This window comes from Nocardia nova (assembly GCF_002933465.1).
In the GTDB taxonomy this organism is placed as follows: Bacteria; Actinomycetota; Actinomycetes; order Mycobacteriales; family Mycobacteriaceae; genus Nocardia; species Nocardia nova_B.
The window spans coordinates 1-112584 of sequence record NZ_PSZE01000019.1; the positions used below are offsets into that span (position 1 = coordinate 1).

Consider the following 112584-nt stretch of genomic DNA (forward strand, 5'->3'; position numbering starts at 1 on the left):
CGACCCGGGCCTATCCAGGTGGAATGCCGGCCCCCGGCACACCTGCCGGTGGGGCCGCATCGCAGCAACCGGCCCCGCCCACCCAGGCCTATCCGGGGCAACCCGCCCCGCCGACCCAGGCCTATCCCGGAGGTCAACCGGGCCCGCCGTATCCGCAACCCGGATCCGACGATCCCACGGTGCACGCGGGACAGGGATATCCCGCCGGGGTGCCGTATCCGGGCGATCCGAATCAGCCCCCGATGTACGGCCAGGCGCATCCGCCGGGCGGCTACCCCGACGGTGGATATCCAGGCGCGCAACCGTACCCGCAGCCGTATCCGGATCCGCAGTACGCGGGCGGGCAGCCTTACCCGTATCCGGGTGCGGCGCAGCCGAATTCGGGTGGCGGCAAGGTACTGGCGATCGTTGCCGCGGTGGTGGTGGCGGTACTCGTCCTGGGCGTGGCCGTCGCGGTGATCGTGGTGCACAACCACAACAAGAACAGCGATAACGATGCGGCCGCCCACCAGTCGACCACCAGCCCGTCGCCGACGTATTCGACCTCGACCGCACCCACGACCCGGGAGACCACCCGCAACGTTCCGCCGCCGCCACCGCCGCCACCGGCCGATGTCTGGATCGCCGCCGGCTACGACGCCGACACCGGCAAAGTGACCTGGGCGCGCAGCACGATCAGCTCCGACGACGCCATCAACCAGGTCCAAACCCGTTGCCCCGGTTGCGCACAGCCGGCGGCATGGGCACGCAACGCCTGCGTGGCGGTGGTCGTCGGCCAGAACAACGGCTGGGCCTCCACCTGGGGCACCACCGCGGAAGAGGCCGAATCCAAGGCCGTCACCAGCGCGCAGAACAACTACGGGGTATCGGGACCGTTCAACAAATGGTCCAAATGCGCGACGGAGTAGGCGCGGCGCGGATCTCTTCCCAGCGACGGGAGTAGAGCCGTCCGACGCCACGCCTATGCTTCCGGCAGTGATGTCGGTGGACACCACCAGGTCGGCGTCGGCGGCGCACACGAAATACCGTGTCGCCGAGGGTCAACGACCTCCTTCCCGCCCCGGGAAGTCCGGTCACCGACGCGTGTCGACTTTGCCTGGTTGAGAGCGAGGCCCCCATGAGCTCCGATGGCACCAGCCGACTGGGCGATCTGCACGAGCTCCCGGACTGTGCGCCGGCGGGCCTGAAAGCGCTCTTCAGCGCCGCGGAAGGGGTCATCCAAGAACAGGTTCGGCTGCTCGGCTCGGGTACGCCGTCGAAGGCTCCCGACCTGCGCGGGATGTTGCGTGGTCAGGGAATCGCCGATCCCGAGGACGAGTCGGCGATGATCGACAAGTACAGCGATCACAAGAGCCAGATGCACAAGGCCACGTCCGGCATCCAGCGCAAGGACGCGGGCATCGTGGTACGAACCGCGGGCATCGGCAACGCCGTGACCGAGGCGTACGGGACCGTCGATACCGCGGTGGGAGAACTCAATACGAAGATCGACGCCTCCTTCAAATCCGTGCGGACGGTGAAGGACAAGGACGGCACCTCCCACAAGGAATTACCCAGGGACATCATCGACGGCCTGTTCAAAGGCGTGTGGGAGACCGTCGGTACGACATACGACAAGGTCCACGGTGTCTCCGACCAGGCCGCGGCCGCGGCGCTGAAGATCAAAGGCGACGCCCCGCCGTCCTCCCCCACGAGCAATCCGATACCGCCCCTATCGCCCACTTCGAGTCCCTCCGCCGGAATCACTCCGGCGGGATACAACGGCACCACCCCGTGGAGCGGCCAGTCGGGTTCCATGGGCACCGCGATCATCCCCACCAAGGAAAAGCCCACCGCGATGGCGATGATGAAATATCTCATCGACACATACCACTTCACGCCGGCTCAGGCGGCCGGCATCGTCGCCAATGCGAAATTCGAGTCGGGATTCGACGTTTCCGCCACCGGTGACAACGGATCGGCCAAGGGCCTGTTCCAGTGGCGTTTCGGCCGGCTTTCCGGCCTCCAATCCTTCGCGAAGAGACCTGGCGAGGATATCGGCGACTGGCATACCCATATCGATTACATGGTTCAGGAACTGCGTGGTGGCGACTATCAGCAGGCAAACGCTGCCGTCACCGCCAACCCCAACGACGCGCGGGCAGTGGCCGAGGACTTCGACAGGTACTACGAGAAAAGCGCCGGACTCTCGACCAATGACCGGCGCGATTACGCGGCGGGGCTGCTCGAGGAGTACAACAAGTCGGCGCTCGCCGTTTGAGGCCGGCGGTCGGTCGCGCAGCCGCGACCTGCTCAGGGCACGACGACCGCGCAGCCGCCGGCCGCCGATACGCCTCGGGACCGTCGTCGAGGGTGAACCGGGACGCGGTCTTCCGACCGACCGTGTTCTTTCCCGGCAACCGATTCCGCTACGGCATACACCCAGCGAACCCATGGTCAGCGTCGGCTACTCCTTCGAGTAGTCGGTACTCAACCACCGTTCGGGGCGCATGCGGATCACCAGCGAACCCGGGCCGAGATTCTGTTCGGCGAAGGCGGCACCCTCTTCGGGTCCCAGGTACCGCACCGCGATCGCGCGTGCGACCTCGGGCGACGCCGGATCGATCGAGGTGACCGAGCCCTCTGCGGTGACATACCGGTACGGCGGCTGTTCCACCTGCGCGGTGAGCGAGAACCGCCCAGCCGCCCGGATGAGCCGCTCCTTCACCGTCCCGGCGTCGGTCCACACCACCACCTCACCGCCGGGCTCGTACCCGTACCAGATCGGCACCGCCAGCGGAGCCCGCTCCGGGCGCTCCACCGCGATCACCCCCACGTGCAGTTCGGCCAGGAACTTCTCACGTTCGGCACGAGTCATGGTCGGCATCGACGGTCCTTTCGCGAGTCGGGTGTCCTTCTTCGGCAACCGGCGAAGAGCGGTCTCCTATTCCGAACCGCGAATTCGGAGCGGCAGGTGGTGCGAGATTTGCTGGTCGGGCGGCTCAGCTCGACGGTGGCGGGATCCTGGAAGATCGCCGGATCGCGGTTGGCCGCACCCCACAGCAGCAGTAGGTGCCATATCCAGGCGACCGCACCTGTGAAACGATTGTGCACGGATGTATCGTCTCGAGACGACCCGAATCGAAGGGACCGTGTCCGACGATTGCGAACCACCGATGTGGATCGACTGGCGGGAGGAGTGCGCCGCAGCGTCGCCCGCGCACGCATCGAGGCGGCAGCCGCCGACCTGGTTCTCGCCGGTGCGGAAAGGATGAGATGAGTGTTCCGCTGTTCGTCGGCCTCACCACCGTCGACCTCGCCTACGCTGTGGACGCCTATCCGGCCGAGGACACCAAAACCCTGGCGCGCGAACAGTTTCTGGGCGCCGGCGGACCGGCCGCCAATGCCGCGGTGGCCTGCGCGATACTGACCGGCGGCGCCCGGCTGCTCACCGCCGTCGGACGGCATCCGCTCGCCGCGCTGATCCGCGACGATCTGCGGTCCCACGGTGTCGAACTCGTGGACACCACGGCGCGGCGCACGGACCCGCCGCCGATCTCCTCCATCGTCGTCGCAGCCGGCGCCGGAACGAGAACCATTGTCTCGCTGGATGGTTCGGGCATCGGGGCGCCGTTCGGCGACGAACTCGCGGATCGGGTCCGGGAGGCATCGGTGGTGCGCGTCGACGGACATCACATCGAGCTGGCACTCGGCATCGCGCGGGCGGCGCACGGTATGGGCATTCCGGTGGTCCTCGACGGTGGTCGCTGGAAACCGGAACACGCGCGGTTGCTGCCGCTGGTCGACATCGCCATCTGCTCGGCCTCGTTCGCGCCGCCGGACACCGAGGACATATTCGACCACCTGCACCGGATCGGGGTCCATGCGGTCGCCGTCACTCGCGGGCACCAACCGATCACGTACTCCGCCAACGGCATTCGGGGCGAGATCGCGGTGGGTGGGGTCGACGGCGCGGATACACTCGGCGCCGGGGACATCCTGCACGGCGCATTCTGCGCGTACCACGCACGCGGCCACGGCTTCGTCGACGCGCTCACCCGCGCCGCCGCGGTCGCCACCCTGTCCTGCCGGTTCTTCGGTACTCGCGCGTGGGGAGACAGGCTCGGCGAGTTGACCGAATGAGGTGACCGGGCCTCGGTCCGGGCACACGCCGAGACACGCTCATCGAGTCGTACGGACGAGACAGCCGGGCTCGGCCCCACGCACGCGCGGGGACAGGCTTACCGAGCCGGGAGAAGACGGTAGCCGCCGGGGACCGCGCGAAGCACCAGATCGGCTCGATCCCGGCTCTGCGCGATGAGGCGCGCGTTCGGCAGATCGCTGCCGGACACCATGGCCTGCGCCCGATCCGGGGATTTCCCGCCACGCAGATGCCGACGCAACAGGCGCTGTTCGATGACGGGCTCTTCGGCATCGAGATACCAGACCTCGTCCAGATACCCGCGCACCTGCCGCCATCCCGGCCGATCCAGCACAAGGTAGTTCCCTTCCACGATCGCGACCCGTTCGCCGGTGAAGGTCACCGCATCGGGGATCGGGTCGTGGCGGGCTCGATCGTAGACCGGCCACGGCACCGGCACGCCGATCGCACTGTCGCGCAACCCCCGGAGCCGCGCGACGAACGACTCCACATCGAAGGTATCGGGCTGCCCTTTGCGGCCGAGCGCGCCGGTCTGCCGCAGCACCGCGGAACTCAGGTGAAATCCGTCCATTCCGGCCACCTCGGCGGGCACCCCCAACCTCCGCACCGCGTCCGCCAAACCTGCTGCCAGGGTGGACTTTCCGGCTCCCGGCGGACCGGTCACCCCGACCAGGTACCGACGCGCACCCGCGCCGTCCGCCGACCGCACGATCCGCGCCGCCAGCTCACCCGGACCCATCACCTCGGCCGTCATCGGACACCTCCTTCACCGCGCGTCGATCCGTCGCCGCCGGCGAGCACCGGCCGCACCCTCGCATGACGTCGCAGCCGCTCTCGCCGTCACTCGACGAGTATCACTATCAACCGCCTCGGTCCGTGCACGCCCTGCACGCGAGTCATCTCGATATCCACCGTCGCCGACGGACCACTGATCCAGGTGGTCGGCCGGCGCGGGTCCACACGCGGAACGACCTCCGGCAATGCGGATTTCACCTGCTCGGCGTGGACCACGCACACGTGACAGTCCGGCACGAGTGTGGCCGCGCGGCGGCCCTGGCCGGCGTCGCCGTCGAGCACGATCGTGCCCGATTGCGCGATCGCCGCGGCGCAGGTGGTCACGACCGCGTCGACCTCGTCCAGTTCGAGAGTCGTCAAGGGCGGGTCGTCGGTCACGACGCGATGCTCGCAGCCGTCCGCCCACAGGGCCATCCAGATGTCCGGCAGTCCGGGTGGTGTCAGCACCACACGGGCCGAGGCGCGCCGCAGTTCCCGATCCACGGCCGCCGCGACTCCGGCCAGAGTAGTCCGATGCACCTGTGCGCCATAACGTTCCAGTCGCTGTTCGAACAGGTCCAGGATCGCGGCGCCATCGTCGGGGTCGACGCCCGGCGCGGTCCGCAGATAGTCGCGCGGCACGGTGACCGCGTCCGCCGGTTCGCCGAGGGCCTCGCGGACGCGTCGCAGGATCGTCTCGCGCGCATTCACGACGGACCCCTGTCCTCGTTCGCGGTGTCGTGCGGTGGGGGTCCGTCATCGTGGCGGCCGCCCTCGGTGCGCGCCCACCAGCGGCGAAACGATTCAGCAGGGATGTCGGGTACCCGCCGGCTGTCGGTCCACCCGCCCAGCGGACCGGGCAGGTGCCGCTTCGGGACCACGACGCCGATGCGCGCCGCCGACCGCACGGCCGCGCCCCACAGCGCCGGATGGCTCATGAATCCCGCCATCGCGTCGAAGGCCACCCGCTCGACTCGATGTTTCACCGCCGCCTCGCCCTCGGCGACCTCGTGGCGTAGCGCCAGCAGATTCCCGGTGATATCGATGCGGACGGGGCAGACGTCGTCACAAGCCCCGCACAGCGCCGACGCGTACGGCAGCGAGGCGGTCTGCGAATCGTCGGCGCCCTTCAGCAGCGGGTTGAGGATGGCGCCGATCGGGCCCGGATAGACCGAACCGTAGGCCTGTCCGCCGGTACGTTCGTAGACCGGGCAGATATTCATGCAGGCGCCACACCGGATGCAGCGCAACGCTTCCCGTCCGAGTTCGTCGCGCAGGGCGCGCGTACGCCCGTTGTCCACCAGCACCAGGTGGAAGGCCGAGGGTCCGTCCTGTGCGGTGACGCCGGTCCAGGTCGACACGTACGGCGACATCCGCTCCCCGGTCGCGCTGCGGGCCAGTAACTCCAGATAGATCTCCAGGTCGCGCCAGCTCGGAATCACCTTCTCGATTCCGGCCACCGTGATCAGCGTCTCCGGCAGGGTCAGGCACATCCGCCCGTTGCCCTCCGACTCCACCATCACCACCGTTCCGCTCTCGGCGACAAGGAAATTCGCGCCGGTGATGCCGACCTTCGCGCGCAGGAACTTCTCCCGCAGATGCAGCCGCGACGCATCGGCGAGCGCCTGCGGGTCGTCGGTCAGATCGTCCGGTGCCGGACGCCCGTGCTTGCCCATCTCGCGGCGGAAGATGTCGCGAATCTGGCTGCGGTTCAGGTGCATCGACGGCACCACGATATGGGAGGGCAGATCGTCACCCAGTTGCAGGATGATCTCGGCGAGATCGGTTTCGCGGGTGTCGATTCCGGCCGCGGCGAGCGCCTCGTCCAGCCCGATCTCCTCCGACAGCATGGATTTGGCCTTGACGATCTCGGTTTCACCGGTGGCCCGGACCAATTCGGTGACGACGGCATTGGCCTCGGCGGCGTCGGTCGCCCAATGCACCACTCCCCCGGCGCCCTCCACCGCATCGGCCAATCGCTCGAGATAGGTGTCGAGACGGCGCAACACATCGTCCTTGACCGCGGCGGCGGCGGTCCGCAGTTCCTGCCAGTCCGGGCGTTCGGCCACCAGGGCGTCGCGCTTGGCGCGGATGGTGTGGGTGGCACGGTGCACATTGGCACGCAACTGTTCGTCCGCGGTCGCGATCCGCGCGGCCTGCGGGAACGGGGGCCAGCCCACGAAACTCTTACTCACGAGCGCACTCCCGCGGCCACCGGCAGCCCGGGCATCGGCCCGTCGGCCTTCGTGCGCGCCAGGATTTCCACCAGATGCAGATCGCGCACCGGCGTCGCGTCGGCGGCCAGGCGCCCGCCGATATTCATCAGGCACGAATTGTCCACGGCCGTCACCACGCTCGCGCCCGTCTCGCGCACGTGTGCGGCCTTGTCGGCGTTCATCGCGCCGGAGGCGGCGGCATTCTTCACCGCGAACGTGCCACCGAATCCGCAGCATTCGTCGGCCGCGGGCAATTCGACCAGCTCCAATCCGGCCACCGCCCGCAACAATCGGTACGGCCGGTCGCCGATGCGCTGCACGCGCAGCGAATGACAGGTCGGATGGTAGGTCACCCGATGTGGGAAATAGGCACCCACGTCGACGACACCCAGGTCGTCGGTGAGGAATTCGGTCAGCTCCCGGATTCTGGGGAGCAGCGCCTCGGCAGCGCGGGCCAGCGCGGCATCGCCGACCTGCGCGGCCACCACCCGGTAGAACTCGCCCGGCGCCGCGCCGCACGAGGCGGACGGCACGACGATCCGGTCGTAGTCACCGAAGACCGAGACGAAATGCCGGGCCATTGTCGCGGTATCGGCCCGATATCCGGTGTTGGCATGCATCTGGCCGCAACAACTCTGGGCCATCGGGAATTCGACCTCGACGCCGAGCCGGCGCAGCAAGGTCACCGCCGCCCGGCCGGTCCCCGGATACATGACGTCGTTGACGCAGGTGATGAACAAAGCCGTACGCGCCGACATGCGGCCCCTCTCGTCACCGATGCCGCGGACCGGGCACTGATTCTCGAGCGGCACCTCGATACGGATACTGGCGAACGATCCCGGCCAGGATACGCCGCACGCACCGCGGCGAGACGGATCTGCGGGCGTTGTGCACCCACGGATCCGCCTCGCCGGCGGCATCGGTCAACTCGGCGCATCCGCCCCGGTGAGCGGTGGCGGCTCGGAATCGAGTTCGGCCACTTCGTCATCGGTCAGCAGCCGGGACCGGATCAGGAACCGCACCCCCTCGGGGGCTTCGAGCGAGAATCCGCTCCCCCGCCCGGAAACCACGTCGACGGTGAGATAGGTGTGCTTCCAGTACTCGTACTGATCGGCGCTCATCCAGAACGGAGTATCGGCGCCGACCCGGCCGAGCAGCACGTCCGAGGCGCCCACGCGGAATTCCCCGCGCGGGAAGCACATCGGCGCGCTACCGTCGCAACAGCCGCCCGACTGATGGAACATCACCGGGCCGTGCTGTCGAATCAGGTTGTCCAGCAACGACTGCGCGGCCTCGGTCAGGCCGACGCGGGTACCCATCAGAAGAAGCCGAGTTTGTTGGGTGAGTAGCTGACCAGCAGGTTCTTGGTCTGCTGGTAGTGGTCGAGCATCATGCGGTGGTTCTCGCGTCCGATGCCGGACTTCTTGTAGCCGCCGAAGGCGGCGTGTGCGGGGTAGGCGTGGTAGCAGTTGGTCCATACCCGGCCGGCTTTGATGCCACGGCCCAGCCGATAGGCGGTGTTGCCGTCACGGCTCCACACACCGGCGCCGAGGCCGTAGAGGGTGTCGTTGGCGATCGCGAGGGCTTGCTCGGTCGAGTCGAAGGTGGTGACCGCGACGACCGGGCCGAAGATCTCCTCCTGGAAGACCCGCATGTCGTTGGTGCCCTTCAAGATGGTGGGCTCGACGTAGAAGCCGCCCGGCAGGCCGTCGACCTTGCGCTGGCTGCCGCCGGTGAGGACCTCGGCGCCTTCTTTGCGGCCGATGTCGATGTAGGACAGAATCTTTTCGTACTGGTCGTTGCTGGCCTGGGCGCCGATCATGGTCTCGCTGTCGAGCGGGTTGCCGCTGACGATGGCCTTGGTCCGTTCCAGGCAGCGTGCCATGAACTCGTCGTAGATGGAGGAGTGGATCAGCGCGCGCGACGGGCAGGTGCACACCTCACCCTGGTTGAGGGCGAACATCACGAAGCCCTCGACCGCCTTGTCGAGGAACGCGTCGTCGGCGGCCATCACATCGGGCAGGAAGATGTTGGGGCTCTTGCCGCCCAGTTCGAGGGTGACGGGGATGATGTTCTCGCTGGCGTACTGCATGATCAGCCGGCCGGTGGTGGTCTCACCGGTGAACGCGACCTTGGCCACGCGGGGGCTGGATGCCAGCGGCTTACCGGTTTCGACGCCGAAACCGTTGACCACGTTGAGAACTCCCGGCGGGAGCAGATCGCCGATCAGCTCGACCACCTTCATGATCGAGGCCGGGGTCTGCTCGGCGGGCTTGAGCACGACCGCGTTACCGGCGGCCAGCGCGGGCGCCAGCTTCCAGGTCGCCATGAGGATCGGGAAGTTCCACGGGATGATCTGGCCGACCACGCCCAGCGGCTCGTGGAAGTGATAGGCGATGGTGTCGGCATCGATCTCGCTGACCCCGCCTTCCTGGGCGCGGATGGCGCCGGCGAAGTAGCGGAAATGATCGACGGCCAAAGGCAGGTCGGCTGCGAGGGTTTCGCGCACCGGCTTGCCGTTGTCCCAGGTTTCGGCGACGGCCAGCTGGTCGAGATTCGCCTCGATCCGGTCGGCGATCTTGTTCAGGATGTTGGCGCGCTCGGCGGCCGAGGTCGCACCCCACGCGTCGGCGGCGCCATGCGCGGCATCCAACGCCAACTCCACATCAGCAGCCGACGATCGTGCCACCTCACAGAAGACTTCCCCGTCGACCGGCGACGGATTCTCGAAGTATCTGCCCTCGACCGGTGCCGTCCATTCGCCACCGATGAAGTTGTCGTAGCGGTCGGCGTAGGAGACGATGCTGCCTTCGGCGCCGGGCTTGGCGTAGATCATGACGGGTGCTCCTCGATGAGTCACGAAGGGTCGCATCACGACAGGGGACGTCGTGATGTGGACCACTATGAGCCGCGAGGGTTGGCACAAGGTTGAATGCGGCGGGCGCGTCGCGATCAGCTTCGCAGTGTCGCGATCAGCTTCGCAGTGTCGCGATCAGCTTCGCAGTGCCGCGATCAGCTTCGCAGTGCGCTGTGCAAGCGCGCGGCGGCCACCGCGCGGCGCGCGTCGCGAGCGGGCAGCAGCCGCAGCGCGTGTTCGTGGATCTCGATGTCCCCGGGTGCTTTGGCGCCGTAGTCCAGCGCGTATTCGGCCTCGCCGGCCGACAGCACCGCGGTGCGGATACCGACCTCCAGATATTCGCGCCATTCGACGACGCCCGGTGTCTGCGAGCCCGGCAGCAGCGGGCCGCGATACAGCCGCACGGCGGTGGCGGTGTCCCCGGCGGCCAGGGCGGCGAGCATATCGGTCGCATCGCAGGACACCGGTGTGGTCAGCCGATAGACCCGATTGCTGATATCGCCGCCGGTGGCGCGGCGCAGATGCGAGACGTCGGCCTTGAGCGTGCTGGATCCGGTGGGCCGGTCGCCGTAGACGGCCAGCTGCAACCGCTCCGGTGTGTAGCCGTCGGGTTCGAGGGCGAGCAGGGCGAGGATCTCGAGCAGCCGCCGGCGCAGTCGCAGCGGCCGCCCGGCCCGGGTCAGCGCGGCGCCACCGAGACATTCCAGTCGCACACCTGGGGCCGTATTCGCCACGCCCCCTTGCAGTTTCGCCTCCACCGCCGCAGTGAGCGACAGCACCGTGGACATGGCCAATGGATGCGAGCGATCCCAGGTGGTGGACAGATCCAGCACACCGAGCTGGCGGCCGTCAGCGGACCGGATCGGCGCGCAGTAGCAGACCCAGCCGTGCAGTGCCTCGACCAGATGCTCGGCGGAGAACACGCTGCTCGGGCGACCGGTGTGCAACGCCAGCGACAGCGCGTTGGTGCCCATGTGGTTCTCGTCCCAGCGACCCCTCGGCATCGGGGGCATCGGGGATATCGGGGGCGATGGGGCCGGATTCGAGAGCACACACGGCCGCGGTCGCCGGGAGGTCGCGCGGGCTCGGAACCCAACGCGCCCACTGCCGTTCCAGTGCCGCGCGTCGCCGCAGCAGAGCACTGTCGTGTCCTGATCGCATCCGCCTCACCCGTCGCCGCTCGGTCCGCACCGTGCGTTCCGGCGGCGCCTGGGGCCGGGCCGCACATCGTCGGCTCGGCCCCATTGTCCAGCAGGTCGGCTCGTCGCGGGAGCGAAACCGGCCGGCGCGGACGATCGACCTCGGCTCAGATGGGCGTCAGTTCGAACAGCCGGAACCGGCGCGCGCCCGCCAGACGCTGCTCCATGGCGTAACCGGGCCAATAGGCCACCGCGCGGGCCCAGGCCTCCTCGCGCTCGGTGCCGCTCAGCCGACGGACCCGCACCTTGATCCGCTTACCGCCGCTGTTGATTTCGGCATCGGAGGCCGCGGCGAGGTTCGCCGACCAGGACGGATGCTCCGGCCGCCCCCAGTTGGACCCGATCAGCAGATACCGCTCGGGCCCGTCCGGTACGTACAGCAGCGACACTGTCCGCGGCAACCCGGATTTACGTCCGCGCACCGTCAGCTCCATCGACGGCAGGCCCGCCAAATCGAGCACTCCGTGCCGGCCGCCGGTGATCTGGCGGATGATGCGTTCCAGGACGACGACGACCGGACCGGTGCGCATCACCCAGGGGATCCGCGCGATCGCCCGTCCGAGAGCGGAGAGCGGATTACCGATACGTGAGCGACGGGTGCGATCCGACATGACGGCCTACTGCGAGGTCTGCGAGGTCGCGGCGCGCTTGGGCAGCTTCCAGCCCGGCCGGGGGAAGTGGCAGGTGTAGCCCTCCGGATAGCGCTGCAGGTAGTCCTGGTGCTCGGGTTCGGCCTCCCAGAAATCGGACGCCGGGGTCACCTCGGTGACCACCTTGCCCGGCCACAGACCGGAGGCGTCCACATCGGCGATGGTGTCGAGCGCGATCGCCTTCTGCTCGTCGTCGAGATAGAAGATCGCGGACCGATAGCTGCTGCCGATGTCGTTGCCCTGGCGGTCCTTCGTCGACGGATCGTGGATCTGGAAGAAGAACTCGAGCAGGGCCCGGTAATCAGTACGCGCGGGGTCGTAGACGATCTCCACGGCCTCGGCGTGCCCCGGATGGTTGCGGTAGGTGGGGTGATCGTTGCGCCCGCCGGTATATCCGACGCGCGTGGAAATCACACCCGGCTGCTTGCGGATCAGCTCCTGCATACCCCAGAAGCATCCGCCTGCCAGAATCGCCTTGCGCGTGTCGGTCACGCTTCCTCCTTCGGATCGGGTCCCCGCCCCAAGTCTCGCACCGGTACAACCCGGGCGCGGGCCCGAAAAGTCCCGCCGCGGCGCCCGCCTCGCTCGCCGTCCGTATCCCGCATACCCGCTATCCCGGCGGATTAACGGCCTACCCCCGGCCCTGACCGGCGACCGACTTCGAACCCGTTGGCGCCGAAGCGATTTCGGCGTGCATCGCGACTCGGGTCCCGTCGGCACCGGTGGTGATCTCGACGTCGCGCACCAGGGCGCGCATGATCGCCAGTCCGCGCCCGCGCACGGGATCCGGAACCTCGGCACGGGGTTCCCAGCTGCCGTGGTCCACGATGGTCAGGTACAGGTCCGAGCCGCTGATCTCACCGCGCAGCCCGACCATGCCGGCGCCGTCGCGGTAGCCGTGCTCCACGGCGTTCGTGCATGCCTCGTCCACCGCCAGCAACAAGTCGTAGATCTGTTCCGAGCCGATTCCCCCGCGCTCGAGCCAGGCCCGCAGATCGTGGCGCACCTCGGCGATCCGGTCGGCCTGCGACGGGAAATTCGCCTCGAAGGGGGCCACCCGCAGCGGGTGCGGCTCGCGTATCGCGGGCCCTGGGGCGGGGTCGCCCGGGGGATCTGGAAATCCGCTCATGTCCTCATTCCGATCGCAACCGATGATCTCCACTCGATGATCTCCTCGGCATCCGCGATACCCCCTTTCCCGGGCGCCACGCGGCGCCGTTCGCCTACTCAGTCGCGCAGCGCCTTCTCGCGCAGCTGTTTGAGCGTTCTGGTCAAGATCCGCGAGACCTGCATCTGGGAACAGCCGAGTTCCCGCGCGATCTGTTCCTGCGTCATCCCACCGAAGAAACGCATGGTCAGCACGTACCGCTCCTTCTCCGGCAAGGCGTCGATGAGCGGCTTCACGGTCAGAGTGTCGTCGATCGCGCCGAAGGTCGGATCGACGTCGCCCAGCGTGTCGAGGATCGCATTACCGGAGCGGCTGTCGTCGTCCGAGGTCGGCGTGTCCAGCGACTGGGTCTGGTAGGCGTTGCGGGCGATCAGCGCCTGCGTCACCTCGCCCAGATCGGCGCCCATCTCCTCGGCGATCTCGCGCGCCCGCGGCATCCGGCCCAGCCGTTGCGAGAGCGTCTCCACGGTCGGCCCCAGCGCGGTCTGAATCTCCTTGATTCGCCGGGGCACACGCAGCGCCCAGGTGTGATCGCGGAAGTGGCGGCGCACCTCGCCCATCACCGTCGGCACCGCGAAGGCGAGGAACGGCGACCCCTGCGTGGGATCGAACCGGTCGACGGCCGCGACCAGGCCGACCCGGGCGATCTGCAGGAGATCCTCGAAGTTCTCGCCGCGCCCGCTGAACTTGCGCGCGATGTGCTCGGCCAGCGGCAGGCAGCGGTTGATGATCCGTTCGCGCAGCCGGTCGCGCTCCGGATCGCCCTCGGGCAGGGCGGAGAGCTCGACGAACAGCGGTGCGACGTCGTCGTAGCCGTCGGGGTGGCGCGCGGCGCCGGTATCGTTCTCAGTCGACATCTGTTCCGCCACGTGCCCAGCGGAATTCGACGACGGTCGGGTGCCCGCCCACGGCTGCGTCGTAGTCCGAGCTCTCGGTCTTCACCCACTGGGTCAGGGTCGAGACGATGTGCCAGCCGAAGCTGTGGGTGTCCGGGCCGCCCGCGGTCGTGGTGACGGCGGCGACGCGCACGTCCATGGTGGTATCGCTCGCGGTGAATGTGCAATCGACCACGGAATCGGCGGCCGCGTCCACGATCAGCGCGCTGACCACCTCGTCGACGGCGAGACGGATATCGGTGGCCTCGTCGATACCGAAATCGGCGACCAGAGCGACGGTTTCGGTCAACGCCCGGACCATCATCAATTGCGCCGCATCGGCCGGTACCTGGAATCCGACCGCAGTGGTCCCCGCGTCCGGGGACACTTTCTCGACCATGCCCATTCGTTGCTCCCAAATATCGTGCCGCGAAACGATTTCACAGCGTACGCGAGCGCCCGCCGAACGCCCTCCGATCGCGGTGACGGCCCCCGTTCGGATCGCGCCGAAACGGGTATGTTGGTCAGCGGCGAATCGTCGCCACGCCGCGGACAGCGGCGCAGATCGGAATACGCCGGAGGTATCGAAGTGGCGAAATGCGGTACGAATCGCCTCGCGCTGGGGTCGGCCCGATGAGCGGCGAACGGGTGTCACCCCTGCTGCGCACCGAGCAGCGCACGGAAGGTTCGGCCGTGGTCGTGACCGTGGCCGGTGAGGTGGACATGAATTCCGCGCCGGAGCTGCAATCGGCTCTCGACCGGGCGCTGCAGGCCCAGCCCACCGCCGTGGTGCTGGATATGACCGAGGTCGGTTTCCTCGGATCGGCCGGGCTGAGCGTGCTGCTCGCCACCTCCCAGTCCACCGCGACGGGCGGCCTGCGAGTGGTCGCGTCGCCCGCGGTGCGCCGCCCGATCGAGGTGACCGCACTGGACGCGTTGCTGCGCCTGTTCCCGACCGTCGCGGATGCGCTGGCCGCGCCGGAGCAGACCACCTCGGCCTGATCCGGCGCCGGCCCGCCGCGTTCCTCACCGCCGGCGTCATCGCTGTCGGGGCAACCGGACGACCTGAACGAAGAATTCGTCGATGTGCTTGATCGCGGCGATGAATTGATCCAGGTCGACCGGTTTGGTCACATAGGCGTTCGCGTGCAGCCGATAACTGCGCAGAATGTCCTCTTCGGCTGCCGACGTGGTGAGTACTACCACCGGAATATGGCTGAGATCCGGATCGGATTTGATCTTTTCCAGAACTTGGCGGCCGTCGTATTTCGGCAAATTCAGATCGAGCAGGATCAAGTCGGGCCGCGGCGCCTGCGCGAATTCCCCCTGCCGGTAGAGGAAGTCGAGCGCTTCCTGACCGTCGCGGGCGACGTGCAGCGTATTGCCGATCTTGTTGTCCTCGAACGCCTCTCGGGTCATCAGCTCGTCGCCGGGGTCGTCCTCCACGAGCAGGATGTCGATGGGCTGGCTCACCGGTGCGGTCATGCGTCGGCTCCTTCGGATACGGGTTCGATCGGTGCGGGCATGGCGTCTTGGGTCGCCAGGGTGAAGCGGAACCGGGTGCCGCCGGTGTATTCGGTGTCGATCCACAGATCCCCGCCGTGGTACTCGACGATCTTCTTGCACAGCGCCAAGCCGATGCCGGTGCCGCTGTAGTCCTCCCGGTTGTGCAGGCGCTGGAAGATCACGAAGACCTTGTCCGCGAATTCCGGCGGGATGCCGATCCCGTTGTCGGACACGGAGAATCGCCATTCGTCCGGGTGATCGCCCGGCTCGCACTCGATGCGCACCACCGGCGCGGTACCGGGGGTGCGGAATTTCACGGCGTTGCCGATGAGGTTCTGCCACAACATCGTCAGCAGTATCGGCTGGCCCGCGACGTCGGGCAGCTGCTCCGGGCGCTCGACCACCGCGCCGGATTCCTCGATCGCGCCGGACAGATTGTCCAGCGCCGAATTCAGCGTCGAGTCCAAACCGACGAGCTCGTTGCCCTCGATCACCCGGCCCACTCGCGAGAAGGTCAACAGATCGTTGATCAGCCGCTGCATCCGCTTGGCGCCGTCGACGGCGTAATCGATGTACTGTTTGGCCCGCTCGTCGAGCTGATCGCCGTAACGCTTCTCCAGCAACTGACAGAACGCGGCGACCTTGCGCAGCGGTTCCTGCAGGTCGTGGGAGGCGACGTAGGCGAACTGCTCGAGTTCGGCATTCGAGCGGCGCAGTTGGACCGTCTGGCGATCCAGATCGTCGGCCTGCCGGGCGAGCAGCACCTCCTGCGCCCGCGAGGACCCCAGTTCGGAGACGATGCGCACGCGCATCTCCTCGACCGCCTCGGCGACCGTGGCCAGGTCGGCCGGACCGTGCGCCTCGATGTGATGATCGAACTCACCGGCCGATACCCGCCGGGACGCCTCGGTGAGCTCGTCGAGCGGGCGGGCGACCAGCCGCCGGATCAGCACGGTCAGTGCCAGGCCGGTGAGCAGAATGAGGACGACCACCGCGATCAGCACACTGTCGCGCACGGTGCGCGCGTGGTCGAGGTCGCGGCGGTCCTCGGCGATCGCGGCCGCCGAGTCCGCGTTCTGTGCGGCGAATTTCTTGCGCAGCTCGTCGAACAGGGCCTTGCCGCGAGTGACCAGATCGGCGGAGTCGGCCGGCGACACATTCCCCGCCGCCGCGATCATCGGCTGCACGTATTCGGAACGCCAGCGCTGCGCGGCGGCCTCGACGGCGTCCAGATCGTCGAGCAGCACAGGGCGGCCGGCGGCCACCTCACGCAGCCGTGCCACGGCGGCGGTCTCGTCGGCGACACCCTTGTTGTAGGGCTGCAGGAACTGCTGGTCGGCCGAGATCGCGTAGCCGCGCAGGCCGGTTTCCTGGTTGATCAAGGCGGCTTGTATCCGATACGCCTCGGTCGCGGCCGGCTGGGAGCGATCGAGCAATCGGTCTTCGATGGCGTCGGTATGGGCGATCACTTGCGCGGCGGCGATCGCGCCGGCGATCACCACCACGAGCATCAGGGCGAGAACCAGCTGAAACCACATCTGTGCGGTGAGCCGGCCGACGACCCCATCGCGGTGTCGGACGTCGTTCACCGGACCCGCTCACCCCCGTGCCAGCGCAGATAGACGATCGCCAGGTCGTCGTCGAGTCCCCCGGCCGGGGCGGCCGCGGATTCGACCTGGCCCAGCAACTCGTCGAGATAACGGGCGGGCTGTTCGACCGGCACCCCCTTCGCCATCGCCAGCAGGCCATCTTCACCGAGCCGATCGCCGGTGCCGGTCCGCACCTCGAACAGGCCGTCGGTGAACAGCACCAGCCCGGTACCGGCCGGCACGGTCACCTCGGAGACCGGCCAGTCCGCCCGGCCCGGCATGAAGCCGAGCGCCGGTCCGCCGGGCACCTCCAGCCATTCGGTGCCGGTCGGCGAATGGACGAGCATGCCGGGGTGACCGGCCCGGATCACCTCGACGGCGCCGCGACCGGGCAGGGCGTGCAGCGTGGTGAGGGTGGCGAAGGTCTGCGGGCCGGTGCGTTCGGCGACCAGCACCTCCTCCAGCAGTCGCAGCTGCCGGGGCCCGGTGATGCCGCTGAATACCAGTGTGCGCCAAGCCAATCGCAGACCCACGCCGATCGCGGCCTCGTCCGGGCCGTGGCCGGCCACATCGCCGATCAGCGCGTGCACCGTGCCGTCGGCCTCCTGAACGACGTCGTAGAAATCGCCGCCGAGCAGCGAATGCGCGCGTCCGGGACGATAACGCGAGACCACATCGACGATCGGCGCACCGCGCAGCAGTGGCTTGGGGAGCAGCCCGCGTTCCAGGCGGGCGTTCTCCTGGGCGCGCATAGTGCTCGCGCGCAGCGCCGCGGTGGTGCGCTCGGCCTGTTTGCGCTGAATCGCGTAGCGCACGGCCCGGCCGAACCACTCCGGCTCGACCCGGCCCTTCACGAGGTAGTCCTGCGCACCGGCCGCCATCGCGGCCAGACCGGTCTGTTCCTCGTCCAGGCCGGTCATCACCACGACCGCGACCTGATCGGTGTACTCCCGCAACTGCGCGAGCGCGTCCAAGCCGTGGGAATCGGGCAGGTTCAGATCGAGCAGCACACAGTCGGGCAGGCCCGCGGCCAGCCACGCACCCGCTTCGGCGAGCGAGCGCACATGTTCCAGGCGCACGCCGGGCGCACCGTCGGCAACGAGTTCCTCGACCAGCAGGGCATCACCGGGGTCGTCCTCGACCAGCAGGATCGTCTGCCCGAGCGGGGAGGCGGTGCCCAGCGGCGTGACGCCGTCGAGGGGCGGGCGCACGGTGGAGCCGCGACCGTCGTCTCGAACGGATGCGGAATGGGGACCCTTGGACGAACCCTCGGACGAGTGGCCCGCAGAACAGCCGGATACATCGCGAAACCGTGGGGACTGTTCCGTCACCGCGGCCGGGCGGGGCCGCGGGGTCGCATCGCCGCTGCGACGAGGTCGCACGATGTCGGCCCGCAGCGCACCGGCCGCATCGGACCGCGACGAGGGAACAGCAACCGTGCCTGGGACGGCACGCTTCGACAATGCTGCCTCCGATCAAAGAAGTGGCGGCCCGAGCGCACGCCGACTTGCTCAGCGGCCCGTTTTTCGACCGTGAGGCTTACCGATCCTATCGAACCCCGGCCGAACACGCTGCGCGCACCATGGCGCAGGCCGCGATCAGGACGTCGCGTCGGCACCTGCCCGAGACCGGAGAAGGGGCTGGTGCACAACGGTTTTCGCTACGAGAGGCGCCCCTGCGCCGATGGCGGCAGAGGTGCGCCGAAGGCGCAATTTCGCCGTCCACACCGCGACCACCGCCGCATGCACCGCAATGACGATCAGTGATATCGAGCCGATCACCATGAGCAACGCAACCACGACTGATCCCAGTCCTCTCGAGTCGAATGTCCTGTATACCGACACAAGATGCCCCGAAACCCTCATACCAAACAGATCGGGCGCGCGGAGCGCGTCACATACCGCCCGACCTGGTGTCGGCTCGGAGCGCGACACAGCGGATACTGTGAAACGTGAGTACGGAACAGTCGCCACGCATCGCGCCGCTCGAGCCCTTGACGAACGCGCTCGGCGCGCGGCCCTGCGAAAATGTCGGCTGGTTTCGTTTCTGGTTCGCCGATCAGCGCTGGGAATGGTCGGACGAGGCGGCGCAGATGTACGGGTACCCGAGCGCCGATACCGAGCCCACCACCGACCTGCTCATCTCGCACAAACATCCGGACGACCACGCGGAACTGGCGGCCAGCATCGCGGCTTCGGTGAAAACCGGCGAGCCCATCTGTGGTCAGCACCGCATCGTCGATGCCGGCGGCGAAACCCGCGAGATCATCGTTGTCGGCGAACAACTCACCGACGATGACGGCGCGGTGATCGGGGCCGGCGGATATTTCGTCGACGTCACCGAGACGATCGCCGAGGAGCGCAACGATGCGCTGTCGGAGGTACTGCCCGAGGTGATCGAGTCCCGCGCGGTGATCGAACAGGCCAAGGGCGCGCTGACGCTGGCCTACGGCATCAGTCCCGAACAGGCGTTCCGGGTGCTGAGCTGGCGTTCCCAGGAGACCAACACCAAGCTGCGGGAACTGGCCGCGCAGTTCGTGCACGAGTTCCGCCGGCTCAACGGGGAGAACACCGCCCTGCGCAGTCGCGTCGACCACATCGTCCTGACCGCCCACCGCCTGATCCCGCACGACTGAGCGCCGGTCGGTGCGGTCAGGAGGCCGCTTCGGCGACGACGATCTCGCGGGTCGGGCCGGTGCCGACGGCCGTGGCGTGGGCGTCGAAGCGCACCTCGGTGCGGCCGCGGATGGCGCGATCGCAGCGCTCGGCCAGGTCGTGGCGGTCGGTGCCCGGTTCCTCGATCGGCAGCAGGACGAGTTCGGCGACGACGCCCTTGGCGCGCAGGACGCGACGGGCCGAGTCGAGGAAGGTGTCCACCCCGACGAAGCCGGGGACCGTCGACGTCTCGCCGGCGCGGTTCAGATAGCGCAGCCGGATCGGCTGTACCGGCGTAGCGGTGTCGACCGCTGCCTGGAACAGTGCGGGTCGCAGCCGGCCGTGGGCCCGGCCACACCAGGTGGTGCCCTCGGGGAACATGCCGATCCGCTCCCCCGCCGCCAGCCGCGCCGACATCGCCACGATCACCTCGGGCAACTGCCGCAACCGCTCTCGATCGATCGGGATCACGCGCATGAGCCGGGCCAGCTGCCCCAGCACCGGCCACGACACCAGGTCGCCGCGGGCCACGAAGCCCATCGGCGAGACCGCCGCCAACGCCAGCACATCGGCCCATCCGACGTGCCCGGCCACCACCAGCAGACCGCGCCCGGAATCACTGGGAGCGCCACCGCCTCGCACCGAACCGTCGTCGACCGCCCCTCGCTCGTCGACGACTCGCAAAGCGATTCCGCAGCAGCGCAATACGGCCCGTGCGTACCGCCGATGCAAGCCTGTCCGCCGGGCAGCCGGCGTCACCACATTGACCACCGGAAACGCAACCAGCAACCCCACCACACCCGCGATCCGCGCCACACTCCGCACCGCGCCCGCGGTATCGGGCACGGCCACACAGCCGGCGCCGCACGGACTCGCGGGCATCCATGCGTGCACCGCCGGCGGTGCCGCCATGGGCCGAGGATCGAACGGCGTCTCCGCCGCCGCGCTGACGGGCTCGGCCGCCGCCCGGCCGGCAGTCTCCGCGCCGCTTCGTACATCGGTTGTCTCGGTCATCGTGCTCCTCCGCCCGTATCGCGGGCCCGCGCGGCATCGGCGTCCGACGCGCGGGCGTCTGTGCCTTCCGACGCGCGGGCGTCTGTGCCTTCCGACGCGCGGGCGTCTGTGCCCTCCGACGCGCGGGCGTCTGTGCCCTCCGACGCGCGGGCGTCCATGGCTCCCGCAGCGCTCTGCAGGCGTTCCAGGTAGCGGGTGTTGATCGTTTCCAGGCCGAGGAGGGCGACGAAATCCGCGACGCCGAAATCCGGGTCGTGGGCCGGTTCACCGCAGATCTCGGCGCCCAGGCGCAGGTAACCGCGCAGCAGCGGGGGAAGTTTCGGCCGGGCCGGGGCAGCCAGTTCGTCGAGCGCGCGGCCGTCGACCACGACCGGGCGGTACGGGCGCACGCGACGGGCCGGATCACCGGCGTGCTTGCTCAGCAACAGATCCCGGACCGCGGCCACGTTCGCACCGGGCGGATCGGCGGGAGTGTCGCGCATCGGAACCGAGACACACCCCATCACCCAGTCGTAGCCGGTGAGCTGGATGTAGTGCAGGATTCCGGCCCACATCAGCGTCAGCACCGAGCCGTTGCGATGGTCCGGAACCACACAGGCGCGGCCCATTTCGACGATCCGGCGCCCTTCGGGATCCATGGCGCTCAGATCGAATTCGGTGGCCGTGTAGTACCCGCCGGCCGCGCGCACCTTGTCCGGCGGCAGCATCCGGTAGCAACCGACGAATTCGCCGGAGGCCTCGTCGCGCACCAGCAGATGGTCGCAGTGCTCGTCGAACCGGTCGGCGTCCAGGCCCTCGGCGCTGAAGGGAATGTCGAATCCGGGTTCGCCGGCGAACACCCGGTAGCGCAGCCGCTGCGCGGCCCGGCGATGGTCGAGATCGGAGGACACAACCAGGGAGTACTGTGGCGCCGCCACCCCTGGGCCTGTCGTGCGGGTCGGATTCAGCACGGACGATGGCGTCATGGTGTCGATGAAGCCAGGCCGATTCGGCGAGGCGGCGACGTTCGAGTGTCGAGCGAATGCCAGTCCGGTGAACGAGATCCCCGTCACACCGAACGTTCACTGCGTCGTTCCCCCGAGTTGGCCCACTCGCCCGAAACCGCCACGTCGGACGCACCGACGCGGCCGCAGTAAGCAGCGGTCAGGCGTTCTCGCGGGCGAAGCTGCGAGCGCCGACCACCGCCCGGCCGATCACAGCGGGTGGTTCGGATCCCGTTCCGGCAGTGGGCGTTCGGTGATCACCGGGCGGCCCAGCGGATTGCGGACCCGGCGCTTGGCGGCCTGATAGACCTGAATCGTCTCCGCCGCCACCACATCCCAGGCGAAATCGGCGGTCAGCCGAGCATGGGCCGCGTACGCACGCTGCTGTGCCGCGATCGGATCGTCGAGGACGGCTGTCACCGCCTCGACCAGACCGGTCACATCCGCAGGTTCGAACGAAGCCCCGGTGACCCCGTCGACGACCAGCTCACCGAGCCCGCCCGCGGTGGAGGTCACCAGCGGCGTTCCGGCCGCGGCGGCCTCGAGCGCGACGATGCCGAACGGCTCGTAGCGACTGGGCAGCACGATCGCGTCGGCGCCGTGCAGCCAGCCCAGCAGTTCGGCATGGTCCAGGCGGCCTGCGAAATTCACCGCGCGGGCCACCCGATGGACCCGCGCGCGCTCGCGCAGCCATTCGAACTGCGTGCCCACCCCCGCGATGGTCAGCGTGGCGCCGGGATGTGCGCGCCGGATCCGGGGCAGTGCGGCGATGGCGTCCTGGACGCCCTTCTCGTATTCGAGCCGGCCCACGTACAGCAGCCGCGGCGGACCCGAACGCGGCGCGCGGTCGCGAAATGTCCACGCCCCCACGTCGATTCCGTTGCGGATCACCGTCACCGGCACGAGTTCGGGGCCGTAGAGCTTTTCCACCTCGTCCTGCATCGAGGTCGAACAGGTGATAAGGGCATCGGATTCGCGAGCCAGCCACCACTCGACCGAATGGACCTGTTTGTTGACCCGGCCCGAGACCCAGCCGCTGTGCCGGCCGGCCTCGGTGGCATGGATGGTCGAGACCAACGGCACGTCGTAGTACTCGGCCAGGGCGATCGCCGAATGGGCGACCAGCCAGTCGTGGGCGTGCACCACATCGGGCGTCCAGCCCTCGGCGATACCCGGTTTGCTCAACGCGATACCGGCGCGGACCATCGCATGGCCCATGGCCAGGGTCCAGGCGAGCATGTCCGCACCGAAGTCGAAGGCGGGCGGATCCTCGGCGACCGCGACCACCAGCACCCGATCCTCGATGAAGGTGTGGGTGGGATGGGTGGTGGCGTCGGTGCCCATCGGCCGGCGGGCCAGCACCACGACCTCGTGACCGGCGGCCGCCAGTTCGACGGCCAGATGATGGACGTGCCGGCCGAGCCCACCGACAACCACCGGTGGGTACTCCCACGACACCATCAAGATCTTCATGCCGGTCCTTCTGTTGCTCCCGCCGAGCGGTGACCGACTGCGGGGATGTCCGTACCTCGGGCGTCGAGTCGGCGCGCGTCGAGAGCGGGGAAGAATCCGTCGGCCGCGTACCATCCTGCCGCCAACTGCCGTGCTTTGGCGAGTTGGCCCGCGGTAACGGCCGCGGCGATCTCGCGGACGGCGTGCGCGTGCTGATGTGCGCGGTCGCGGGCATATCCCGCGGCGGAGTCCTTGCTGACCATGAACGCCCAGTCGCTGGAGACGGCCAGAATCGCCTCGCGCAGCAATTGGTCGGCGACCGGATCGCGCAGACCGTCGGACTGCGCGGCCATCTTGTCCAGAGTGTCCAGGGCCGCACGCACGATCTCGGCGTTGAGCTCGACCAGGTCGCGGACCTGATCACCGGCCCACACCCGCCAGTCCTTACCCGACCCCCAGGAGGAATCGGCCAGCTCGACGGGTTCGCCGACGAATCCGTCCGCCCGCGCATCGGCCAGGGTGGCGACGGTGACCCCGGCCTCCGGCAGGGCGCGCAACACCTGTTCCAGCCACTGTGGCCCCTCATGCCACCAGTGGCCGAACAGTTCGGTGTCGAAGGCCGCCACCACCAGCGCCGGTCGGCCGATCCGCTCGGATTCGGTGATCAATCGTTCGCGTACGGTCGTCACGAAATCGGCGACATCGCGTTCGATCGCCGCCGCGGCGGCCGCGGGATCATAGGGCGCCTTGTCCGGACCGGCGACCTGCTTGCCGGTGACGCGGGCCGGTTTGAGACCGGTCTCGTCGTCGTAGTGATGGAAGTCGCGGTAGTGGGCCTGGCCCGGATATCCGGATTTCGGCGACCACACCCGGTAGCTGACCTGCAGATCCCGTCCGAACGCGACCACATCGCTGTCCCGGACGGGCCGGCCGAGGGTGGTGTCGCCACGCAGCGCCGGACCGTCGACCATGAAATGCCTCACACCCGCCGCGGCATAGCCCCGTTCCATTCCCGGGGTGAAGCCGCATTCCGGCGCCCAGATCCCCGCCGGGGTGTGCCCCCAACGATGCCGCGCGTCGGCCAGACCTTCACGCAACTGGAAGTCGCGCAGGCGCGCATCGAGCAGCGGCTGGAACGGGTGCGCCAGCGGTCCGCCCAGCAGTTCGATCGCCTCGGCGTCGATCAGTTCCCGCCACACCGGCGATCCGCCGTGCCGCCACCGCTGCTCGAAATCGGCGAGGGCGTCGGCGGCCAGTGCGTGTTCGTAGCCGCCCAGCTCGCGCTTGCCGGCCATCGATGCCTCGTCGGCACGCATCTGCCAATTCCCCAGCCAGTGGTGCATCGCCGCCAGCGCGTGCGGATCGTCGAGCTGCGCGGCCAGCACCGGCGTGACGCCGAAGCTGAGCAGATGCGAACGTCCTTCCGCGGCAAGGGTTCTCAGCACCCGGGCGACCGGCAGATAGGACGCCGCCCACGATTGATACAGCCATTCCTCACCCACCGGCCACCGGCCGTGATGCACCAGCCAGGGCAGATGAGAATGCAGGACCAGGCTGAACCGACCCGGCACCGCTCGCGAATCGCTCACGGCTTCACCGCGATGGCGACCAGATCGAGGCTGGCATCGATCTCCGGATCCCGCGCCGGGACGGCCGAACCGAGGGCCGGGCGCAGTTCGAAATCGTCGGTGTGTACACCGGCCACCGCCGCGGTCAGTTCGGCGGGCCAGGGTTCACCGGCCAGCGCTCGCTCGATCTGCGCGTCGATGAACGAGCCGCCCCACTGTTCGTCGAGAGCGACCAGCGCCGGGCCGTGATGGACCCCGGCCATGACGTCGACGCGAAATCCGGCCTGCTCCAGCAGTTCCGCGAGTTCGGCGGCGTTCAGCTCGCGAGTGTGGAAGGGGTTCAACGGCGTATCGCGACCGGGCGAGAAGGTGATCCGGTTCGGCGTGCTGATCAGCAGCTGCCCGCCGGGACGCAGCACTCGCAGGCATTCGCGCAGGAATTGACCCTGGTCCCAGAGATGTTCGATGACCTGGAAGTTCACCACCACGTCGACCGAGGCGTCGTCGAGCGGCAGTTCGGCGAGGTTGCCCTGGATCATCTCGACCCGAGGGTAGGCCGCGCGCACATGCTCCACCGCGCTGGTGTCGTAGTCCAGGCCGATCACCCGGGCGGCGACGTCGGCGATCATGTTCGCGCCGTAGCCCTCGCCGGAGCCTGCCTCCAGAACCGTTGCCCCGCCGCATCGTTCGAGCAGGCGTGCGTAGACGATCTCGTGTCGGCGGAACCAGTAGTTCTCCTCCGCGATTCCCGGCACGGTCCGTTCGCCGGTCAATGGCAGCGACTCCACCCCGGCAGACTCCCCACTCACCGGGGAGACGACAGCCTCACTCATTGGACCGACGTTAGCGGTTGCCTGTATCACATCGGCGCCCGGACCGGCCATGGAGAACATCACACCATAAGTTACCCGTGAGTAACTTAATGTAGGGTAATCTCCCGGACGGAGCTTTAGATGTGACGGAGCTTTTCACGTGGACGTACGGCCACCCGATCGTGCGACCCCACTTCACGTGCCACCAGAACAGGAGGTCGACGAAGACCAATGCCGAACATCGTCGTACTGATCAAGCAGGTTCCCGACACCTGGTCCGAGCGCAAGCTCAGCGATGGTGACTACACCCTCGACCGGGAGGCGGCCGACGCGATCCTGGACGAGATCAACGAGCGTGCCGTCGAAGAGGCTCTGCTGATCAAGGAAGCCCAAGGCGGCGAGGTCACCGTTCTCGCCATGGGTCCCGAGCGCGCCACCGAGGCCATCCGCAAGGCGCTGTCCATGGGCGCCGACAAGGCCATCCACGTCAAGGACGACGCCATCCACGGCTCCGACGCCGTGCAGACCGCGTGGGTGCTCGCCGGCGCACTGGGCCAGATCGAAGGCATCGAGCTCGTCATCGCCGGTAACGAGGCCACCGACGGCCGCGCCGGCGCCGTGCCGGCCATCATCGCCGAGTACCTGGGCATCCCGCAGCTCACCCACCTGCGCAAGCTGACCGTCGACGGCGACAAGATCTCCGGCGAGCGCGAGACCGACGAGGGCGTGTTCAAGCTCGAGGCGAACCTGCCCGCCATCGTCTCGGTCACCGAGAAGATCAACGAGCCCCGCTTCCCCTCCTTCAAGGGCATCATGGCCGCGAAGAAGAAGGAAGTGCAGACGTTCACCCTGGCCGACCTGGGCATCGACCCGTCGACCGTCGGCGTCGGCAATGCGGGCACCGCAGTCTCCGGTGTCACCCCGAAGCCGCCGCGCACCGCGGGCGAGAAGGTCGCCGACGAGGGCGAGGGCGGCAACCAGGTCGCGCAGTACCTCATCGGCCAGAAGATCATCTGAGCCCACCGAGCGCAATCACCACAGACTTCAGGAGAAGCAACATGGCAGAAGTACTCGTGCTCGTCGAGCACGCCGAAGGTGCGCCCAAGAAGGTAACCACCGAACTCCTCACCGCCGCTCGCACGCTGGGCACCCCGGCCGCGGTCGTGCTGGGTGCGCCCGGTACCGCCGACAAGCTGGCCGACGCGCTGACCTCGGCCGGTGCCGAGAAGATCTACGTCGCCGAGTCCGACGACGTCGAGGGCTTCCTGGTCACCCCGAAGGTCGACGTGCTGGCCGGTCTGGTCGAGTCGGCCTCGCCGGCCGCCGTGCTGGTCGCCGCGTCCGCCGAGGGCAAGGAGGTGTCGGGTCGCCTGGCCGCCCGCATCGGCTCCGGCCTGCTGGTCGACGTCATCGACGTCAAGGAGGACGGTACGGCCGTCCACTCCATCTTCGGTGGCGCGTTCACCGTCGACGCCAAGGCCACCGGCGACGTGCCGGTGATCTCGGTGCGCCCGGGCGCGATCGAGGCGGCGCCGCAGGCCGGCGCCGGCGAAAAGGTAACCGTCGAGGTTCCGGCTCAGGAAGAGGGCGTCACCAAGGTGATCTCCCGCGAGCCCGTCGTCGGTGGCGACCGTCCGGAACTCACCGAGGCCACCATCGTGGTCTCCGGTGGTCGCGGCGTCGGCAGCGAGGACAACTTCCACAAGGTCGTCGAGCCGCTGGCCGACGCGCTGGGTGCCGCGGTCGGCGCCTCGCGTGCCGCCGTCGACTCGGGCTACTACCCGGGCCAGTTCCAGGTCGGCCAGACCGGTAAGACCGTGTCGCCGCAGCTGTATGTGGCCCTGGGCATTTCGGGCGCGATCCAGCACCGCGCCGGCATGCAGACCTCGAAGACCATCGTCGCCGTCAACAAGGACGAAGAGGCGCCGATCTTCGAGATCAGCGACTACGGCATCGTGGGCGACCTGTTCAACGTCGCGCCGCAGCTGACCGAGGCGGTCAAGACCCACAAAGGCTGATCGAGACCCCTGCAGGGAGTACGGCTCGCCGAATCGGTACCTCGCGGTATCGGTTCGGCGAGCCGTCTGCGTTCCGTCCGCGCCGTTCGGACCGTGCTCTTCAGTCCGGTGCCCCCTGCGGCTGGTTCCTGCCGACGGTGATGCCGATGACGGTCGGTATGCACAGCGCGAGCCCCCACGGCACCTCGCCCCAGAACGGCCAGAAGTATCCGGCGCCGATGGCCAGCCAGATCACGACGCACAGGATGTTGACGAAGACCCAGGGCGTCCACATGATCAGCACCCAGGGCGGCACCCGCCCGGCCCGGGCGGCGCCCGCCCGGCCCGCCGCTCGACGATCTTCTCCCGGTCCGCGTCCGAGGCCCGCACGTGCTCGTTTCCCACGGGCCAAGCCTAGAGGCGACCCTCGCCACGCGCCGGGGAACATCACCCGGAACTCGTACGGGCAGGCGGTAATCCGCTTGCGCTCCCCCGCCGCCCTCGCCCAGGCTGAGGCGGTGCCGACTCCGAACGGACCGCCGATCGCGCTCCCACCCGAGGTCGTCGAGACCGTGAGCACGGTCTTCGGCGCGCGCGGCCGGACCTGGCTCGCCGAACTTCCCGAGCGCGTCGAGACTCTGTGCGCGCTCTGGCAACTGACGCCGCTCGGCTCCGCGTTCGCCGGTGGCACCCATTCCTATGCCGCTCCCGTTCGCCGCGCCGACGATTCGGTGGCGGTGCTGAAGATTCCGGTGGTCGACGAGGAGAACATGGGTGAGGCGGCCGGGCTGTACTGCTACGACGGCGACGGATCGGTCCGCCTGCACGACTACGATCCCGGCAGCGGCGCCCTGCTGCTGGAGTGGGCGCGGCCGGGTACGCCACTGCTGGCGCAGCCCGGATTCCCCAGCCTGGAAGGTCTGCCGGAACATGCGGACAAGGTCGATCTGGCCTGCCGCTTGTATCGGCGTCTGCGCCGGCCGCCCGTCGCTCTACCCGACGGTTATCCGGACATTCCCACCGTTTCCGCCCTGGTCGCCGACTGGACGGTCCGCTTCGGACAGCCGAAACCCGAACTGACCCACACCGTTCCGTCCACCCTGCTGGACGCCGCGGTGGCTCGATGCGCCGAACTGTCCCGGCCGCGGGAACCGCTGGTCGTCGTCAATCGCGATACCCACCTGGGCAATATCGTTGCCGCCGAACGGGAGCCGTGGCTGCTGATCGACCCGAAACCGTATCTCGGCGAGGCCGCATTCGATATCGGCTTCCTGATCACGATTCGGATTCAGCGCTTGCCGACCGCCGAGCACGCGAAACGAATGGTCACTGCCACTGCCGCGGCCACCGGCGTCGACCCCGGGCGAGCGTGGCGGTGGGCGTTTCTGCGGGCAATGGAGGAAATATCCTGGGCCGTCGATGATCACGCACCCGAAGACCTGCGGTTACACCTCGCCGTCGCCACCGCGCTGCACGCCGTCGCGGCGTCGTTCGAGGTGAATCGAGGCCCGGCGAACCCGCCGAGTCCGAAACACCGGCGATGAACATATTCCCTACCGAGCCGTAGATAACGAATCGGTCGCTGCCACCCGGAATTGCTGCTATCTTTGCTGTCGTCGGGTGCTGGGGCCGATCGGGATCCTCTACCGGTAGGTCGATGGTGAATTCGCCTGTCCGGTAAGCGCTTCGAGGTCCCATTCAGGTTAGGTGCAGTATCATCCTGCCTGCCGCGTTCCCGCCGTCCGACCTGAGTGTTATCCCGGCCGCGCCGATCGCGGTCGTCGAGTTGGAAAGGACGAAGCGGCCGGAAATCCGGCACCGAGGGAACTGATGAATCAAGCTACCGCCGTGACTCTTTCGTGGATCCTCGCCGCCATTCTGATACTGACGATCGCGGGAGCTCTGTACGCCGCGTATTACGCGTCGCAGCAGCGCGCCCGCGCCCGCAGTGCCGAGGCGGAATTGCGCGCCCACGAGGACGAGCTCGAACATTTCACGAGCACCACAATGGGTTTGGTGGCCGACTCGGTGCGCCGCGCCGAATCGACGGTCGAATTGCCCGCCATCGACCGCGGCGGTTCTCGCTTCGCCCAGCTGCTGCAGCGGCTGACCGAGCGTTACGCCGACGACCTGCACCGAGTGGCCGCCGAAACCCATGAGCGCACCAGCCACGAGCTGGAATACGAGAAGCAGCAGGCGATCTCCGCCACCGAGGCCGACATCCGCGAACAGATCGAGAACGCCTCCCGCGAGGCGACCAGCGCCGCGGTGCGCGCGTTCGGCACCTCCGTGGTCAGCCTGGGCGCCGACGTCGGCCAGGTGGTGAGCACCGCGCTGCGCCAGCACCGCGGTGACGACGTCTACGAGACGCTGATCCGCATCGACCACAGCGTCCAGCAGATGATCCGCCAGGCGCAGTCGTACGTGATCGTCTGTGGCGGTCTGCCCGGTCGCCGCTGGCCGCAGCAGTCGCTGACCGACATCGTCGGCGGCGCGATCGGCCGCGTCCGCGACTTCACCCGGATTCGGCCGCAGCAGCTCGATCGGGTGATCATCAGCCGTGCGGTCGAACCGCTCGTGCACACGATGGCCACCCTGCTGGACAACGCCCTGCGCTACTCGCCGCCGACCTCGTTCGTGGACGTCACCTTCCAGGAAGGCCACCACGGCTTGACGGTGATCATCGACGACGCCGGCGTGCGGATGAACCCCGAACAGATGGAAGAGGCCCGCCAGATCCTCGCCGGCGAGCGCACCGTCGACATCCACCAACTGGGCCCGACCCCGCGGGTGGGTTTCCCAGGCATCGCCGCGCTGGCCCGCCGCTACGGCTTCACCGTGTACATCGACGGACCCAATATCTACGGTGGTATGCGCGCGATGGTCTACGTGCCCGAGGGACTGCTGGCCGCGCGGCCCGACAACCTCGAAAGCGTCACGGCCCCACCGATTTCCACACCGATCGAGGTCGCCGCGATACCCGCCGCGGGCGGGAGCGCTCATGCCGCCCCCGCCCCGGTGACCCTCTCCGCGGCACCGGCCGCCCCGGTCGCCGAGGCGGAGCCGCTGCCGGCCGCGGACCCGACACCGACCGGTCAGTCGTCCACGGTGCACGAGATCACGCCGGGCGGGCTGCCGCGCCGGCGGCGGCGCAGCGTGGCGTTGCCCGCCTCCGCCCGCGGGCCCCGCACCGATACCGGACAGCCGCATACCGATACGGGCCTGCCCCGGGTCGATATCGCCGAAGCCTGGCAGACCGGTTCCACCAGCGGACGTGCAGCCGCACATGACAACTCCGAAGGGATGACATCCTGATGGCCACACCCGGCACCACTGTGACCGACGGCGATAACAAGCTGTCGTGGATGCTCGAGGATCTGACCGTTCCCGGCGTCCGATTCGCCGTACTACTGTCCGAAGACGGCCTGCGCATCGCTCACGTCGGTGCCATCTCCCTCGACGACGCCGAGCGCTTCGCCGCCGCGGCCTCCGGCCTCAGATCCCTGGGTAAGGCCCTCAGCGAATTCTGCGGCGGAGCGAACACGGTGCGCCAGAACATGACCGAGTACGACGAGGGCATGATCTTCATCACTGCGGCCGGTGAGGGCGCCCTGATCGGCGTCTCGACCATGTCCGACGTGGATGTCAGCATGGTCGCTCACCGGATGAACGAACTCGCCGTCAGAGTCGGCCGCGAACTCGGCAGCCTGCCCCGCCACAGGCCCGGTAGCGATCGGGCATGAGCAAGCACCGGCGCGATCCCGACCTGGTCCGTGCCTACGTACGCACGGGCGGACGTACCCGTGCGACTCGCTCGGTCGACCTGGTGACACTTGTTGTGGCAGCACAGGATCCGACGCCCGGTGCCAGTCCGGACGCGCGCCGGGTTTTGAACGTCTGCAGTCGGCACGCTGCACTGTCGCTCGCCGAAGTGGCCGCATATCTCGACCTGCCGCCCTCGGTAGTGAAGATCGTGGTATCGGACCTGCTCGACAGCGGCCATCTGGTCAACCCGACCCCGGCGGACCATGTGCCGGAGGTCGCCCTGCTCGAGGAGGTACTGAATGGGCTCCGCGCTCTCGCCGTCTGAGCGCCCGACCGCCCTGTCCGAACGACCCGCCACTGTGACCGACCGTACGGTCGACTATGTACCGGAAACGGTCACGCGATCGGTGAAGCTGTTGGTAGCAGGTAATTTCGGCGTCGGTAAGACCACGTTCGTCAGCAGCGTCTCGGAGATTCGTCCGCTGCGCACCGAAGAGACCATCACCGAGGCCAGCGTCGGTATCGACGATATGGCCGGTCTCCCGGGCAAGCAGACCACCACGGTGGCCATGGATTTCGGGCGCATCACGCTCAATCCGCAACTGGCACTGTATCTGTTCGGTACGCCGGGACAGCGCCGCTTCCTGCCGTTGTGGGAGGAGCTGGCCAACGGCGCACTCGGTGCGCTGGTGCTGGTCGACACCCGGCGCATCGACAAGGCGGACGAGGTGCTCTCCATCCTCGAGGAACGCGGCGTGCCGTATTCCGTGGCGATCAACGAATTCGACGGTGCGCATCGCTTCCCACTCAGCGAGATCCGCGATGCGCTGGACCTGGAACCGGGCACCCCGCTGACCGCGTTGGACGCCCGCGACCGCGGCACCTGCCTGCGATCGCTGATCACGCTGGTGGAATTCCTGTTCCACCGGCTCGAACCTCGCCCCTGACCGTCTCACCCCGAGCAACGCCGTACCGGCCTCCGGTGCGGCGTTGCTCTGTTTTCACGAGCTGCGCAGGGCGGCCAGCAGGGTGACCAGGATGGGTGAGCGCCGGATATCGCTGCGAAGTACAGCCGAGACCGGAATGCGCAGCGGCCGGCCGGCGAGTTCCAGGGTGGCGATCCCTTCGGTGGCGCTGTCGGCGTAGAGGATCGTCCAGGCGTCGGGCCGATTGATCAACTCCATCGTCGCGGTGTGGTCCGGCGGGATCGGCGGGCCGTAACTCGGGCGGGTCGGCAGTTCGGCGAACGCGTGCCGGACCACGTTGTGCAGAAGCACCTGTTCCGTCTCCGGGGGCAGCAGCAGCGGATATTTCCCCAACTCGGCCAATGTCACATCACCGCGGCCGGCCAGCGGATGGGCGGTCGAGGCGGCGATGACGAGGTCCTCCACCCACAGTTGTTCGACCGTCAGACCAGGCTGTTCGACACTGCCGCGGATGAGAGCAAGATCACAATCACCATCGGCGACCGCAGCGATGCGCTGTCGGAAAGGCTTGATGACGAACTCGATTTCGGCACCCGGATGCGCTTCGCGTGCTCCGGCTATCGCGGACAGCGATCTTGTTGCGAAAGACATATTCGCCGCCAGGCGAATTCGTGGCCCAGAGTCGCGGACAGCTGCGCGAATAGCGGATTCGAGGCTCAGCATTTGTTTCGCAAGGGGAAGTAGCCGAACGGTTGCCTCAGTCGGCACAACGGAGCGCGTGGAGCGTTCGAAGAGCTGCACACCAAGATCGTGTTCGAGCCGCGCGATTTGATGACTGATAGCCGATTGCGATATGAAGCAGCGCACAGCGGCGCGACTGAAGCTCAACTCCTCGCATACCGCGACGAAGTAGGTGAGCTGACGAAGTTCCATGCAAGATCTCCATTCATGAATGATCTAGATAAGAGTCATCAATATTATGCGCCCTGACCCCCGAAACATCCAGGCCACGAATCGCGTTTACTCATGACAGAAGGAGGCTGTCATGCAAGACGTGGATGCGGGAATCGAAACCACCGATGTGGTCATCGTGGGTTCGGGGTTCGGCGGGCTCGCCGCCGCGAAGCAGCTCAGCAAATCGGGGATCGGCTACGTTCTCATCTCGGCGACGCCGGAACATCTGTTCCAGCCGCTGCTCTATCAGGTAGCGACGGGTGTGCTCCCGTCCACCGACATCGCCCCGCCGATCGCGCAGATCCTGCGCCGGCACAAGAACGCGGATGTGCGGCTTGGCAAGGTCGTCGATATCGACGCCGCCGCCGCTGTCCTCACCTACGAAACCGAGCAGGGGCCGCGCAAGATTCGCTATGGCTCGCTGATCGCGGCCACCGGGGCCACCCAATCGTATTTCGGCCGCGACGATTTCGCGGAGAAGACCTTCTCGCTCAAGACCATCGACGATGCCGAATTGCTGCGGGCGCAGATCGAGCGCGTATTCGCCGAGGCGGCGAAGGCCGATCCGGAAACTCGGGAACGGCTGCTGAGCTTCGTAGTCGTCGGCGCGGGTCCGACCGGCGTCGAGGTCGCCGGTCAGCTCAAGGAGCTCGCAAAACGCCACTACCACCAGGAGATTTCGGTGACCCTGGTGGAGGGCGCGGGCGCGGTGCTGCCGCCGTTCGGTGGCAGCCTGTCGGAGTATGCCCGCAAGTCGTTGAGCCGCAACGGCGTCGAGGTACTGCTGGATACCTTCGTCACCGATATCGAAGCCGGCAAGGTGACCGTCAAGACCAAAGACGGTGTCGAGCGCGGTATCGGCGCCGAGACCGTGGTGTGGTCGGCGGGTGTGGCGGCCGGCGGATTCGCCACGCTACTGGCCGAGGCCACCGGGTGCGAAACCGACCGTGCCGGACGGCTTCTCATCAACCCGGACTGCACGGTGGGCGGACACGCCGACGTCTACGCGATCGGCGATATGACCTCGCTGAACGGCTATCCGGGCCAGTCGCCGACAGCCATGCAGGAGGGCCGCCACGTCGCCGACATCATCCGCGGCAAGAAGCAGCCCGGCACCCCCTTCGTGTACTGGGACAAGGGTTCGATGGCGGTGATCAGCCGGTTCAGCGCGGTCACCAAACTCAACGACCGCGTGAAGTTCACCGGCACCATCGCCTGGGCCACCTGGCTCGCCGTCCACCTGTTCTATCTGGTCGGCTTCCGTAACCGCTTCGTCGCGGTCCTGTCCTGGCTGGTGGCGTTCATCGGTACCGGCCGCCCGGGCTTCGACGAGAGTGACAAGCAGCCGCGGGCGACGAGGGTTCCCGAGAGCCGACAAGCGGCTTAGCCTGCCTCGACCGAATGTCCCCCTCGTCCGGGCCCGGCACTTATGCGGGCCGGAAGGCGCGGGTGCTGGCGCCGTCAAGCGGCTCGCTCGACCTCGGCGTCGGTCGTCGCCATGGTGAACAGCTCCTCGGCGAGTTCGTCGGGGTGAACACGCTGCACCTCGTTCGGTTCGACGGTGGCGAAATGGCCGGAATCGAACAGCTGCTGTGCCGCACTGTTTTCGATCAGGCGGGTGATGAGTAGCGCGCCGACACGAACACCGCTCGGGCGCACCTGCTGATCGACCGCGTAGAGGTAGTTCAGCATCGCCGATTGCGGAACGCTCGAACTGGCCAGCGCCGCTTGCGGATCGCGAATCGCACCACCCTGGGCGACGAGGACGGCGCCGGAACCGCGCGCGGTCATCGCGGGCAACAACGCATGCATGACGCGAACCGGAGTGGTCAGGTTGATCGGCAACCAACTGCGGAGGGTGTCCGCGTCCAAGGACAACGCGTCGACCGGCAACCGGCTCACATCCCCCGGACTGTAGACGACGACATCCGGAATGCCGTGCGCAGCGCGCAATTCGGCGAGCGCGTCGTCGATCCGAGCGTCGTCGGTCAGGTCGGCGAGCAGAGCATCCACCTCGACCCCCTCGGCCGCGAGCCGGGCACGCAGCGCTTCGAGCGTGTCGGCATTGCGTGCGATCAACGTCACCGAATAGCCGGCGCGACCGAAACGCATGGCTGCGGACAACCCCAACGCGGGCCCCGCCCCGAACACTGCCAGATGTGGCATCGCCAGTCCTCCATAACTTGATAGCCTACTCAATTTGAGTACCCTCTCAAGTTAGGCGAAGTCGAGTGGGTTTTCAAGTTGTTAGAGTGCGTACATGGTCGAGAACATCGCGAAAGGCGGTGAACCGGCTGCGGAAGCCCGGCCTCGCCGTCGCGACGCGCGGGACAATCGCGAGAAGATCGCCGCGGCGGCCCGCCGACGGTTCACGGCCGAGGGGTTGGACGCCTCGCTGAATCAGATCGCGCGCGACGCCGGGGTCAGTATCGGCACGCTTTACAACCACTTTCCCACCCGCGAGGCGTTGATCGACGACGCCCTCCTGGATCTGGTCGTGGCGTCGGGTCGCAGCGCGGAGGATGCCTTGCGGACGGCCGACCCCTGGGCAGGCTTGGTCGACCACCTGACGAAGCTGGCGCAGTGGCAGGCGAGCGATCGCGGCTTCACCGATATCTGCGTGTACTCGCTGCCCGCCGACAGTCCGATCGAGGTGGCGAAACAGCAGGGCCACACCCTCTTCCGGCAACTGGTCGCCCGGGCTCAGGAGGCCGGGCAGCTGCGCAGCGACATCACCGAAGCCGATCTCGGCCTTCTGCTGTGGTCGGTGGTGCGCGCGACCGACGGCGTGCGCGACGTCGCCCCCGAGGCGTGGCGCCGGCATCTGGCGGTCCTCCTCGACGGCTTACGCGCCGAGGCCGCCCATCCCCTTCCGGGAACCGCGCTCGACCACGAACAGGTCCGCGCGGCAATGACTCTGGACTGAAGCATCGGAAGCCCCCCGAACACAGCAGTCCCCGGTAGTCTCCATCGATACCTGAGCCTCAGTCGTCGCTGACGGCTCCGGTTGTTCGACTGGCTTGCCGGGGGCCTGGCCAGATCCTGGAAACCACCTCGTTGGCCGATCAACGTCTCGATCGACTACGTGATGATCTCCGGTGTTCCGGTGTACTGCTAAGTCTCCTCCTGATTTTTCTCCAGTCAAGACCACAGGGAGGAAAAACTACAGCTTGGCGAGCACTTTTTGCACTGTGAGCCAGGTGCGGGTGGTGATGTCCTTGCCGTAGACGGTCTCCACCCATGCCATGTGGTTGGGCGTCCCCGCGACGGAGTTGTCGATGACCGCCAGCAGCGCCCGCGCCGGTTCGTCGAAGCGCACGATCCGCACGGCCGACTCCAGGTTGCCGGGCGGTTCCGGCGGCGGGGCCCAGGCTCGATCCTTCACGAAGGTCGCCGTGAGATAGGTGCCGCGTGCATGTGTGAGGCCGGGAAAGGGATCGGAGTCCACCAGTTTCCGCAGCTCATCCCGGCTGCGGACGATGGTGCCGCCACCGATGCCGAGTTCCGCCTGCAACGCGGCCTGAATCCGCGATTCCATTGCGGCGATATCGGTTTCGGTGCTGCCGAAGACGATGTTCCCACTCGCCAGCACCGACCCCACACCCTCGTAGCCGAGGCCTTCGAAGACCGCCCGCAACTTCTCGTTGCGCATATTGGGGTTGCTGGGCATGATCCCCCGCAACCAGGCCGCATACCGGTTCATGAGCGGAAGGCTACCGGGCGTCACCGACAGGAATATCGGTGTGCCGGATCAGTCCGATCCCGCGCCGACTCCCGCCTTCTTGCGTTCGATATCGGCCAGAGCGGCGGCATGCCGGGCCCGCTCCTCGGCGGCGTCGTCCCAGGCCTTCTTGCGGTTCTTGACCACCCGGGCGGGAGCGCCGACGGCGATGCTGAAGTCGGGGATCTCCCCCTTCACCACGGCATGGGCGCCGAGCACGCAGCCGCGGCCCACCCGGGTCTCGCGCAGCACGGTCACCTTGGCCGCGATCCAGGTGTCGGGGCCGATGCGGACCGGGCTCTTCACGATGCCCTGATCCTTGATCGGCATGGTCACATCGTCCATCCGATGGTCGAAGTCGCAGATGTAGCACCAGTCGGCGACCAGGGTCGACTCGCCGATCTCGATGTCGAGATAGGTGTTGACGACGTTGTCCTTACCGAAGACCACCTTGTCGCCGATCCGCAGCGAGCCCTCGTGGCAGCGCAGCGCGTTGCCGTCGCCGATATGCACCCATTTGCCGATCTCCATGCGGCCGAGCTCGGGAGTGGCGTGGATCTCGACATCGCGGCCCAAGAAGACCATGCCACGCAGCACGATATGCGGGTTCGCCAGCCGGAATTTGAACAGCCGGTAGTACCGCACCAGATACCACGGCGTGTACGCCCGATTTGCGAGCACCCAGCGCAGCGACGCCCACGTCAGAAAGCGCGCCTGCTCCGGATCCCGGCGGCGCGAACCCCGCCAACGCGAACGCAACGGTGCGCCCCACATGCTCGTCACGGGCCAGCTCCCTTTCCTCGGGCGACGGTTACCTCGGTGGTCACCTGATCGAGGTACCAGCCTACTTTCGCACTGCGGGTGCGCGCTTGCGCCCCGCGAAATCGGATCGTGCATACTCCGCGGTACCACGGGGAGCGCTCGCATTCTCACCCAGCACGCTGTCACGACGGTGAATGTTCTAGTCTCGTGCAGGCCCGTTACGAACAGATGGGAGTCCAGCAGGTGCGAAGCGGCAGCCGGCGACCCGCGCGCAGCGAGCACGACCGCGGCGGACACCACCCGACGACGTTGCGCCACTCGGTAATTCGGGCAGGCGCCCCGAGGCGCGCGATCGCGGCGGTGGGCGCCCTCGGCCTGCTGGCGCTGACCGGATGTGGCAGCAGCACCATCGACGACATCAAGGTGGGGTCCGGCAAGGGCTGGCAGTCGGCCTTCCACGATGCCCGCAACAGCGGCGCGAGTCCCGTCCCCGGCGCCCGTCATCTGAGTCTGAGTTGGTCGCGCCCGATCGGCGGCCCACTGGCGAACGCGACCACGATCGGCCCGGACGGCCAGTTGTTCGTCACCTCCCGCACCACCACCGACTGTGTCGGCAAGCCGGGTACGACCGGCATGATCTTCTCGTTCCAGATGCCCACCGGGCGCAAGCGCTTCTGCAATGCGCTGGGACCGGATGCCGTCGCCGCGGCCTCGGCGGTCGACGGGGCGAGCAATGTATACGTCGGTGACGACGGCGCCATGTTCTCGTTCAACGCGCTGGGGCAGCCGCGCTGGCGCACTCCCGTTGCCGGCGTTCCGGTCTCGGTGCAGTTCACCCACGACGGCACCGTGCTGTCGGTATCGCAGTCCGGTCAGGTCGACGTCCTGGACCGGCAGACCGGCGACCGCGAAGTGTCGACCTATCAGGTGCTGGGCGACCCCGACTTCCTCGCGCACCCGAATGTCACGCGCCCACCGGACGGGCAGGGCATCGACGACTGCGCCGTCGGCGGTCCGCACTGCGCGGTGGCGAATGTGTCTGCGCTCGAACCGAATTCGGGCCGCTTCTATCTGACCGCCTGGCGGACCGGCGCGCCCGCGGCGTCCTTGGTGGCGCTGCACTACGGCGACAAGAAGGTCACCCAGGACTGGAGCGTCGATATCCTCACCGACGGCAGCGCGACCAGCCCGGCGCTGTCATCGGACGGGAAGACACTGTACGTGGGCGACAACAGCGGTCGCCTGCTCGCCGTCGATACCGCCGACGGTCACACGAAATGGACGCAGCCGCTGGGCTTCACCCCGCGCGGCGGTATCTCCGAACTCGACGGGCTGCTGATTCCGGGCGGCGACGACGGCCATCTGCTGGCGTTGCACGACAGCGGCGACCGTGCCGAGATCGCCTGGGAACGCAAGGATCTCACCCTGCGCGGCCGTCCGGTGCAGACGGCCGGCGATATCGGCTACGTGGTGGTGCCGATGGGTGATGCGCTGCATCTGCTGACCTTCGAGACGAAGTCGGGTAAGACGATCGCCTCCGCCCCGCTGCCGGGTGCGCAGGGCACGACGGTGTCCACCGCGATCGGACCCGACGGCCAGGTCGTGGTCGGCACCCGGATCGGCGAACTGTTCGCCTTCACGCCGGATCGGTAGAGTTCGCCGCCGACCCCACGCGCGGGGTTTCGCAGACGAATGCCGTTGCGGTACGGCCGATCCGGGTGATCACCACGGTGTGCGGGGTGCTGCCACGCGGTTTCATCCGGCGCCGCAGGGCATCGGGATCGACGTCGACGCCGCGGATCAGTATTTCCAGCGGACCGCAGTCGCGGCGGTGCAGTTCGGCGCGCAGCGGCTTCTCCCGGAACTCCAGCCGGTCCAGGATGCGGAAACCGCGCACACCTGGCGGCACCGTATCTCCGGTGAGATAGGCGATGCGCGGATCCAGTTGCCACAGGCCGTATCTCGCGGCGTAGTGGCGGACCAGACCGGCCCGGACCACCGCGCCGTCCGGGTCGACGAGCCAGGTCCCGGGCTCGCGGTCGGGAAGGTCGTCGGGCTCGGCGTCGGTCAGCGACCACGAGGAACCGTCGCTGCGCAGCACCGTCGCCCGCCTGCTCACCCCGGATTCGGTGAGCCCGCGCGACCACAGGCAGGCTTCGCGCACGGCACCGTCGAGGGAGACCACCTCGACCTCACCGTCCCAGGAAAGGCCCGCGTACCCGTCGGCAGCCGTCCGGTCGGCTCGCGCGGGCAGAGGTCGCACGCCCGGGCGCCGCAGCGCGAAACGGTCGAAATCCAGTCCGGGAGCGCATTTCACGACCAGATCGCGGTCGCGGTAGACGGCCATCAGCTCCGGTAACGGTGGTCGCAGCTGAGCCGGATCGTGGGTGCGCCGACCTCCCGCGCGCCGCGCCGGATCGGCGATCACCACGGCGCCGGCACTGCACGGCCGCAGCGCATCGGCCCGCACCAGCGCGACATTCGGCGCATCGGCCAGATTGTGCGCCGCCATCGCCAGGCGCACCCGGTCCAGATCGCTGCCGAGCACCGCCGGGCATTCGCGCCGCAGCGCGGCCAATTCCGCGCCGATCGAGCAGGTGACGTCGTGGACGGGACGCCCCGCCAACCGCCGGGCTCGGTGTCGCGCCACGAGACTCGGCGTCGCCTGCTGCAGAGCGTCGTCGGTGAACAGCCACTCGGCCGCGTCGTCGAGTTTGGCCGCCGCACGCCGGCGCAGCTGGACCGTCTCCACCAGCGCGGCCGTGCGGTCACCGTAGTCGCGCCGCAGCGTCTCCAGATCCCGCAGCATCGTCGCGGGAGCCAACGCGCGTCCTGCTGCGACCGCCGACAGCGCGTCCCGGCCGGCCGCACTGTCCAGATAGCCGACGTCTCCCGCTGTGAACGAATACCCCATCAGCGCGGCCCCCGCCGCCGCACGGACGAGACCGACTGGGCGGCAACCGATATCGCGCGGGCGAAGCCTTCGTTCCGGTAGCACACCGACACTGCCGCCGCCGGTCCGCGCGAAGGCGAGCGGACACTCTGCCGGCCGAACGAGATCCAGCCGATCCGGCTGCGCCCCTGTAGAGCCACCGCCGACGGCCGGATCGCGCACCCCACGCCCGCCGAGACGGTTCGCGCCGGACCGGCAGCGCAGCCGGTCGGCACGCGAAACAGCCTGCCGCCCACTACTTTCCGGCGGCGCCCGGCTTCACGCCGGTGATCATGGCGTTGTAGAAGAACTGGCGCGGCACCACGTGGCGCAGCACCTTCTCGTCGAGCTTGCTCAGGCCCAGCCATGCCTTGTACTGGGCCATCCGGTAGCGCCAGGTGAGTTTCTCCTCCGGCACCGCCGCCTCGAAGGTGCGCACCGGCCAGCCCCACAGCGCGGCGGCGAATTCCTCGGTCTCGGCGTGCACCTGCACCGCACCGGCGCTGCGTGCGATCTGCTCGAGCTCGGAGGGGTCGAAGGTGTGCAGGTCGACAACGGCCTCCAGGGCCGCGGCCCGCGACGACTCGTCCAGTTCGGCCTGCGGTCGCCGCCAGTCGGACAGGAACGGCAGTTTGGTCACCTCGGTGGTGACCTTCCAGGTGATCTGGCCCAGTTTGCGGGCGTAGAAGTTACCGATGGTGGTCGGCTCACCGGCGAAGACGAAGCGCCCGCCCGGCTTCAGCACCCGCAGGCATTCTCGCAGCGCCTGCTCGACATCCGGAATGTGATGCAGCACAGCATGTCCCACGACCAGGTCGAAGGTGTTGTCCTCGTAGGGAATGGTCTCGGCGTCGGCGACGCGGCCGTCGACATCCAGCCCCAGGTTCTGCGCGTTGCGGGTGGCGACCTTGACCATGCCCGGCGAAAGGTCGGTCACCGAACCGGTTTTCGCCACCCCGGCCTGCATGAGATTCAACAGGAAGAAGCCGGTGCCGCAACCGAGTTCGAGGGCCCGCTCGTACGGCAGCGGCGCATTCGGGGCGACGGCGTCGAAGCGGCCGCGAGCGTATTCGATGCAGCGCTCGTCGTAGGAGATGGACCATTTGTCGTCGTAGGTCTCGGCCTCCCAGTCGTGGTAGAGGACCTGCGCGAGCTTGTTGTCGGTGAGCGCGGCCTGGACCTCGGCCTCGGTGGCGTGCGGGTTCGGCGCGGGGTCGTCAAGACGTGCGGTCATGGTGGCACAGCGTATCCGAGTGATCACGCGGAGTGGGTCAGTGGCCCAGGAATTCCGCGGCGCCCGGACCGGACGCCGAATAAGAACGTGTTCCTACGCTGCGGTCTTCGGTTTCGAACAGCTCCGCCCACTCGGCGCGGGCGCGGTCGAGGCCGTGCGGACCGGCCTCGAAGACCCGTTTCGCGGCGGCCAGCGCGCGCGCCGGACCGGTGGTGAACTGCCGCGCCCACCGCAGCGCCGCACCGAAGACGTCGTCGGGCGCGACCACCTCGTCGACCAGCCCGATCGCCGCCGCCTCCTCGGCATCGACGTAACGGCCGGTGTACACCAGATCCTTGGCCGGGCCGGTGCCCACGAGCAGTCCCAGCCGGCGGATGCCCGCCACCGGGATGAGGCCCGCCCGAATCTGCGGCAGGCCGAGTTTCACGTTGTCACCTATGAGCCGGCGGTCGGCGCCCAGAGCGAGCTCGAGGCCCGCGCCGACCGCGTAACCGGTGATCGCGGCGATCGTCGGCTGCGGAATCCGGGCCAGGCAGCCCAATGCCTGCTGCAGGTCCGTGGCGACGGCGCCGGCCTGTGCGGGCGTCCAGCGCGCGAGTTCGGCCATGTCGTCGCCCGCGCTGAAGATTCGCTCGTCGCCGTAAACGATCACGGCCCGCACTTCGTCATCCGCCGCGAGGTCCGCGGCGGCCGCGGCCAGCTCCAGCGCCAGCTGCAGATCGACGAGATTCAGCGGCGGCCGCGCGAAACGCAGTACGGCGATTCCCGCCTCGATACGGTCCACGGTCACGAATTCGGCCACGGCGGCGAGCCTACTGTGCGCTGTGCTGTCGGCTCAGTCCCGGTTGGAACCCTGCAACCGGGACGCGTCCGGCATATCGGCGAAATAGCGGGCGTTGTTCGGGAATTGCAGCATCGGCTGGCCGTCGACCGGTTCGAAGAAAGGCGCGATCGGGCTGATCGAGCGTTCGGCCGCGAGAATCTCTGCGGTGGAGGCGAATTCGGCGATCGAACTCAGCTGCGTCCAGGTCGGCGGCAGCAGTACGTCCTCGCCGGCCCGCCAGCGGTCCAACGCCTGCGCCGGAGTCCGCCACGCCACCTCGTGCGCCTCGGTGGTCGCGCCGTCGGCGCGCTGCCCCTCCGGCAGAACCGCGACGAAGAAGTAGGTGTCGTAGCGCCGCGGTTCCACCACCGGCGTGATCCAGTTGTCCCACGGGCGCAGCAGATCCGCGCGCAGGACCAGATTCTCGTTCGCCAGGAAATCGCCGAACGACAGTTCGCGGCGCTCGAGCTGCTCCCGGGCAGTGCGGTAGGCGACGGTATCGGACACGACGGTGTCGGCGGTCGAGCCCGCCAGCAGGACACCGCATTCCTCGAAAGTCTCCCGGACCGCAGCGCACACCAGCGCCTGCGCACGCGCGCGATCGACCCCGAATTGCCGACCCCACCACGTCGGGTCCGGCCCCGCCCAGCCGATTTCCGCATCGGCGTCGGAGGGGTCGACACCGCCACCGGGAAAGACGGTCATACCGGCCGCGAAGGCCATCGCCTTGACCCGTCGTTGCAGAAATACTTCCGGACCGGATGCGCCGTCACGCACAAGCACTACTGTCGAAGCGTCCTTCGGCGCCGGTGGCTCGGCCTGGGTTTCCGCAACAGATTCACTCACAATCGCACCATAACGCGCGCTTGGTTCCGATCGGCAGCAGGTGCCCGAATGCGGCACCGGTGCGCACTGCGGGAACCCGCTGTGGCGCGGGAAGACAGCTCAGGCGCGGTGGCGGCCGAAACGCTGCGAGCGCCGCGCGAAATATCGTCCGTCGATGCGATCGAGGGCGATGGATTGGCGGAAGGCCTCGCTGAGGTTCTCCGCGGTCAGCACGTCCGAGAGCAGGCCCTGTGCGATCACATCGCCCTCGTTGAGCAGCAGCGCGTGGGTGAAGCCGGGCGGAATCTCCTCGACGTGATGGGTGACCAGCACGGTCGCCGGCGCATCCGGGTCGGCGGCCAGGTCACCCAGTTGCTCGACCAGTTCCTCGCGGCCACCCAGATCCAGCCCGGCGGCCGGTTCGTCGAGCAGCAGCAGTTCGGGATCGGTCATCAGGGCGCGGGCGATGAGAACGCGTTTGCGTTCGCCCTCGGACAGGGTTCCGTAGGCGCGGTCGGAAAGGTGTTCGGCGCCCAGGCTTTCCAGAATGTCGACGGCGCGATCGGTGTCGACATCGTCGTAGCGCTCCCGCCAGCGGCCCATCACGGCGTACCCCGCCGACACCACCAGATCCGACACCTTCTCGTCCGACGGGATCCGGCCGGCCACCGCCGCCGACGACAGGCCGATGCGCGGCCGCAGTTCGCTGATGTCGGTCTTACCGAGCACTTCGCCCAGCAGTGTGGCCGACCCCGAGGTCGGATACAGCTCGGCGGCGGCCATCCGCAGCAGCGACGTCTTACCGGCGCCGTTGGGGCCGAGCACGACCCAGCGTTCGTCGAGCTCCACCTGCCAGGTGACGGGACCCACCAGGGTGTGGCCCGACCGCCGGACGGTCACCTCGTTGAAATCGATGAGCAGATCGGGATCCGGTTGCGGCACGAGCTCCATCTTTGCCGACGCGCTCGATCCGTTGCCAACGTGGTCGGTGTACACGCTATCCGTCATAGTCGGCCACCCGCTCCGCCACGATCCGAATCGACCATTGCCACAGTGACATTCCGCACGTTTGAGCACCCTACGGCGGGCTCATCGCAGGCGCCACCGCGATCACCGTCATCGATCCGGGTGCGACTTCGGTGAATCCGGCGTCCCGGACGGCGGCGATCGTCTCCGGCCCGTCGCCACCGTGCACGCGGGCGCACAGCCGGACCCAATGATCCGGATCCGCATCACGGACGGCGCTGCGGAATCCACGCTGCGCCCAGGCGAAGGCTTGTTCCACCGGGAGCGCACCGGCCAGCACCATGCTCGCGTGACCGACCTGCGCCGCCGCCTTGCCGACGGTCATACCCAGGGCCGAATTCACCCACAGCACAGGCAGATCCGGGTCCGCGGGGCCGGGCTCGTCCGATTCGAGATCGGTGCCGCCGATCTGCAGTTTGCGGATGCGCGGGTCGATGTCGCCGACCGGGCCGGGTACGAGGGCGCGAGCCTCGGCGCCCTCCACCTCGAGCGTGACGCCGTCCACCTCGTTGGCCGCGAGCCACTGTGCGCCACGGGCCCGGCGCGCGACCTTCCGGATACGCGAGCGCTTCCACGCCAGGTAGCGGCCCTGCCACACACCGTCCGGGCCCACCCGCGGGTCCAGGCAGAGCGCCACGGCCGCGGCGGCCGCCGCCTCCAGTACGGCGCTGCGCCGCGGCGGTTCGGCTTTCGGTATGTGCAACACCATCTGCATGGCCTGCACCTGCGCGGGATCGTCGGGATCGCCACCGCCCCCGTAACCGAGCGCCAATTCCGCATGCCGGGCGCGGAAACCCGAATCCAGGAGCAGCGGCGGTGCGGCGTCGTCGGGCGCGTCGATCTCGGGTTCGGTCATCAGCTCAGCGGCACTCGGCGCAGCAGCCCGTCGCGGGCGTCCGCGGCCTCGACCTCGTCGCGGGTGACCCCGAGGATGAACAACACGGCGTCAAGGAACGGATGCGACAACGCGGTGTCGGCGACCTCCCGCAGCGCGGGCTTGGCCTGGAAGGCGATACCGAGGCCGGCGGCGTTGAGCATGTCGATGTCGTTGGCCCCGTCGCCGACGGCGACGGTCTGTTCCATCGGCACGCCGGCCTCGGCCGCGAAACGCCGCAGCGCCACCGCCTTTCCGGGCCGGTCGACGATCTCGCCGATGACCTGACCGGTCAGCTTGCCGTCGACCACCTCGAGGGTGTTGGCGTGCACGAAATCCAGTTCCAGCTCGTGCGCCAGCGGTTCGATCACCTGCCGGAATCCGCCGGAGACCACGCCGCAGCGGAATCCGAGCCGGCGCAGGGTGCGAATGGTGGTCCGCGCACCGGGGGTCAGCTCGATCCGCTCGGCGACCTGATCGATGACCGTTTCGTCCAGTCCGGTGAGGGTGGCGACGCGCTGGCGCAGCGATTCGGCGAAGTCGATCTCCCCGCGCATCGCGGCCTCGGTGACCTTGCGGACCTCCTCCTCGACGCCGGCGTGCGCGGCCAGCATCTCGATGACCTCGCCCTGGATCAGGGTGGAGTCGACGTCGAAGACGATGAGCCGCTTGGCCCGCCGGGCCAGCCCCGCGCGCTCGACGGCGACGTCGACCTTCTCCTTCGCGGCGACCTCGGCCAGCGCAGTGCGCAGGCGGGTCTCGGCGAGCGCGTCCTCGGTGGCCGGCGCGGTGACCATCAGCTCGAGGCCGGTCACCGGGTAGTCGGCGATGCCGCGGATGGAGTCGATGTTGACCTCTTGGGCGGCCAAAGTGCGCGCGATGGTGCTGAACGCGCGAGCGGTCACCGGGCTGCCGAGCACCACCACCGCGTGCGTGGACAGCGGCGCCCCGGAGACCGAATTGGCGCCGATCTCGACGTCGACCTGCATGCCGACGGTCGCCATCGCGTCTTCGAGCTGATCCTGCAGATCCTCCGGATCGCCCGGACTCGTCACCAGCACCCCGAGGGTCAGCCGGCCCCGGATCACGACCTGCTCCACATCCAGCAGGCTCACGCCGTGCCGGGACAGCGCCGCCAGCAGCACCGAGGTCACGCCCGGTTTATCGGGTCCGGTGACCGTGATCAGCACCGTCGTCTCGGTGGCAGTGCCACGATCGGACTCGGACGTGCCCACGCGCAACTCCATCTCTTCGTCACAGCTCCACTTCCGCGGCGATCGCGGTCCGCGACGGCCAGCAGACATTCTCTCAGGTCGGGTGCGGCCACCGGCGCGGACCGGTCGCCGGAGTCACTGCCGCACCGCCGACCCGGCGCGGCACCCCAGAAACGCCGAACGCGGCGGCCGTCGCACTGGACGGCCGCCGCGCCGGGATTGCTCTCTTCGAAGCGGGGTACTAGCTCGACACCTTCTCGAGCTCGGCCACGTGATGGGACTTCGAGCCCCAGCCCACGTGCGCCTCGGCCCGCATACGCTCCACCATGTGCGGGTAGTGCAGCTCGAACGCCGGACGCTCGGACCGGATCCGCGGCAGTTCGTAGAAGTTGTGCCGCGGCGGCGGGCAGGTGGTGGCCCACTCCAGCGAGTTGCCGTAGCCCCACGGATCGTCCACGGTCACGACCTCGCCGTAGCGGTAGCTCTTGAAGACGTTCCAGATGAACGGCAGCGTCGAGGCACCGAGGATGAAGGCGCCGATCGTGGAGATCGTGTTCAGGGTGGTGAAACCGTCGGTCGGCAGGTAGTCCGCGTAACGACGCGGCATGCCCTCGTTACCCAGCCAGTGCTGCACCAGGAAGGTGGTGTGGAAGCCGACCATGGTCGCCCAGAAGTGCCACTTGCCCAGGCGCTCGTCGAGCATGCGGCCCGTCATCTTCGGGAACCAGAAGTAGATACCGGCGAAGGTGGCGAACACGATGGTGCCGAAGAGCACGTAGTGGAAGTGCGCGACCACGAAGTAGGTGTCGGACACGTGGAAGTCCAGCGGCGGGCTGGCCAGGATGACGCCCGACAGACCACCGAAGAGGAACGTGACCAGGAAGCCGACCGAGAACAACATCGGTGATTCGAAGGTCAACTGCCCCTTCCACATCGTGCCGATCCAGTTGAAGAACTTCACACCGGTAGGAACCGCGATCAGGAAGGTCATGAACGAGAAGTACGGCAGCAACACCGCGCCGGTGGCGTACATGTGGTGCGCCCACACCGCGATCGACAGCGCCGCGATGCCCAGCGTCGCGTAGACCAGGGTGGTGTAACCGAAGATCGGCTTACGGCTGAAGACCGGGAAGATCTCGGACACGATGCCGAAGAACGGCAGCGCGATGATGTACACCTCGGGATGGCCGAAGTACCAGAACAGATGCTGGTAGAGGAGCGAACCGCCAGTGGCCGGATCGTAGATGTGGCCGCCCAGGTGACGGTCGTAGGCCAGCGCCATCAGCGCGGCGGTCAGCAGCGGGAAGGCCAGCAGGATCAGAACGCTGGTGACGAGGATGTTCCAGGTGAAGATCGGCATCCGGAACAGGGTCATACCCGGGCAGCGCAGGCAGACGACGGTAGTGATCATATTGACACCACCGAGGATGGTGCCCAGGCCGGAGACGGCCAGACCCAGAATCCACAGGTCGGCGCCGACACCCGGGGAGTGCACGATGTCCGACAGCGGGGTGTAGGCGGTCCAGCCGAAGTCGGCGGCGCCACCGGGGGTGATGAAGCCCGCGGTCGCCATGGTCGCGCCGAACAGGTACAGCCAGTAGCTGAACGCGTTCAGACGCGGGAAGGCGACGTCGGGCGCACCGATCTGCAGCGGCAGCACGATGTTGGCGAAGCCGAACACGATCGCGGTCGCATAGAACAGCAGCATGATCGTGCCGTGCATGGTGAACAGCTGGTTGAACTGCTCCGGCGACAGGAACTGCAGACCCGGACGAGCGAGCTCACCACGCATCAGCAGGGCCATCAGGCCGCCGATCATGAAGAACGACATCGCGGTCACCAGGTACATCACACCGAGGACCTTCGGGTCCGTGGTGGTGACGGCCTTGTAGATGAACGAACCCTTCGGGCCCAGTCGTGCCGGATACGGCCGTGTCGCTTCCAGCTTGGGGACTGGCTGGGGCTCTACAGCAGTCACTGATCCTCCTGAAGGTGTGCCTTCTGCTCGTTTCGCACGCTCGTGCGTTCCGGTGCATGACGAAACGACGGTGGCTTGCGCTAGAGGCATCGTAAACCGTGGCGCCCCAGGCGTCCGACGGGGTCCTACTCTGTGTCGTATTCGCCGCGCGGCCGGTGCCGCAACAACCCTGCGCACAGGCGCATGTACCCTACGCTGCATGCCGGTGAGCGAACGCGCCTCCACCCGAAAGCCCAAGACCCGCAAGCGCACCAGTGCGCGCCGGCTCTCGCTCGGCGGCGCGGCCGTCGGCGCGGTGGTCGCCCTGGTCACCGGGTGCGGCGCCGGCGGTGACGACGCATCGAGTTCGATCGTCCGGACCACCACGAATATCGCCGGCGCGAGCGTGGTCGGCATCGAGCGCGACACCACCCGCGCCTGTGCCCTGCCCAGCGCCCCCGACCAGGCGTCGGGCACCCACACGGTGGCGGGCACCCAGGTGCCGGCGGATCCGAAACGCATTGTCGTCCTGGACACCGCGGCGCTGGACGCGGTCTGCGCGGTGGGCCTGTGGGAGCGGGTCGTCGGCGCGACCACCCAGCCCGGCCGGGCGCCGCAACCGAACTATCTGGGCACCGGCGTGCTGAAGATTCCGAGCGTGGGGACCTCCGGAGCGGTGGACACGGCGAAAATCTCCGCGCTGCAACCGGATCTGATCCTGGGCGCCGCGGGTGACGGGGATCTCGCCGCCCTGCGCGGGCTCGCTCCGACCGTACTGGTCGACCATCGCGGCTGGCAGGACGATTTCACCGCCTATACAGAGGCCCTGGGCCGCGGTTCGGCCGGCGCGAAGGCGCTCACGGATTACCGCACGGACGCACGTGAAACCGGAGCCTCGATCGCGGCCAATTTCTCGCAAGCATCGGTTATTCGATTCTCCCCCAAGGACATTCAGGTCCAGGGCACCGACACGTTCGCGGGACAGGTGCTCGCCGACGCCGGTGTGCAGCGTCCTGGCGCCCAGCGCGATCGCTCATTCACGGTGGACAGCCTCGCCGCCGAAAGCGATCGCAACAAGATCGAGGGCGACATCATCTATCTGATGTTCGACGGTCCCGACGGTCAGAGCCACGGCGAATCAGTGATGAAAGGCGACGACTGGAAAAAGCTCGGCGCCGTCGCCGACAAACGCGATTTCGCCGTCGAGGACGACCTCTGGCACGGTTCCGGGCTCACCGCCGCGCGGGCGATCCTCGACGACCTGCGCAAGACGCTGAACGGGTACGTCACCGACTGAGCGAGCGGCGTATCGGTTCAGCGCAGCTCGGGGCCCGGTTCACCGGCCGTCCGCGTGGCCCGTCGACTCGTCGGCATCCGGCGGTTTCGCCGGCCCGCTCGTCGGAGTACGGCGCGGATCGTCGCGTGCCGCCCGCGGCCGCAATGCGTAGGCGGGCACCAACTGGTCGGTCAGGTGCAGCGGCGTCCGCCCGTCGGCATAACAGACCGAGAAATTCACCCGGCCCAGCCACTCGCCACTGAACGAGGGCACCCAGTGCGTCAATGTCCCCGGCCGCTCCCCCGTCATATCCAGACCCGCCCCATTGACGTGCCGGGGCGCGCCCGGATCCCGGATGAGAATCGCATCCAACCGCACCCACACCGGTTTCGGCGGCTGCACGAGCACCCGGTAGTAATAGCCGGTCTCGTTCGGATACCGCAGCTGCGGTTCGGTCCCCTCGGTCCGCGGAACACCGTCCGCAAGCCGCCTCGGCGCCCGGCCGGAGAACCCATCGCCCGCCCCCGCCGACGACACATCCCCAGCACTCGAACACATATTCGAATAATACCGGGCGGTCGGCCCGATCGACACTCACCCCACCGCATCCGGGCCACGCGTCGTTCCGGGCACGTCATGATGGGGCGGATGGGCGAACTTCTCGTATTGGTGAACGGTCTTCCCGGCGCCGGGCAAATCAACCGCCGGACCGGCGCTGGCACGGCTCTTGCGCGCCCGATTCCTCTCGAAAGACGCGGTCAAGGAGGCGTTGGCGACCTGCGTCGAGGATCCCGCCGATCTGCCGGATCTGGGCGGTGTCGCGATGGACGCGGTGTGGTCGCTGGCGCGAACCAGCCCCACCTCGGTCGTCATCGATTCGTGGTGGTTCGGACCACGAGACACGGAATTCGCCCGCGCCGGAATCGAGAAGGTGGGCGCGGACCGGGCCGTCGATTACACCGCCCTGGCCGCGCAGATCCACGGTCGAGCCGGGTTCAGAACTCCCAGTCCTCGTCTTCGGTGTTGACCGCCTTGCCGATGACGTAGCTGGAACCGGAGCCGGAGAAGAAGTCGTGGTTCTCGTCTGCGTTCGGGGACAGCGCCGACAGGATGGCCGGGTTGACGTCGGTCTCGTCGCGCGGGAACAGACCCTCGTAGCCGAGGTTCATCAGGGCCTTGTTGGCGTTGTAGCGCAGGAACTTCTTGACGTCCTCGGTGAGACCGACCTCGTCGTAGAGATCCTGGGTGTATTCGACCTCGTTCTCGTACAGCTCGAACAGCAGCTCGAAGGTGTAGTTTTTCAGCTCGTCGCGCTCGGGCTGGGTGAGGTCCTCGAGGCCCTTCTGATACTTGTAGCCGATGTAGTAGCCGTGTACGGCCTCGTCGCGGATGATCAGGCGGATCAGGTCGGCGGTGTTGGTGAGCTTGGCGCGCGAGGACCAGTACATCGGCAGGTAGAAGCCGGAGTAGAACAGGAAGCTCTCCAACAGCGTGGAGGCCACCTTGCGCTTGAGCGGCTCGTCGCCCCGGTAGTACTCGAGCACGATCTCGGCCTTGCGCTGCAGATTCGGGTTCTCCTCCGACCAGCGGAAGGCGTCATCGATCTCGCGGGTCGAGCACAGCGTGGAGAAGATGGAACTGTAACTCTTGGCGTGCACCGACTCCATGAACGCGATATTGGTCAGCACCGCCTCTTCGTGCGGGGTGCGCGCGTCCGGAATCAGGCTCACCGCGCCGACCGTGCCCTGAATGGTGTCCAGCAGGGTCAGACCCGTGAACACGCGCATGGTCAACTGCTTCTCGTGCGCGTTCAGCGTGTTCCACGACGGAATGTCGTTGGACACCGGAACCTTCTCCGGCAACCAGAAGTTGCCGACGAGCCGGTCCCAGACCTCGGCATCCTTCTCGTCGGGCACCCGATTCCAGTTGATCGCAGACACTCGATCGATCAGCTTCACGCCCGCTCACTCACCCTTCTCACCTCGCCGGACTGTGGGGGAATCCCTCACCCTGGACACTACTACTGGGGGCGGCCCACAACACACAACACAACAACTTGTGTCTTCCGGCTCCTGGGTAAATGCGTTCGGGGGTGGGAAGTTCCACATCGCAGTGTGCGACCAATGACCACCGCGCGATGCACAGGCTACTGCCGCCACGACGATCGCGGCAAAGATGCCGAAAGTTTGCGACAACGCCGGCGAGCGATTGTCAACGGCTGTGGTCCGACAGTGTTTCCAGCCAGGGATGACCAGGGTGTACTCGCGACAGCCACCTGGACAGCCGGGATCGCCGTGCGCTGTTCAAGAAGGGAAGCGCCTGCAGGAAGTCCGCCTCGTCCTTGGCTCGGCGGGCTTTCGCCTTGAACAGGAGTACGACCTCCGGAACAACGTAGGGGATGCCATCGGCGGTGTGCAGAATCAGCTCGTCACCGCGCAGGGTGATCGAGGGGTCGCGGCGACAGACCCATCGGTCGCCGCGGTGCGGCTCGCGGAATACGTCGAGGCGATACAGACCGGTCGTCGGTTCACGTAGCCATGTCTGATGCTGGTTGTCGGCTTCCTCGGGATACGGCCAGACGTGCCCGTCGCCGACGACGTCCCATTCGAAGCCGGGGAGGACGGCCGCGATATCGGCGAATCGCCCTCTCGGTACTCCGATTTCGAGATCGGAGTGCTCACGGTGGAGGCCGCCGACGAACAGATCCAGCGCCCAACCTCCTGCGACATACCAGTGTGGCGGGGTACTCGACAGTCGTTCGGCGACGTCGGCAGGCGTCCAGGCCTGCCAGAGCGAGTCGCATTCCTCGACGGACAACCGACGTCCGGCCATCTCGGGCGGCCTCCATCAGCTTCGGACGATTCGATTGTGTTTCGCGTCTTCCGACGTGACGGTTCCCGCACGTCCCTCGCTGAGCAGTAGTCCGGCGACAGCCTGGGGCGCCTCGCGCATGGCGTCGTGGCCGGTGGGGAGATCGTGGACCTGCCACCCGGGATCCGCTTGCAGGCGGGTGCGCAGTTCTGCGAACGGGGTGCGGTCTTCCCATCCCGAGCAGTAGACGAACTCCCGGCGAGGGACCCGCTCGAATGCGCCGGTGAGCCGGATCGTTTGCATGAAGGACGCGAGGGGGTGGAGCCGGCGGCGGGGGTCCCCGTCGCCCGGCGGGCACACGGCGTAGCCGGTGCTCGCGGCGCCGGCGGCGAACACGCGCCGGAAGTGCTCGTTCGTGGCGGACCAGCACGATTCGCCGGCGCGTGGGACGTACGCGTCGAGATGCACCAGGCGGGAAACCCGGCCGCCGGCGCGGTCGGCCGCAGCGGCGATCACCATCCCGCCGTAACTGTGACCGACCAGCGTCACGTCGGTGAGGTGGGCGCGGTCGAGGAGCCGCACCACGTCGCCGGCGTGAGTGTCGAGGTTGGCCGTCGCGACCGTCGCAGTGTCGTCGTCCGGCCGCAGACCGGTCAGAGTCAGGGCGTGGACGGTATGACCTGCGCGCTCCAGTAACGGAACCACCGCCTCGAACGACCAGGAACCCTTCCACCCGCCCGGCACCAAAACGTATGTCGCCATGTGCTTTACCTTCTCTCCAGCTGCGGCATCGAGGCACGCTGCCTCGAAGACCACTCCGCGTGGAGACAGTCTCACCGGCTCGCGGTGTGGCTTGCCACCGATAGAAAGCCATCTGATACCTGTTCGCCGCCAATCTCGGCGAGCCGAGGGCGACGGACTGTAAGGTGTTGCCGCCGGCAAGGTTTCGCATTTCCCTCCCGGTCCGATTCCTCCGGAATCGCTCGAGCGACCGCGCCGATTGCAATGGGTCTGCGCCGCCGTGGACGGCTGTCGGGAACAGCGGACCGCGCGTCGCCGGCGGGCCGACTCAGATCCCCAGCACAAGCTTCGCGGTCGTGAAGTAGATGATCAGGCCGGTCGCGTCGACCAGCGTCGTCACCATCGGCGCGGAGATCACCGCCGGGTCGATGCGCAATTTCTTGGCCAGCAACGGCATCGTGCCGCCGATGGTCGCGGCCCAGCCACAGATGATCACCAGGGTGATGCCGACGACCAGCGCGATCTGCGCGCCGACGAATGCCGCGCCGATCGCCATGCCGACCACCGCGAGCATCGACCCCAGTACCAGTCCGACCCGGCACTCGCGCCAGATGACCTTCAGCAGATCCGACACCCGCACCTCGCCGACGGCCAACGCCCGCACACACGAGGTCGCCGCCTGCGCACCGGCATTGCCGCCCGCGCCGATCAGCAGTGGAATGAACAGCGCCAGATGCGCGGCTTGGGCCAGCGTCGCCTCGAACGCGTCGGTCACCGTGACCGTCAGGGTGGCCGCGACCAGCAGCAACAGCAACCACATCGCGCGGTAGCGGGCCAGCTGGAACACACCGGCGGCCATGTAGTGCCCGGACCACGGGCTGGCGCCGGCCTGCCGCGCCACATCCTCACTGTCGGCGGCCTCGATGACCTCGACCGCGTCATCGATGGTCAACAGTCCGACCAGCCGGTCCTCACTGTCGACGACCGGCAGGTTGATCAGGTTGGTCTCGCGCATAAGCCGCGCGGCCCTCTCCGCTGCATCGGTCGCGCGGGCGAAAACCGGTGCGGTGACGACGAGTTCGGTCAGCATCGTCTCCGGATCGCTGAGAACCAGTTCACGCATCTCGACCACGCCGGTGAGCCGGCGACCGCCGTCCACCACGGGCAGCGTATAGACGGTCTCCGCGTGCGCACCCTTGGCACGAACCACGCGCAGCGCTTGCTCGACGGTCAGATCACGATGCAGCGCAACGACTTCGGGGGTCATGTAGCGACCGACCGACCCCTCGGGATAGCCGAGCAGCGCCGCGGTCATCCGCCGTTCGCGCGGGCTCAGCCCGGCCAGCACCTTCTTGGCGACAGTCGCGGGGGCCTCGCGCAGCATCCGGGCGCGGTCGTCGGGGTCCATCCCTTCTACCAGTTCCCGGAAGCTCTGATCACGCATCCCGGAAAGGATCTGCTGCTGGTCGACCGGCTCGAGCTCCTCGAACACCGCCAGCGCGCGGTCCTTGTCCAGCAGCCGGAACGCGATGCCGGCGTGCACGGCGTCCATGCGTGCGAGTTCGTCGGCGATCCGGTGCGGGGCGTGGTCGTCCAGCCAATTCAGCGCGGCGTCGACCCGGCGGTCGTCGATGAGGTCGCGGAGCGAATCGTGGTCCGGATGCTGTTCGGGGACAGCGGTTTCCGCGGCGCCGGCACTGCGGACTGCCGCGACGGCGCTCGAATCGGTGACGGCAGCGTCGTATCCGCCCGCGTCGGCAGCGCTCGTTTCGTGAACGCCCGTTTCGATGGTGAGTTTCTCGCCGGTAGCCTCTGCTCCGGCGTTGTCCAGCCCGGACTCCATACGGGTGGCCGGACGACCCTCATCCGGGACATCGGGGCGTGCGGGCGCGGCAAAGAACAGATCGGTCGACATGACAGAACCTCGGCATACTGCGAGTGGGTACGGGATCACGGATCACACCGCGAGGCACCGACCTCGCCACCGAAAGCTCTACCGGCAGAACAGGAGGACGGCGCCGCGCGGCCTTCGACTCGGGGGTTCGCTACGCACAGCCACCCACCTCCTCGTCGCCAGCACTTCACCGTCAGAGAATTTCGCGTCCGATGCCGATCGGCACCACTGTGACCTGCACCATTGCCGGGTCGACGCGGGGACGCACAACGCCCGCCTGCATGCTACTCCTCCGCACGTCCAACCACGAGCCGAACGGAACCGGGCCCGACGTGCGAACGGGCGCCCCGGTCGGAGCCGGGGCGCCCGTGGCACAGCACTGCTACAGCATGCAGCTGACGCAGCCCTCGACTTCGGTTCCCTCCAAAGCCATTTGGCGGATGCGGATGTAGTACAGGGTCTTGATTCCCTTGCGCCAAGCGTAGATCTGGGCCTTGTTGACATCACGGGTGGTGGCGCTGTCCTTGAAGAACAGCGTGAGCGACAGGCCCTGGTCCACGTGCTGGGTGGCAGCGGCGTAGGTGTCGATGATCTTCTCGTAGCCGATGTCGTAGGCGTCGGCGAAGTATTCGAGATTGTCGTTGGTCAGGTAGGGGGCCGGGTAGTAGACGCGGCCGATCTTGCCTTCCTTGCGGATCTCGATCTTCGACGCCACCGGGTGAATCGAGCTGGTGGAGTGGTTGATGTAGGAGATCGACCCGGTCGGCGGCACCGCCTGCAGGTTCTGGTTGTAGATGCCGTGCTCCATGACCGAGGCCTTCAGTTCGCGCCAGTCCTCCTGGGTCGGGATGCGCACGCCCGCTTTGGCGAAGATCTCCCGCACACGGTCGGTCTTCGGCTCCCATGCCTGTTCGGTGTACTTGTCGAAGTATTCGCCGCTGGCGTACTTGGATTCCGGGAAGCCGCCGAAGGCCGCGCCGCGCTCGATGGCGAGCTTGTTGGAGGCCCGCACCGCATGATAGGCGACGGTATAGAAGTAGATGTTGGTGAAGTCCACACCTTCTTCGGATCCGTAGTGAACCCGCTCGCGCGCGAGATACCCGTGCAGGTTCATCTGGCCCAGGCCGATGGCGTGGGATTCGTTGTTGCCCTGTTCGATCGAGGGCACCGAATAGATGTGGGTCTGATCCGAGACCGCGGTCAGCGCCCGGATCGCGACCTCGATGGTCTGCCCGAAATCCGGTGAGTCCATGGCCTTGGCGATATTGAGCGAGCCCAGGTTGCAGGAGATATCCTTGCCGACCTCGGCGTAGGACAGGTCGTCGTTGAACACCGACGGCGTGGAGACCTGCAGAATCTCCGAGCACAGGTTGGAGTGGGTGATCTTGCCCTTGATCGGGTTGGCCCGGTTTACCGTGTCCTCGAACATGATGTAGGGATAACCGGATTCGAACTGCAGCTCGGCGATGGTCTGGAAGAACTCGCGGGCGTTGATCTTCGACTTGCGGATGCGCTTGTCGTCGACCATCTCGTAGTACTTCTCGGTGACGTTGATGTCGGCGAACGGCACGCCGTAGATCCGCTCGACGTCGTAGGGCGAGAACAGGTACATGTCCTCGTTCTTCTTCGCCAGCTCGAAGGTGATATCGGGGATCACCACACCCAGCGAGAGCGTCTTGATGCGGATCTTCTCGTCCGCGTTCTCCCGCTTGGTGTCGAGGAAGCGGTAGATGTCGGGGTGGTGCGCGTGCAGGTACACCGCGCCCGCGCCCTGACGCGCGCCGAGCTGATTGGCATAGGAGAAGGAGTCCTCGAGCAGCTTCATGATGGGGATGACGCCGGAGGACTGGTTCTCGATCTTCTTGATCGGCGCGCCGTGTTCGCGAATGTTGCTCAGCAGCAACGCGACTCCGCCGCCGCGCTTGGACAGCTGCAGCGCGGAGTTGATGGAGCGCCCGATGGACTCCATGTTGTCCTCTATGCGAAGGAGGAAGCAGCTCACCGGCTCGCCGCGCTGCTTCTTGCCCGAGTTCAGGAACGTTGGGGTGGCCGGCTGGAAGCGGCCGTCGATGATCTCCTCGACCAGCTGCTGGGCGAGGAGCTCGTCGCCCGCGGCCAGGGTCAGCGCGACCATGCAGACGCGGTCCTCGAACCGCTCCAGATAGCGCTTCCCGTCGAAGGTCTTGAGCGTGTAGGAGGTGTAGTACTTGAACGCGCCGAGGAAGGTGGGGAACCGGAACTTCTTGGCGTAGGCCTGCTGGAACAGCTTCTTGACGAACGCGCGGCTGTACTGGTCGAGAACCTCGGGCTCGTAGTAGTTCTCCTCCACGAGGTAGTCGAGCTTCTCGTCGAGGTTGTGGAAGAAGACGGTGTTCTGGTTGACATGCTGCAGGAAGTACTGCCGGGCGGCGGCGACATCCTTGTCGAACTGGATCTCACCGTTGGGTCCGTACAAATTCAGCATCGCGTTGAGCGCGTGGTAGTCCAGGCCCTCGGTCGAGGTCTCGGTGCTGACCGGGCGCTCTAGGCGGGCCGTCTTTCCGGCCGGTGCTGTTGTCGTTGCCAAAACAATCCCAATCCCTCTCGGACGCGCTCGACGTCCTCGGCGGTTCCCATCAGTTCGAAGCGATACAGGTACGGCACCCCGCATTTGCGCGAGATGACCTCTCCCGCATAGCAATACGTATCGCCGAAGTTCGTGTTGCCGGCCGCGATCACCCCGCGCAACAGCGCACGATTATGCGGATCGTTGAGGAATTTCGCCACCTGCCTGGGGACGAATTCCTTGTCCGAACGACCGGCTGCCCCGTCGCCGCGCTGCGCGTCGAACACGTGACGGCCGCCACCGTAGGTGGGGCAGATCAGCACATAGGGCGTATCGACGCGCAGCGAATCGGCGGTGTGGAGCGGAATGCGAACGGCCGGCAAACCCAGCCGTTCGACGAAGCGGTGCGTGTTCTCCGACGCGCTCGAGAAGTAGACCAGAGCGGGCGTCGATCGGGTTCCTTCCCCGGACAACCCAGCCATCCCACTCCCCCTTACTCTGCTCGTCGGACGAACGGTGACCGGAGCGGGTCAGGCCGCGGCGGTCACCAGGGACTTGATGCGGTCCGGACGGAAACCGGACCAGTGCTCGTCGCCGGCCACGACGACGGGGGCCTGCAGATATCCCAGCGCCATCACATAGTCGCGGGCCTCGGGGTTCTCGGAGATATCGACGACCTCGTACTCCACACCGGCCTTGTCGAGCGCGCGGTAGGTGGCGTTGCACTGGACACAAGCGGGCTTGGTGTAGACCGTGATACTCATGGGTGACCCTCTCTCCTTGCCTTATCCGATGCAGCCTTGAATCGGTACGCCATCTGCTGTGAGCATCCGTACTGAGCACGATCCATCCGGTACTGCGCAAACCCCTGGAAGAGGGAGCAGCAGGGGCGGTCACACTGCTGTGATCGGATCGGAATCCGACTCCCCTTCCAGTGCGGTAGACACTACACCTAGTGGCCGACAGATTCATCCGACACGACATGTTGCGAACCACAAAGATGAAATTCGACGGCCGTAAGTACCAGGACAGTCGATTCGCAACCCGACACGACAGTGGCACAGATCACGATTTCGTGTCGCAGCTCTCTCCCAGCAAACCCAATACCACCTCTGGTCACATCGGTCACACGGATCTCAACAGGCCCGCTCCGGCACACCGGAAACGATCGAATGCCGCGCCCGTTCCGAGGGAACGGGCGCGGCATTCGGCCACTGCTCCGGCGTGTCACAGCCGGGCCGGGTCAGCCCTGGCGGGCCTTGAACCGCGGCTCCTTCTTGTTGATCACATAGGTCTTGCCGCGGCGTCGCACCACCTGCGCGCCCGGCTTGTCCTTCAGCGAGCGCAGTGAATTCCGCACCTTCATGACGGGCTCCTATCGAAAATGGTTTTCATATCCTACAGAGGTGTGCGGCGGGAGCGTTAGGACGCCGGTCACGTCGCCACCCCCTCGGCCGACGACCGCCCCACCCCCAACACCACCGAGGGGCCGCACCATCGGGTGCGGCCCCTCGCAACGGCTCGAGCCGATTACCGTCTCACACTCAGGCGTTGACCGATTCCCGCGCGGCGACCAGTTCGGTGATCGCGGCGGCGAGCTGGGTCACAGCCTCGGCGTCGTCGCGCGGATGCGCCTCGCCGAAGCGCTGGCCGATGGTGCCGAAGTGCAGGTGCGCGCTCTCCACGACGGTGCCGCCGGCTACACCGACGACCTTCACCGTGTCGCCGTGCGCCCACTTCGCGGCGTTCTGGCTGACCGAGGCGCTGATCACGGCGACCGGCTTACCCTTGATCGAACTGGCGCCGTAGGGCCGCGAGGCCCAGTCGATCGCATTCTTGAGCACGGCCGGGATGGTGCCGTTGTATTCGGGAACGAACAGCACCAGGGCGTCGGCGGCGACGATGGCGTCACGCAGCGCCTGCGCCGGCGCGGGCACCTGACCCGGTACGTCGATGTCCTCGTTGTAGAAAGGAACATTTCCGAGACCGTCGTAGATATCGACCTCGACACCTTCCGGTGCGGTCTGGGCGGCAGCCTCGGCCAGCTGCCGGTTGATCGAACCGGCGCGCAAGCTGCCGACGAGAGCCAGGATGCGAGTCTGTGACATGATCACTCCTTGTGCGATGGGGCGGCGGTGGCGTCCGCTGTCACGACACGATAACCGGACTACGGTCCGCTTTCATTCCCGGGTCATGGGGTAAACGACTGTGAACTGCGACACTCCGGATTCGACGCCGTCGAATTCGTCCCATTCGTCCGATCCGGGCGCCACGGATCCGGCCTTCGCCGCCGCGCTGCGTCCCGGCGCGCTGCCACTCGAGGCCGTGGCCGTCGACCTCCCGCCGACCGCGCTCATCACCGCGCTGCCGGTAGCCGAACACTCCGAGCGCAGCGATGCCGTACGGAACCGGCAGCTACTGCTCGACGCCGCCGAGGAACTGGTCCGCGAATTCGGCGCCGACGGCGTCACGATGGACGCGGTCGCCAAACGCGCGGGCGTCGGTAAGGGCACCGTATTCCGCAGGTTCGGCAACCGGGCCGGTCTCATGCTGGCGCTGCTCGACCAATCCGAGCAGAAATTGCAGGCGGCGTTCATGTTCGGGCCACCGCCGCTGGGCCCGGGCGCCCCGCCGCTGCAGCGGCTGATCGCCTACGGGCGCGCCCGTTTGGCCGGGATCGAGGTGGAGGGCGAAATGCGCCGCGCCGCCGACGAATCCGGCCGCTACGCCAGCGCGCCGTACAACATCTCGAAAACCCATGTGTCGCTGCTGCTTCGGCAGCTCGACGTGAGCGGCGATATCGCGCTGACGGCGGATACGCTGCTGGCGATCCTCGATGCCGGCCTGGTGCTGCATCAGCTGCGGGTCCTCGGTTATCGGCCCGAACAGATCGCCGACCACTGGGAAAACGTGGTGCGCGCACTGGTGGCACCCGCCCAGTAGAGTGGCCGCATGGGGAACCTGCGCGAACAGATCATCGCCGAATTGGGTGTCGCGGCCGACATCGAGCCGAAAGTCGAGGTGCGGCGCCGCATCGAATTCCTGGCCGACTATCTGAGTTCCACGCCGGCAACGGGTTTCGTTCTCGGCATCAGCGGTGGTCAGGACAGTTCGCTCACCGGCAAACTGTGCCAGCTGGCCGTGGACGAGTTGCGAGCCCGGGGACAGGAGGCGACATTCGTCGCGGTCCGGCTTCCCTACGGCGCGCAAGCCGATGCCGACGACGCGCGGCGGGCGCTGGATTTCATCGGCCCGGACCATGTGGTCGAGGTCAACGTGAAGCCCGGCGCCGACGCGGTGGCGGCCGCGACCGCCGAGGGCGTGCGCGAACTGCTCGGACATGAGACCGAGCTGCGTGATTTCGTCCGCGGCAACATCAAAGCGCGCGAACGGATGATCATCCAGTACGCGATCGCGGGGCAGTTGAATATGGTGGTCGTCGGCACCGACCACGCGGCGGAGGCGGTCACCGGGTTCTTCACCAAGCACGGTGACGGCGGGGTCGACATCACTCCCCTGACCGGACTGACCAAGCGCCAGGGCGCGGCATTGCTGCAAGAATTGGGCGCTCCGCCGAGCCTGTGGGAGAAGGTGCCCACCGCCGACCTCGAAGACGATCGCCCGGCACTGCCGGACGAGGAGGCGCTCGGTCTGAGGTACGCCCAGATCGACGATTACCTCGAGGGCAAGACCGTCGCGCCGGAGGTGGCCGAGCGCATCGAGACGATCTACTGCAATACCCGGCACAAGCGGACGGTGCCGGTGTCGCCGCTCGACTCCTGGTGGAAGAACTGAGGGCAGCGTCCACCGCTGGGGAGTCCACCGCACGAGAGAACGGGGCGCTGATCAGCCGCCCGCGAACGGCGGCAGTACGTCGACGCGGGCGGTGAGGCGGGTGCTGCCGTCGCGGGTGAGTTCCTCGCCTACCAGATAGGCGCAGACCTTCAGCATCGGGTCCAAATCCGCGCCGTAGGCCGCGCGCAACGCGGTGCGCAGGTCACCGACCGTTGCCGCATCGGGCAGGTCGAGATGTTCGCTTGATTTGCCGACCGCGTCGGCGATCGCGGCGAAATATCTGACCTCAACCACCGATGGCTCCCATCGTGCGTTCCGGGGGGACGAAATCGGCGGCGTCGATGCCGTGCCCGGCCCATTTGTTCCACATCGCGCCGCGCCACAGCTGTGCCAGTTCGTCGTCGCTCGCGCCGGCGCGCAGCAGGGAGCGCAGATCGTATTCCTGGTCGCTGAACAGGCAGGACCGGACCATGCCGTCGGCGGTCAGGCGGGTGCGGTCGCAGTCGCCGCAGAATTGGCGGGTGACCGAGGCGATGATGCCGATCGTGGCCGGACCGCCGTTCACCTGCCAGGTCTCCGCCGGGGCGCAAGGGTCGGCACGCCCGGTCTCGGTGAGGGTGAAGGCCGCGCCGAGAACGTCGAGCAATTCGGCCGCGGTGACCATATTGGTCCGTGCCCATTCGTGATCGGCATCGAGCGGCATCTCCTCGATGAACCGCAGTTCGCATCCCTCGTTCAGGCACCACCGCAGCAGATCGACCGCACCGGAGAGGGTTTCACGCATCAGCACGGCGTTCACCTTGACCGGGTAGAGACCGGCCGCATGGGCGGCGCGGATGCCGGTCAGCACCGAGCCGAGCCGGTCCCGGCGGGTGAGCCGGGCGAATCCGGCGGGGTCGACCGTATCGAGGGAGACGTTCACCCGGCCGAGCCCCGCGGCCGCCAGCCCGCGAGCGCGATGTTCCAGTCCGATGCCGTTACTGGTCATCGCCAGCGGCGTGTCGGGAACGGCGGCATGGCATCCGGCGACGATCTGCTCGAGATCGCGCCGCATCAGCGGCTCGCCGCCGGTGAATCGCACCTCGCGGATACCGAGGCGCCGGACCGCGAGTTCCACCAACCGCACGATCTCCGCGGCCGAGAGCAATTCGTCCGCGGGGATGGCCGGCAACCCCTCCTCCGGCATGCAGTAGGTGCAACGCAACGAGCACTTCTCGGTGATCGACACCCGCAGATCCCGGGCCGTGCGCCCGAATTTGTCGACCAGCAGGTCCGTATCGGGCCGTCCGTCCAGCGAGGGCCGCCCGCCCCGGACGGCGGGAATCCCCATGAGAACGACGGTCACTCCTCCATTATGCGGGCCGCCCCCACCTCACGTCCCGCAACTCACGACCTGTGAGGTAGCCGAGCACCGCCCCCGAGACCCCGCCGGAGCGAAGCGCAGGCCAAAGACACAGCTAGGCTGACGTCTATGAGTCAGCCTGCCAAGACTGCGGCTCGGTCCGTCGAGGATCATCGGGAGCGGATCGAACAGCTGCTGCGACCGCTGGCAATGCGGCAGGTGGAGCAGTTGGCGTTGCACGGGGCGCGGGGCCGGATGCTGGCCGAGGAGGTGCGGTCGCCGCTGGATCTGCCGGTGTTCCGCAATTCGGGGATGGACGGATACGCGGTCCGGGCGGAGTCGGTCGCGGTCACGCCCGTGACGCTGCCGGTGGCCGGTGTCGTGGCCGCTGGTCAGAGTGGCCGGGAGCGGTTGCCGGACGGGGCGGCGATCAAGGTGATGACGGGCGCGCCGATTCCGCCGGGCGCCGATTGTGTGGTGCCGGTGGAGGACACCCGTGCCGTCGACGGCGGGGTGTCGATCGAACGCGGCCGCAACGCAGGCGATTTCGTGCGGGAGGCGGGAACCGACATTCGACGCGGTGAGCTGCTGGTGGCGGCCGGGTCGTTGTTGTCGCCGCATCGGATCGCGGCGCTGGCGGCGGTGGGCATCAGCTCGGTGACGGTGGCGCGGCGGATCCGGGCGGCGGTTCTGACGACCGGCGACGAGCTGGTGTCGGCCGGTGTCGCGTTGCGCCCGGGTCAGATCTACAACTCGAACGGCATCGCGCTGGCTGCTGCGTTGGGCGCCAACGGGATCGATGTGGTGGATGTTTCGCACAGCCGCGACCATCCGGGCGAGTTCCGCCGCAAGTTGTCGGTCGCGACGGCGGCCGCGGATGTGGTGTTCACTTCGGGTGGGGTGTCGCAGGGCGATTTCGAAGTGGTCAAGGAGGTGCTGGCCGAGGTCGGCGGCGAGTTCGGTTCGGTGGCCGTGCAGCCCGGCGGCCCACAGGGCATCAGCGTGGTCGACGGGATTCCGGTGCTGAGCTTCCCGGGTAATCCGGTGAGCACGATGGTGTCGTTCGAGGTGTTCGCCCGGCCGATCCTGCGGGAGCTGAGCGGGTTGGCCCCCGTGCCGAATTACGAGGTGGCGCTGCTGGATCCGGTGCGGTCCCCCGCGGGTCGGCGGCAGTTCCTGCGGGGCCGGCGCGAAGGCGCGGGGGTCCGTTCGGTGTCGGGTCCCGGGTCACATCTCGTGGCGGCGATGGCGCAGGCCGATGTTCTGATCGAAATTCCGGCCGAGGTCACGACGGTGGCGGCCGGCTCGCTGGTGAGGGTGCGTGAACTGTGAAGGAACTGTCCCACGCCGAATCCGGCGCCGCGCCGAAAGGCGATGGCGGCACCTTGTCGCATGTCGACGCGGAAGGCCGAGCGCGCATGGTCGATGTGAGTGCCAAGGCCGAGACGACACGGGTGGCGGTCGCGGCCGGCCTGCTGCGGACTACCCCCGAGGTGGTGGCGCTGGTACGCGCGGACGACCTGCCGAAGGCCGATGTACTGCCGACGGCTCGCATCGCCGGCATTTCGGGGGCGAAGAAGACCTCGGAGCTGATTCCACTGTGCCATCAGCTGGCGCTGTCGTCGGTGGATGTGCGCTTCGGGTTCGCCGAGGCCGCCATCACCATCGAAGCGCGAGCGAAGACGAAGGGCCCCACCGGTGTCGAGATGGAAGCGCTCACCGCGGTCGCGATCGCCGGCCTCACGCTGCACGACATGGTGAAGGCGGTGGATCCGGCGGCCGTCCTGGACGGTGTGCGTCTGTTGACGAAAGACGGTGGTAAGCACGGCCATTGGGAGCGTGCGGATATTGCCGCGTCCGACGATGCTGCGGTATCGGCCGATTCGCCAGTTTCATCCGCACCGAATCGCGACACGCTCACGCGCCGGAAGTGCGGCGACAGTCCGGGCGACGGCACACACACCGATCACGCATCCGACCGCCGCTCGGCCGGCACTTCTCCGCAACCGCAGGCAGCGGCGTCCACGGCGGACGGCGATGCGGTGCACGGCGCGACGCACTCCGGCGAGGGCTCCCGGACCGCGGTCGTAGTCGTCGCCTCGACCGGCGTCGCGGCCGGCACCCGGGTCGACAAGACCGGGCCGGTGCTGGCGAACTGGCTTGCGGGGCTGGGCTTTTCGGTGCGCGGACCGCTGGTCTACGCCGATGCCGATATCGCGACCGGTCTGCGCGACGCACTCGACGGCACGCCGGGACTGGTGATTACCACCGGCGGCACCGGCGCCTCGCCCTCCGATGCCACTCCGGAAGCGACGCTGGCGGTGCTGGATCGGGAGTTGCCGGGCGTCGCCGAGTCGATTCGCCGGCGCGGTACGGCCGCATTTCCGTTGGCGGCCTTGAGCCGTGGCGTCGCCGGCCTGTCCGGCCCTACGGTGGTCGTTAATCTGCCCGGTTCGCCGGGCGGGGTCCGCGACGGGATCGCGGTCCTGGAACCGTTGCTGGATCATCTGCTGGCCCAGGTCGCCGGAGGAGGCCGCCATGAGTGAGTACACGCCGCTCACCCGCATCAGCGATCAGCCGTTGCGGCCCGAGGAGGTCGAGCGCGCGGTCAGCGGCCCCGAACACGGCGCCGTCGTCGTCTTCACCGGCAAGGTCCGCAATCACGATGGCGGACAGGCGGTTTCGGTCCTCGAGTATTCGGCTCACCCCGAGGCGGAGAAGTTCTTGACCCGGGTGTGCGCCGAGGTCGGGAAGTCCGCCGGCCTACCCGTCGCCGCGGTTCACCGGGTGGGTGCGCTGACCGTCGGCGATCTGGCGATCACGGTGGCCGTCGCCGCTCCGCACCGCCGCGAGGCCTTCGAGACCTGCGCGGAATTGGTGGACCGCATCAAGCACGAGGTCCCGATCTGGAAGCGCCAACTGTTCACCGACGGCATGTCCGAGTGGGTCAACGCCTGCGGCTAGGCCGCGGCGTCAGCGTGGTTCGGAGCCGGGATTCGCCTCGGCCGCCGGTGCGGACTCGGTGAGATTCGCCTCGATGCGGCGCAGCGCCCGGAAGAGTGCGGCGCGTTCGGCCGCGCTGAACGAGGTCAGCGCGCGTTCGGTCAGCCGCGCGCTCTCGGCTTCGATCTCGCGCTCCAGATCCCGCCCGCGTGCGGTCAGGTGCAGGCGGACCAGTCGGCGGTCGGTCGGATGCGGTTCGCGCCGGACCAGTCCGGCCGCTTCCATGCGGGTGGTAGCCCGGGTGACGGTGGGCGTCGCCAGGCCGAGTCGTCTGGCCACCTGACCGGGCGTCAGACCGTCCTCCTGCCAGAGTTGTCGCAGGATGAACTGCTGGCCCTCGTACACACCGTGCCGGGCGTAGGCTGCCGCTGCCGCCACCGCGAGGGCATGTTTGGTGGACCAGAACGCGGTCTGGAAGTCGTCGTCGGTCATGGTGTGTTCAGCGTAGAGGGATTGTATTCGTTAGCCGACTCACGTTATAGTCGTTGTCCGGCTAATAACTTTGCACGAGAGATACGTGAAAACCGGCATCGCACTCACCGACTTCTCCTGGCCCGTCCCGAACAGCGAAATCGGTTCGGCGGTCACGGAACTCGCGCAAGCGGCCGACGCATCGAGTATCGACCTTCCCGGTAGCGGCTACGCCGACAACCTCGCGCACAAACTCGCGGTGCTGCGGCGGCAGTGCGACGAGATCGGCCGCGACTATTCCACGATCGAGAAGACCGTCACCACCGCCCTGGATATCGACTCGGGCCGCGGACCGGTGCTCGATCACCTGGAAACCTTGGCCGCCACGGGCATAGACCACGCGATTCTCGGACCGGACGGGCCGTGGACGCCGCCGCGCCTGCAACGCCTCATCGAGATGGCGCCCGACATTCACGCGCTCTGATCCGAGTCGTCCCTCGGCACGTATCGCCACACCGGCAGCAATGCCTGTTCGTCCAGCGGTTCGGGTCCGGTGTGGGCGGTGGCGTGCAGGCGGGCCGTCGCGGAGCCCGCATCCAGACCGGCTCCGATGAGTACCAGCCGGGTTTCGCGGGTTTCGCCGCGCGACCACGCGGCCGGCTCGAAGACCACATGCCGACCGACCATGTGCAGCAGGAACTTCCGGTTCTCACCGCGCACGCCGAAAGCGGTGGCGCCCTTGGCGCGGAACAGGCCCGACGGCGGATCCTCCAGGAATCCGACCAGGCGGCGCGGGTCGAGATCGGTTGCGGTGGTGAACGATACGCTGTCGTAGCCGTCGTGCAGATGGCGGTGACCGGGCGCGTCGTGGTCGTGATCGTCGAGCAGTTCGTCGAACGACAACTGCCGGGCGATCGTCGCGTCGCCGCGTTCGGGAACGTCGAACAGCAGCGGCGGATCGATGCGGCCGTGCGCGGTGGCATAGACCGGCACTCCTGCGGCGATTCCCTCGATTTCCGCGCGCAGTCCGTCCAGCCGTGCGGCCGGTACCCGGTCGGCCTTGTTCAGCACGATCAGGTCCGCCAGGCGCAGATGCGCGGCCAGTTCGGGATGGCGGGCGCGGCTGTCGTCGAAATGCTCGGCGTCCACGACCTCGATCAATCCGCCGTAGCGAATGCGCGGATTGTCGCTGCCGATGACCATGCGGATCAGGTTGCGAGGTTCGGCGAGGCCGCTGGCCTCCACCACGATCACGTCGATGCCGTGGCGCGGCTCGGCCAGCCGGGCGAACATCTCGTCGAGTTCGGTGACGTCCACCGCACAGCACACACAGCCGTTGCCCAGCGAGACCATGGCGTCCACCTGGCCCGCGACCAGCATGGCGTCGATATTCACCGCACCGAAATCGTTGACCACGACACCGATCCGGGCCTCGCGTCGCCGCAGCAGATGGTTCAGCAGCGTGGTCTTACCGGCTCCCAGAAATCCCGCGACCACCAGAACAGGTATGCGCCGATCCATTCGGCCGAGCTTACCCAGGCCCGGACGAGGTCGTGCCCGCCCCTTCGCGCGGAGGGGCGGGCACGATCGGGGCCGTTTACTTACTCGGCCCCAGGAGAATGGAGACCAGGGTGTAGGCCAGATTCGCCAGTTCGGAATCGAGCGCACCGTCGCCCAAGCCGAGCGATTTCGCCAGCGGCAGCAGCAACCGCATGGCGGTGGTCGCGAGATTACCGGCGCCGGAACCCGATTGCGGTTTCTGCGCGCCGCTGGTTCCGGGTGTGGTCGAGGTCTGCGGTGAGACCCCGGACGTGCCCGGATCGGTGTTCGAAAGGGTCCCCGGCGCCGTTCGATACGTACCGGCCGGAGCCCCCGCCGGATTCGAACCCGGTTGCGTCGTGGCCGGAGCCGACGGCGCGGTGGACGTCGGCGCGGACTGCGTGCTGGCGGGTGCGGAGTTCGGCCCGCCACGGAGTGCGTCGGTTGCCGAATTATGTTGCGTTGAATCAGAATTCTGGGTCCCCGAGTTCTGGGCGCCGAGATTCGGTGTCGCCGATCCCTGCGGGGACGCACTCTCCGGCGCGGCATTCTGCGGTGCCGGACTGTGCGGGGTAGCGCTCGGCGACGTGGCGCTCTGTGACGTACCGGTCTGCGGCGCGGAATTGTCCTGCCCCGGCGCTGACTGCGGCGCGCTCGTGGGACTGTCGGCGGGCGACGCGGCCGGTGAGGTACTGCCAGGAGCGACTCCGATCAGATAACTCACCAGTCCGGTCGTTATCGCGATGGCATGCTTGAGCTGCCCCTCGGGCGATTCGAGCATTTTCGCGTCGTCGACATTCGCGCCGTTGCCCATTTCGATGAAGACGTCGGGCACCTCGGTCAGTGCCGGGCCCGCGATATCGGACCGGGTCTGCAGACCGTCGACCGCGCCCGCGTAATCGGCGGGCGTGAACCCGGCCTGTTTGTACGCGTCGCGCATGGCGTTCGTGGCCACCTGACCGGCACCCGACTGCGCTTCGTTCGCCTTGGCATCGGGAACCGGCAACTGCGGCACGATCAGATGGAATCCGTGATCCTGTTCCGGTGCGCCGTCGGCGTGGATGCTGACGGCCACCGCGGCGCCGGAGCTGTTGGCCGCCGCGGCGCGTTCGTCGACACATCCGCCCCATCCGGTGTCGTCCTGGCGGCTCATCACGACGTGCGCGCCGAGCGCCTCGAGTGACTGCCGGACCAGCTGTGCCACATTCCAGTTGATGGTGTGCTCGGGCACGCCGTTGCGGGTGGTCATTCCCGTGGTCTGACACTCCTTGGTGCCACCACGGCCGTTGTTCACTGGACGATTGAGGTCCTCGTTGTGGTTGCTGCCCTGATGGCCCGGGTCCAGAAATACCGTCTTACCCACCAATTTGGTCGACATATCGGGATCTGCGGGCGCGGCCGGCGCGGCGAGGGCGGCGGCGGGCGCCAGCACACCGGCCGTGGTGACCGCGGCGACGGCGAGCCTGACTCCGGTCTTGATGATGCGTGGATGGTTCATGTTCGGACGGCGCACCCGGAGGCGGGCACACCCCTCCCTTCCCACTAGTAACATCAAACCCAGTGGTTCACTGTTGCAACGGCAGCATCACATACGCAAGCTCAGTTATCGAACCGTTACCCCTATTAGAGCTGCGGTGACGCCTCATTTTTGCAGACACGCCGGTCGTCCCGTCGATTCTGCGTCAGCCAGCAGGAAAAACGGACACCCCAGAGCTATCCCATCGCAGCCACCTCGCCGGCGGCACGGAACAACCGGAAGGTTTGTGGTGCTGACCACATCGCGGCTGGATCCGGAGGTCATGCGCATCATTGCCCGAATGTCGCTGCGGCTGTTCGAATCCGCACGATCCGCCGATATCCAGGCCCGCGGCCGAAAATGTCGAGATGCTGAACGCGGATGATTCGCCATAGTAATTCAATTCTGAAATATCACTGTGTTGCACGGGTCGTCGGCGCTGCAGTACGTTCCCATCTCGCACCTCGGCGGTCGAACCGCACGCCGGTGCCGTCCCCGTGGGCGCGAGGGGATCCCGCGGGGACGTTCTACGACAGCATTTCCCGGCCGCCTGCCCACCGCCCACCGGGCATTGTCGAATCTCCAGATATTTCTCCGATCCGGTCCGCGCCTATCGGAATTCTGATAGACCAAGGCCCCGGAAGATGCGGGGATCTTCTCCGGCCGCCCCATAGTCGGTGGCCGTCTGCGATATCGAGGAGGACCGCCGTGCGTGGACGCACCTTTGTGATCGCCGGGGCCGTCGCGTCCACGGTGACGATGCTCGGATCCGGCACTGCTGCCGCCGATCCGGCGACGAACATCCCCGGGGACGGGATGTACCGGGTCGGGGTCGATATCGCGCCCGGTATCTATCAGTCCGCAGGGCCGGCGGACCCGGCGCACGACTGTTCCTGGGAGCGCCTGTGGAAAATTCCCGAACCCGGTGATCCGCCGGACCCGAACGGCGCCATCGTCGCCAGCGACCGCACCCACACCGCTCCGGTGCGGGTGCTGATCAAACCGTCCGATGTCGCGTTCGCCTCGGCCAACTGCGGCGGCTGGGTGATGATGCCGGCACCGCCTCCGACCGGCTCCTACGGGCCGGGAGGGTTGTTCGGCAGCGAGTACTGAACGAGTCCGATCCGGCGCGGTGTATCCGATCGGGTGCGCCGCGCCGGATCCGTACCCGCAACCTGCCGCGGCCGCGATGTTAGTGTCCCGCTGAGATCCGGTGGATCGAGCGGAGGGATGCGGATGGCGCGGCCGAGTCCGGTGATGAGTCGTCGGTCGCTGGCCGACGGCCGCGAGATCATCTACTTCGACAGCGAGCCGGTGCCGCGCACCGCCGCCGACACCCGGGATCTGCCCCGGACCGGTACGCATTCCCAGGCACGTTTCGATCCGCTGCTCGGTGAGTGGGTGGTGATCGCCTCGCACCGCCAAAGCCGGACCTTCCTGCCCCCGGCGGATCTGTGTCCGCTGTGCCCGTCGCGCCCCGGCCATCTCACCGAGGTCCCCGAGGCCGACTATCAGGTCGTGGTGTTCGAGAATCGCTTTCCGTCACTGTCGACCGGCCGCGCCGAACTTCCCGACCACGTCGAAGGGTCGCCGGAGACGTTGCTGCGCAACGGTTTCGGCCGCTGCGAGGTCGTGTGCTTCACCAGCGACCACACCAGTTCGTTCGCCGGGCTCGATCCGGGCCGGGTGCGCCTGGTGGTGGACGCGTGGGCCCAGCGCAGCGCCGAACTCGGGGCGCTCGACGGCGTCGCCCAGGTGTTCTGCTTCGAGAATCACGGCGAGGAGATCGGTGTCACGCTGTCGCATCCGCACGGCCAGATCTACGCCTACCCCTTCCCCACCCCGCGCACGGCGACGATGGTGGCTAACGCCGCCCGTCATCGAAAGGCGCACGGCAGCAATCTGTTCGGCGATCTCCTCGGCGCCGAACGTGCCGCCGGTATCCGGGTGGTCGCGGCGAACGAGGAATGGACCGCCTTCGTACCGCCGTTCGCCCGCTGGCCCTACGAAGTTCAGTTCTATCCGCACCGCCGGGTGGCCGATATCCCCGATCTCGACGATGCCCAGCGCGACGGCTTCGCGCATTTGTACCTGGATGTGCAGCAACGCTTCGCGCGCCGGTTCGACACCCCCATGCCGTACGTCGCGGCATGGAATCAAGCGCCGAAATCCGTTGGGCCGTTCGATGACTGGTGGCTGCACCTGCAGCTGTTCTCGATTCGGCGGACGGCGCACAAGTTGAAGTATCTGGCCGGTTCGGAATCGGGGATGAACGTCTTCATCAGCGACACCACACCCGAGACCGTGGCCGCCGAACTGCGGGAGGTGCGGTGAACGCGGCATCCCGGCGCGGGGTATGGGTCGCGCCCGGCCGGGTCAACATCATCGGCGAGCACACCGACTACAACGACGGTTACGCACTGCCGATCGCATTGCCCCAGGTCGTGACCTGCACCGCCGAGACGACGACGGACCGCACGGTGCGAGTGAGTTCGAAACAACACGCCGGGCAGGTGTGCGAACCGCTCGACGGACTCGCTGATTCCGCGGTCACCGGGTGGGCCCGCTATCCGCTGGGCGTGGTGCACGAATATCGGCGCCGCGGGCACGAACTGTCCGGGGTGGTGCTGGAGATCGACGGGGCGGTACCGGTGGGCGCCGGGCTCTCGTCCTCGGCGGCGCTGGAATGCGCTGTGGCACTCGCGATTCGAGATCTGTTCCAGGTCGACGCCGACAGCGCCGAGCTGATCGACATCGGCCGGGCCGCGGAGAACTCCTACGTCGGCGCCGCGACGGGGACCCTGGACCAGTCCGCCTCGTTGCTCTGCACAGCGGGCCACGCCCTGTTCCTGGACTTCGCCACCGGGGAATTCGCGCAGGTTCCCTTCGATCTCGCCGCGGCCGGACTGCAATTGCTGGTGGCCGATACCAACACCCCGCACCGGCTGGCCGACGGCGGTTACGGCCGGCGCCGGCGCGAATGTGAGGAGGCCGCGCACGCTCTGGGCGTGCATTCGCTGCGGGCCGTCACCGATCCGGCGGAAACGCACCGGCTGGCGGACCCGGTGCTGCGGCGGCGCGCCCGCCACGTCGTCACCGAGAACGCGCGGGTGCTGACCGTGGTGGAACTACTACGCGACGGGTGTGATCCGCGCGCGATCGGGCCGCTGCTCACCAGCGGACACGCCTCTTTGCGCGACGATTTCGAGGTCTCCACGCAGGAACTGGATGCGGCGGTGGCGGCCGCGCTCGACGCCGGCGCCCACGGTGCGCGCATGGTGGGCGGCGGCTTCGGCGGCAGCATCATCGCCGTGACCGATATCGAGCGGACCGATTCGACCGCGGCCGCGATCCGGCGGCGGTTTCGCGACAACGGTTTCTCCCCACCGCGATTCTTCGTTGCCGTCCCCGCCGCCGGAGCCCGGCGGATTTCCTGACCAGGCGGCCTGGCGGCACTAGGGTGGGGCGCCCTGACCAGGCGCGGAACTGCGGTCACCGCGCGAGCAATTGCCAGCGGACCACCCCGATATCCGGGTTTCGCTGATGTGGACGACCACGAGGCGGTCCCCCGCGTATTCGCAGGATTCCGCGACGAATTCGGCGGATTGGATCGCGTGATCGTCAATGCCGGCTTGGGCACGGGCGCAGCGCTGGGCATCGGGCGCGCGGATGCCGCCGATGATCGCGGTGATGGTGTCGGCCACGCTGGTGCCAGCGCTGGTGCGGTTGATGGTGCCCGTTCGAGACCGTTACCCCGAAGGTAATGGACCTCGCGCCCGCGTCCGGGCAAGCTCGGCATCATGATCGATACCGAAGGAACCCGGCTGTTCCACAGCACCATGCCGTTCACCGAGAAGCTCGGCGTCGAGGTGCTCGAGCACGGACCGAAGCTGGTGCGCAGCCGGCTCGCCTGGGACGAGAGCCTGTGCACCCTCGGCGGCGTCCTGCACGGCGGAGTGCTGATGTCGCTGGCCGACGCCACCGGCGCGGTATGCGCGTACCTGAATCTGCCGGAGGGCAAGCAGGGCACAACGACAGTGGAGTCGAAGACGAATTTCCTGCGGGCGATCCGGTCCGGCTACGCGGTGGCCTCGTCGGCGCCGCTGCACGCGGGGCGCAGCTTTATCGTGGTGGAAACCGAAATCCACGACGACGCCGGCAAACTCGTCGGCAAAGTCACCCAGACCCAAGCGGTGTTGTGAGCGCGAACGCGCTCATCTCAGGCCGAATTCGACGCTGATCGCCATCCGCCCCACACTGCGGCGGGTGGCGATCCGATCGACGACGGCATCCAACTCGGTCCAGTCGCGCACCTCCACGTAGGGACGTATCGCCTTCCCCTTCCACAGCTTCCACAACTGCGCCCGATACTGCTCGATCAGTGCGGGTTCGGTCCGCGACAGCAGTCCCATCGAGAAGCCGGTGACCGTTTTGAGGTCACCCAGCAGCGTGGAGGTGTCGACCGCGCCACCGCCCGCGCTGAAGGCGACCAGCGTGCCGTGCGGGCCCAGGCTGTCGACCCCGCGCTGCACCATGTCGCCGCCGACACCGTCGAGGACGATGTCGACGGCGCCGGGCCACGGATCGTCGTACGTCAGCACCTCATCGGCGCCGCACTGCCGCACGAAATCGAATTTGCCCGCCGATCCGATCGCGGCGACCACGAGCAGTTCGTCGGCGCCCTCGCCGCGGCGGTCACCGCCCGTGCCGCGAACGAATCGGCTCTCGACGCGCTACGCCGCCTGTTCCGTTGCGCGGCAGAGGATTACGCGGCCGACGTCGGATTCTCGGGACCGGAGTTCAGCCGCATGCTCGCCGACAGCCCGACACTCACCGCGCGGGTGCGCGAACTACACGAGTTGCGCGAACAGGCCCTGGCCGAGGTGCTGCCCGGTGACGACCTGCTGCGCCGGACGGCAGCCGCCCACTTGGCGGCGGCCAGCCGACTGCTGTTCCAGCGCATTCAGCAGCTGCAGCTGTCCGGCGCATCGCGGCGACGAGTCGCGGCCACCGTCACCGCCGAGGCCGAGCGAATCTTCGATCTGCTGGAACCGGCCTTCGGCGAGTACGGGCGCGCCTCAGAGTGAACGCAGGCGCGGCACCAGCTCCGCGGCGCGTTCGGCGTATTCCACCGGATTCCGGTCCGGCATGATGTCGAATTGCGTGATGCCCAGCGCCGCATAGCGTTCGGCGTCGGCGACGAAGACGTCCGGATCGTCCACGACCGGGCCGATGTAGGTGGCGGTCGTGCGGATCGCGTCGTAATCGCGCCCCTCGGCCGCACAGTGGGCACGCAGCACGTCGAGTTTGCGCGTGACGTCCTCCGGCGAGGAAGCGAACAGATTGCACGCATCGGCGTAGCGGGCGACCAGCAGCAGCGTCTTCTTCTCGCCACCACCACCGATCAGAATCGGCGGCCGCGGACGACTCAACGGCGCGGGTACGCACAGTGTTTCGTCGAGCTGATAATGCGCGCCCCGGTACGGGCCGTTGTCATCGCTCCACATCTGCAGGCAGATCTGCAGCGTCTCCTCGAGCCGTTCGAAGCGCTCCCCCATCGGCACCAGCGGCACACCCAGCCCACGCTGCTCCCGCTCGTACCAGGACGCGCCGATGCCGAGCTGCGCCCGTCCTCCCGACAGCACATCGAGGGTGGTGACGATCTTGGCGAGCAGACCGGGATACCGGTACATCACACCGGTCACCAGCACGGCCAGGCGCATCCGCTCGGTCAGCGCGGCCACGTACCCCAGGGTCGTGTACGCCTCGAGCATCGGCTCCTCGGCCACCCCGGTGTGTTCCATCTGGAAGTAGTGATCCATCACCGTGAATTCGATGAAACCGGCCTGCTCGGCGATCCGCGCGGTCTGCGCGATGGCATCCGCGGTGCGAGCCGGATCAGCGGGAGTCGAGAAGTTCCAGTAGTGCAGACTCAGTTCCATAACGCCTCGATTCTGCGCAGCGGTGGACAGGTGTCGATACCCGCACACAGCCTATCCGTCACCACGGCACCACCGGCGACGACCAGTGCGGGCGGCGTGAACCCGTTGCGGGCGTTGATCGCGGCCGCGGTCGCGACATCGCGGTTGTGTCCGGCGAGATCGAGCCCGGACGACAGCAGAAATACCTGGGAGACCCCGCGAACGGCGGGCGCCAACATATCCGGCCGTCCAGCGCACCGGCCGATTCGAAAACCCCCGCCGGTGCGGGGCGCTGCGCCGATTTCGTGCGTCGGGCGGCCGTGCGGCACGAATTTTCGCCATCCGAGCGGCGCTCGCTCGCACACCGTAACTCGTTCGATACTGGTTAATAGCCCGCTATCGCATCCACCGGATCTATCCTGCCCACATGACAACCAGCAAAGAGGGAGTTTACGTGGGGCCATTGCACCAATTGGCCCGTGGCGCATGGCAATCATTGCTGGTCATCGGCCTGCTGTCGGTGATCGTCGGGATTATCGTGCTCGTCTGGCCCGGTCCGACGCTCGCCGTCGCCGGCATCCTGTTCGGCGTCTACCTGCTGATCTCGGGAATTCTGCAGTTGATCACCGCGTTCGGCCCGCACGTCGGCACCGGCTATCGGGTGCTGACCCTCATCAGCGGCATCCTGTCGTTCATCCTCGCCTTCTTCGCCTTCCGCAGCATCGGCAACTCCCTGGTGCTGCTGGCCCTGTGGATCGGCATCAGCTGGCTGTTCCGCGGCATCGCCGCCATGGTCGCGGGAGCCGAAGCGCCGCAAGGAGTTCCGGGCCGCGGCTGGGCGATCTTCTTCGGCGTCCTGCTGTTGATCGGCGGTGTCGCACTGGTGGTCTGGCCCATCCACTCGATCACCGTGCTGGCACTGGTCGTCGGCTGGTGGCTGATCTTCATGGGCGTGATGGAGATGATCTACGCCTTCGAGGTCCGCAGCGTGGCCAAAAAGACTCCCGCCGACCTGTGATCGGCCGGCACGACGCTTCGCCCCGGGCGCGAATCCGCCTGGGGCGACGTCTTGTCCGAGGCCCTGGATTCGGACCGTAATACCCGCACAACGGCCGGTCACGCACTATTGCGCCAGTCCGGTGACTATAGGCACATGCGCCTGCGAACAGGGCCTTTCCCCTGCTACGGTCGGGTCCCCTACAGATTGCCCGCAAGGAGATTCACCATGGGTATCATCACGATGATCATCATCGGCCTCATCGCCGGTGCGATCGCTCGCCTCCTGGTTCCCGGTAAGGAGAACTTCGGCTGGATTCTGACCATCGTGCTAGGCATCGTCGGCGGTTACGTCGGCGGGACCCTGGGCAGTCTGGTCTTCGCCCCCCACAAGTTCAGTGTCCACCCGCCCGTCCAGCACACTTTCCTCGGCGCGATCGTCGGTGCCGTGATCATTCTGGTCATCTACAAGGCGATCCGCAGTCGCGCCTGAGCGCACGAGAAACGGGCCCGGCTCCCTCGCGGAGCCGGGCCCGTTGCCGTCGCGGGTCAGGGCCGGCAGACCGCCGACTGTGAATGACCGCCGATCTGCGACAAAAGGCCACGCGGGAACAGGATTCCGTACAGCGAGACATCGAGGGAACACAGATACGCGGCGGCGTAGGTGCCGTCGCCGGAGAACTTGCCGACGTCGGACAGGATTCCGGGCAGATCGATCGCGGCCTGATCCAATTTCGCGCCGTTGTCGATCAGCAGCGTCAGCGCGTCCCGGGTCGAGTTCTGCGCGGGCACCAGTTTGGGCTGTACCTGCGAGACCATCGCCACCAAACTCTCACTGGCGGTGGCGATCTGGACCGTCGAGGCCAGCAGCGACTGCCCTTGGTCGTAGAGTCCGCTGATCAGCGCCCGAGTCTGGGTGATCAGGGTTTCCAGTTCCTCGCTGCGCCGAGCCAGACCCGACATCACTGCGGACAGGTTGGTGATGATGTCTTTCAGGATCGCGTCGCGACGCTCGAAGTCCGAGGCCAGTGCGGCGGCCTGGGTAATGAAGGTGGACAGTGATACGCCGTCACCCTGCAGCGCCTGGATCAACGTCGTCGACAGGTCGTTCACCTGTTCCGGAAGCAGATTCTCGAACAGCGGCTGAAAGCCGTTGAGAAACGCCGAGATATCGAAGGACGGTTCGGTGCGTTCGAGAGGAATCCGGCCACCGGCCGCGAGCAGGCGCGAATCCGGTGCGGTACCGGGCGCCAGCGCGAGATACCGCTGGCCGATGAGGTTCTGATAGCGGACCAGCGCCTTGGTGTCGGTGTAGAGGTGCTGATCACGCTGCACGTCGAAGGTCACCTTCGCCAGGTGCTTGTTGGTCTGGGGGTTGACGTCGAAGCCGATCGCGGTGACCTTCCCGACCCGCACGCCGGCGATGCGCACATCGTCGTTGGGCCGTAATCCGAGCACATCGCCGAAAATCGCCGAATAACGGTCGGTCGGGCCGTTCACGGTGCGCGCCAGGGTATTCCAGATGACCACCGTGACGAGAACCGAGACGATGGCGAATGCGCCGAACCCGAGTGCTTGCTTTCGGATGCTCATCGGCATCCGGAACCACGGACGAGCAAAACCACGCCTCCTCGAACTTCCACACGGAACCCGAAACGCCGGCAATGATTGCGCTGACCGCAGGCACTGTAGTCGGAGGCACACGATTGTGACCTACGCCACGCCGGTCGGAGACGACAACAGCCCGGCGCTGCTCGCGCCGGGCTGTTGTGCGGACGGTACGAGGGGACGTACCGGAGTATGGATCAGTCCACGATCGAGCCGTTGGAGGCCGCGCGCTGCTTCGCGGCGCGGGCCGCCTTGCGCTCGGCACGGATCTGCTCGAGTTCCTGTTCGAGGCTGTCCGCGATGCGGAACTGGCCGGTGTCGTAGGCGCTCAGCGGATCCGAGTCGTCGTCGGCGGCATCGGATTTCGACGACTTGCTCGCCTTGCCGTCGGCGACCGAATCCGCCGCATCGGTGTCGGACCGGCGACTCGAGGACTTTTTCGGAGTCCAGAGGTCCGGCTCGACGATCGGATCGACCGTCTCCACCGTGCGCGCGGCTTCGGGGGCCGCCGCCTCGGGTGCGGTATCGCCGGCGCCCGGCAGCGCTGCCATCGGGGCCGAGCGGGTGTCGGGCGCGGCCTGCCGGATGAAGCTGACGAAGGTCGGCATGCTACGGCGAATCTGTTCGGCCGGGTCGGGCAGATCGCGGATCTGATCGGTGGCCTGGGTGATGGCCTGGCCGTAGCGCTGGCTGGCCGAGTCGTGCACCAGCAGCGCCACACCGATCATCACCGGCGCCACGGCGTGCACGCCGACGTTGTACCAGTCGCCACTGCGCAGGTACGGGTAGGTGTTGAGGCCGACGGTCAGCGCCAGCAGGGCCAGTTCGGCGAGCGCGACCTGGCGGCGGCTCTCCAGGATGCCCCATTCGGCGACCTTGTTGGTGCCGATCATGATGATGACCAGGCAGACGCTGATCATGCCTTCGAGCAGGTAGCTGAACCAGTACAGCGGATCGGTGGGGCCACCGGGAGCAATGTTGTGCTGTACGTTGACCGCCGACCACAGCATGCCGGCAATGACCACACCCGCGAGAGCGCGCATCGACCAGGCGCGATGCCGGTACAGCGACGCCACCTTCGCGTGCGGGCTGGATTCTCGTCTCTGCGCCGCAATTGCCTTGCGGGCCATCAACAGATCTCGCATATCGGCCTTCGCGATCGCTTCGGAGGTCTGCCTGGCGCGGTCGGACGTCGATGCCGCCGCCTGTACATTTTTCCAGCGCTGTTCGCGTTCCTGCTCGCGGATCTTCTCCGCGAGTTCACGTTCGGCCTGCAGCTCGTTCTCGGAAAGGGCCTCGGTCAGCGCGGGGTCGAACTGGTACGCAAGCCGCCCGCGAGCCTTCTCGACCCGTCGCGCGAGCTGCCTGACCTCATCTTCTCCCGGGTGTTCGACGGTCAACTAGACCACCGCCCAGTGAGATACGGTGGCCGGCAAGTGTTCACGAAGTGGGAACGGCACATGCCATTCATAGTCGATGAACCGCCATCTGCGAAACCGCGGATTAGCCCCAATGCCAGACTTATTCGGCGTGTCGCGCGCGGCACGCCGATTCGGCGTGTCGCGATGGGGCTGCGAGGCAGGACGTTTCGCCCGGTTCCGGCCGACCAGGCGGCGGTCGTTTCGCGGCAGCGGCGGCGGCTCAGGCCGCGGCGGCGCGCGCCAGCATCCGGCGCACCTCGTCCGGATCCTCCACGTCGACGACGATCCGGCTGAATTCGGTGCCGGTCAGCTCGATCCGCACGCCACGCCCGTCGAAGCGGGTATCCCAGAACTCCTTGCGGCCTTTGCCGCGGAAGACACCGGCCGCGATCACGCCGGGGAAGAAGGTGCCCGGCGCGCGCATCCACGGCGGCCGTAGATCCACCTCGGCGGGCGCGACGGCGGCGATGTGGGACAGATCGAAGCGCACGCGTTCGCACAGCGAAAGCAACCGGTGGGTGCCACGAACATGGACGGTGACCGTCGTACCCGTGATCTCGATATCGACCATCGCACACCTCATCTCGCCGAGTGGGTCCTCGGGATCCATAGTGCCGAGCGGTCCTGATCGGAATCTGTGCCGATCCTTTGAAATCTCTCAGATTTACGAACCCGGTTACCGGCCGCGATCTGCGAGGATGCGCTGTTCCAGCCGCTGCGTCAGCGACCGCACCCGCTCGTCGACGCTCAGCTTGTGGTCGAGGGCGACGTTCACCACGCCCCGCAGCAGGGCGTACGGCTCCCATCCCGCGGGCGCCACGGTGCGCGCGGACCGGCGTTCGATGGCACCGGCGATCACCTCGGCGGCCCGCCGGGCGGTGATGCGCTGATCCAGCGGCCAGGGCAGCAGCGCGCCGAATTCGGCGCCCAGTTCGTCCTCGTCCAGGGTGTCGTGGGTCATCGCCGTCTCCACCACACCGAAATAGGCGATTCCGGCCGAGGCGCCCGTTCCGCCGAGCTCCACCCGCAGCGCGCGGCCCAGCTGTTCCACCCCGGCCTTGCTCACCATGTACGGCGAACCGCCCATGCCGGGAGCGAACGCGGCACACGAGGAGACCACGACGACGTGGCCGTGCGCCGCGATGACGTCGTCGAGCGCGGGCTGGATGGTGTTGAAGGCGCCGGTGAGGTTGATCGCCAGCACCCGGTCGAATTCCTCGGGATCGAGCAGCCGCACGGTGGCCGGGCGCGGGACCACGCCGGCGTTGGCGACCACCACATCGACGCGCCCGAAGTTCTCGCGCACCTGCCCGACGGCCAGCCGCACCCCCTCCCGGTCGGAAACGTCGACGGTGATCGCGACCGCCCGGATGCCCAGTGCGGCCGCGCTCGCGCGCACGGCTTCAGCGTCGATATCGAGCAGGGCGACGTGGGCGCCGCGGTCGTAGAGCAGCCGGGCCAGCTCGTAGCCGATGCCGGCGGCACCACCGGTGATGATCACGACCTTGTCGCGCACGTCGAGTCGCTCACCCCCGCCGAGCACCGGGGCCAGCAGCGTGCGCGCCATGTCGAACGGTCCTGTGATCATCGGATGCTGCTCATCTCTGCGGCGGTCGGATCCGGCACGTGGCGCGACAGCAGGTAGGAGTCCGCGTCGAAACTCGCTACGCGGCGGCGGTATTCGAAACTCCAGTTCGGATACAGCCCGGCGTTCTCACCCTTGTCGGTGGTGTAGTAGCTGTCGCAGCCGCCGCCCAGCCACACGCTATCGCGACTGCGTTGCCGCATCTCGTCGAGGAACCGGTCCTGCACCGAGGCACGGACCTCGACTCGGTCGACAGCGTTGTCGCGCAGGGTTTTCAGTGCGTCGACGATATAGGCGATCTGCGATTCGATCATGAAGATCGCGGACTGGTTCCCTGCGGCGCCGAACGGGCCGAGGGTCAGGAACATATTGGGGAAGCCAGCGATCGCCGCGCCCAGATAACTGCTGGGCCGGCGGTGGTAGTGGTCGGCCACGGTCAGTCCGCCGACGCCCTCGATCCGCTCGTAGAGTTTCGGTATCGCACCGAACCCGGTGCCCCAGACGATGGTGTCGACCGGATACTCCGCACCGTCGGTGGTGACGATCGATCCGGGACGGATCTCGGCGATCGACTCCGTCACCACCTCCACATTGTCACGGGTAAGGGCCGGATAGTACGCATCGGAGAAGATCGCGCGCTTGCAGCCGATCATGTAGTCGGGAGTCAGTTTGCGCCGCAGGGCAGGATCGTGGACCTGGCGGCGCAGCTGCATCCGCGACAACGCCTGGAACGGGTGGCGGAAGCGGCGGTCGACGAATCCGACCAGGCCGAAACTCTCGATACCCGCGTAGTAGGCGCCCCGAAGCGCGGTGCCCAGCAGCGGTAACCGGCGCAGCAGTGCACGCTCCACACCGAGGGTGGACCGATCCAGGCGGGAGACGATCCACGGGGCCGAGCGCTGGAACACCGTGAGTCGCTGCACCTTCGGCGCGATCTCCGGAATGAACTGCACCGCGGAGGCGCCCGTGCCGATCACGGCGACACGCTCGCCGGTCAGGTCGTGCTCGTGGTCCCAGTGCAGCGAGTGGAACTGGGCGCCGCGAAAGGTCTCGCGTCCCGGCATATTCGGAATCTTCGCCTCACTGAACGGGCCGACCGCCGAGATCAGCACATCGGCGCTGAGCAGTCCCCGGTCGGTGCGCACGAGCCACCGCCGCCGCCCTTCATCCCACCGCGCGCGCTCCACATCGGTGCCCAAGCGCATATGCCGCACGACATCGTGGCGTTCGGCGACGTCGCACAGATAGCCGAGGATTTCGGGCTGGCGTCCATACGTGCGCGACCAGTCGGGATTCGGCGCGAAAGAATAGGAGTAGAGGTGCGAGGGCACATCGCAGGCGCAACCGGGATAGGTGTTGGCCCGCCAGGTACCGCCCAGGTCGTCCGCACGTTCGAGAATCACGAAATCCTCGAATCCGGCCGCGCGCAACGACACCGCGAGGCCGATTCCGGCGACTCCGGCGCCGATCGCCGCGATCGGCGTATGTTCGGCGGGGGCGCTCTCGGATACTGCCATCGTCGAATTCCTTTCGGTGCGGGCGTCGTTGCCCGAAACAACCGGTCTCGTGCTCACAGGTCGAGTTCGAGGGAGTCGCCCGCCGCGCGTGAGACGCAGGTGAGCATGGTCGTCGCGCGTTCGGCGGGACTCAGCCGCCGATCGCGATGGTCGACAGCGCCGGCGTGCACGGTCACCGCGCAGGTACCGCAGAATCCCTGGCGGCACGAGTAGGCGACATCGGGCAGAACGCGGCCGATGGCCGCCAGTGCCGATTCGTCGGCGGCCACGTCCACGGTGCGACCGCTGCGCCGCAGCCGGATTCGGAACGGGCGGCCGTGGCGAACCGGCAGTGGCGAGAACCGTTCGGTGTGGACCGAAACGGTCGGCTCGTGGGCGGCGTCGGTGTCCAGAGCGGCGGCCATCAGCGGCGGCGGACCGCAGACGTAGATCGCGGTGCCGCGCGGTACGTCGGCCAGAATCAGATCGAGATCGGCCACACCGAATTCATCGTCGGGCCGGATCTCGAGCCGTCCGCCGCGGTGGGCCGACAGTTCGTCGAGGAACGGCATCGTCGCCCGGCTGCGGCCGAGATAGACCAGCCGCCAATCGATTCCGCGCCGTTCGGCGTCGGCCACCATCGGCAGCAGCGGCGTGATTCCGATACCGCCGGCCACGAAGACATAGTGCGGGGCATCGATGTATCCGAAGGCGTTGCGCGGCCCGCGCACTCGCAACCGGTCCCCCACCGCCACGTCGCGATGGATCTCGTCGGATCCACCGCCGCCGTCGGGCAGGTGGCGCACGGCGATGCGATAGGTTCCGCGGTCGGCCGGATCTCCGTTGAGCGAATACTGCCGCTGACGCCCGGAGGGGAGAAGCACATCGATGTGCGCGCCCGGAACCCAGCGCGGCAACCGTTCGCCGTAGGGAGCGACCAGCGCCAGCACGACCACATCCGCGGCCTGCATCTCGCGCCGGGCCACGATCAGTTCGCGCTCGAAACCGCTGCGGCGCACCGGATTCGGTCGCGGCAACACGTCGATCGACGGTGCTGCGGTGACGCCGCGCTTGTACAGGTCGAAGACCGCACCGACCGCCCGCAGCGGCAGCGACGGCCGATACCCCGGCCGCTCGGCGGCCACCGCGTACGCCACCGCCGTCACCGCCGGCCCTCGCGCGCCGCCGGCGACTGCGCGAGATAACGCAGCGCGTTGTCCATGCTCCCGAGCTGGGAGGGGTGGAATCCGGGCCGCAGATACCGCGGAATCTCGGTCAGGAAGGTCGACATCTGCGGCACCACGCCGCGGGCGGAGGCGCTGAGGAATTGCAGCGGCCAGAATCGTCCCTTGCGGGGATCGGGATCCTTGCCGAACAGATAGCCGCCCGCGATCACGAACAGCACCAGCAGCGACGAGCTGGCCAGCACGGCCGTGCGGGCCTTGCGCAGATATCCGCCGTCGACGTGCATATACGCGTCGTAGACCACGCTGCGATGTTCGACCTCCTCCGCGCCGTGCCAGCGAATCAGGTCCAGCATCGCTGGATGCATGTTCTTGGCCTCGAGCACGTCGTTGGTCAGCAGCCACTCGCCGATCACCGCGGTGTAGTGCTCCATCCCGGCGAACAGGCCCAGCCGCTCGCACAGCCATTCGTGTTTGGCGCGGCCGGTCAAGCCGTGATCACCGAGAATGCGATCGACCAGCCAGGCCACCGTCTCCACCATCGGGGCCACGTCCAGCCCGAGCGATTCCAGGTGGCGGCGCGCCTGCGCGTGCGAGCTGGCGTGCTGATTCTCCTGACCGATGAAGCCCTGCACCTCTTCGCGCAGCCGCTCGTCGTCGATAGAGGGCAGCGCTTCGGCCAGGGCCGCGGCCATCGCGCGTTCCCCCTCCGGGAGAACCAGGTGCATCACGTTGATGATGTGAGTGGCCATGACCTCGCCCGGGATGTAGTGCATGGGGACGGAGTCGAAATCGAATCGCACATCGCGAGCCCTGATCGCGTGGGCTTGGTCGTCGTAGACCGAGGTGTTCATGGCGCGTCCTTGCGGGTGGTCGAAGCGATGCTCCGACGGTAATGTTGACATCACTAGATGTCAACAGCAGACGATGTCAACAAAACGCCTTGTCGCCGCCCCCGATAGCATCACCGCCATGGCCGATTCGCCGCACACTCCGAAGACGGGCAGCCGCCCCTGGCGTGGACGCGAACCGGCGGACCGCATCGCCGCACGTCGCGAACGGCTGCTGCAGGCCGGTTACGAGCTCATGGCCGGCGTCGGCGCGGCCGAGACCTCGATGCGCGGAGTATGCCGACAAGCCGGGCTCACCGAACGTTATTTCTACGAGAGTTTCGCCAATCTCGACGAGTTGACGACCACCATCCTCGAGAACACCGTCGAACAGTGCCGGGATCGACTGCTCGCCGCACTGACCGAAGCGCCCGAGGACCGGAACCTGCTGTTCGGTCACGTGGTGCGCGCGTTCACCGATTTCCTCACCGAGGACCCCCGGCGCGGGCGCATCCTGTTCGTCGAATCGATCGCCACCCCGGCACTGACCCGCCGCGGCAGCGAACTGGTCGCGGTGATCACCGGGCCGATCGCGGGGGTGATCGCGGCCGACGACACCGACACACCGGCTCCCGATGAAACCGACGCGACGCTCAACGCGATGGCCATCTTCGGCGCGCTCGCCTATTGCTACCGCCCGTATCTGATCGGCGAAATCACCATCGACCGCGACCGGTTCGACAACCACGCCGCCGCGATCATCCGGCAGCTCAGCACCGTGCGCTCGGCGTCGGTCCTACGCTGAGCGCCCCTCCCCGACTGCCCGTCCCGCACGCCGGTCGGACGCCGCTCGAACCGGTGCCGAACCTTGCCTCGTCCACCCCTCCGTAGTAGCGTCCAGACACGTGTCCATCACGATGGATCCGGAAATGCGGAAGGATTTCTCATGACGTCGGTCAAGCCGCGGCAGGTCTCCGGGGGCGAACACGAGCACGGCCATCTCGACGAGTTCCGCACCGATCCGATCGCGCTGATGCGGCGGGTGCGCGCGGAATGCGGCGATGTGGGCTCGTTCCGGCTGGCCGACAAGGACGTCATCCTGCTCTCGGGCGCCGAGGCGAACGAATTCTTCTTCCGCGCGGCCGACGAGGATCTCGACCAGGGCGCCGCCTACCCGTTCATGAAGCCGATCTTCGGTGACGGTGTGGTCTTCGACGCCAGCCCCGAGCGCCGCAAGGAAATGCTGCACAACCAGGCCCTGCGTGGTGACTTCATGCGCGGGCACGCCGAAACCATCGCGCACGAGGTGGACCGGATCCTCGAAGGCTGGGGCGACGAGGGCGAAATCGACCTGCTCGAGTTCTTCGCCGAGCTGACGATCTACACCTCCTCGGCCTGCCTGATCGGCAAGAAGTTCCGGGAGGAACTCGACGAGCGGTTCGCACACCTGTATCACGAACTCGAACGCGGCACCGACGCGCTGTGCTACGTCGACCCCTACGCGCCCATCGAGAGCTTCCGCCGCCGCGACGAGGCGCGGGCGAAACTGGTCGAACTGGTCCAGCAGATCATGAACGGCCGGATCGCGAATCCGCCGCAGGGCAGAGAGAATCGCGACATGCTCGATGTGCTGGTCTCGATCCGCGACGAACCGGGCGAACTGCGGTTCTCCGCCAGCGAGATCACCGGCATCTTCATCTCGATGATGTTCGCCGGCCACCACACCACCTCCGGTACCGCGGCCTGGACCACCATCGAGCTGTTGCGCAATCCCGAGGTGCTGGGCCGGGTCGTCGGCGAACTCGACGAGCTCTACGCCGACGGCCAGGACGTGAGTTTCCATGCGCTGCGCCAAATTCCGCAGCTCGAGGCGACGTTGAAGGAGACACTGCGACTGCATCCGCCGCTGATCATCCTGATGCGGGTGGCGCGCGGTGACTTCGAGGTGTGCGGGCACAGCATCGCGCCGGGCGATCTGGTCGCGACCACACCGGCGGTCTCCAACCGGATCGCGGAGGACTTCCCCGACCCCGACCGCTTCGATCCGGGCCGCTACGTCGATCCCAACCAGGCCGATCTGGTGAACCGCTGGACGTGGATCCCCTTCGGCGCCGGCCGGCACCGCTGCGTCGGCCAGGCGTTCGCGCTCATGCAGTTGAAGGCGATCTTCTCGATCCTGTTGCGGGACTGGGAATTCGAGATGGCGCAGCCCTCCGACAGCTACCACAACGACCATTCCAAGATGGTGGTGCAGCTGCAGCAGCCGTGCACGGTCCGGTACCAGCGGCGCGGGTGAGCGCGGTCCGGCTGCCGGGCACGGTGATCGCGCGACCGCGGCGCCGGGTCACCGTGACCAGGCTGGCCGGGGTGGCGATGGCGTTCGACAAGCTCACTCCGCGCGCCTTCGGCGAATTCACCGCCCGCCGCATGGGCGTGCACCGAATATTCCCCGATAAGGTCGATCGCGCCGCCCGCGCGAACTACGACCGGCGGGTCGGCAACACGCCGGAGGGCTGAAACCACACATTCCGGCCGATGCCGGATATTATCAGGAACGGCGTACGCCCTGGTCATCGCGCGGAAATCGGCGAATATTCCGGCGTGCGCCCTTCGACGTCTTTTGAGAGCCGCACCAACGGGTACCCAATCTGGGTCGGATTCAGTTGGAAGCGAGGTATCTCGAATGACACATGAACCGATCGCCCGTCGTGCCGAAACCGCCGCACGCCACGGTGCCAACAGTTATGACAACATCGAACCCTGGTTCGAGAAGCTGGCCGCTCTGGACCCCGCCGATCCACATCGGGAGTCGGTCCGCGCGGAAATCATCGAACTCTGCCTGCCGCTGGCCGAGCATATCGCTCGGAAATTTTCCGGCCGCGGCGAGACGTTCGACGATCTGCACCAGGTGGCGAGGCTCGGTCTCGTCCTGGCCGTCGATCGATTCGATCCGGCACGGGGAAATTCTTTCCTCTCTTTCGCCGTGCCGACCGTGATGGGCGAGGTTCGCCGTCACTTCCGTGATTACACCTGGTCGACCCGGGTACCGCGCGCGGTTAAGGAATTGTGGCTGCGCATCGGCCCGACGACCGAACATCTGGCTCACGAACTCGGACGCATGCCCACGGCCCGCGAGCTGTCCGACGCTCTCGACGTCGACGGTCCGCAGGTGGTGCAGGCCATGATCGCCGGCAACGCCTACCAGCCGAACTCCATCGACGCCGTCGTCGACGCCGACGACGGCGCGATCATGGACAAGCTCGGCGCCGAGGAACAGTGCTACCGGCTGACCGAGGACGCGATGGCGGTACGCCCGCTCATCGACGCGCTGCCCACCCGCGAACGCAGAATTCTGATCATGCGCTTCTTCGAATCCAAGACTCAGAATCAGATCGCCGAGAAACTGCAGATCTCTCAGATGCACGTCTCCCGCATTCTGTCGCGCACGCTGAAAAGTCTTCGGCAGCAGGCGCTCTGCGAGCCACAGCCGACGTAGTGATACATCCAACCCTCCGCACGACCGAAAGGTGTAGTCATGCCCAAGGAATGGTCAGCCAAAGAAGAACGCCAATACGAACATGTGAAATCCTCGGCGCGGCAACGGGGTGAGAGCAAAGACCGCGCACAGGAAATCGCCGCGCGCACGGTCAACAAGAATCGCGCCCAGGAAGGTAAGACCCGCACCGCGAGCCGCAGCTCCACCAACGATATGTCGCCGCAGCGCCGCGGTGGCCAGCGGTCCGGAAAGGGCGCACAGGGACCGACCCGCGATCAGCTGTACAACGAAGCGCGCCGGCGCAATATCAAGGGCCGGTCGAAGATGACCAAGAAACAGCTCGCCAGTGCGCTGGGACGGTAATACCCGGCGCGACACATTTCCCGTTGCGAATCCGAAGAAAAGGTGCCCGGTCCCATCGGCCGGGCACCCTTTCGGTCGGCTGCTCTGCTCACGTCACCGTCAGGAGCCGCCCTTGCCCTGATAGGCCTGTTGCCGCTTTTCCTCCACACCGGCTTCCGCACGATGCTTCTCGGCTTCGGCCTCCTTCTGGGCGGCCTCGCGCTGCGATTCGGCGCGGCTCTGCTGGGCCTTACCCTCCTCGCGCAGCTCATCCTTTCCGAATACCTGGCCGGCGGCTTCCTTGGCCTTACCCTTCGCGCCTTCCACGACGCCTTCGAGGCCTTCGCGGCCTCCGCCCTTCTCGTGCTCCGACAAGGGATTCACCTCCAACGCGTCGAAATCACTGACATCGGGCGCGATACCCGGCGACCCCGGCGTGAAACTCCCGCCGACCGCTATTTCGGGCCGCGGTGGCCGCCCTCACCGCGTCTCGCCGCCGCGCCGGCGCTCCCGCCACGGATGGGCGAACCAGGTCAGCAGAAACAGCACCGCGAAGCACACACCGATGACGATGGCGGCGACCGCACCGGCCACCGTGTCGAAGATCAGCACCGCGACCCCGGTGAGCGCGATGCCGAGCAGCGCCAGCCCGGCCAGCGCGAAGGTGTGGGCGGTGCGCACCACACTGCCCAGACGATGCTGCCGGAACAGGATGCGGTGGGCGGCGACCGGCGCGATAAGGAAGACCGTCGCCGCGATCGAGGCGGTCACGATCGCCAGGTACAACCCGCGCATCGGTGTGGACACCGTGGTGAACCTGGCCTGGAACGGCAGCGTCAGCAGGAAGCCTGTCAGCAGCTGCACGCCCGTCTGCACCACCCGCAATTCCTGAATCAAGCTGGTCAGATTGCGGTCCAGCTGTTCGGTTTCCGTCTCACCGCGGACCTTGCGGTCCCATTCCCGATCGCGGTCTTCCCGGCCGCCGGCGAACTGCGCCTGCTCCATCCGACAACCCTATCCCCGGCTGATCGCCCCGAGTGATCAATAGTTCCGGCCATAATGGTGCCATGCACACCGTCGAGGCGCCCGAGGTCCGCACCTGGAATTTCCCCCGCGGGATCGCCAGCGTGGCGGTGATGATCGAATTCGCCGCCGAGCACGGGGTGGACAGCGCGCGGCTGCTCGCCCGATCCGGTATCGCGCCGGCTACGCTCACCGACCCCAGCGCCCAGATTCCGGCCGAGGCCGAACTGGCGGTGGTGCGCAGTCTGGTCGCCGAACTCGGCGACATCCCCGCGCTCGGCGTCGAGGTCGGGCGCCGGTACCGGCTGAGCACCTTCGGCATCTTCGGCTTCGCCTGCGTCACCAGTCCCACGCTGCGCGAGGCGATTTCACTCGCCTTACGGTACTACCGGCTCGGATTCGCTTTCTGCACACCGATCGTCGAGTACCGGCGCGACGATGTGATCGCCTGGATCCACCACGAGCTCATCCCGCCGGATGTGCAGACATTCCTGGTGGAGCGCGATATCGTCGCGATGCACCGGGTGATGGCCGATCTGCTCGGCCACGACTTCTCCTTCGCCCGGATGGAATTCGGCTACGACGAACCGCCCTACACCGACCGGCTCGAGGCCGTGCTCGGCGCGCGACCGCGCTTCGGGCGCGCGCACACCATGTTCACCGTCGCACCGGAGATCCTGGCCCAGCCACTACCTCAGGCGAATCAGCAGACCTGGGCGGTCTGTATCGCCCAGTGCCGGGATCTGGTGCAGCGCCGCAGCGCGCGCACGGGTATCGCGGCCGAGGTACGGGAACGACTGCTGCCCGGCAGCGGCGCGACCGGTATCACGACGCCGCCGCCGATCGAGGCGGTTGCCCGGGAACTCAACATGAGTGTGCGGACCCTGCGCCGCCGCCTCACCGAGGCCGGGACCAGCTATCGGGCGCTGCTCGACGAGGTGCGCCGCGCACTCGCCCAGGAGATGCTCTCGGGGACGCCGCTGACCATCGACGACATCGCCATCCGGCTCGGCTACGCGGAGGCGACGCCGTTCATCCACGCCTTCAAACGCTGGACCGGAACCACCCCGGCCGCCTACCGGCGTGACCGGAACTATTGATTTTCTGGCCGTCGCTCTCTGCGTCCACCCCCTGATCCGCCCATACGGTACGAGTGGACGATCGGGACCAGGAAAGGGCGCGGCGATGGGGTTCGACTACGACGTGGTAGTCATCGGGTCGGGATTCGGCGGCAGCGTGAGCGCGCTGCGCCTGACCGAGAAGGGCTACCGGGTCGGCGTCCTCGAGGCCGGCCGCCGCTTCGCCGACGACGAGTTCGCGAAGAACTCCTGGCGGGCGCGGCAATTCCTGTGGGCGCCGCGCCTGGGATGTTTCGGCATCCAGCGCCTGACCCTGTTGAAGGACACCTTCATCATGAGCGGCGCTGGTGTCGGCGGCGGCTCGCTGGTGTACGCGAACACCCTCTACGAACCGCCGGCGAAATTCTTCGCCGACCCGCAGTGGGCTCATATCACCGACTGGGGCACCGAACTGGCACCGCACTACGACCAGGCCAAACGCATGCTCGGCGTCACCACGAATCCGGTGACCACGGCCTCGGACCGGGTGTTGCGCGAGGTGGCCGAGGAACTGGGTGTCGGAGCGTCGTTCCGGCACACACCGGTGGGAGTCCTGTTCGGCGGCAACGGCACCCGCGCCGGACAGGAGGTGCCCGACCCCTACTTCGGCGGTGTCGGCCCGTCCCGGCGCACCTGCACCCACTGCGGCGAATGTATGACCGGATGCCGCCACAACGCCAAGAACACGCTGGTGAAGAACTACCTCTATCTCGCCGAGAAGGCCGGGGCCACCGTACATCCGCACACCACCGTGGTCGATGTGGTGCCACTGCCGTCGGGCGGATACCGCGTCGACACCGTCCGCACCGGGCGCTGGGTTCGCAAGGCGCGCCGCGGCTTCACCGCCGAACAGGTGATCTTCGCCGCGGCCGCCCTGGGTACGCAGCGGTTGCTGCACCGGCTGCGCGACCGCGGCTCGCTGCCGCACATCTCCGCACGGCTCGGCTATCTGTCGCGCACGAATTCCGAAGAGCTGCTGTCGATCCGGAGCCGGCGATCCGACACCGATTTCACCAAGGGGGTGGCCATCACCTCCTCGATCCATCCCGATGCCGACACCCATGTCGAACCGGTGCGCTACGGCAAGGGCAGCAACGTGCTGTCGCTGATGACGACGGTGATGTACGACGAGGACGGCAGCACCTCTCCCGCCCGGCTGTGGTTGCGCGAGAACTGGCGGCGCCGCCGCGATCTGGCGAAGGTGCACAATCCCCGCCACTGGTCGGAACGGATGATCGGCCTGCTGGTGATGCAGTCGGTGGACAATTCGATCACCACCTACACCGAGCGCGGCCTGTTCGGCCGCAGGATGACCACGAAACAGGGTGAGGGACAACCGAATCCGACGTCGATTCCGGCCGGGCACGAGGTCGCCCACCGGGTGGCCGAGAAGATCGACGGCATCGCGACCGCCGGCATCACCAGCCTGTTCGGCATTCCGATGACCGGACATTTCATCGGCGGCTGCGTGATCGGCGATTCACCGGAGACCGGTGTCGTGGACGCCTATCAGCGCATGTACGGCCATCCGGGCCTGCACATCGTCGACGGCTCGGCGATTTCGGCGAATCTCGGCGTCAATCCGTCGCTGACCATCACCGCACAGGCCGAACGAGCGCTGGCGCTATGGCCCAACAAGGGTGAGCCGGATCAGCGGCCGCCGCTGGGTTCGCCCTATCGGCGGCTGGCCCCAGTCACGCCCAAGGCGCCCGTGGTTCCCGCCGACGCACCGGGTGCGCTGCGGCTGCCGATCGTCGACATCACCTAGGCCGTATCACCTGGTCAGCATCACCTAGCCGGCTCGGTCCGCACTCGCCACCACCGCCTCCGACGGCAGCTCGGGCGCGAGCGGCCCGAGACGCAACGAGGACTCCAGCAGCATCGCGTGCACGAACGCCTGTGGCAGATTGCCGCGCAGCTGCCGCTGGGTGACATCGAATTCTTCGGCGAACAGCGCCGGGGTGCCGCACGAGGCGCGGTTGCGTTCGAAGAAGCGCATCGCGGTCACCGGGCGGTCGAGTTGAGCGGCCGCCATCGCCATCGTGAAGCCGCACAGCAGGAACGCGCCTTCGCTCACCTCGAGCGGGCGATCGTCGTGGCGGTAGCGGTAGACGCAGTAATCGGTGGTCAGATCCCGCTGCACCGCGAAGAAGGTGGCGGCGTAGCGCGGATCCGAGACCGGGATCGCGCCGCGGATCAACGGCAGCATCAGCGCGGCGTCCACACCGGGCTGATCGGGGGCGCGTTGCCAGCGGCCGGTCGGATGCACGCCCGTGCGGGCCGCCTCGGCCACCAGCGTATCGGCCAGCGCACTGCAGTAGGCGGTATCGGCGCCGGTGTCAGGGCAGGCCGCGACCGCGCGCAATCCGGCCGCGCAGATCAACCGGGAATGGGTCCACAGCCGATCCTCGATCTCCCAGATACCGGCGTCGGGGCGGTGGTAGTTGGCCGCGATCGCCGAAACCGCGATATCGACCGCGCGGCGATGATCGCCGCCGAGCCGGCCGTGGCGTGCGGCCGCGGCGAACAGCAACAGCGTCTCGCCGAAGGTGTCGAGCTGGAACTGCCCGCGCACCCGGTTTCCGATCACCGGCCGGGCGCCCGGATATCCGGGCAGATCGATATCGCGAACCGGCGGCACGCTCTTCCCGTCGACGGTATAGGCCGGGGCCAGTGCGGGACCGTCGTCGAGCAGCCGGGCGGCGGTGAACCCGACCGCGTCGTCGAGCAGCGGGTGCGGACCGGCGACGGCGATCGCCTGCCCGGCCAGGCATTGATCGCGGATCCAGACGTAGCGGTAGTCGTAGTTCTCGCCCTGGTCGGCGCGTTCGGGCAGGCTGGTGGTGGCCGCCGCGACCATTCCGCCGGTATCGGCGGTCATCCCGCGCAGGACGGCGAACGCATGGGCGCTGTCGCGGGGCGCGGCGCTCGCGCCGAAATCCGGGCGGTCGCGTCGCCACGCGTTTTCCGTTGCCTCCCAACAGGTGTCGGGGTCGGGCAGCTCCTCGGGCAACGCGTGGTCGGACAGTTCCAGAATCAGATCGTGGCAGCGCCCGGCCGGAATCTCGAGGTGATCGGTCCACCCGCGGTCGGGTCCTCTCGGATCGAGCTCCGCCTTCGGCGCCCCGGTCCAGCGCATCCGAAGCGCGCCGGCACGGGCGGTCCACACCCCGTCCTCGCAGTGCGGCCGGCGGACCGATTCCGCGCCGAATCGCGCCACCGGCCGCAACACCACATCGACCTCGGCGTCTTCCTGGACCGCCACGATCCGCCGCATCAGGATTGCGCGATGCCGGTCGCCGGGAAAGGCCAGCGCCTCGCGGCACTCGATCACCGCCGACCCGGACAGCCAGCGCGAGCGCCAGATCAGCGTGCCTTGCTCGTAGTAGCCGCCCCACACGAACCGGTTCGCGGGGGTGACGGCATACATTCCGGAACCACCGAGCAGAGAGGCGAATACCGCGTCGCCGTCCCAGCCGGGCAGACACATCCACGAGATGTCACCGCGCGGCCCGACCAGGGCGCCGCGCTGACCGTCGGCGATGAACGAGTACTCCCGCAGGACATGGGGCGCGGCAGCGGAATTCGCGATCATGGCCGGGAAATACCACGATCGCGCGCGGTTAACCGCCCGCTCGCTCCCCTCGGCCCGGGCGGCTCACGGCCGAGGGGTTCGCGTTCGTCCGGGACGTCCGGTCAGGCCTTCCGCTGGGCGGAGGACCGGGCGGGATTGCCCTGACCGTCGGCTTTCGGATCCTTCTCGTCCTGTTTCGCCCGGACGCCGGATTCCACCCGGTCGCCCAGATCCTTGTCCACATTGCGCCAGTATTCGAAGGCTCGCGCCAGGACCGGCTCGGACACACCGTTGAGGAGATGTCCGACGATGTTGTCCACCAACCGTTCTCGTGCCGCGTCGTCAAGCACCTGGCGGACCAGTGTGCCCGCCTGACCCCAATCGTCGTCCTCGCGGCGCAGCGTGTAGGCCTCGCGCACCATTTCGCCGTCGGTGTACCAGCCGGCGGTCGGCCCGGCCCGGCCCGGCTCGGCGTGCGGTCCGCCCTTGGAATTCGGCACGTAGACCGGATCGCCCGGATTGTGGTGCCGCATGTGGCCGTCCTTGGTGTAGGAATGCGACGGCGACTTCGGCGCGTTGACCGGCAATTCCTTGTAGTTCGCACCGATCCGGTAGCGGTGGGCGTCCGGATAGGAGAACCACCGGCCCAACAGCATCTTGTCCGGGCTCGGTCCCGTTCCCGGGACCGCGTTGCTCGGCTCGAAGGCGGCCTGTTCGATCTCGGTGTGATAGTCGGACGGGTTGCGATTCAACGTCATCCGGCCAACCTCGTAGAGCGGGTAATCGCCGTGCGGCCACACCTTGGTCAGATCGAACGGGTTGAACCGATAGGTCTTGGCCGCCTCGAACGGCATGATCTGCATCTTGAGCGTCCAACTCGGGTGGTCCCCGCGCTCGATCGCCTCCCAGAGATCCCGGGTGTGATAGTCGGTATCCATCGCGGCCATCTGATCGCCCTCGTCCTGGGTGAAGAACTGCACACCCTGGTCGGTGATGAAGTGGTACTTGACCCAGTGCTTCTCGCCCTCGGCGTTGACCCACATGTAGGTGTGGCTGGAGTAGCCGTTCATGTGACGCCAGGTGCGCGGGATACCGCGATCGCCCATCAGCCAGGTGACCTGGTGCGCCGACTCCGGCGACAGCGTCCAGAAATCCCACTGCATATCGTGGTCGCGTAAGTTGTTGTCCGCCCGGCGTTTCTGCGATCGGATGAAGTCCTGGAACTTCATCGGATCGCGGACGAAGAAGATCGGGGTGTTGTTGCCGACCAGGTCGAAATTGCCGTCCTCGGTATAGAACTTCAACGCGAATCCACGCGGATCACGCCAGGTGTCCGGGCTGCCCCGCTCACCGGCCACCGTGGAGAACCGGGCAAGCATCTCGGTCCTCGCCCCGGGCTGGAACACCTTCGCGCAGGTGTAGGCGCTCATATCCTGCGTAACCTCGAAGACGCCGAACGCGCCGCCGCCCTTGGCGTGCGGCTGGCGTTCGGGGACGCGTTCGCGGTTGAACGCGGCCATCTTCTCGATCAGATACGCGTCGTTGAGCAGGATCGGGCCGTCGGGGCCTATCGTCAGCGAGTCTTCGTCGCTGGCCACCGGAATTCCGGCGTCGTCGGTGGTGAAACCGCCGGCGCGAGTCTTCTCGACCATGTCTCTCCTCTCCTGGACCGGATCGGTGCAACGGTCTCCCCAGCGCGGACCCGGCCGCGCTCACGCGCTGGTCAATGCCCCTGTCGCTGGTGCGGCTCCCACTGGTCGCGCGCCTGCGTGCGCTTGCTCTCGAGCGCGATCCACGCGATGCCGCCGATGAGACATACCGCGCACACCACACCGGCCACGATCGCCCACCCGCCGAAGCCGTATCCGGCCGCGGTCAGCGCGAGCGCCAGCGCGACGAAACTCAATGCGCACAGCACGATGCCCGGAATGTTGTACGTGTCCTCTATTCCCTCACCGGCATGCTTGCGCGGCGCGCGCAGCGGGCGCCGTCGCGGCGCCTGTTCCTGCGACGCACTTCCACGCGCCATCCGCGGGTCCGTCATCATGGCACCTCCGTTTTCCGGCTGCGGCCGCACTCCTGCCTGCTTGCAGGCGTACTACCCGGGTTCGGCGGTTCGAATCAGGCAAATCCCACCGGCCCGAGCCCCGTCATCCGATGGATTCGACGATCTTGACCACGACCAGCACGACGGCCACCAGCAGATATCCACGTAACGCGAGCATGCCCGCGGTGCGCAGCGGGGTGAACGACGGACGCTCGAGTGTGTGCAGCGCCGGGGTGCGGAAGGTGTCGCGGTCCCCGGCCAGTCCGGCGCGTTCGGCGCCGCGGTCCAGTTCCTGCACCTGACCGGGGTCGAGGTCGCCGAATCGGGCCGCGGTCGCCGCGGCGAAGCGGCGCCGGGTTCGCCCGTGTGCGAGCAGGGCGACCGCGCCCCCGGCCAGACCGGCGAGCACGCCCGCACCCAACCCGAACTCGAGAGTTCGGGTGCTCAGGCCGGGGAAGAACGTGGCGGCGGTGAGCGCCGCCGAGAGCAGCACCAGCGCCCAGACGATGATCGCGGCGCAGATGTTCTGCCGCAGCGTATTGACCCACGGGCCGAGTACGTCGCGGTCGTTGCACAGCAGCACCAGGAATACCGTCGCCGAGGGCAGCAGCACCCCGGCCAGCGCTTGCACACCCTGCGTGATCAGGCCCAGCACGTGGTCGGGGCTGAACGAGATCGCGGCGGCGACGGCCAGCAGGGCCGCGTAGCCGGCGTAGAAACCGGGTGCTTCGGACACCTTCCAGTGCAGTGAATGCCGCCGCCCGAGCGTATCGCCGAGGGTGTAGGTGGTGGCCAGGCCGACCGCGTTGGCGCCGATCAGCGAGGCGTCGAGCAGGACGATCGCGAACAGTGCGCCGACCACCGGGCCCGCGTGCGCGCGCAGTCCCGCCGCGACCGCCCCGGCATCGGTGAAGCCGCCTACCGGACCGGTTCCCGACAATCCGTAGGCGGTCGCGGCCATGATCGCGATCGCGCCGGCCATCACCACCACGATCCCCAGCCACAGATCGATGCGCTCGTAGCGGATCCAGCGTGGGGTGATGCGTTTGTCGACGATGTTGGACTGCTGGAAGAACAACTGCCACGGTGCGACGGTGGTGCCGACGATCGCCACGATGATCAGCAGCAGGGTCGAGGAGAGCCCGCCCGGCAGCGACGGGATAAGCCCGTGCGCGGTGCCCGATCCGCTCGGATGGACCAGCAATGCCATCGGAAACAGCACGATGTTCATCGCGATGAGCGTCATCATCAGGCTCTCCCATCGCCGGAACGACCCACCCGCGACCACGGCGAACAGCGCGACCGCCGCCAGCGGCACCGATACCGCCTTCGGCAATCCGAAATAGCTCAGAGCCATTGCCACGCCGATGAATTCGGTGACGATGGTCAGCGCGTTGACCACGAAGAGATCGCCGACGCTGAACGCGCCCCAGAACTTCCCGAACCGCGCGAAGATGAGCCGGGCATGGCCGACCCCCGCCACCGCGCCGAGCCGGACCACCATTTCCTGGTTGACGTACAGCACCGGAATCAGCAGCACGAGCGTCCAGAGCAGAGCCATACCGTAGTTCTGACCGGCCTGGGCATAGGTGGCCACGCCGCCGGCGTCGTTGTCGCCGACCATGACGATCAGGCCGGGCCCGATCACCGCCGCCAGCATGCGCAATCTCTGCATCCGGCTGCGACCGGCGAGGCCGTCGTGCTGCCGGATCACGCCCAGCGCGCCGACGATATCGCCGACGTGGGCGTGATCGGCGACCGCGCCGGGCGGTGCGGCCGGGGTGCGGGTGTCGTCGGAGTAGGTGGTCATCGCCGCGCTCGCTTCCTGAAACTCTGTGCTTACCAGTTGTTTTCGAGTTCCGGGGCTAGTGGAATGCGCCCGGGTGGCGTTCGAGGTGAGCGCCGAGGGCTGCGGTGTGCACGGGCGCCGAGGGACGGCAGGAACGCAGGTTGCGGCGCTCGAATTCGGTCAGGCGGCGGCCGGTGAGTCGACGAAAGACGGTGCGGTACATGGGTTCTCCTCAGAGGTGAAACCCGGCTGCGCGCAGCCCGCGGCACCCCGGAACCCCACACCGGCGACGCCGAGGCGGTGGATCGGGGGTGAGTTCAGGCCGACGGGCAGCGAGCCGGGGACGATTCGGTTCGCGAACTCGGATACGGACTATCTCCGGATGGCATCGCCCCTCACCTCCTCGCTGCCGGGACGCACGCGCACGTCGTTGTTCTGGTGACCGGCACCACGCGAGAGGGAGACCCGCCCGATCGGCGGATACGCACCCCTCTCGTCAGAGCTTCGGCACTGTACGACGTATCCCCTTGCGGGAGAAGCCACTTCGGATCATCCCTTAATCCGGGAAGATCTGTCCTAACCCTGGGCGTCTCTCGACGTCGTCGGATCAGTGGCCTGTGTTCGTACAGGAGCCTCGCCTAGCGAGGTGCTGACTGCACAAGGGTGAACCCGGCGTTTGCGATTGTCAAATCGGTGCCCCACGGCAGGGTTGCCAGGATCCGGTCGGCGGTGTTTACTTCCTTCCCGGCGCCGCCGGCCGGCGCCGTTCTACGCGGGTAGTGCCCCGGAAGGAGGTGGTCGCTGTGCCCGATGGCAGCCATATACGTCGCTTTGCCAAGAATTCACTCGGCGACCATTCTCGTGTCGACGGGCCCGTGCCGATGTCGCGGTAGCCTGCGCGCGCGAGTTCTCGCCCTCCATCGAAGGGGTGTCTCATGTCGACTTGGGAGATGCTGCTGCGCCTGGCCACCGGTGTCGGTCTCGGTGCGGTGATCGGTTTCGAACGGCAGTACCGCGCCCGGATGGCCGGATTGCGGACCAACGCTCTGGTCTCCGCGGGCGCGGCGTTGTTCGTGCTGCTGTCCGCGCACGGCTTTCACGGCGGCGCTGCCGATCCGACCCGGGTCGCGGCCCAAATCGTTTCCGGTATCGGCTTTCTCGGCGCGGGTGTGATCATCCGCGACGGATTGAACGTGCGGGGGCTCAACACCGCCGCGACACTCTGGTGCGCGGCGGCGGTGGGCGCGCTCTCCGGCGCCGGAATGTACGGCACCGCGGCGGCGGGAACGGTCGCGGTCGTCATCGTCAATATCGCGTTGCGGGCGGCCGGGCGAGCGGTCGACCGCCAGCCGGAATCGGGTAACGAACAACCCGCGCACTACGCGTTCACCGCCGTCACCGACGACGCGCACGAGGCGCATGTGCGTGCGCTGCTGGTCCAGGCGTTGGCGCGCACGGACTTCCGCCTCGTGTCGGTCGCCAGCGCCAATGCCGAGGATGCGGGCCGGGTGGAGGTGCGCGCGGATCTGGTCGGGGATCAGCGCGACGACCGGCAGATGGAATCGGCGGTCAGCCGGTTGAGTCTGGAACCGTCGGTGACCAGCGTCGGATGGCACACGGTCGAACCGGTCGGACCTCGGCTGTAGTGCGCGGCGGGTGGTATCGGTCAGAACCCGCTGAGAGTTCGCTGGTAGAGCGGTTGTAACCCTCGCCCCGGCGCCGGTGTGGGCCGAGCCAGCGGCTACGCCCGCGACACCGCCACGCGCGAGCTGGCCTACGCCGTCGAGGCGCTCGGCAAGGCGGTGGGAGCGCTCGCCCGCGAATTGCACAATTGAGCCGGCTCCGCGCTCCGACCTGCATCGATGCCTTCGATCACTATGCTGACGCCGTGAGCAGTGTCGCCCCGATGGTTTCCGTACCCGCCGATCCGGACACCGTGACCGCGGTGGGCCCCGAGGACGACCCCACCGCCGTGGGCCTGCGCCGCGGCGACGTCGAGGCGGTGTGGGAGTCGGTCCGCGCGTGGTATCGGATGGGAACCACTCCGGCGATCCAGATCTGCCTGCGCCGCCGCGGCGCGATCGTGCTGAACCGGGCTATCGGCCATGGCTGGGGTAACGCCCCCGGCGACGGGCCCGACGTCGAACGCATACCGATCACCGTCGACACTCCGTTCTGCGGTTTCTCCACCGCCAAAGGCGTCGCCGCGACGGTGACGGCGATGCTGATCGAACAGGGCGCCTTCGCGCCGGAAGACCGGGTGTGCGACTACATTCCGGAATTCGCGGCGCACGGCAAGGGCCGCATCACCATCGCCGATGTGCTCTCCCACGCCGCCGGGGTGCCGTTCATGCCGGCGGGCTACCGCGGCTTCGACGCTGTTGTCGACGAGGAGCTCGCGGTGCGGGCGCTGATCGAATTGCGGCCGAGTTGGCCGCCCCGGCGATTTCGCGTCTATCACGCACTGACCAGCGGATTGATCCTACGTCTGCTGGTCCAACGCGCGACCGGCAAACGGATGCGCGATCATCTGGCCGAGCAGGTGCTGAATCCGCTCGGTTTCCGATGGACCACCTTCGGGGTGAGCCCCGAGGACGTCGATCGAGTGGTGCCGAGCGTGCGCACCGGACCGCGGCCCTCCCGGGCCTGGTCGCTGGTGGCAGGCAAGGCGCTCGGCGGTGGCATGAGCGCCTCGACCTCGGCGGATTCGGTGCGCGCGTTCCTCACCGCGGAGCTTCCCTCCGGCAATCTCGTGACCACTGCCGCGGAACTCTCGCGCTTCTACGAAATCCTCTGTCGCGGTGGTGAACTCGACGGCGTGCGGATCCTGTCCCCCGACACTCTGCGGAGCGCGATCGCACCGTCTCCCCGGATTCCGGGCATCGCGGGACGGGTAAGTCTCGCGGGCTTCGAGCTGGGCGGGCGGCGGTCGAAATTCGGCGCCCATACCGAAACCCATTTCGGCCGTAGCGGATTGACCACACAGTACGGCTGGGCCGACCTCGACCGCGGACTGTCCGGGGCGATTCTGACCAGCGGTAAGTCGACCGTTGACACCGAGCGGCCCTGGCAGTTGTGCGCACAGATCTCGGAGATCGTTCCGCACTCGCCCAGCGCCCGGGCGTAGCGGCGGCATCCTCCCGGCCCGTCCGGCGGTCCGGGTCTCAGCCCTGCCGCTCGGGTAATCGAAGTCGTTCGAGCGACACCGCGTTCGGCGCGACGATGATGCTGGAGCCCGACATGGTCAGGGCGGCGATCTCCGGGCGGAGGGTGAATCCGAAGGCCGGTTCGAATACGCCCGCGGCGATCGGGAGCGCGGTAGCTCGCCTGGCGAGAGGAGTCGTGCACATGGACGCCTGCCCCGACGCATTAAGCCTGGCCACGCCGACGGCCGTCATGGACGGCACCGGGCTGGGTGCTCGCCGTGGCGTGCTGTTCGAGAACGCCCCGGCGCTGGAGACGGGCGGCGCGCGTCGACGTGGTGGTGCTGGACAAGACCGGCACGCTGACGAAGGGCGAACCGGCCGTCACCGAATTCGTGACCGCGGTGGCGGAGCTCTCGCCCCCTGTCGTTGATATGGTCGGCTCGGGGGGTGACTATTCGGCGAAGGATTTTTCGGGCGGCGGAGGTTCCGGTGAGGGTTTCGAACTCCCGCGGCGGGCGCGAAACCGTCGATCTCGCGCTGGTGGTGCCGGGTAGCGGACCGGCGGGCCTGTTCGGCCCGTCCTGTGAGGCGTGCGCCGCGCTGGCGGTGGAGGACATCAATCGCGCGGGCGGAATTCTCGATCGCCCGGTGCGATTGCACACGGTCGATTCGGGCGCGCCGCTGCCGCTGCTGGCCGAACGTATCGATCGCATGATCGGCACCGGCGCCGTCGACGGCGTGGTGGGCTGGCATCTGTCCGATGCCCGCCGGGTGCTGACGCCCCGCACGGCCGGACGGGTCCCGTATGTCTACACCACTTTCTACGAGGGCGGCGAGAATTCCGACGGCGTGTACATGGTCGGCGAGACGCCCGATCATCAACTCTTTCCCGCGCTGCGCTGGCTGCGCGCGGAGCAGGGCATCCGCCGCTGGTGCATTGTCGGCAACGATTACGTGTGGCCACGCGAAACCGCCCGGGTCACCCGCGAGGCGGCGGCATTCGGCGATATCGACATCGTCGGCGAGGCATTCGTCCCGCTCGGCAGCCGCGCCTTCGGTCCCGCCCTCGACCTGATTCGCCACTCCTCGGCGCAGGGGGTGCTGCTGTTGCTGGTCGGCGCCGACTGCGCGGCGTTCAATCGCGCCTTCGCCCGCACGGGACTCGACGAGCACCGGTTGCGCCTGAGCATGATGATCGGCGAGGACGTCCTGTACGCGGGCGGTCCGGACAGCACCCGCGGATTGTTCACCGCCTCAGGCTATTTCGAGAGTGTGGTATCGCCCGAGGCGATGGATTTCGGCAGCCGCTACACAGCTCGGTACGGCACCTTCGCTCCCGCGCTGAACAACATCGGCGAATCCTGTTACGAGGGCCTGCTGCTGTTCGCCTCGCTGGCGGAGGCGGCGCGCAGCCTCGACGTGCGCGATATCGAACGCCATGCCGCCCGGGTACGCTACGGCGGCCCGCGCGGTGAGGTGAAGGTACGCGGCGCGCACACCACCCAGCCGGTCTACCTCGCCGATGCCGACGGTGTCGACTTCGACGTGGTGAGCGAATTGCGCCGCGCCTGAGCCGAATTCGTCCTCTCCGGGCCGTCTGCGGCGTGCCGGCCGAAGGGATCGACCGGCCTGAGCCGCCCGATGAGTAGCACGATGGCGGCGCACCCGATGCCGATTCCGGCCGCGACGAGTCCCGGCACCGCGGTGACCGCGGCCTCCGCACTGCGGAACCAGCTGTGCGAATATTCGATCCGGCCCAGTTCGCGGCCCTGCAGGGCGACCCCCGCGGAGGGCACGAACAGGATGACGATGCCGACGACCGCACTGGTCGCCCGCGGGCCGACCGCGCAACCCAGTGCATATCCGGCGACCGCCGCCAGTGCGATACAGCTCGGCACGGTCACCGCCGCGGTCGGGACGTCCACCACTGCGGCGCTCACCGCAGCGGCGATGGACAGCGCGATAGACCCGGCGACAGCCGGCAACGGCAGGCGAATGCGCCATCCGGCGTAGAGTCCGGCGCCCGCGGCAGCGACCACCAGCACGGTCGACCAGACCGGGCGCGGAACGATGAGCAGGGCCGACCCCGCCGAGGCGAAGGCCACCATGACGACCACCAGCATTCCGTCGCGTCCGGGGAGCAGCAGCGCCGCCACCGCGGTCGCGAGCAGCAGGAGCGCCCCGCCCACCAGAATCGATACGATCGCGCCGCCGCGCGCCATCCAGACGGAGGTCCCCAGCGTCGCCGAGACGATCACGACCGCGGACACCACCGGTTTCAGCGGAACCACAGCGGTGTCGTCGGGTTCCGGTCGCCGCTCTTGGCGAAGCAGCACGGTCGCGCAGAGCATCAGTACGAGTGCGGTGAGAATCAGCCAGACCGGAGGCGCCCCACGCAGAGCGCCCTCCCCCGCGACGGTGGAAGCGAAATCCGGCACCTGGGTGATATCGGCGAGCAGAATCGAAGCCAGCGCACCGAACAGATATCCCCCGGCCGGGGCCCGGCGGTGCCAGACCGCCGCGGCCAGACAGCCCAGGATCACTCCCGCGAGCATGGAGTCGATGTAGTTGAGCGTCGATAGTGTCCGAGTCTCCAGTTTCACCAGCAGGGTGTGGTTCACCAGCATCGCCAAGGTCGCGCAGAAGACCACGCCCCAGGCCAGACGGCTGTTGCCGATCGCCGCCGCCACCGAGACCGCAATGGCGGCGATCAGCGCGCCGGCGGTGAGGGCCAGCGGCATATTGAAGATCAGCAGGTCGACCTGCAACGCCGACCCCGGCGAGAGCCAGGATTGGCTGATCGGCATCATCATGGCCAGCCCGGCGACCGCGGCGCTGACGCATGCGGCCGAGGTCTCCGCGGCCACCCGCAGCCATTGCGCGTCGGCGATACCGGCCGACAACCGATGTACGTGCCCCCGGATATCCGGAGAACCGAAAGTCACAGCACTCACGCCGGACTCCGTCCCCAGCAGGTAACGCCTGGTCGTGACTTCCCCGCCGATTCGTTAGCCGAATGATTGCGGGACCGACACTACCGGAGCACGAAAGCACTCTTTCAGCAGCTGATCGCCGTCCAAGAGGGAAAATCGGCAATTCGATGGTGATTTGCTAACGGTTCGATTGCGACGGGTATAGCTTTCGTATCAATTCCCGCCACGACCGCGCGCCCGCGCCCGTTCACCGCGATCGTCGCCAGTTCTCACGGCCGCGCCCGTTGCCGGATCGTGTCCGAGATCCCGAACCGATCGGCGACGGGCGCCGCGTGAATTACCGGGCTACGTCGTCGGCGGGCGCCTCCCCGGCCTCGGGTCCGGCCGAGGAACTCGCACTGCGAAACAGCGGACGATGCGCCACCCCGCCGGCAGGCGCCGGCGTCTCGATGGGTACCGGACTGTGGCTGAACAGATTCGGCTGCTCACTCATATCGGATGTCCTTCAGACTCTCACCATCGACGGCCCGTCCGGCCAGCGAATCGGCCGCACCGCTCGCGCGCACAGCGCACTGTGCGATTACCGACAGCACTTACAGTACACCCCCGATAACCGACGGCGGACGCGACGAGCCGAGACCGGGCGTTCGCGTCGTGGCGCGGAATCGGTTCGGCGGGCACACATTCCGCGACCGCGCGGCCCTCAGCCGCGACCGTGCCGCAGTTCGTACTGCTCGCGTTCGGCCGCCGCACGCTGCCGTTCGGCGATGTCGGCCAGTTCGGGATCGAGCCCGTGCTTGAGCAGACGGTGACGCCGATACACGTACATCAGCGCGATGGTGAAGTAGACCAGCGGAACGTACAGCAGCGCCGCCATCGACAGTCCGATCCACAGCGGGCCGGGGACCAGCAGGAACAGGCACAGCACGGGAATGATCGGCACCAGGAATCGCAGCAGGTAGCGGCGGGCGGCGCCCGGGCCGGTCAGATCGCGAAGGACCCACTGCTGCATCGAGGGCGGCAGGGTGGCGCCGCAGATATAGCGCACGCGCTGAACCGGATTCGGCTTCTGCTCACTCATCGGTAGCTCCCCTGGGTATCGGCGAGCGCGGCTCGCCGGGCGGCCTCATTGACGCGGGTCAGCACCTCGCGCAGTTCCTCCAGATCGGCCAGGCTCACGCCCAGCCGCCGCACGACCGCCGGCGGGATCAACTCGGCCTGGCGGCGCAGCGCCCACCCGGCCTCGGTCAGATCGATCAACAGTGTGCGTTCATCGCGCGGATCACGGTGGCGGGTGATGAGGCTCGCCGACTCGAGCCGCTTGAGCAGCGGAGACAGCGTAGCGGAATCGAGCTGGATCGCCTCGGCGATGGCCTTCACCGACATCGGGGCCTCGCCCCACAGCGCCAGCATCACCAGATACTGCGGATGGGTCAGCCCCAAAGGCTCCAGCAGCGGGCGATATACCGTCAGCACCGATCGGTTCGCGACGGCCAGGGCGAAACACACCTGCCGGTCCAACCGCAGCGGATCGTCGACGTCGGTCGTCATGCCCCTCCTCGTGTCGAGGTCAGATTAGCGTACCAATAGTTAGTGCACAAACTATTAGTGCGCTATCACACAGTCTGTGGCGCGGCCGGCAGCCGGGTGGTTATCGGTGAATCTTCACAGGTGAACGAATGCCGAACCGACCCACACTTCGCAGATCGCCTGCCAATCCACGATCCAGATGCATAATCCAGATGCATATATGAACCACGAATCTCGACAACAAGCGTCGATTCGACCGATTCCACCGCTGCTCATCGAAGACCTTGTGCTGCAACGGAATCGAGCTCGGATCGAATGCGGACGAGCCCACGTCACCGCGGGCGCGCACCACATCCAGATCGTCGTCGTAGCCGCAGGCGATCAGCGCGGCCCTCAGGGAGGCCGAGACCAACCCCGAGGTCAAGCGCTGGGTGCGCGCCCGCGCTGCGCGAATTGATCACGGCGAGTTCGGAATCCGCGCGAAAGCGCGAGGCGGCACGATCGAGTTCGTCCAGCCGCGCGCGGACCACCGCGGCCGCGCGCGCCAGCTCCCTTCGGCGCCGATACGGATCAGCCATCCGCACGTCCACGGCCACCCGTTCCACGGCTCCCACGGGTGTCGCCGCATGGCCGATGGTGCCGGCCGGCACCGCCAGTTCCGCGGCGAGCCCATCGACGGCGACCGTCGCGGCGACGAATATTCCGCTTGCGCCGCGCCGGATTCGCGAGAGATTCGGATTCGTTGTCATCTCTGTTCCACCTTCGCCTCCGGTATCGCTTGTCGCCCGCGAAGTTCGCGAATCACCTGTTGGTCTGCGGGATCTCGATGCTGAGCGGCATCCGCAGTTCGGCCATGTACCACAGCACGAACTGCCGCAGGAATTCGTCGAACAGCCAGGTCGCGTCCGCGGTCGGCGGTATCACGCCCATCACGCCCTCGCGCACGGCGACGAATGGGCCCCAACTGAACTTCAGCAACGGATCCCACACCGGTTCCCGCGCGATCCGCAGATCGTCGGCGATCTTGTCGCCCAGGATGAAGCGAGTGAACGCGCCCAGAATCGGCTGGCTGAGCAGCGTCAAATCGAGGCCGAAGCCCAGGTCCATGAGGTTGTGCGCGAGCTCGATCCCCTCCGGCGTCGCCTCGATGATCGGGTCCAGTTGCTGCTTGGCCTGGGCATCGGCCTGCTCCCACGACGCGGGAATGTATTCGTCGCGAATGCCGAGGAAGTGACCGGCCAGCTGCCAGGTACGCAGGTAGCCCTCCGATTCGACCTGCGGAATCTGCAGATTCCAGGCCCGGAAGGTCCGCATGATGGTCGTGGCGCGGCTGTGCCAGGTGACCATCTTGTCGTCCTGGCTGATCGGGATGTGTTCCTTCGGCCAGTGCGGCGACTGCGGCAGCAGATGCCGGACCGCGGCATCGATGATGCGGGTCTTGACGCAGGTCACGATCATCTCGCCGCCCGGTTGGTAGGCGTTGACCGTGCCGATGTCGTAGCCGAATTTCGCGGTCTTGGCGATGCGGGTCCTTCAGGTGCGAACCGCCTCGGGAGTAGTACACCGCGCGTGCCTCGTGCGGGATGACATTCGCCATCATGCCGCTGGCGAAGGCGTAGAGCACGCCCAGCGCTCATCGGCGGCCTGCTCGCCGCCGAACCCGACATGCTCGTCGCATCCATGATCGGCGATCAGGGACACACCGTCGCCATGGTGCGCCGGTTCGTGGCCGACCAGCTCCGCCGCGAGCAGCGCGCGGGCCAGGTGGCGCAGGAGGTCGATGTCGATCTGGTGGCCGAGTTGATGGTCCGGATCTCCGCCTCCTATCTGGCGCTTCCCAGCCAGGTCATCGATCTCGACGACGACGAGCAGGTAGCGGCCCTGGCCCGGCACTATCTCGTGCCGATGCTCGAGCCGCCCCGCGACTCCGGCGCGGATGCACTCGCTACCGAGCGCCGATCCCCGCGGACCCGAGATCGAGCTGATTGAGCAGATTCTGAATCAGGACATAGGGGTTCATCGTCGAAGCCTCCGTCTCCACGGTGAGCGGGCTGCTGCCGCGAGCGGTGCGGGCGCAACCGTCGGTCCATGGCAGCTCAGAATGTTGATTAACATACACAACTCGGCCCAGGGCTGTCTACACTTTCAGCTAAGAATGGCGAGCAACTTAGCGGCTGCGCGGAAGCCGTCGGCGGGCAGCCGGGAACCAACCGAGGACCGCAGGTGAGCGGCACTCGTCACCCCCCGAGCCCGCCGACCAACCGACGCGCGACCCCAGAATCGGGAGCGCCGGCGCGAATCATGATCGACTTATTTCCGTGCGCCCGGTACCGCTGCCAGTGCCGCGTTCGCCACGCTGTCATCGGTGGTGGCGAGGACTACCTGCAGCAGGACGAGAGTGCCGTGCGCACTGCACACGTACATCGTGTTGAACAGCTCGAACCGATAGGGGTCCAAGCGAATGCGATGACTACCGAGCTGGAGGTGCCGAGTAGAGGGTGACCACCATCCGGTGGGGTCGTAGACGACCCGCCGTACCGGTCCCAGGTGCGGCCGGAGGGCGGTGAGCAGGCCCGGAAGTTCGGCGGCGAGGTCCTGCGTGCGAGGCCACCAGACACCGTCGACATGGCCGGTGCCGTCGCCGCGCGGACGCACACGCAATCGTGGTGTAGAGAGCGGTAGGCGACGAGCTGGTGCGGGATGCGAACTCGTCGAGCGTGCCGTCATGAGACGCTCCTGTCACAGCCTCCGCGAGGGGCCGGAATTCGAATCGGAGACGATGCGACCGTGGCTGGTCGGCATGCGAGGTGCCTCCCGATGTTGCCCAGCCTACTCGCTGACACCTGCCGGCGACCTGCGGGAATGGAATCGTGCATGCTGGACCGTCCGTGTCGGATTCCGCGCTTGCGCTGATCACGATCGGCGAAATGAGTTGGCTCGGAAGGCATTTCGGATCGAGGCATGGGTGCGTCGGCATGGCGGGCGCGCCCGATGGCACCTCGTCGTGGCGGACGCGCGGTCGGGGCACTGCCTTGGTGGCCGATCACTCCGGGCCCGATGGTATGAGCGTTGCTCGTCGTTGTGGGTCCCGATCGCTGTCGAACGCCGGTCCGCGCGGGGCGGGGCTGTCCAGCGGTGCCAGCAGGTCCTGGATCCGGGACACGCGCCGGGCGTTGCCGCGGCCGCCAGGATCGCGCGCGCGATTGCCGAGTCGGTGTGCGGAGGTACGACCAGTAAGCCGATCCTGGCGTGCTCCTGCCGCGACCCACCGGAAAGAGGACGCACTTCGAATTCGGGAACGGCGCTACCTCTGCTGGTCAGCGCCCGTGATGCCGCCGAATGCCTCGAGCCTACACCCGGTACACCCCGCTCGAGGCGCCACCGGAAGCAGTGGACCGCCCGCACCGTAACGAGCAGGCTCGGCCGCCGAAGCAGCGGAAGGCCCGACAAAGGCGACCGCGCCAGCTGCTTATTTGAACTGGCGCGCTCTCGGCACTGCGGTCTCCCGGGAGACACGGTTACCTGCCCTCGACTTACCCACACCCACGTCACTCAACCCCGGAATCGGTGTGGATGACGGCTACCACGCGTCGGCGACCGTGAACGGTGCGCCCGGAGGCAAGCGCCGGTGACGAATCCGCCGGATGGAACCCGGCAACACATCGAAACCAGCGGCGAACGCGTGCGCGCGGAGCAGTCACTGGCCGACCGTTTTCGGTCACACAGTTCCGGCCCGACCGCGATGTCGTGGCCGACCCCACAAAGAACGCCGAAGCTTATCGGTGAAATTCGTTGAGACACTGATACTTTCGAGTTGATACGCCGACTCGGCCGTCTGCCGCCCGCCGGGTGAGACAGTCACCCCTTCTCTCTGCTGCCGACAGCGATATCGGGTGCGGCGGCAGCCGCGCCGAGGTGCGGCAGGGTGGCGGTAAGGCCGGCCAGTAGCATATCGAGTCCCCGCTCCAACTCGGCTTCACCGTCGTAGTCGGCCAGCAACGGCGCGAGTTGGCGCAGCAACGGGAACTCGGTGACCGGCAGCCGATGCAGGCCGAGTCGCAGTACTTCGTCCGACTCTTCCGGGCGTTCCACCAATTCCTGCAGCTCATTGAGCACATGGCCGTAGAGGAAACCGAACAGCGCGCGATAGATGTGCAGGGCATCTGCTCCGGAGAAGCCGGCACGGGTGAGCAACGCCAGTATGTCCTCCAGCGGCCGTAGGACCGCTGGGGAACGCTGCCCGAGCGGCGTCGCCAGTGGTCGCGTCACCAGCAACGGCACCACCCGCGGATGCGCCAGCGCCAGTTCGCGGAAATCGCGAGCAATCGTCCGCAACCGCCCGCGCCAATCCGGGTCGGACCTGTCCACTCTCAGCTGCCCGAAGACGATCTCGGCGACCCCGTCGAGCACCGCCGCCTTGTTCGGCACATGCCGGTAGATCACCATCGGATCTCGGCCCACCGCCTCGGCCAAACGGCGCATCGACAACCCCTCCACGCCGTCGTCGTCGATGATCGCCAGTGCGGCCGCCAGCACTCCGGCGCGCGTGACCGGGCCGGCCACACGACCGTTCGCGCCACGCCCGATGTGGGCACTGTCGGTGAAACCTTGGAGGTTCGGTGACGATTCGTCCATGGTGCAGCCTCACTCGCCGGCGGAAAATTCGGTAGCGATAAAGCGTAGACCTACAACGTTGACATAACCTGTCCACCGGCGTCTACTGGAGGAACCGCACATCTTCGAGCACCGACGCCCGCGTCCTGAGCCGTCGATGCGGCCGCGGGCACAGGTCGAGTGCCGAATATTTCGGCCGCCACGTTCCATCTCGACCAGCAAGGGACCGGTCACCATGGCCATCGCTCACACATTCGCACACAAGACCAGGGCCTTCCCGGAAGCAATCCGGCGCTATCTCGACCCCGTACCCGAACACACCTCGAGCGCCCCGCCGCAACCCTCGAACGGACCTCTCGAACCTGCGGTCACCCACCGCCCACCGCGACTGCGTCTGAAGCCGGAAGGCCGCCACGCGGACTACATCGATGGCGCGTGGTGGCCCAGATCTACCGACCTCCCTACCGAGCTCCCGGAACTGTTGGCTGCCTTGGCGACTCGGCTGAGCCCGGTCGATCGGATCGTCTTCGACCCGAACAGCTGGTCCGCGCCGCCGCGGCAGGTGACTGTGGGAGAGCATTCGATCAGCCTCGAGCCTTACCGGTTCCATTTGCGGAACACGATGTATGTCGTCGGCGCCGATTCCACGGTCACGGTGTTACGCGTGATCCTTCCGATCACCGACAGAATCACCGCCGACTCCGAGATGGCGGACGCCGCCACCCCGCGGCAGGAGTAGACCATGCCTCGCCTCCATGCACGACGTCCCATCGTCACCGGCTTCGAAGCGGATACGGCCGCACAGAACGGGCGGCAGCCTTTCCGGGCACCCACGCGGACACCGCGCTTGATGCTCCGTGGACGCGGTGCCGTCCCCGGAAATGTCGACGGCGCCTGGTGGCCGTGGACCACGAACCTCACGTCCGAACTACACGACCTGATCAACGCGGTCACCCCACGCCTCGGTCCCACGATGCGCGTCGGCTTCGAATGGAACGCGACCAGCATCGCCCAGCGACGCATCGACACCGACGACCACATCCGCGTGCACGGTCCCAGTGACGACCAGCCTCCCGACGTGATGCGCCTCTACGGAGCGCACGACACCTCCCTGGCGCTGCTCGTCATTCCGGCGGGCACGACACCCGAAGTCGCACGCGAGCGCATGCGCCTCGCGTTGGCAGGACACGTCGGCCCGCCGCCCGGGCCGTGACACCGGGACGCGGCCGATTCCCGACCGAGGAGGACCGTCGCTATGACACAGGACAACGCCCGCGCGCACCGGCAGAGCTCCGACGCGGTCGACGACCGAGCACCGCGAGTGCGGCTGAAACCGGACTCGGCGAAGACCGGCTACGTGGACGGGGCGTGGTGGCCGCGCAGCGATGATCTCGAGGTCGAATTGCCCGCGCTGCTGGCGACCGTGGCCGGTCGGCTCGGCCCAGTTCGCCGGATCACCTACCGCCTCGGTGAGTGGGCGAGCGCGCCCAGCGATCTGGTCATCGAGGGGCTGGCCGTCCGCCTCGAAGGCCACCGCACCGGCACCGTCAACACGATCGAGATGCTGGGCACCCGCGACCGTCGACTGGTCCTCCTGGTGATCCCGCCCTATACCGACGACCAACAGGCCTTCGCCGCAATGACCACCGCATCCGCCACCGGCGACGTCTCCACCGTGGACGAACTGCTGATGATCAGTCCCGGAGAACGACGAGATCGCACCACCCGAGCGGCGGCGGTGCGCCGATGGAGCTCGGAGGACCGGCGTTGACCTCGAAGGCTCGCGCACTCGATCTCGGTTACGCGGCCGGTTGGCAGTTGGTGCGTACCCTGCCGCAGCGGTGGGCGCTGGGCCTGTTCGGTCTCGCGGCCGATCGCGCGACCAGAAACGGTGGTCCGGTTCAGCTACGGCGCAACCTGGCCAGAGTGCTGGCCACCCCAGAGTGCTGGCCACCACTGCCTCGCAGGTGCCGGACGACCTCGTACACGCGAGCATGCGCTCCTACGCCCGCTATTGGTGCGAAACGTTCCGGTTGCCTTCGGCTCGCATGCCCGCCGGTCCGGCCCGGCTGGCGATCGACGCCGGCGCACCGCTGCTGCCGGTGCATTGCTGGTTCACCCGGGGCGGCTGGGGATTTCACGGCGGCGAACCGATCGACACCACCGGCGGCCACGATGTACGCGCCTTCCAAGATGTTCGCAGGATGTTCGCGGGATCGGCACTAAAGTTCATCCGCTGGGTCGACCACATGGCCGGTGAGCACGACCCGCCCGTCCTCGCCATTCGATCCACACCCTCCGGTGGAGCGGCACTGCCCGAAGATCACCGAGAGCCGCCGAACCCGGAACCCGGCGATCAGCAGCCGCACGACCCGGGAATCTCCTACGCCGCGCTGTCCGGGGATTCATTGTCTGGCAACAAATCCTACGCAGGCAGTGGCGAGCGCGGCTGAGGTTTCCGCCCTTCGCTGCTGAGCCAACGCTCAGGTGGACACGCGCATTAGACTTCTCGGCGGAAACTCCGGAACGATCCCTACTGGCCGCTCTCGGTGGTCAGGCGCATCGCCGGGGTTGCGCCATTCCGGTTGGT

At 67.6% G+C, this 112584-nt stretch carries 117 protein-coding genes, 5 pseudogenes and 1 riboswitch; of the genes and pseudogenes, 47 read left to right on the plus strand and 75 right to left on the minus strand.

The features are described 5' to 3' along the window. Both C5E41_RS21395 and C5E41_RS21400 read left to right on the plus strand, forming a co-directional pair. Window positions 1–908, plus strand: a 908-nt coding sequence (locus C5E41_RS21395; RefSeq protein WP_219823221.1) for a DUF4189 domain-containing protein, incomplete at its 5' end; no start/stop codon positions are given. Between the two features lie 209 nt (window positions 909–1117). Beyond that, window positions 1118–2260 (plus strand): phage tail tip lysozyme, encoded by a 1143-nt coding sequence (locus tag C5E41_RS21400; protein ID WP_104377585.1) that lies wholly within the window; start codon window positions 1118–1120, stop codon window positions 2258–2260. Between the two features lie 186 nt (window positions 2261–2446). Here C5E41_RS21400 and C5E41_RS21405 read toward each other — a convergent pair whose 3' ends face one another. Continuing rightward, on the minus strand, window positions 2447–2866 hold the full coding sequence (locus C5E41_RS21405) for a pyridoxamine 5'-phosphate oxidase family protein (RefSeq protein ID WP_181063351.1): 420 nt from the start codon (window positions 2864–2866) through the stop codon (window positions 2447–2449). A gap of 389 nt (window positions 2867–3255) precedes the next feature. Between C5E41_RS21405 and C5E41_RS21415 the strand changes: the two genes are divergently transcribed. Beyond that, window positions 3256–4122, plus strand: a complete 867-nt coding sequence (locus C5E41_RS21415) for a PfkB family carbohydrate kinase (RefSeq protein WP_104377587.1) — start codon at window positions 3256–3258, stop codon at window positions 4120–4122. 98 nt (window positions 4123–4220) lie between these two features. On the opposite strand, the gene C5E41_RS21420 is transcribed toward C5E41_RS21415, so the two are convergent. The 12 genes from C5E41_RS21420 to C5E41_RS21475 form a co-directional block, all read right to left on the minus strand. Then, a complete protein-coding gene (locus C5E41_RS21420; protein WP_219823222.1) occupies window positions 4221–4895 on the minus strand; it encodes a nucleoside triphosphate hydrolase in 675 nt (224 codons plus the stop codon). Between the two features lie 86 nt (window positions 4896–4981). Continuing rightward, window positions 4982–5626 carry a LutC/YkgG family protein gene (locus C5E41_RS21425; RefSeq protein ID WP_104377588.1) on the minus strand — a complete coding sequence of 215 codons (645 nt, stop codon included), beginning with the start codon at window positions 5624–5626 and terminating at the stop codon, window positions 4982–4984. Beyond that, on the minus strand, window positions 5623–7110 hold the full coding sequence (locus C5E41_RS21430; RefSeq protein ID WP_104377589.1) for a LutB/LldF family L-lactate oxidation iron-sulfur protein: 1488 nt from the start codon (window positions 7108–7110) through the stop codon (window positions 5623–5625). The genes C5E41_RS21425 and C5E41_RS21430 overlap by 4 nt, the downstream gene beginning before the upstream one ends. Then, on the minus strand, window positions 7107–7889 hold the full coding sequence (locus C5E41_RS21435) for a (Fe-S)-binding protein (protein ID WP_104377671.1): 783 nt from the start codon (window positions 7887–7889) through the stop codon (window positions 7107–7109). The genes C5E41_RS21430 and C5E41_RS21435 overlap by 4 nt, the downstream gene beginning before the upstream one ends. 165 nt (window positions 7890–8054) lie before the next feature. Beyond that, window positions 8055–8450: a DUF779 domain-containing protein gene (locus tag C5E41_RS21440; RefSeq protein ID WP_104377590.1), complete on the minus strand. Its 396-nt coding sequence runs from the start codon at window positions 8448–8450 to the stop codon at window positions 8055–8057. Continuing rightward, window positions 8450–9967, minus strand: a complete 1518-nt coding sequence (adh, locus tag C5E41_RS21445; protein WP_104377591.1) for an aldehyde dehydrogenase — start codon at window positions 9965–9967, stop codon at window positions 8450–8452. The genes C5E41_RS21440 and adh overlap by 1 nt, the downstream gene beginning before the upstream one ends. A 176-nt stretch (window positions 9968–10143) precedes the next feature. After that, window positions 10144–10962, minus strand: a complete 819-nt coding sequence (locus C5E41_RS21450) for a transcriptional regulator (RefSeq protein WP_181063352.1) — start codon at window positions 10960–10962, stop codon at window positions 10144–10146. A gap of 332 nt (window positions 10963–11294) precedes the next feature. Then, on the minus strand, window positions 11295–11798 hold the full coding sequence (locus C5E41_RS21455) for a nitroreductase family deazaflavin-dependent oxidoreductase (protein ID WP_258081145.1): 504 nt from the start codon (window positions 11796–11798) through the stop codon (window positions 11295–11297). 6 nt (window positions 11799–11804) lie between these two features. After that, on the minus strand, window positions 11805–12281 hold the full coding sequence (gene msrA, locus C5E41_RS21460) for a peptide-methionine (S)-S-oxide reductase MsrA (RefSeq protein ID WP_439956456.1): 477 nt from the start codon (window positions 12279–12281) through the stop codon (window positions 11805–11807). A 187-nt stretch (window positions 12282–12468) separates the two neighbouring features. Next, window positions 12469–12966, minus strand: coding sequence for an ATP-binding protein (locus C5E41_RS21465; RefSeq protein WP_146097632.1), 498 nt, complete (start codon window positions 12964–12966; stop codon window positions 12469–12471). Window positions 12967–13064: 98 nt separating this feature from the next. Further along, complete coding sequence (locus C5E41_RS21470; RefSeq protein WP_104377673.1) at window positions 13065–13862, minus strand: RNA polymerase sigma factor SigF; 798 nt, start codon at window positions 13860–13862, stop codon at window positions 13065–13067. Next, window positions 13852–14280 (minus strand): ATP-binding protein, encoded by a 429-nt coding sequence (locus tag C5E41_RS21475; protein ID WP_258081146.1) that lies wholly within the window; start codon window positions 14278–14280, stop codon window positions 13852–13854. The genes C5E41_RS21470 and C5E41_RS21475 overlap by 11 nt, the downstream gene beginning before the upstream one ends. Before the next feature lie 233 nt (window positions 14281–14513). Between C5E41_RS21475 and C5E41_RS21485 the strand changes: the two genes are divergently transcribed. Further along, complete coding sequence (locus C5E41_RS21485) at window positions 14514–14882, plus strand: STAS domain-containing protein (RefSeq protein WP_104377595.1); 369 nt, start codon at window positions 14514–14516, stop codon at window positions 14880–14882. 36 nt (window positions 14883–14918) lie between these two features. Here C5E41_RS21485 and C5E41_RS21490 read toward each other — a convergent pair whose 3' ends face one another. From C5E41_RS21490 to C5E41_RS21500, 3 genes are read right to left on the minus strand one after another with little or no spacing between them, the layout of a single operon-like run. Next, complete coding sequence (locus C5E41_RS21490; RefSeq protein WP_036504039.1) at window positions 14919–15365, minus strand: response regulator; 447 nt, start codon at window positions 15363–15365, stop codon at window positions 14919–14921. Continuing rightward, window positions 15362–16924 (minus strand): sensor histidine kinase, encoded by a 1563-nt coding sequence (locus C5E41_RS21495; RefSeq protein ID WP_104377674.1) that lies wholly within the window; start codon window positions 16922–16924, stop codon window positions 15362–15364. Before C5E41_RS21495 ends, C5E41_RS21490 begins: the two co-directional genes overlap by 4 nt. Before the next feature lie 47 nt (window positions 16925–16971). Beyond that, a complete protein-coding gene (locus tag C5E41_RS21500; RefSeq protein ID WP_258081148.1) occupies window positions 16972–18186 on the minus strand; it encodes a PP2C family protein-serine/threonine phosphatase in 1215 nt (404 codons plus the stop codon). Window positions 18187–18926: 740 nt separating this feature from the next. On the opposite strand from C5E41_RS21500, the gene C5E41_RS21510 reads away from it, so the two are divergent. Then, window positions 18927–19610 carry a PAS and ANTAR domain-containing protein gene (locus C5E41_RS21510; RefSeq protein WP_258081149.1) on the plus strand — a complete coding sequence of 228 codons (684 nt, stop codon included), beginning with the start codon at window positions 18927–18929 and terminating at the stop codon, window positions 19608–19610. 16 nt (window positions 19611–19626) lie between these two features. On the opposite strand, the gene C5E41_RS21515 is transcribed toward C5E41_RS21510, so the two are convergent. The 5 genes and pseudogenes from C5E41_RS21515 to C5E41_RS21535 all read right to left on the minus strand — a co-directional run bounded on the left by C5E41_RS21515 (window position 19627) and on the right by C5E41_RS21535 (window position 25479). Continuing rightward, the gene (locus tag C5E41_RS21515; RefSeq protein WP_258081150.1) at window positions 19627–20643 is read right to left on the minus strand and encodes a lysophospholipid acyltransferase family protein; all 1017 of its coding nucleotides are present in this window, start codon (window positions 20641–20643) and stop codon (window positions 19627–19629) included. Window positions 20644–20786: 143 nt separating this feature from the next. Then, window positions 20787–21608: pseudogene (locus C5E41_RS21520) on the minus strand (GNAT family N-acetyltransferase); the annotation flags it as partial. A 228-nt stretch (window positions 21609–21836) separates the two neighbouring features. Next, complete coding sequence (locus tag C5E41_RS21525; RefSeq protein WP_104377597.1) at window positions 21837–23099, minus strand: glycosyltransferase family 4 protein; 1263 nt, start codon at window positions 23097–23099, stop codon at window positions 21837–21839. Then, window positions 23096–24667: a 1,4-alpha-glucan branching protein domain-containing protein gene (locus tag C5E41_RS21530; RefSeq protein ID WP_104377598.1), complete on the minus strand. Its 1572-nt coding sequence runs from the start codon at window positions 24665–24667 to the stop codon at window positions 23096–23098. Before C5E41_RS21530 ends, C5E41_RS21525 begins: the two co-directional genes overlap by 4 nt. Continuing rightward, window positions 24664–25479 (minus strand): class I SAM-dependent methyltransferase, encoded by an 816-nt coding sequence (locus tag C5E41_RS21535; RefSeq protein WP_104377599.1) that lies wholly within the window; start codon window positions 25477–25479, stop codon window positions 24664–24666. The genes C5E41_RS21530 and C5E41_RS21535 overlap by 4 nt, the downstream gene beginning before the upstream one ends. Before the next feature lie 210 nt (window positions 25480–25689). Between C5E41_RS21535 and C5E41_RS21540 the strand changes: the two genes are divergently transcribed. Together C5E41_RS21540 and C5E41_RS21545 are read left to right on the plus strand one after the other, a co-directional pair. Then, on the plus strand, window positions 25690–26475 hold the full coding sequence (locus C5E41_RS21540; protein ID WP_104377600.1) for an electron transfer flavoprotein subunit beta/FixA family protein: 786 nt from the start codon (window positions 25690–25692) through the stop codon (window positions 26473–26475). 41 nt (window positions 26476–26516) lie between these two features. Continuing rightward, window positions 26517–27476 (plus strand): electron transfer flavoprotein subunit alpha/FixB family protein, encoded by a 960-nt coding sequence (locus tag C5E41_RS21545; protein ID WP_104377601.1) that lies wholly within the window; start codon window positions 26517–26519, stop codon window positions 27474–27476. 100 nt (window positions 27477–27576) lie between these two features. Here C5E41_RS21545 and C5E41_RS35265 read toward each other — a convergent pair whose 3' ends face one another. Then, entirely contained in the window at window positions 27577–27750 is a 174-nt protein-coding gene (locus tag C5E41_RS35265; RefSeq protein WP_258081151.1) for a hypothetical protein, read from the minus strand. Between the two features lie 223 nt (window positions 27751–27973). On the opposite strand from C5E41_RS35265, the gene C5E41_RS21555 reads away from it, so the two are divergent. The 5 genes from C5E41_RS21555 (at window position 27974) to C5E41_RS21575 (ending at window position 32167) form a co-directional block, all read left to right on the plus strand. Beyond that, window positions 27974–28999 carry an aminoglycoside phosphotransferase family protein gene (locus C5E41_RS21555; RefSeq protein WP_104377602.1) on the plus strand — a complete coding sequence of 342 codons (1026 nt, stop codon included), beginning with the start codon at window positions 27974–27976 and terminating at the stop codon, window positions 28997–28999. Between the two features lie 304 nt (window positions 29000–29303). Continuing rightward, window positions 29304–30770 carry an ATP-binding protein gene (locus C5E41_RS21560; protein ID WP_258081152.1) on the plus strand — a complete coding sequence of 489 codons (1467 nt, stop codon included), beginning with the start codon at window positions 29304–29306 and terminating at the stop codon, window positions 30768–30770. Continuing rightward, the gene (locus C5E41_RS21565) at window positions 30770–31198 is read left to right on the plus strand and encodes a roadblock/LC7 domain-containing protein (RefSeq protein WP_030515692.1); all 429 of its coding nucleotides are present in this window, start codon (window positions 30770–30772) and stop codon (window positions 31196–31198) included. Before C5E41_RS21560 ends, C5E41_RS21565 begins: the two co-directional genes overlap by 1 nt. Continuing rightward, on the plus strand, window positions 31195–31545 hold the full coding sequence (locus C5E41_RS21570; protein ID WP_030515691.1) for a DUF742 domain-containing protein: 351 nt from the start codon (window positions 31195–31197) through the stop codon (window positions 31543–31545). Before C5E41_RS21565 ends, C5E41_RS21570 begins: the two co-directional genes overlap by 4 nt. After that, a complete protein-coding gene (locus tag C5E41_RS21575) occupies window positions 31520–32167 on the plus strand; it encodes a GTP-binding protein (RefSeq protein WP_104377604.1) in 648 nt (215 codons plus the stop codon). The genes C5E41_RS21570 and C5E41_RS21575 overlap by 26 nt, the downstream gene beginning before the upstream one ends. 54 nt (window positions 32168–32221) lie before the next feature. Here C5E41_RS21575 and C5E41_RS21580 read toward each other — a convergent pair whose 3' ends face one another. Next, window positions 32222–33079 carry a LysR family transcriptional regulator gene (locus C5E41_RS21580; protein ID WP_104377605.1) on the minus strand — a complete coding sequence of 286 codons (858 nt, stop codon included), beginning with the start codon at window positions 33077–33079 and terminating at the stop codon, window positions 32222–32224. 112 nt (window positions 33080–33191) lie between these two features. Between C5E41_RS21580 and C5E41_RS21585 the strand changes: the two genes are divergently transcribed. After that, window positions 33192–34487, plus strand: a complete 1296-nt coding sequence (locus tag C5E41_RS21585) for an NAD(P)/FAD-dependent oxidoreductase (protein ID WP_104377606.1) — start codon at window positions 33192–33194, stop codon at window positions 34485–34487. 74 nt (window positions 34488–34561) lie between these two features. Here C5E41_RS21585 and C5E41_RS21590 read toward each other — a convergent pair whose 3' ends face one another. Then, window positions 34562–35266, minus strand: a complete 705-nt coding sequence (locus C5E41_RS21590; RefSeq protein ID WP_104377607.1) for an SDR family NAD(P)-dependent oxidoreductase — start codon at window positions 35264–35266, stop codon at window positions 34562–34564. A 94-nt stretch (window positions 35267–35360) separates the two neighbouring features. Here C5E41_RS21590 and C5E41_RS21595 point away from each other — a divergent pair, with 94 nt between their 5' ends. Next, window positions 35361–36026: a TetR/AcrR family transcriptional regulator gene (locus C5E41_RS21595; protein ID WP_104377608.1), complete on the plus strand. Its 666-nt coding sequence runs from the start codon at window positions 35361–35363 to the stop codon at window positions 36024–36026. Window positions 36027–36263: 237 nt separating this feature from the next. Here C5E41_RS21595 and C5E41_RS21600 read toward each other — a convergent pair whose 3' ends face one another. Both C5E41_RS21600 and C5E41_RS21605 read right to left on the minus strand, forming a co-directional pair. Beyond that, window positions 36264–36803 (minus strand): DUF1697 domain-containing protein, encoded by a 540-nt coding sequence (locus C5E41_RS21600; protein ID WP_104377609.1) that lies wholly within the window; start codon window positions 36801–36803, stop codon window positions 36264–36266. A 48-nt stretch (window positions 36804–36851) separates the two neighbouring features. Next, window positions 36852–37595, minus strand: a complete 744-nt coding sequence (locus C5E41_RS21605) for an acyltransferase (RefSeq protein WP_181063360.1) — start codon at window positions 37593–37595, stop codon at window positions 36852–36854. A 195-nt stretch (window positions 37596–37790) separates the two neighbouring features. Between C5E41_RS21605 and C5E41_RS21610 the strand changes: the two genes are divergently transcribed. Then, entirely contained in the window at window positions 37791–39236 is a 1446-nt protein-coding gene (locus C5E41_RS21610) for an outer membrane protein assembly factor BamB family protein (RefSeq protein WP_258081153.1), read from the plus strand. Here C5E41_RS21610 and C5E41_RS21615 read toward each other — a convergent pair. The 8 genes from C5E41_RS21615 to ctaD all read right to left on the minus strand — a co-directional run bounded on the left by C5E41_RS21615 (window position 39220) and on the right by ctaD (window position 48489). Further along, on the minus strand, window positions 39220–40497 hold the full coding sequence (locus C5E41_RS21615) for a THUMP-like domain-containing protein (protein WP_104377612.1): 1278 nt from the start codon (window positions 40495–40497) through the stop codon (window positions 39220–39222). The genes C5E41_RS21610 and C5E41_RS21615 overlap by 17 nt on opposite strands. Window positions 40498–40771: 274 nt before the next feature. Beyond that, on the minus strand, window positions 40772–41749 hold the full coding sequence (locus C5E41_RS21625; RefSeq protein ID WP_039779972.1) for a class I SAM-dependent methyltransferase: 978 nt from the start codon (window positions 41747–41749) through the stop codon (window positions 40772–40774). A gap of 37 nt (window positions 41750–41786) precedes the next feature. Beyond that, window positions 41787–42551 carry an enoyl-CoA hydratase-related protein gene (locus C5E41_RS21630; RefSeq protein ID WP_104377614.1) on the minus strand — a complete coding sequence of 255 codons (765 nt, stop codon included), beginning with the start codon at window positions 42549–42551 and terminating at the stop codon, window positions 41787–41789. A 33-nt stretch (window positions 42552–42584) separates the two neighbouring features. Then, window positions 42585–43418, minus strand: coding sequence for an NUDIX hydrolase (locus C5E41_RS21635; RefSeq protein ID WP_104377615.1), 834 nt, complete (start codon window positions 43416–43418; stop codon window positions 42585–42587). Window positions 43419–43517: 99 nt separating this feature from the next. Continuing rightward, window positions 43518–44348 carry an ABC transporter ATP-binding protein gene (locus C5E41_RS21640; RefSeq protein ID WP_104377616.1) on the minus strand — a complete coding sequence of 277 codons (831 nt, stop codon included), beginning with the start codon at window positions 44346–44348 and terminating at the stop codon, window positions 43518–43520. 127 nt (window positions 44349–44475) lie between these two features. Then, window positions 44476–45279, minus strand: coding sequence for a peptidyl-tRNA hydrolase (locus C5E41_RS21645; protein WP_104377617.1), 804 nt, complete (start codon window positions 45277–45279; stop codon window positions 44476–44478). Further along, on the minus strand, window positions 45279–46532 hold the full coding sequence (gene serB / locus C5E41_RS21650) for a phosphoserine phosphatase SerB (RefSeq protein ID WP_227995335.1): 1254 nt from the start codon (window positions 46530–46532) through the stop codon (window positions 45279–45281). The genes C5E41_RS21645 and serB overlap by 1 nt, the downstream gene beginning before the upstream one ends. 220 nt (window positions 46533–46752) lie before the next feature. Continuing rightward, a complete protein-coding gene (gene ctaD / locus C5E41_RS21655) occupies window positions 46753–48489 on the minus strand; it encodes an aa3-type cytochrome oxidase subunit I (protein WP_104377618.1) in 1737 nt (578 codons plus the stop codon). Between the two features lie 199 nt (window positions 48490–48688). On the opposite strand from ctaD, the gene C5E41_RS21660 reads away from it, so the two are divergent. Next, window positions 48689–49765, plus strand: coding sequence for an ABC transporter substrate-binding protein (locus tag C5E41_RS21660; RefSeq protein WP_104377619.1), 1077 nt, complete (start codon window positions 48689–48691; stop codon window positions 49763–49765). Window positions 49766–49804: 39 nt separating this feature from the next. Here the strand turns inward: C5E41_RS21660 and C5E41_RS34015 are convergent, their stop codons facing one another. After that, a complete protein-coding gene (locus C5E41_RS34015; protein WP_181063353.1) occupies window positions 49805–50302 on the minus strand; it encodes a hypothetical protein in 498 nt (165 codons plus the stop codon). A gap of 169 nt (window positions 50303–50471) precedes the next feature. On the opposite strand from C5E41_RS34015, the gene C5E41_RS21670 reads away from it, so the two are divergent. Next, window positions 50472–50771: a hypothetical protein gene (locus tag C5E41_RS21670; protein ID WP_104377620.1), complete on the plus strand. Its 300-nt coding sequence runs from the start codon at window positions 50472–50474 to the stop codon at window positions 50769–50771. Here the strand turns inward: C5E41_RS21670 and nrdF are convergent. From nrdF to C5E41_RS21715, 9 genes are all read right to left on the minus strand, one after another. Beyond that, on the minus strand, window positions 50740–51702 hold the full coding sequence (gene nrdF, locus C5E41_RS21675; RefSeq protein ID WP_030515669.1) for a class 1b ribonucleoside-diphosphate reductase subunit beta: 963 nt from the start codon (window positions 51700–51702) through the stop codon (window positions 50740–50742). The two genes, C5E41_RS21670 and nrdF, sit on opposite strands and share 32 nt — an antisense overlap. A gap of 253 nt (window positions 51703–51955) precedes the next feature. Next, window positions 51956–52576 (minus strand): nucleotidyltransferase domain-containing protein, encoded by a 621-nt coding sequence (locus C5E41_RS21680; protein WP_104377621.1) that lies wholly within the window; start codon window positions 52574–52576, stop codon window positions 51956–51958. A gap of 15 nt (window positions 52577–52591) precedes the next feature. Beyond that, complete coding sequence (locus C5E41_RS21685) at window positions 52592–53317, minus strand: alpha/beta fold hydrolase (RefSeq protein WP_104377622.1); 726 nt, start codon at window positions 53315–53317, stop codon at window positions 52592–52594. A 307-nt stretch (window positions 53318–53624) separates the two neighbouring features. Continuing rightward, window positions 53625–55211 (minus strand): magnesium transporter, encoded by a 1587-nt coding sequence (gene mgtE, locus C5E41_RS21690; protein WP_258081154.1) that lies wholly within the window; start codon window positions 55209–55211, stop codon window positions 53625–53627. 361 nt (window positions 55212–55572) lie between these two features. Then, entirely contained in the window at window positions 55573–57654 is a 2082-nt protein-coding gene (gene nrdE / locus C5E41_RS21695) for a class 1b ribonucleoside-diphosphate reductase subunit alpha (protein ID WP_258081160.1), read from the minus strand. 59 nt (window positions 57655–57713) lie between these two features. Beyond that, entirely contained in the window at window positions 57714–58217 is a 504-nt protein-coding gene (gene nrdI / locus C5E41_RS21700) for a class Ib ribonucleoside-diphosphate reductase assembly flavoprotein NrdI (protein ID WP_104377623.1), read from the minus strand. A 48-nt stretch (window positions 58218–58265) separates the two neighbouring features. Continuing rightward, window positions 58266–58499 (minus strand): redoxin NrdH, encoded by a 234-nt coding sequence (locus C5E41_RS21705; RefSeq protein WP_030515663.1) that lies wholly within the window; start codon window positions 58497–58499, stop codon window positions 58266–58268. Between the two features lie 479 nt (window positions 58500–58978). Then, complete coding sequence (ykgO, locus tag C5E41_RS21710) at window positions 58979–59101, minus strand: type B 50S ribosomal protein L36 (RefSeq protein ID WP_036504093.1); 123 nt, start codon at window positions 59099–59101, stop codon at window positions 58979–58981. A gap of 178 nt (window positions 59102–59279) precedes the next feature. Next, window positions 59280–59843: an NAD(P)H-dependent oxidoreductase gene (locus C5E41_RS21715; RefSeq protein ID WP_104377624.1), complete on the minus strand. Its 564-nt coding sequence runs from the start codon at window positions 59841–59843 to the stop codon at window positions 59280–59282. A gap of 217 nt (window positions 59844–60060) precedes the next feature. Here C5E41_RS21715 and C5E41_RS21720 point away from each other — a divergent pair, with 217 nt between their 5' ends. Together C5E41_RS21720 and nadE are read left to right on the plus strand one after the other, a co-directional pair. After that, window positions 60061–60678: a TetR/AcrR family transcriptional regulator gene (locus C5E41_RS21720; protein ID WP_439956457.1), complete on the plus strand. Its 618-nt coding sequence runs from the start codon at window positions 60061–60063 to the stop codon at window positions 60676–60678. 9 nt (window positions 60679–60687) lie between these two features. Next, window positions 60688–61530, plus strand: a complete 843-nt coding sequence (nadE, locus tag C5E41_RS21725) for an ammonia-dependent NAD(+) synthetase (RefSeq protein WP_104377625.1) — start codon at window positions 60688–60690, stop codon at window positions 61528–61530. A gap of 51 nt (window positions 61531–61581) precedes the next feature. Here nadE and C5E41_RS21730 read toward each other — a convergent pair whose 3' ends face one another. Continuing rightward, window positions 61582–61824 (minus strand): MoaD/ThiS family protein, encoded by a 243-nt coding sequence (locus C5E41_RS21730; RefSeq protein ID WP_104377626.1) that lies wholly within the window; start codon window positions 61822–61824, stop codon window positions 61582–61584. Then, window positions 61817–62875, minus strand: a complete 1059-nt coding sequence (moaA, locus tag C5E41_RS21735; protein WP_104377627.1) for a GTP 3',8-cyclase MoaA — start codon at window positions 62873–62875, stop codon at window positions 61817–61819. The genes C5E41_RS21730 and moaA overlap by 8 nt, the downstream gene beginning before the upstream one ends. Window positions 62876–63001: 126 nt before the next feature. Here moaA and C5E41_RS21740 point away from each other — a divergent pair, with 126 nt between their 5' ends. From C5E41_RS21740 to C5E41_RS21750, 3 genes are all read left to right on the plus strand, one after another. Beyond that, on the plus strand, window positions 63002–64204 hold the full coding sequence (locus tag C5E41_RS21740) for a molybdopterin molybdotransferase MoeA (RefSeq protein ID WP_104377628.1): 1203 nt from the start codon (window positions 63002–63004) through the stop codon (window positions 64202–64204). An 86-nt stretch (window positions 64205–64290) separates the two neighbouring features. Continuing rightward, on the plus strand, window positions 64291–65418 hold the full coding sequence (moaCB, locus tag C5E41_RS21745; RefSeq protein WP_104377682.1) for a bifunctional molybdenum cofactor biosynthesis protein MoaC/MoaB: 1128 nt from the start codon (window positions 64291–64293) through the stop codon (window positions 65416–65418). Continuing rightward, window positions 65411–65836, plus strand: a complete 426-nt coding sequence (locus C5E41_RS21750; protein WP_104377629.1) for a molybdenum cofactor biosynthesis protein MoaE — start codon at window positions 65411–65413, stop codon at window positions 65834–65836. The genes moaCB and C5E41_RS21750 overlap by 8 nt, the downstream gene beginning before the upstream one ends. 9 nt (window positions 65837–65845) lie before the next feature. Here the strand turns inward: C5E41_RS21750 and C5E41_RS21755 are convergent, their stop codons facing one another. After that, on the minus strand, window positions 65846–66307 hold the full coding sequence (locus C5E41_RS21755; protein WP_104377630.1) for a MarR family winged helix-turn-helix transcriptional regulator: 462 nt from the start codon (window positions 66305–66307) through the stop codon (window positions 65846–65848). Window positions 66308–66392: 85 nt separating this feature from the next. On the opposite strand from C5E41_RS21755, the gene C5E41_RS21760 reads away from it, so the two are divergent. Continuing rightward, window positions 66393–66770, plus strand: a complete 378-nt coding sequence (locus C5E41_RS21760) for a hypothetical protein (RefSeq protein WP_104377631.1) — start codon at window positions 66393–66395, stop codon at window positions 66768–66770. Here the strand turns inward: C5E41_RS21760 and C5E41_RS21765 are convergent. Together C5E41_RS21765 and C5E41_RS21770 are read right to left on the minus strand one after the other, a co-directional pair. Beyond that, entirely contained in the window at window positions 66758–67807 is a 1050-nt protein-coding gene (locus C5E41_RS21765) for a CobW family GTP-binding protein (RefSeq protein ID WP_104377632.1), read from the minus strand. The genes C5E41_RS21760 and C5E41_RS21765 overlap by 13 nt on opposite strands. Before the next feature lie 76 nt (window positions 67808–67883). Next, on the minus strand, window positions 67884–69323 hold the full coding sequence (locus tag C5E41_RS21770; RefSeq protein WP_104377633.1) for an N-acetylmuramoyl-L-alanine amidase: 1440 nt from the start codon (window positions 69321–69323) through the stop codon (window positions 67884–67886). 726 nt (window positions 69324–70049) lie between these two features. Between C5E41_RS21770 and C5E41_RS21775 the strand changes: the two genes are divergently transcribed. The 5 genes and pseudogenes from C5E41_RS21775 to C5E41_RS21795 all read left to right on the plus strand — a co-directional run bounded on the left by C5E41_RS21775 (window position 70050) and on the right by C5E41_RS21795 (window position 73543). After that, a complete protein-coding gene (locus tag C5E41_RS21775) occupies window positions 70050–70454 on the plus strand; it encodes a hypothetical protein (protein WP_104377634.1) in 405 nt (134 codons plus the stop codon). 159 nt (window positions 70455–70613) lie between these two features. Continuing rightward, a complete protein-coding gene (gene galT, locus C5E41_RS21780; RefSeq protein WP_181063361.1) occupies window positions 70614–71675 on the plus strand; it encodes a galactose-1-phosphate uridylyltransferase in 1062 nt (353 codons plus the stop codon). Beyond that, on the plus strand, window positions 71672–72778 hold the full coding sequence (galK, locus tag C5E41_RS21785) for a galactokinase (RefSeq protein ID WP_104377635.1): 1107 nt from the start codon (window positions 71672–71674) through the stop codon (window positions 72776–72778). Before galT ends, galK begins: the two co-directional genes overlap by 4 nt. A 105-nt stretch (window positions 72779–72883) precedes the next feature. Continuing rightward, window positions 72884–73006: pseudogene (locus C5E41_RS35270) on the plus strand (SDR family oxidoreductase); the annotation flags it as partial. Window positions 73007–73141: 135 nt separating this feature from the next. Beyond that, window positions 73142–73543, plus strand: a complete 402-nt coding sequence (locus C5E41_RS21795; protein ID WP_104377636.1) for a PaaI family thioesterase — start codon at window positions 73142–73144, stop codon at window positions 73541–73543. A 12-nt stretch (window positions 73544–73555) separates the two neighbouring features. Here the strand turns inward: C5E41_RS21795 and C5E41_RS21800 are convergent, their stop codons facing one another. Beyond that, window positions 73556–74005: a zinc-binding dehydrogenase gene (locus C5E41_RS21800; protein ID WP_181063355.1), complete on the minus strand. Its 450-nt coding sequence runs from the start codon at window positions 74003–74005 to the stop codon at window positions 73556–73558. 144 nt (window positions 74006–74149) lie between these two features. Between C5E41_RS21800 and C5E41_RS34025 the strand changes: the two genes are divergently transcribed. Then, window positions 74150–74428 (plus strand): hypothetical protein, encoded by a 279-nt coding sequence (locus C5E41_RS34025; protein ID WP_104377638.1) that lies wholly within the window; start codon window positions 74150–74152, stop codon window positions 74426–74428. On the opposite strand, the gene C5E41_RS21810 is transcribed toward C5E41_RS34025, so the two are convergent. Next, window positions 74420–75283 (minus strand): LLM class F420-dependent oxidoreductase, encoded by an 864-nt coding sequence (locus C5E41_RS21810; protein ID WP_104377639.1) that lies wholly within the window; start codon window positions 75281–75283, stop codon window positions 74420–74422. The two genes, C5E41_RS34025 and C5E41_RS21810, sit on opposite strands and share 9 nt — an antisense overlap. Then, window positions 75274–75501 carry a hypothetical protein gene (locus C5E41_RS21815; RefSeq protein WP_104377640.1) on the minus strand — a complete coding sequence of 76 codons (228 nt, stop codon included), beginning with the start codon at window positions 75499–75501 and terminating at the stop codon, window positions 75274–75276. Before C5E41_RS21815 ends, C5E41_RS21810 begins: the two co-directional genes overlap by 10 nt. Window positions 75502–75689: 188 nt before the next feature. Here C5E41_RS21815 and C5E41_RS21820 point away from each other — a divergent pair, with 188 nt between their 5' ends. Both C5E41_RS21820 and C5E41_RS21825 read left to right on the plus strand, forming a co-directional pair. Next, complete coding sequence (locus tag C5E41_RS21820; RefSeq protein ID WP_104377641.1) at window positions 75690–76280, plus strand: HdeD family acid-resistance protein; 591 nt, start codon at window positions 75690–75692, stop codon at window positions 76278–76280. 207 nt (window positions 76281–76487) lie between these two features. Next, window positions 76488–76751, plus strand: a complete 264-nt coding sequence (locus C5E41_RS21825; protein WP_036505761.1) for a GlsB/YeaQ/YmgE family stress response membrane protein — start codon at window positions 76488–76490, stop codon at window positions 76749–76751. Window positions 76752–76807: 56 nt separating this feature from the next. Here the strand turns inward: C5E41_RS21825 and C5E41_RS21830 are convergent, their stop codons facing one another. The 7 genes from C5E41_RS21830 to C5E41_RS21860 form a co-directional block, all read right to left on the minus strand. Next, window positions 76808–77851 carry an MCE family protein gene (locus C5E41_RS21830; protein ID WP_104377684.1) on the minus strand — a complete coding sequence of 348 codons (1044 nt, stop codon included), beginning with the start codon at window positions 77849–77851 and terminating at the stop codon, window positions 76808–76810. Window positions 77852–78063: 212 nt separating this feature from the next. Continuing rightward, the gene (locus C5E41_RS21835) at window positions 78064–79266 is read right to left on the minus strand and encodes a hypothetical protein (RefSeq protein ID WP_104377642.1); all 1203 of its coding nucleotides are present in this window, start codon (window positions 79264–79266) and stop codon (window positions 78064–78066) included. Window positions 79267–79507: 241 nt separating this feature from the next. Next, entirely contained in the window at window positions 79508–79858 is a 351-nt protein-coding gene (locus tag C5E41_RS21840; RefSeq protein WP_063015683.1) for a hypothetical protein, read from the minus strand. A 105-nt stretch (window positions 79859–79963) separates the two neighbouring features. Continuing rightward, the gene (locus C5E41_RS21845) at window positions 79964–80875 is read right to left on the minus strand and encodes a short-chain dehydrogenase/reductase (protein WP_258081155.1); all 912 of its coding nucleotides are present in this window, start codon (window positions 80873–80875) and stop codon (window positions 79964–79966) included. Continuing rightward, the gene (locus C5E41_RS21850; protein WP_104377643.1) at window positions 80872–82389 is read right to left on the minus strand and encodes a flavin-containing monooxygenase; all 1518 of its coding nucleotides are present in this window, start codon (window positions 82387–82389) and stop codon (window positions 80872–80874) included. The genes C5E41_RS21845 and C5E41_RS21850 overlap by 4 nt, the downstream gene beginning before the upstream one ends. A gap of 53 nt (window positions 82390–82442) precedes the next feature. Further along, window positions 82443–83534 (minus strand): PDR/VanB family oxidoreductase, encoded by a 1092-nt coding sequence (locus C5E41_RS21855; protein ID WP_104377644.1) that lies wholly within the window; start codon window positions 83532–83534, stop codon window positions 82443–82445. Continuing rightward, window positions 83531–84406: a metal-dependent hydrolase gene (locus C5E41_RS21860; RefSeq protein WP_104377645.1), complete on the minus strand. Its 876-nt coding sequence runs from the start codon at window positions 84404–84406 to the stop codon at window positions 83531–83533. Before C5E41_RS21860 ends, C5E41_RS21855 begins: the two co-directional genes overlap by 4 nt. A gap of 118 nt (window positions 84407–84524) precedes the next feature. Here C5E41_RS21860 and C5E41_RS21865 point away from each other — a divergent pair, with 118 nt between their 5' ends. The 5 genes from C5E41_RS21865 to C5E41_RS21885 all read left to right on the plus strand — a co-directional run bounded on the left by C5E41_RS21865 (window position 84525) and on the right by C5E41_RS21885 (window position 88241). Continuing rightward, window positions 84525–85187, plus strand: a complete 663-nt coding sequence (locus tag C5E41_RS21865; RefSeq protein ID WP_104377646.1) for a TetR/AcrR family transcriptional regulator — start codon at window positions 84525–84527, stop codon at window positions 85185–85187. 141 nt (window positions 85188–85328) lie between these two features. Next, window positions 85329–86678 carry a cytochrome P450 gene (locus C5E41_RS21870; protein WP_104377647.1) on the plus strand — a complete coding sequence of 450 codons (1350 nt, stop codon included), beginning with the start codon at window positions 85329–85331 and terminating at the stop codon, window positions 86676–86678. Further along, window positions 86675–86899 (plus strand): hypothetical protein, encoded by a 225-nt coding sequence (locus C5E41_RS21875; protein ID WP_104377648.1) that lies wholly within the window; start codon window positions 86675–86677, stop codon window positions 86897–86899. Before C5E41_RS21870 ends, C5E41_RS21875 begins: the two co-directional genes overlap by 4 nt. A gap of 166 nt (window positions 86900–87065) precedes the next feature. Continuing rightward, on the plus strand, window positions 87066–87878 hold the full coding sequence (locus tag C5E41_RS21880) for an RNA polymerase sigma factor SigF (protein ID WP_104377649.1): 813 nt from the start codon (window positions 87066–87068) through the stop codon (window positions 87876–87878). 39 nt (window positions 87879–87917) lie between these two features. Continuing rightward, on the plus strand, window positions 87918–88241 hold the full coding sequence (locus C5E41_RS21885) for a plasmid stabilization protein (protein WP_104377650.1): 324 nt from the start codon (window positions 87918–87920) through the stop codon (window positions 88239–88241). Window positions 88242–88340: 99 nt separating this feature from the next. Here C5E41_RS21885 and mbp1 read toward each other — a convergent pair whose 3' ends face one another. Beyond that, window positions 88341–88595: a microaggregate-binding protein 1 gene (mbp1, locus tag C5E41_RS21890; protein ID WP_104377686.1), complete on the minus strand. Its 255-nt coding sequence runs from the start codon at window positions 88593–88595 to the stop codon at window positions 88341–88343. A 105-nt stretch (window positions 88596–88700) separates the two neighbouring features. After that, window positions 88701–89225: a DUF6328 family protein gene (locus C5E41_RS21895; RefSeq protein WP_104377651.1), complete on the minus strand. Its 525-nt coding sequence runs from the start codon at window positions 89223–89225 to the stop codon at window positions 88701–88703. A gap of 62 nt (window positions 89226–89287) precedes the next feature. Between C5E41_RS21895 and C5E41_RS21900 the strand changes: the two genes are divergently transcribed. Both C5E41_RS21900 and C5E41_RS21905 read left to right on the plus strand, forming a co-directional pair. After that, window positions 89288–90343: an AraC family transcriptional regulator gene (locus C5E41_RS21900; protein WP_104377652.1), complete on the plus strand. Its 1056-nt coding sequence runs from the start codon at window positions 89288–89290 to the stop codon at window positions 90341–90343. An 85-nt stretch (window positions 90344–90428) separates the two neighbouring features. Further along, on the plus strand, window positions 90429–92129 hold the full coding sequence (locus C5E41_RS21905) for an FAD-dependent oxidoreductase (RefSeq protein ID WP_104377653.1): 1701 nt from the start codon (window positions 90429–90431) through the stop codon (window positions 92127–92129). A 24-nt stretch (window positions 92130–92153) separates the two neighbouring features. Here C5E41_RS21905 and C5E41_RS21910 read toward each other — a convergent pair whose 3' ends face one another. The 5 genes from C5E41_RS21910 to C5E41_RS34030 all read right to left on the minus strand — a co-directional run bounded on the left by C5E41_RS21910 (window position 92154) and on the right by C5E41_RS34030 (window position 97994). Continuing rightward, window positions 92154–93956: a glycoside hydrolase family 15 protein gene (locus C5E41_RS21910; protein WP_104377654.1), complete on the minus strand. Its 1803-nt coding sequence runs from the start codon at window positions 93954–93956 to the stop codon at window positions 92154–92156. Window positions 93957–94057: 101 nt separating this feature from the next. Continuing rightward, a complete protein-coding gene (locus C5E41_RS21915; protein WP_104377655.1) occupies window positions 94058–95587 on the minus strand; it encodes a catalase in 1530 nt (509 codons plus the stop codon). Between the two features lie 71 nt (window positions 95588–95658). Then, on the minus strand, window positions 95659–95982 hold the full coding sequence (locus C5E41_RS21920; RefSeq protein ID WP_258081156.1) for a hypothetical protein: 324 nt from the start codon (window positions 95980–95982) through the stop codon (window positions 95659–95661). A 103-nt stretch (window positions 95983–96085) separates the two neighbouring features. Then, window positions 96086–97792: an NRAMP family divalent metal transporter gene (locus C5E41_RS21925; RefSeq protein WP_104377656.1), complete on the minus strand. Its 1707-nt coding sequence runs from the start codon at window positions 97790–97792 to the stop codon at window positions 96086–96088. A gap of 55 nt (window positions 97793–97847) precedes the next feature. Further along, window positions 97848–97994 carry a hypothetical protein gene (locus C5E41_RS34030; protein WP_181063356.1) on the minus strand — a complete coding sequence of 49 codons (147 nt, stop codon included), beginning with the start codon at window positions 97992–97994 and terminating at the stop codon, window positions 97848–97850. 258 nt (window positions 97995–98252) lie between these two features. Next, a riboswitch (M-box (ykoK) riboswitch) is annotated at window positions 98253–98424 on the minus strand. A 282-nt stretch (window positions 98425–98706) separates the two neighbouring features. Between C5E41_RS34030 and C5E41_RS21935 the strand changes: the two genes are divergently transcribed. Both C5E41_RS21935 and C5E41_RS21940 read left to right on the plus strand, forming a co-directional pair. Continuing rightward, complete coding sequence (locus C5E41_RS21935) at window positions 98707–99417, plus strand: MgtC/SapB family protein (RefSeq protein ID WP_104377658.1); 711 nt, start codon at window positions 98707–98709, stop codon at window positions 99415–99417. 242 nt (window positions 99418–99659) lie between these two features. Continuing rightward, complete coding sequence (locus C5E41_RS21940) at window positions 99660–100898, plus strand: beta-lactamase family protein (protein ID WP_258081157.1); 1239 nt, start codon at window positions 99660–99662, stop codon at window positions 100896–100898. A 37-nt stretch (window positions 100899–100935) separates the two neighbouring features. On the opposite strand, the pseudogene C5E41_RS21945 reads toward C5E41_RS21940, so the two are convergent. Beyond that, window positions 100936–101088: pseudogene (locus C5E41_RS21945) on the minus strand (HAD-IC family P-type ATPase); the annotation flags it as partial. Window positions 101089–101128: 40 nt separating this feature from the next. Here C5E41_RS21945 and C5E41_RS36290 point away from each other — a divergent pair. Both C5E41_RS36290 and C5E41_RS21950 read left to right on the plus strand, forming a co-directional pair. Next, a pseudogene (locus C5E41_RS36290) lies at window positions 101129–101312 on the plus strand (hypothetical protein); the annotation flags it as partial. A 94-nt stretch (window positions 101313–101406) separates the two neighbouring features. Continuing rightward, window positions 101407–102489, plus strand: a complete 1083-nt coding sequence (locus C5E41_RS21950; protein ID WP_258081158.1) for a substrate-binding domain-containing protein — start codon at window positions 101407–101409, stop codon at window positions 102487–102489. On the opposite strand, the gene C5E41_RS21955 is transcribed toward C5E41_RS21950, so the two are convergent. The 6 genes and pseudogenes from C5E41_RS21955 to C5E41_RS21975 all read right to left on the minus strand — a co-directional run. Then, on the minus strand, window positions 102429–103871 hold the full coding sequence (locus C5E41_RS21955) for a hypothetical protein (RefSeq protein ID WP_146097633.1): 1443 nt from the start codon (window positions 103869–103871) through the stop codon (window positions 102429–102431). The two genes, C5E41_RS21950 and C5E41_RS21955, sit on opposite strands and share 61 nt — an antisense overlap. Window positions 103872–104187: 316 nt before the next feature. Then, the gene (locus C5E41_RS34035) at window positions 104188–104343 is read right to left on the minus strand and encodes a hypothetical protein (RefSeq protein WP_181063357.1); all 156 of its coding nucleotides are present in this window, start codon (window positions 104341–104343) and stop codon (window positions 104188–104190) included. Between the two features lie 210 nt (window positions 104344–104553). Beyond that, complete coding sequence (locus C5E41_RS21960) at window positions 104554–104931, minus strand: DUF5313 family protein (protein ID WP_063023185.1); 378 nt, start codon at window positions 104929–104931, stop codon at window positions 104554–104556. Next, window positions 104928–105401: a MarR family winged helix-turn-helix transcriptional regulator gene (locus tag C5E41_RS21965; RefSeq protein WP_104377660.1), complete on the minus strand. Its 474-nt coding sequence runs from the start codon at window positions 105399–105401 to the stop codon at window positions 104928–104930. Before C5E41_RS21965 ends, C5E41_RS21960 begins: the two co-directional genes overlap by 4 nt. A 311-nt stretch (window positions 105402–105712) precedes the next feature. Further along, window positions 105713–106129: a hypothetical protein gene (locus C5E41_RS34040; RefSeq protein WP_181063358.1), complete on the minus strand. Its 417-nt coding sequence runs from the start codon at window positions 106127–106129 to the stop codon at window positions 105713–105715. A gap of 52 nt (window positions 106130–106181) precedes the next feature. Next, window positions 106182–107010: pseudogene (locus C5E41_RS21975) on the minus strand (oxygenase MpaB family protein); the annotation flags it as partial. 35 nt (window positions 107011–107045) lie between these two features. Here C5E41_RS21975 and C5E41_RS21980 point away from each other — a divergent pair. Further along, on the plus strand, window positions 107046–107369 hold the full coding sequence (locus tag C5E41_RS21980; RefSeq protein ID WP_219823223.1) for a hypothetical protein: 324 nt from the start codon (window positions 107046–107048) through the stop codon (window positions 107367–107369). Window positions 107370–107690: 321 nt separating this feature from the next. Here the strand turns inward: C5E41_RS21980 and C5E41_RS21985 are convergent, their stop codons facing one another. Together C5E41_RS21985 and C5E41_RS21990 are read right to left on the minus strand one after the other, a co-directional pair. Then, entirely contained in the window at window positions 107691–108107 is a 417-nt protein-coding gene (locus tag C5E41_RS21985) for a DUF5994 family protein (RefSeq protein WP_146097634.1), read from the minus strand. Between the two features lie 1131 nt (window positions 108108–109238). Next, window positions 109239–110015, minus strand: coding sequence for a TetR/AcrR family transcriptional regulator C-terminal domain-containing protein (locus C5E41_RS21990; protein ID WP_104377662.1), 777 nt, complete (start codon window positions 110013–110015; stop codon window positions 109239–109241). Window positions 110016–110229: 214 nt separating this feature from the next. On the opposite strand from C5E41_RS21990, the gene C5E41_RS21995 reads away from it, so the two are divergent. The 4 genes from C5E41_RS21995 to C5E41_RS36295 all read left to right on the plus strand — a co-directional run bounded on the left by C5E41_RS21995 (window position 110230) and on the right by C5E41_RS36295 (window position 112447). Then, window positions 110230–110733, plus strand: a complete 504-nt coding sequence (locus C5E41_RS21995; RefSeq protein WP_146097635.1) for a DUF5994 family protein — start codon at window positions 110230–110232, stop codon at window positions 110731–110733. Window positions 110734–110736: 3 nt separating this feature from the next. Beyond that, entirely contained in the window at window positions 110737–111207 is a 471-nt protein-coding gene (locus C5E41_RS22000) for a DUF5994 family protein (protein ID WP_219823224.1), read from the plus strand. A 42-nt stretch (window positions 111208–111249) separates the two neighbouring features. Continuing rightward, window positions 111250–111765, plus strand: coding sequence for a DUF5994 family protein (locus C5E41_RS22005; protein ID WP_104377664.1), 516 nt, complete (start codon window positions 111250–111252; stop codon window positions 111763–111765). Between the two features lie 172 nt (window positions 111766–111937). Further along, entirely contained in the window at window positions 111938–112447 is a 510-nt protein-coding gene (locus tag C5E41_RS36295) for a hypothetical protein (RefSeq protein ID WP_439956543.1), read from the plus strand. The last annotated feature ends 137 nt before the right edge of the window (window positions 112448–112584 follow it).

Coding starts and splice junctions, on each gene's coding strand:
- C5E41_RS21895 (WP_104377651.1), bottom strand. CDS start 89,225: ATGGAGCAGGCGCAGTTCGCCGGCGGCCGGGAAGACCGCGATCGGGAA.
- C5E41_RS21795 (WP_104377636.1), top strand. CDS start 73,142: ATGATCGATACCGAAGGAACCCGGCTGTTCCACAGCACCATGCCGTTC.
- C5E41_RS21910 (WP_104377654.1), bottom strand. CDS start 93,956: ATGATCGCGAATTCCGCTGCCGCGCCCCATGTCCTGCGGGAGTACTCG.
- C5E41_RS21580 (WP_104377605.1), bottom strand. CDS start 33,079: ATGGAACTTCGTCAGCTCACCTACTTCGTCGCGGTATGCGAGGAGTTG.
- C5E41_RS21490 (WP_036504039.1), bottom strand. CDS start 15,365: ATGACCGCACCGGTGAGCCAGCCCATCGACATCCTGCTCGTGGAGGAC.
- mgtE (WP_258081154.1), bottom strand. CDS start 55,211: ATGTCGACCGATCTGTTCTTTGCCGCGCCCGCACGCCCCGATGTCCCG.
- C5E41_RS21920 (WP_258081156.1), bottom strand. CDS start 95,982: ATGATGACGGACCCGCGGATGGCGCGTGGAAGTGCGTCGCAGGAACAG.
- C5E41_RS21840 (WP_063015683.1), bottom strand. CDS start 79,858: ATGGTCGATATCGAGATCACGGGTACGACGGTCACCGTCCATGTTCGT.
- C5E41_RS21850 (WP_104377643.1), bottom strand. CDS start 82,389: ATGGCAGTATCCGAGAGCGCCCCCGCCGAACATACGCCGATCGCGGCG.
- C5E41_RS21900 (WP_104377652.1), top strand. CDS start 89,288: ATGCACACCGTCGAGGCGCCCGAGGTCCGCACCTGGAATTTCCCCCGC.
- C5E41_RS21660 (WP_104377619.1), top strand. CDS start 48,689: ATGCCGGTGAGCGAACGCGCCTCCACCCGAAAGCCCAAGACCCGCAAG.
- C5E41_RS21680 (WP_104377621.1), bottom strand. CDS start 52,576: ATGGCCGGACGTCGGTTGTCCGTCGAGGAATGCGACTCGCTCTGGCAG.
- C5E41_RS21830 (WP_104377684.1), bottom strand. CDS start 77,851: ATGAGCATCCGAAAGCAAGCACTCGGGTTCGGCGCATTCGCCATCGTC.
- C5E41_RS34040 (WP_181063358.1), bottom strand. CDS start 106,129: ATGACAACGAATCCGAATCTCTCGCGAATCCGGCGCGGCGCAAGCGGA.
- C5E41_RS21995 (WP_146097635.1), top strand. CDS start 110,230: ATGGCCATCGCTCACACATTCGCACACAAGACCAGGGCCTTCCCGGAA.
- C5E41_RS21625 (WP_039779972.1), bottom strand. CDS start 41,749: ATGACCGCACGTCTTGACGACCCCGCGCCGAACCCGCACGCCACCGAG.
- C5E41_RS22000 (WP_219823224.1), top strand. CDS start 110,737: ATGCCTCGCCTCCATGCACGACGTCCCATCGTCACCGGCTTCGAAGCG.
- C5E41_RS21405 (WP_181063351.1), bottom strand. CDS start 2,866: ATGCCGACCATGACTCGTGCCGAACGTGAGAAGTTCCTGGCCGAACTG.
- C5E41_RS21525 (WP_104377597.1), bottom strand. CDS start 23,099: ATGAAGATCTTGATGGTGTCGTGGGAGTACCCACCGGTGGTTGTCGGT.
- C5E41_RS21540 (WP_104377600.1), top strand. CDS start 25,690: ATGCCGAACATCGTCGTACTGATCAAGCAGGTTCCCGACACCTGGTCC.
- C5E41_RS21535 (WP_104377599.1), bottom strand. CDS start 25,479: ATGAGTGAGGCTGTCGTCTCCCCGGTGAGTGGGGAGTCTGCCGGGGTG.
- C5E41_RS21455 (WP_258081145.1), bottom strand. CDS start 11,798: ATGTCGGATCGCACCCGTCGCTCACGTATCGGTAATCCGCTCTCCGCT.
- C5E41_RS21905 (WP_104377653.1), top strand. CDS start 90,429: ATGGGGTTCGACTACGACGTGGTAGTCATCGGGTCGGGATTCGGCGGC.
- C5E41_RS21640 (WP_104377616.1), bottom strand. CDS start 44,348: ATGGAGCTCGTGCCGCAACCGGATCCCGATCTGCTCATCGATTTCAAC.
- C5E41_RS34030 (WP_181063356.1), bottom strand. CDS start 97,994: ATGTACCGCACCGTCTTTCGTCGACTCACCGGCCGCCGCCTGACCGAA.
- C5E41_RS21645 (WP_104377617.1), bottom strand. CDS start 45,279: ATGACCGAACCCGAGATCGACGCGCCCGACGACGCCGCACCGCCGCTG.
- C5E41_RS21715 (WP_104377624.1), bottom strand. CDS start 59,843: ATGTCACAGACTCGCATCCTGGCTCTCGTCGGCAGCTTGCGCGCCGGT.
- C5E41_RS21515 (WP_258081150.1), bottom strand. CDS start 20,643: ATGACCGAGACAACCGATGTACGAAGCGGCGCGGAGACTGCCGGCCGG.
- C5E41_RS21470 (WP_104377673.1), bottom strand. CDS start 13,862: ATGTCGACTGAGAACGATACCGGCGCCGCGCGCCACCCCGACGGCTAC.
- C5E41_RS21590 (WP_104377607.1), bottom strand. CDS start 35,266: ATGCCACATCTGGCAGTGTTCGGGGCGGGGCCCGCGTTGGGGTTGTCC.
- C5E41_RS21765 (WP_104377632.1), bottom strand. CDS start 67,807: ATGGATCGGCGCATACCTGTTCTGGTGGTCGCGGGATTTCTGGGAGCC.
- C5E41_RS21740 (WP_104377628.1), top strand. CDS start 63,002: ATGAGTCAGCCTGCCAAGACTGCGGCTCGGTCCGTCGAGGATCATCGG.
- C5E41_RS21860 (WP_104377645.1), bottom strand. CDS start 84,406: ATGAACACCTCGGTCTACGACGACCAAGCCCACGCGATCAGGGCTCGC.
- C5E41_RS21420 (WP_219823222.1), bottom strand. CDS start 4,895: ATGACGGCCGAGGTGATGGGTCCGGGTGAGCTGGCGGCGCGGATCGTG.
- C5E41_RS21485 (WP_104377595.1), top strand. CDS start 14,514: ATGAGCGGCGAACGGGTGTCACCCCTGCTGCGCACCGAGCAGCGCACG.
- C5E41_RS21440 (WP_104377590.1), bottom strand. CDS start 8,450: ATGGGTACCCGCGTCGGCCTGACCGAGGCCGCGCAGTCGTTGCTGGAC.
- C5E41_RS21915 (WP_104377655.1), bottom strand. CDS start 95,587: ATGGTCGAGAAGACTCGCGCCGGCGGTTTCACCACCGACGACGCCGGA.
- C5E41_RS21965 (WP_104377660.1), bottom strand. CDS start 105,401: ATGACGACCGACGTCGACGATCCGCTGCGGTTGGACCGGCAGGTGTGT.
- C5E41_RS21435 (WP_104377671.1), bottom strand. CDS start 7,889: ATGTCGGCGCGTACGGCTTTGTTCATCACCTGCGTCAACGACGTCATG.
- C5E41_RS21755 (WP_104377630.1), bottom strand. CDS start 66,307: ATGACCGACGACGACTTCCAGACCGCGTTCTGGTCCACCAAACATGCC.
- C5E41_RS21750 (WP_104377629.1), top strand. CDS start 65,411: ATGAGTGAGTACACGCCGCTCACCCGCATCAGCGATCAGCCGTTGCGG.
- C5E41_RS21545 (WP_104377601.1), top strand. CDS start 26,517: ATGGCAGAAGTACTCGTGCTCGTCGAGCACGCCGAAGGTGCGCCCAAG.
- C5E41_RS21400 (WP_104377585.1), top strand. CDS start 1,118: ATGAGCTCCGATGGCACCAGCCGACTGGGCGATCTGCACGAGCTCCCG.
- C5E41_RS22005 (WP_104377664.1), top strand. CDS start 111,250: ATGACACAGGACAACGCCCGCGCGCACCGGCAGAGCTCCGACGCGGTC.
- moaCB (WP_104377682.1), top strand. CDS start 64,291: ATGGTCGATGTGAGTGCCAAGGCCGAGACGACACGGGTGGCGGTCGCG.
- C5E41_RS21685 (WP_104377622.1), bottom strand. CDS start 53,317: ATGGCGACATACGTTTTGGTGCCGGGCGGGTGGAAGGGTTCCTGGTCG.
- C5E41_RS21990 (WP_104377662.1), bottom strand. CDS start 110,015: ATGGACGAATCGTCACCGAACCTCCAAGGTTTCACCGACAGTGCCCAC.
- C5E41_RS21980 (WP_219823223.1), top strand. CDS start 107,046: ATGCTCGTCGCATCCATGATCGGCGATCAGGGACACACCGTCGCCATG.
- C5E41_RS21815 (WP_104377640.1), bottom strand. CDS start 75,501: ATGTTGGCGCCCGCCGTTCGCGGGGTCTCCCAGGTATTTCTGCTGTCG.
- C5E41_RS21585 (WP_104377606.1), top strand. CDS start 33,192: ATGCAAGACGTGGATGCGGGAATCGAAACCACCGATGTGGTCATCGTG.
- C5E41_RS21880 (WP_104377649.1), top strand. CDS start 87,066: ATGACACATGAACCGATCGCCCGTCGTGCCGAAACCGCCGCACGCCAC.
- adh (WP_104377591.1), bottom strand. CDS start 9,967: ATGATCTACGCCAAGCCCGGCGCCGAAGGCAGCATCGTCTCCTACGCC.
- C5E41_RS21450 (WP_181063352.1), bottom strand. CDS start 10,962: ATGGGCACCAACGCGCTGTCGCTGGCGTTGCACACCGGTCGCCCGAGC.
- msrA (WP_439956456.1), bottom strand. CDS start 12,281: ATGCAGGAGCTGATCCGCAAGCAGCCGGGTGTGATTTCCACGCGCGTC.
- C5E41_RS21985 (WP_146097634.1), bottom strand. CDS start 108,107: ATGACGGCACGCTCGACGAGTTCGCATCCCGCACCAGCTCGTCGCCTA.
- C5E41_RS21820 (WP_104377641.1), top strand. CDS start 75,690: ATGACAACCAGCAAAGAGGGAGTTTACGTGGGGCCATTGCACCAATTG.
- C5E41_RS21495 (WP_104377674.1), bottom strand. CDS start 16,924: ATGTGGTTTCAGCTGGTTCTCGCCCTGATGCTCGTGGTGGTGATCGCC.
- C5E41_RS21825 (WP_036505761.1), top strand. CDS start 76,488: ATGGGTATCATCACGATGATCATCATCGGCCTCATCGCCGGTGCGATC.
- C5E41_RS21595 (WP_104377608.1), top strand. CDS start 35,361: ATGGTCGAGAACATCGCGAAAGGCGGTGAACCGGCTGCGGAAGCCCGG.
- C5E41_RS21465 (WP_146097632.1), bottom strand. CDS start 12,966: ATGAGCGGATTTCCAGATCCCCCGGGCGACCCCGCCCCAGGGCCCGCG.
- C5E41_RS21810 (WP_104377639.1), bottom strand. CDS start 75,283: ATGGAACTGAGTCTGCACTACTGGAACTTCTCGACTCCCGCTGATCCG.
- C5E41_RS21935 (WP_104377658.1), top strand. CDS start 98,707: ATGTCGACTTGGGAGATGCTGCTGCGCCTGGCCACCGGTGTCGGTCTC.
- C5E41_RS21885 (WP_104377650.1), top strand. CDS start 87,918: ATGCCCAAGGAATGGTCAGCCAAAGAAGAACGCCAATACGAACATGTG.
- C5E41_RS21870 (WP_104377647.1), top strand. CDS start 85,329: ATGACGTCGGTCAAGCCGCGGCAGGTCTCCGGGGGCGAACACGAGCAC.
- C5E41_RS21570 (WP_030515691.1), top strand. CDS start 31,195: ATGAGCAAGCACCGGCGCGATCCCGACCTGGTCCGTGCCTACGTACGC.
- C5E41_RS21845 (WP_258081155.1), bottom strand. CDS start 80,875: ATGATCACAGGACCGTTCGACATGGCGCGCACGCTGCTGGCCCCGGTG.
- C5E41_RS34025 (WP_104377638.1), top strand. CDS start 74,150: ATGCTCGCCGACAGCCCGACACTCACCGCGCGGGTGCGCGAACTACAC.
- C5E41_RS21475 (WP_258081146.1), bottom strand. CDS start 14,280: ATGGTCGAGAAAGTGTCCCCGGACGCGGGGACCACTGCGGTCGGATTC.
- C5E41_RS21565 (WP_030515692.1), top strand. CDS start 30,770: ATGGCCACACCCGGCACCACTGTGACCGACGGCGATAACAAGCTGTCG.
- nrdI (WP_104377623.1), bottom strand. CDS start 58,217: ATGGCTGGGTTGTCCGGGGAAGGAACCCGATCGACGCCCGCTCTGGTC.
- C5E41_RS35265 (WP_258081151.1), bottom strand. CDS start 27,750: ATGTGGACGCCCTGGGTCTTCGTCAACATCCTGTGCGTCGTGATCTGG.
- nrdE (WP_258081160.1), bottom strand. CDS start 57,654: ATGCTGAATTTGTACGGACCCAACGGTGAGATCCAGTTCGACAAGGAT.
- C5E41_RS21615 (WP_104377612.1), bottom strand. CDS start 40,497: ATGGGGTATTCGTTCACAGCGGGAGACGTCGGCTATCTGGACAGTGCG.
- ykgO (WP_036504093.1), bottom strand. CDS start 59,101: ATGAAGGTGCGGAATTCACTGCGCTCGCTGAAGGACAAGCCGGGCGCG.
- C5E41_RS21705 (WP_030515663.1), bottom strand. CDS start 58,499: ATGAGTATCACGGTCTACACCAAGCCCGCTTGTGTCCAGTGCAACGCC.
- C5E41_RS21415 (WP_104377587.1), top strand. CDS start 3,256: ATGAGTGTTCCGCTGTTCGTCGGCCTCACCACCGTCGACCTCGCCTAC.
- C5E41_RS34015 (WP_181063353.1), bottom strand. CDS start 50,302: ATGTGTTCGAGTGCTGGGGATGTGTCGTCGGCGGGGGCGGGCGATGGG.
- C5E41_RS21960 (WP_063023185.1), bottom strand. CDS start 104,931: ATGAGTGAGCAGAAGCCGAATCCGGTTCAGCGCGTGCGCTATATCTGC.
- C5E41_RS21865 (WP_104377646.1), top strand. CDS start 84,525: ATGGCCGATTCGCCGCACACTCCGAAGACGGGCAGCCGCCCCTGGCGT.
- nadE (WP_104377625.1), top strand. CDS start 60,688: ATGGGGAACCTGCGCGAACAGATCATCGCCGAATTGGGTGTCGCGGCC.
- C5E41_RS21770 (WP_104377633.1), bottom strand. CDS start 69,323: ATGAACCATCCACGCATCATCAAGACCGGAGTCAGGCTCGCCGTCGCC.
- C5E41_RS21605 (WP_181063360.1), bottom strand. CDS start 37,595: ATGTGGGGCGCACCGTTGCGTTCGCGTTGGCGGGGTTCGCGCCGCCGG.
- C5E41_RS21600 (WP_104377609.1), bottom strand. CDS start 36,803: ATGAACCGGTATGCGGCCTGGTTGCGGGGGATCATGCCCAGCAACCCC.
- C5E41_RS21925 (WP_104377656.1), bottom strand. CDS start 97,792: ATGACCACCTACTCCGACGACACCCGCACCCCGGCCGCACCGCCCGGC.
- C5E41_RS21575 (WP_104377604.1), top strand. CDS start 31,520: ATGGGCTCCGCGCTCTCGCCGTCTGAGCGCCCGACCGCCCTGTCCGAA.
- C5E41_RS34035 (WP_181063357.1), bottom strand. CDS start 104,343: ATGAGTGAGCAGCCGAATCTGTTCAGCCACAGTCCGGTACCCATCGAG.